Below are 115343 nucleotides of genomic sequence, written 5' to 3'. Positions count from 1 at the left end.
TCCTCCACACCTTCTATCACTTCAAATTCAGCATCCAGATCTATCGTCTCCAAACCACTCTCCAAAAAGGTTACCCAATAATGTTTGGATGAAACGTTGGTTACCACCCCTTTACCAAATTCTGGATGATCAATTCTGGAGCCAATGCCTAATATTTTCATGTTTAAAATTATTTTATGTCCTCAAATTTAGAATTTTTGGACGTTAGCACTACCTTAGATGCAGGTTTTATAAACCAGCATTCATGGAACCACAAAAATTAAGAGCAAAACTCGGAGAGTTGGCCTCTACCTCCATCAGTGGTAACGATATCAGTTCTTCTTGCCTGTACGTATCCGCCTTGGCCGTAATACACGCTGGTCAATATGCATGGATCTCACTATTGATTGTCGGGGTCGTTCTCTTTTTATTCAGAAAGATTTATGGGGAAGTTGTCGGTGCCCTGCCGATGAACGGAGGGGCCTACAACGCTCTATTGAATACCACAAGCAAAGGAATGGCCTCCTTGGCAGCTGCACTCACACTCTTATCGTATATGGCAACTGCAGTGATTTCCGCCAATGAAGCGATGGCCTATTTGAAAAATATTGTTCCCCACTTACCCGTGATTATGGCAACCATTGGGCTTCTTGCTGTTTTTATGGGATTGGTCATTATCGGAATCGGTGAATCCTCCAAAGTCGCCATCGGAATTTTCATTTTTCATTTATCCTCGTTGGTTTTGCTGTCCTCCTTTGCTGGTTTTTATCTTTTTGAAAACGGATTAAAGGTTTTTATGGAAAATAATGCGCTTCCCGTGAAGCATGGGGCATTACCCATGGCCTTGTTTTTTGGTTTTTCTGCCGCTATGCTGGGCATCAGTGGGTTTGAAAGCTCAGCCAACTTTGTGGAAGAACAGAAAAAAGGCGTGTTTCCAAAAACGCTTCGGAATATGTGGGTGGTGGTCACCATTTTTAATCCATTGATTGCATTTTTAGCCTTGGCCGTATTGCCCATTTCTGAAATAGAATCCAATAGCGAAGCCCTTTTATCCATCATGGGAAATCAGGTCAGCGGGTCTTGGTTGGCATTTTTGGTATCCATTGATGCCGTGCTCGTATTGAGTGGAGCGGTTTTGACTTCATTTGTGGGTGTTTCGGGACTTGTAGAACGAATTACTTTGGATAGGATCCTACCTCCTTTTCTCTTAAAACGCAATAAAAATGGAAGCACCTATCGCATCGCCATTGTGTTTTTTATGCTCTGTGTGTCCATTTTGTTGATCACAGAGGGAAATTTAGAAGCTTTGGCAGGTGTCTACACCATTGCATTTTTATCAGTGATGGCGTTATTCGGGATCGGAAATATATTACTCAAAGTTCGCAGAAAACATTTACCACGTCCTGAGCGTTCTGGATGGATTTCTTTGTTGATTGCCATATTGGCCGTGATTACTGCATTGATTGGAAACATCATCCTGAACCCAGATTATTTGGCCGTGTTCATGGAATATTTTATTCCGACCATTGCCTTGGTTTTGGTCATGTTAAACCGAACAGCCCTTTTAAAATTATTGCTACGTTTGATTCGATATTTCTTAGATCCTGTAAATCGCTTTTTGGTCAAATCGTACCAGAGTATCAATAAAACCATTGATAAGATCAATGATCAAGAGTTTGTGTATTTCACTAAAAAAGATGATGTAGCTGCTTTGAACAAGGTTCTCCTCTACATCAGAAATAACGAGCATACCAGAAAATTAAAGATTGTTTCTGTTTTTCCTGAAGGGGAACAAGCGACCCAAAGTTTTGTTTCGGATTTAAATGTTTTGGACCGAGAGTACCCAGAAATTAAAGTGGATTACATTCAACTGCATGGGGAATTCACCCCACAACTGATCAAAAAGCTTTCGGAAGAATGGAACATCCCCATCAATTTTATGTTTATCGGTAGCCCCAGTGACAAATTCCCTTACCCACTTCAAGAGCTTGGTGGTGTCCGTTTGATTATTTGATGTAAACCCTCCTGTTTACAGCATCTTTCATTAACAAAAACGAAACTGGGGTCTGCTTCCTTTTTACAGCCCAAATCGCTATTTTTGAGGTTTGCTATGATTTATGATCAATTACGAAGAACATATTGAGGTTAAGGGCGCCAGAGTCCATAATCTAAAAAATATAGACGTTACCATTCCCCGTGAAAAACTAGTGGTGATTACGGGTCTTTCGGGCAGTGGAAAATCCTCTTTGGCTTTTGACACCATTTATGCCGAGGGTCAACGGAGATACATTGAAACTTTTTCGGCCTACGCCAGACAATTTTTGGGTGGATTGGAGCGTCCTGATGTGGATAAAATAGACGGACTCTCTCCTGTTATTGCCATTGAGCAAAAAACCACCTCAAAATCTCCTCGTTCCACCGTTGGTACCATTACCGAAGTGTACGACTTTTTACGATTGCTTTTTGCCAGAGCTGGTGATGCATATAGTTACAATACGGGAGAAAAAATGGTGAGTTACAGCGATGAACAAATCAAAGATTTGATCATTGAATCGTACAGGGATAAAAAAATCAATGTGCTTGCTCCCGTGATCAAGTCCAGAAAAGGACATTATCGCGAGCTTTTTGAGCAGATTGCAAAGCAAGGTTTTGTAAAAGTTCGGGTGGATGGAGAGATCACCGATATCACCAAAGGGATGAAAGTGGACCGTTACAAAACCCACGACATTGAAATCGTAATCGACCGTTTGAAGGTTGGGGATAGTGAGGATTTCCAAAAAAGATTGAGTGAAACCATCAACACCGCCATGTACAGTGGTGAAAATGTTTTGATGGTGTTGGAAGAAGGCGAAGCTGAACCTCGTTATTTCAGTCGGGATTTGATGTGCCCCTCTTCGGGCATTTCCTACCCTACACCTGAGCCGAACACGTTTTCATTCAACTCACCCAAAGGGATGTGCCCTGAGTGCAGTGGACTTGGTCATATTTTTCAAGTGAACGAGGCCAAAATTATCCCGAACAAGAAAATCTCCATCAAATCTGGTGGAATTGCTCCTTTAGGAGAGTACAAAAAGTCTTGGGCCTTTAAACAATTGGAGACCATTGCCCAGCGTTACGAGTTTGACCTTTCCGATGCCATTGAAAAGATTCCAACCGAAGCAATGCAAATTATTTTGAATGGTGGCAATGAAAGCTTTGAAGTCAATTCAAAAACATTGGGCGTAAAAAGGCAATATAAAATTGATTACGAGGGAATTTCCAACTTCATCAAAACCCAATATGAAGAAGCCAATTCCACTTCGATTAAACGATGGGCCAAAGATTATATGGACAAAGTAGATTGTCCAACTTGCGAAGGTTCACGTTTGCGCAAAGAATCTCTCTATTTTAAAATAGATGGCAAAAACATTGCTGAATTGGCGCAATTGGATATCGCTGAATTGGCGAACTTCTTTCAACATTTGGAGGATACGCTTGAGGGCAATCAAAAGAAAATTGCCGAGGAAATCATCAAGGAAATAAAAGCTCGTGTCGGGTTTTTATTGGATGTTGGATTGGATTACCTTTCCCTAAACCGAAGCTCCAAATCCTTGTCTGGTGGTGAGGCACAACGAATTCGCTTAGCCACACAAATCGGTTCGCAATTGGTGGGAGTGCTCTATATTTTGGATGAACCTAGTATTGGATTGCATCAACGGGACAATGAACGCTTGATTCATTCACTGGAAGCGCTTCGCGATATCGGAAATTCGGTAATTGTAGTGGAACACGACCGTGATATGATTGAACAGGCTGATCATGTGATCGATATTGGCCCTAAAGCTGGAAAGCACGGTGGTGAAATAATTTCTCAAGGAAAACCAAAGGAATTGATTGACCAACATACCTTAACCGCACAATACATCACTGGAGAATTGGAAATTCCTGTTCCAGAGAAAAGACGGGAAGGTACTGGAAAGAAAATTGTGCTTTCGGGCTGTACAGGGAACAACTTAAAAAATGTAACGGTTGAGTTTCCTTTAGGCAAAATGATCGGTGTTACGGGTGTTTCAGGAAGTGGTAAGTCCACTTTGATCAACGAGACCCTCTACCCAATAATGAATGCCCATTATTTTAACGGTGTTAAAAAACCAATGCCTTATAAAAAAATCACGGGCTTGGAACATATTGATAAGGTCATCGACATCAACCAATCACCTATCGGGCGTACTCCAAGATCCAACCCAGCCACGTATACAGGGGTTTTTAGTGAAGTCCGTTCTTTGTTTGCCAAAACCACCGAAGCTACCATCCGTGGCTACAAACCAGGGCGTTTTAGCTTCAATGTGGCAGGAGGAAGATGCGAAACCTGCCAAGGAGGTGGACTTAAAGTGATTGAAATGAACTTTTTGCCCGATGTCTATGTGGAATGCGAGACTTGTAATGGCAAACGCTTCAACAGAGAAACCCTGGAGATACGATACAAAGGAAAATCCATTGCAGATGTCTTGGAAATGACCATCAACGAAGCGGTAGATTTCTTCGAAAACATTCCTAAAATTCATCGTAAACTCAAGACAATAAAAGATGTGGGATTGGGTTATATATCATTAGGGCAACAATCCACTACGCTATCAGGTGGTGAAGCGCAACGGGTAAAACTTGCTACGGAGTTATCCAAACGCGATACTGGAAATACATTTTATATCCTCGACGAACCTACAACAGGACTACATTTTGAAGACATTCGTGTGCTTATGGAGGTACTGAATCAGTTGGTGGATAAAGGCAATACCATTTTGGTAATCGAACATAATTTGGATGTGATAAAAATGGTAGACTATATTATAGATATTGGATATGAAGGAGGCCGCGGTGGCGGAAAAGTAGTTGCCAAAGGCACACCTGAAGAGGTTGCGAAAGATAAAAAGAGTTATACAGCTAAGTTTTTAAAGAAAGAATTGGCCAATAAACAAAATATAGCGAAAGCTGTTTAAAATATTAGATTATGCAAATGCGAAATGAACAACATTCCAAAGGTTGGAATGAAATCAAGACCAACGATTCTTGGGCCATTTTTAAAATTATGGGCGAGTTTGTCAACGGTTTTGAAAAAATGAGTGCCATTGGCCCATGTGTATCCATTTTTGGTTCGGCAAGGGTTCGTGAGGGACACCCTTATTACGATTTAGCCGTTAAAGTGGCCCAAAAAGTATCTGAAGCTGGCTATGGAGTAATTACAGGTGGTGGACCAGGTATAATGGAGGCAGGTAACCGTGGTGCCAATTTAGCTGGCGGAACTTCGGTAGGACTTAATATTGAACTTCCCTTTGAACAGCACGACAATCCTTATATTGACGAGGATAAAAGTTTGGATTTTGACTATTTCTTTGTTCGCAAAGTAATGTTCGTAAAATACTCACAAGGGTTCGTGGTTATGCCAGGGGGATTTGGAACCTTGGATGAATTTTTTGAGGCTCTCACCCTGATTCAAACACATAAAATTCACACGTTTCCAATCATTTTGGTGGGCACTAAATTCTGGAAAGGATTATTGGATTGGATCAAAACTACATTGGTCGAAGAAGGAAACATTAGCCCTACAGATTTAGATTTAATTAAATTGGTGGACACAGAGGACGAAGTCGTGGAAATCATTGATGCCTTTTATAAGGGTCGCACCCTTAGTCCTAATTTTTAAAGTAGTTCCCTTGATGCACCCCAAAAACATCCGAAGGCTATTTTGGCTATTGGTCGTTATGCTCCCGTTTACAAGTATCGGGCAGCATAAAAACGACATTGTGGCCACTTTGGATGGGGAAACCAAACAAATTCGAATCAAACAAAACTTCACCTATGTGAATGATTCGAATAAGGGGTTGACTACCATTTATTTCAATGATTGGAACCACGCCTATTCCAATAAAAATACGGCATTGGCCAAACGCTTTGCCGAAGAATTCAATAGAAGTCTTCATTTGGCCAAAGAGCGCGAACGAGGCAGAACTACTATAATGACGATTGTTGACAACAACTATTCTGGTCTTGAATGGGAGCGTGTTGAGAATCGGGATATCATTAAAGTCACCTTGAATGAGGTGTTGAAACCTGGGGAGTTTGTCCAGTTGTTCTTAACCTACACCATAAAACTTCCTTCCGCAAAATTTACAGGCTACGGACATACGTTTGAAAGTGGCTATAACTTGAAAGATTGGTACTTGACCCCAGCGGTGTTTGATGGAGATTGGAAATTGTACGACAATAAAAATCTGGATGATTTATATACTAATGTTTCCGAAACTCGAATCAACTTTACCTATCCAGAATTACTTTCTTTAGCATCAAACTTTAGAATGTCAAATACCTCTAGATATGATGGAGGACAGCACGTACAATTGATCGGCAACAAAAGAAAAAGCTGCGAGATCATCATCACCTACGACAAAAGATTCACCAAACATATCACAACTTCCTTCACGGTAACAACGGATATTGAATCAAGTAAATATGGTGAAATTGCCCAAGGAATTTCCATTAGTCGAATTGCAGATTTTTTAAATGAAAATCTTGGTGCCTACCCACATGGCAACCTTTTGGTAAGTGAGTTTGACTACAATAAATCACCATTATACGGTATTAGTCAACTTCCCTCTTTTATCCGACCCTATGAAGAACAATTTCAATTTGAAATGAAGTTCTTAAAAACGGCTGTTCGGAGTTATATTAAAGAAACTTTGTATCTCGACCCGAGAAAAGAACGATGGGTAAACGATGCCATTGGGTATTATTTGATGATCAAATACGTGGATGAGTTTTATCCCAATCAAAAACTTACGGGAAAACTATCAAGATGGTGGCTCCTTAAAAATTTCCATTTTGCACAAATGGATTTTAATGAGCAATACACCTTGTTCAGTATGCTCTCCGCACGGAAAAATATTGACCAAGCCCTTACCACCCCAAACGATTCTTTGATAAAATTCAACGAGAAAATCGCCAATGGCTATAAAGCTGGACTGGGAATGTCTTACCTATCCGCCTATTTGGGAGAGAAGAAATTGGACAGTACTGTTCTCGATTTTTATCAAACTTACAAACAACAACCCTTGGTTACCGCTACCGATTTTAGGACTACGCTAGAAAAGTATGCCGATAAAGAAGTAGCTTGGTTTTTTGATGAATATGTGGCCACGGACGATAAGATTGATTACAAAATAAAGCGAATCCAAAAAACTGAGGACTCCATCACCTTTGTGCTCAAGAACAAGCAAGGAACCAAAGTTCCCATATCCCTTTTTGGGCTTCAAAACGATACGGTAGTTTCGCATTATTGGTTCACAGGAATCGATTCCACCAAAACTTTTACCATTCCAAGAAATGGCGAAGAACGCTTGGTGTTGAATTACGACCAAAAAATCCCAGAGTTCAATCAAAGGGACAACTGGAAAACCTTAAATGGTTTCTTTTCCAGTAATAAAAAGCTGAAGTTTCAATTTTTTAAGGATACGGAAGACCCATATTACAATCAGATTTTTTACGTGCCGATTGTCAACTTCAACCTTTATGATGGAGTTACCCCAGGGATGCGATTTTACAACAAGACATTTTTGGAACGTAACTTTTTGTACGACATAGCACCAGCCTATTCATTTTTGGAACATACCATGGTGGGAAAGGCCAGTTTTAGGTATCGCAAATACCATCAAAAGACAGGTTTGTACATGACCAATTATTCCATATCGGCCTCAACATCCCACTTTCAGGATAATTCAAGGTTTTCGACCCTTACCCCTGCCATAAATTTTGCATGGCGCCCCGAAGACCTCCTATCCAACCGCAGACAGAATTTAATGTTCCGATACAGAAACGTTTTCAGAAATATTGATGAAAATATTGCTGACCAGATTGATACTGACCCCGATTATGGAGTTTTGAATGCTCGCTTTACGGATGTTGACAATAACATTCTAAACTATTCATCTTGGTATGTGGATGCACAACATTCCAGCGATTTTTCAAAAATTGCCTTTGAATGGGAGTATCGCAAATTGTTTCAAAGCAATAGGCAATTGAACTTGCGGTTTTATGCTGGAAAATTTTTAAGAAATAACACCAACTCCGATTATTTCAGTTTTGCATTGGACCGACCTACGGATTACATGTTCGATCTGAATTATTTAGGGCGTTCGGAGAGCTCAGGCCTGTACAGTCAACAAATTATTATTGCCGAAGGTGGATTTAAATCTAAATTGGCAAACCCTTTTGCCAACGATTGGATTGCCACTACAAATGCAAGTACCAACATTTGGCGTTGGATTGAAGCTTATGGCGATTTGGGCTTTATCAAAAACAAAGGTGAAGACACCCGTTTTGTATATGACTCTGGTATACGTCTAAACTTGGTTACCGATTATTTTGAACTTTACTTCCCTGTCTACTCCAATTTGGGTTGGGAAATTGGCCAAGATGATTACGGACAGCGCATTAGATTCATTGTCACCCTAAGTCCTCGGACCTTGATTGGTCTGTTTACCCGCAAATGGTTCTAATTATAGAATCAACAACAATCCCATTACGCCATTTAAAATCATTACATTTTTTTCAATATAAATAATATTTTATTGATAATTTGTTAATTTTTTAGCGTAATTCTATATTGCTTTTATGAAGGAAATTTAATACTTTTGCGCAAATCCTGAACGATTCATGAAACCTAACCCAAGTACGAGCAACGACATTTCTTTTGATGATTTTAAATCTCAAATAATTGAAGATTACAAGGTTGCCGTCACCAGTAGGGAATGTAGCTTGATGGGAAGACGGGAAGTTCTTTCTGGAAAGGCAAAATTTGGGATTTTTGGAGATGGCAAAGAGCTGCCACAATTGGCCATGGCTCGAGCTTTTCAAAATGGGGATTTTAGAAGCGGCTACTACCGCGACCAAACCTTTATGATGGCTTTGGATTACCTAAACCCAAAAGAATTCTTCCACGGATTATACGCCACAACAGATTTAGAAAAAGAACCAATGAGCGCTGGCCGCCAAATGGGTGGGCATTTTGTTACGCATAGTGTAAACGAAGACGGTTCTTGGAAAAATTTGACCGAACAAAAAAACAGTAGTGCTGATATTTCATGTACCGCAGGGCAAATGCCCCGATTGGTGGGATTGGCGCAAGCATCAAAAATTTATAGAAATGTAGAGGGTATTGACCAAACCAACTTCTCCAAAAATGGAAATGAAGTGGCTTGGGGCACTATAGGGAATGCTAGCACCAGTGAAGGTCACTTTTTTGAGGCCATCAATGCGGCTGGAGTGATGCAGATTCCTATGGTCATCTGTATTTGGGATGATGAATACGGTATTTCGGTACCATCAGAATATCACACCACCAAAGGTGATATTTCTGAAGCTTTAAGTGGACTGCAACGTGATGAGGACAACAAAGGTTTCGAAATCTTAAAAGTAAAAGGCTGGGACTATACAGCCCTTATCCATACGTTTGAAAATGCGTCGGACATTGCCCGTGAAGGTCATGTTCCCGTAATTATCCATGTAACGGAGCTTACCCAACCGCAGGGACACTCCACATCAGGTTCGCATGAACGATACAAATCTGCTGAACGGTTGGAATGGGAAAAAGAGCATGATTGTAATAAAATGTTCAGGGAGTGGATCATTGAAAACGGGATCAGCTCCGAGGACGAGCTCAAAAAAATGGAGCGCGAAATCAAACAAAAGATTCGTGCTGCCAAAAAAGATGCTTGGTCTGAGTTTCTACAACCTCATTTAGATGCCAAAAAACAATTGGTTCAACTTTTGGACAACGTTGCTGCCAAAAGTCCAAATCGCGCCTTTATTTTAAAGGTGAAAAACGATTTGATTGCCATTGAAGAACCTTTAAAAAAGGATTTGGCATCAAAATCCAGAAAAGTGCTGCGTTATCTTTTGGGAGAAAACACACCCGAAAAGCAACAACTTCAGTTGTGGATAAATAATTTCTTTACTGATACAGAGCCTAAATACAGCTCGAATTTATATAGTGAATTGCCAAATAAGGCTACCAATATTAAGGCAATTACCCCCACCTATTCTGATAGTTCAAAGGAAGTTGATGGCAGGGTAATTTTAAGGGACAATTTCGATACGTTGTTCAGTAGGTATCCAGAAGCATTGGTTTTTGGAGAGGATACTGGGAATATTGGAGATGTAAACCAAGGATTGGAAGGCCTTCAGAAAAAGTACGGTAAACTACGGGTAGCTGACACTGGAATTCGTGAAACTTCCATTATCGGTCAAGGGATCGGTATGGCGCTACGTGGTTTGCGTCCCATTGCTGAAATTCAGTATTTGGATTATATTCTTTACGCCATTCAAACGTTGAGTGATGATCTCGCGTCTTTGATGTACAGAACGGTAGGAAAACAGAAAGCTCCATTGATTGTACGTACCCGAGGACACCGTTTGGAAGGTATCTGGCACTCTGGTTCCCCAATGGGTGGATTGGTACATCTGCTTCGTGGAATGTACATTTTAACCCCCAGAAACATGACCCAAGCTGCAGGTTTCTACAACACGTTGATGAAAAGTGACGAACCTGCATTGATCATAGAAAGCTTGAATGGTTATCGCTTAAAAGAAAAGATGCCATCCAACTTAGGAGAGTTTTGCACTCCGATTGGTAAAGTGGAAACCATGAAAGAAGGTACAGACATAACTATCCTTTCCTATGGTTCAACCCTGCGCATTGTGGAAAGTGTTGCCAACGATCTATTGGAAGTTGGAATTGATGCTGAGGTTATTGATGCACAATCTTTGTTACCATTCGATTTGGAACACGATGTGGTGAAAAGCCTTCAAAAAACCAATAGACTTTTGGTGGTTGATGAAGATGTACCTGGAGGGTGTTCCGCTTACTTGCTTCAAGAAGTAGTTGAAAACCAAGGTGGTTATAAGTATTTGGATAGTGCACCTCAAACTTTGACCGCAAAAGCACACCGACCAGCTTATGCTTCGGATGGGGATTATTTCTCCAAACCCAATGCAGAAGACATCTTTGAAAAGGTGTACGAAATTATGCACGAGGTGGATCCGAAATCATACCCGCCACTTCGATAAGGTAAGGTTCTATTCAAATTTTAGTGAACTTTTCGTCGAATATTGTTACGTTTTTTAAAACTTAATTAATATTTTCACGGCACTAAAGCCCCCATAAATGAAAAATACCCCTACTGTACACATAGGTTTGGCATTATTGAGAATTGTACCATCTGCTTTTATGATAAGCCATGGTTACGGAAAACTTATGAATCTGATCAGTGGCAATACCGAATTCGCCAATCCTTTTGGCATCGGTCAAGCTCCCTCACTTTTTTTGGCCGTTATTGGTGAAGTAATATGTCCACTTTTAATAATTATTGGCTTTAAAACACGTTGGGCTGCTATTCCAGCTGCCATTACCATGTTTGTAGCCGCTTTTATGATTCATGCCGCTGACCCATTTGGCACCAAAGAAAAAGCACTTCTTTACTTGGTTATTTTTATCGCCATTATGTTGTTGGGCCCAGGAAAATATAGTGTAGATAAAAAGTAAATTGTTGCTCTAGGCTATCTTGAACAACAATTCCTTGAGCAAATCAGCTTGGTCCATATTATTGGCACCAACGCCTTTTCCTTTTAAATCGAGTTCACGCAAATTTGAAATGATTCCGCTTACTCGTTTCATGGGATAATTTTTAGCGGCCACCACATATTCATTCACAAAATAGGGGTTTACACCTAATACTTTGGCCACATTACCTGGGGAATGGTCACTTAAGCCATGGTACTGCAACAATTGGGTAAAGAAGGTATTCAAGAGGGTTACGGTTACCACAAAAGGATTGTCTTTAGGGTTTTGCGCAAAATAGTCGATAATTCTAGCTGCCTTTTTTACGTTGCGCTCCCCGATAGCTTTCTTTAATTCAAAATTATTGAAGTCCTTACTGATTCCGATATTTTCCTCAATGATCTCTGGGGTTATTTCAGTTCCTGCTGGCACCACTAAAGTTAACTTATCAAGTTCATTACTGATTTTACTTAAATCAGTTCCCAAAAACTCTACCAACATAATACAGGACTTTGGCGACATTTTATAGTTTTTGCCTGCCATGGTTCGCCTCACCCAATCTGCCACCTGATTATCGTAAAGCTTGTTACTTTCAAATAACTCACCAGTCTTTTTAATGGTTTTGTACAGTTTTTTACGCTTATCGAGCTTTTTGTACTTGTAGCAAATCACTAAAATGGTCGTAGGTTGAGGATTTTCCGCGTAGGAGTTTAAATTTTCAATTGTTTTGGATAAATGTTGGGCTTCTTTCACAATTACCACCTGGTAATCGGCCATCATCGGATATCGTTTGGCATTGGCGACTACTTCATCTACAGAAGTATCTTTTCCATAAAGTACCATTTGGTTAAACCCCTTTTCATCTTCCGACAACACATTATCACCAATGTATTTGGAAATACGGTCGATGTAATAGGGTTCCTCCCCCATCAAAAAATAAATAGGTTTTGGATTTCCTTTATTGATTTCCGATACAATCTCCTTTACTTTGTCCATTCAGTATTTATCACCAGACGCGTTTTATGCACCCTTTGAACTTTCCTTCGTATAAGTTTCGAATCAAAAATAGCCAAAATAGACAGTACATTTTTGATGGTATCCGTAAAAAGTTTGTAGTGCTCCAACCTGAGGAATGGGTTCGTCAACATGTGCTGCATTTTCTCATTTTCACCAAGAATTATCCGAAAAGCTTGGTTAACGTAGAAAAACAACTGACCGTCAATAAATTAAAAAAGCGCTACGACATTGTCGTTTTCAATTCTGATGGCAGTATTTTTTTATTGGTGGAATGCAAAGCTCCAGAAGCACAGATAGACCAAACCACTTTTGACCAAATTGCACGATATAATTACGAATTGGATGCGCAATATTTGATGGTGACCAATGGATTGAACCATTATTATTGCGAAATGGACCAGCAGCTTGAAAATTATAGGTTTTTGAAGGAAATTCCTGATTTTAGCCGTTAATTTGCCACCGTCTTGAAAATCGCAGTCGTCATACTCAATTGGAATGGGGAAGCCTTATTGGAAAGGTTTCTACCTTCTGTTACGGAATATTCCCAAGATGCCGATATTTATGTGGTGGACAACGCAAGTTCGGATGGCTCAGTGGACTTTTTAAAGCGGAACTATCCAGAAATAGGTATTGTTCAGAACACATCAAATGGAGGCTTCGCCAAAGGCTACAACGATGGCCTAAAGCACATTGAAGCTGACATTTATTGCTTGCTGAATTCCGATGTCGAAGTCACACCAAATTGGTTGGAACCTATCACAAAGGCATTTCAGGATATTCCAGAAGCATCCATTATTCAACCCAAAATATTAGACCTAAAGCAAAAAGACCATTTTGAATATGCTGGTGCGGCGGGTGGATTTATAGATAAGTTGGGCTACCCTTTTTGTCGTGGGCGAATTTTTCAAACCATAGAAAAAGACGAAGGACAGTACAACGACACCAAAGAGGTTTTTTGGGCCACTGGCGCTTGTATGTTCATTAAAAGTGAAGTGTTCAAATCGCTTCAAGGTTTTGATGAAGACTATTTTGCACATCAAGAAGAAATAGATTTGTGCTGGAGAGCTAAAAATGCAGGTCACAAAGTATATTATGTGGGAGAAAGTGAAGTCTATCACTTGGGCGGTTCTACCCTATCCAACATGAATCCAAAAAAAACCTACCTGAATTTCAGAAACTCTTTATATTCAATAACAAAGAACTTACCCCGTAAAAGAGCGTTCACTATCATATTATTACGCTTGTTGCTCGACGGCATAGCCGCATTGCGTTTTGTACTTCAGTTTAGGTTTAAACATTGCTTTGCCATTCTTAGGGCCCATCTAAGTTTTTATGTTAATTTTAGGGGGATGTATCGAAAGCGCGAAAAAGCTAATTTTATATTAAAGTACCATACCACGACATCCATAGTATGGTCTTATTTCGTAAATCAAATAAGGAATTTTAACATTTTAGTAAAAGATTAACGATACTGGATAAAGGAAGCTTTGCTTTTTATCTAATTTTGGTTTAGTTTTTGTACTAATGATATATATAACAACCCTTAAATTATACTCTGAACTATGAAAAAAATTTTTCTAGGAACTTTGGCAATGACCGTTCTATTATCTTCTTGCGTTTCGCAAAAGAAATATGCTGAATTGGAGGCCAAACAAAAAGAAACTCAAGACTTATTGAACTCTGCAACCGTTAAATTGAACGATTGTTTGGAAGATAAGGCTACTGCTGATTCTAGATTGAAGACTCTTGAGGATCAAAACGCTTTCCTAAAAGCAAACAACCAAGAGCTTATCAACAATATGGGTAATTTGACTACCCTAACCACTAAAGGTGCCGAAAACCTTGAAAAGTCTTTGGAAAGCCTTAAAGAAAAGGATCTTACGATCAGAAAACTTCAAGATGCTGTTACCCGTAGAGATTCTGTTAACCTTGCATTGGTACAGAGCCTTAAAGGTGTATTGGGCAACTTGGACGACGATGATATCGAAATCAGCGTTGAAAAAGGTGTGGTATTTGTATCTATTTCTGACAAACTATTGTTTAGAAGCGGAAGTTACAACGTAACCAATGCAGCAAAAGAAGTATTGGGTAAAGTTGCTAAAGTGGTGAACAACAAACCTGACTTCGAATTTATGGTAGAAGGTCACACAGACAACGTACCTTACAGAAGCGGTGTATTGTTGGACAACTGGGATTTGAGTGCAAAAAGAGCAACTTCAGTTGTTAGAATCCTACAAAATGATTTTGGTGTATCTCCTGAAAGAATGACTGCTGCTGGACGTAGCTACTACGTACCATTGGTAAGCAACGACACTTCTGCTGATAGAGCTAAAAACAGAAGAACTCGTATTGTTGTACTTCCAAAAATCGATCAGTTCTACAACATGATCGAAGAGGGAATGAAAGACCCTAGCATCGGAGGAACAGGAAACTAATTTGTTCTTGAAATAAAATGAAAAGCGGCCCAAAAGGCCGCTTTTTTTAGTTATAAAATATCCAAATCTCCTTTACCTTCTCGAATTACTTCGGGCTCTCCTTCGGAAAGATCGATCACTGTAGAAGCTATATTGCCACCATAGCCACCATCAATAACAACATCAACAAGATTCTGCCATTTTTCAAAGATCAATTCAGGGTCTGTGGTATATTCTAAAATATCGTCTTCATCATGAATGGAAGTTGAAACAATTGGATGACCCAACTGCGAAACCAAGGCTTGCGCAATCGAGTTGTCAGGAACCCTAATACCTACGGTTTTCTTTTTCTTGAAATCCTTGGGCAGATTGTTGTTCCCTGGTAAAATAAAGGTGTAAGGCCCTGGTAAGGCCCGCTTGAGCAGTTTAAATGTAGTGCTATCTATTTGGCGAACATAATCCGATAAATTGCTTAAATCAGCACACACGAAAGACCAATTGGCTTTTTCCAATTTTATGCCTTTAATTCTAGCAATGCGTTGTAATGCCTTTGAATTGGTAATATCGCAGCCCAGACCATATACGGTATCGGTAGGATAAATCACAAGCCCCCCTTTTCTTAGAATGTTTACGATTTTATCAACCTGTTTGGGGTTTGGGTTTTCATCATAAAGTTTAATCAACTCCGCCATGATATTCGTACTGCTAATTTATATAGCAAGTTAGCAAAAGTTAGCATGCTGAACATTCTTTGTATGTAGGTTTTTATGTACGTCCATTGAAATGGGACATTCATCAACTCAAATACGGCATTGGTGAATTAACCAGGACATCACTTGGTTTTATAGTTCAGTTTTGCAAAAAGGAAACCCATGAACACCCAGATAAATCAACTTCGACGAATTATATCAATGCTGCTCTTTTCCCTATCATTTTTGATGATTAGTAGTTGTCAACTTAATTCTTCAAAATCAAGAGAGCTCCTCTCAATCAATAATGAAAAGGAGCTTATTATTACTTTGGATAGCCTTTTTGTTGAACTCAACCAAATTGAGATTGAGAAATTCAATTATACGGTATCGGAAAATTTGATAACCATCAATGAGCAAATACGAAGAATAATAGAAAACGTAAATTCCAAGGAGTCCTTAAAGAATCTGGAATTGGAATACCGAAAAAAATCCCATTCATTTTTATTTGTGTTATCCCCTGATGGCAAAATCGGTGTCTTCTCTTGGTACACCCGAATGAATAATACTGGTAACGAAATAAAAAATATTGCACTTATTCAGAAAAAGGATAAAGTTGCACCTACCTCGCTATATGGTGAACCGATTATGTATACTGATATTTACCAATTAAACACCAATCTGGATCAATCATTGTATTTATTACATGGCATCAGCGATACTCCATCCGATTCCTACCAGCAATTAAACAGTTACATTCTTCGTGACGGTTATCTAGAAGCCATATACAGTTTTCCCAACAGAGAAAGCCAAATTTCAACTCGATTAGCTGCAGTTAACGAATTACCTAAACATCTTAAGGTCTTGGGAAACGGCTCAAAGATCAACTTTAAACATGCTACGGATACTACCCAGACAAACTACTCCTTAGTATTTGATGGTGACAAATTCGTTTCCAACATCTATGAAGATTAGTCTTTCATATAAAACCCAATATCATCCAATACGATGACTCCCAAAGTATCCTTATCAAAAACAAAGTCGATGCTTTTAAGGTTATTTAAGCGTAAACTATCTTCTTGTTTCAAAAAAGAAGAAATAGGTATGTAACAACTCTTCAATTGAATTTCGGATTCACCACCTATCATCTGCTTATCCAAGAATTTAAACTTGGTGAATTTGGATTTGATTTTTTGAGACAGACTATTATACTCCTCTACGGCTACAGATGCCTTATTTCCCAAACTATCCACAAGCATAACACTAAAATTGAATCCTTTAGTTGGTGTTTTTGTCTTCTTTTTGCCTTTGTTCTTGATTTTAAGTTCAGACATATCACCAATCGCCATTGAAAAAGCCAAAGTATCAGAAGACGTGAAATCCTTAATAGAATCTGTCAACGCAATGCTGTACTTTGGAATAGAATCCGTAGTGCCTTCAGCATATTTCCAGCCCAAGACCAGAGCATTGTTCTGTTGGCTTCCGCCATCTCTTGCCATCAACTCCTTTTCTTTCCAAACCTTAAAGTTCTCTGCGAAAAGTACAACCCCATCTTTATCAATAGTCACATCAATATCTTTCTCAAAATTGACCAATACCTGTTTTTGGGTATCTGCATATTGGCTGATATATTGCTCTTTTGGCAACCAATCCATCGCCAAATCCACATTTTGAAACATGGGTAAATAGTCATCATTATCCTTTAATACGGATTCTATAAATGCACTGATGTACACTTTTGCCACCTCTCTTTGTTCTTCTCCAGAAACCAAAGGTTCTAGGTTTAATAACCATTTCATGGGAGCTCCAAAATCAGACCTTCCCCAAGTGGAGTTGAACTGTCCATGGTTGGCATGGTTCATATAAAGTCCTGCTTTAAAGCCTTCGAAACCTTCTGAGTACTCCATGCGATGAAAAGGCCTCATCCCCCAAAAACTGGTTTCATCAGAATCATAAGCCCCTTGCAACGACAAGTAATTGATGTCTTTTAAGCTTATTTCGCGATCGTAGCGATAATCGGTCGGAGCCACAGTTATAATGCCTTTGATTCCAAAATTGAAATCGAATTTTTCATTACCATTATCGGGGAATCTATCCAACGTATTAAAAGCTGCTGCTATTGAAACTGCTTCTCCGCCTCGCGAATGCCCCATGAGCGCCACTTTATCCAAATCTACTTTTCCTTTGAGTTCTGGTTCTTCCTCGTTCCATTTTTTCCATTGTTCCAAATGTTTGAGTAACATCCATCCGCGGGTAGGCATTTCTTTTCCTCTAAAATCTCCTGACCAATGCGCATTGATGAAATTTTCATCCACAGAAACAGCAATTACTCCTTGGCTGGCCAATAATTCGCCCAAATAGGCATATCCTGCATCGGAAAAATCAATCATACTGTGATTTCCATGCACCATCAAAACAATAGGGAAAGGACCAACACCTTTGGGCATATGTACCCGACCGTTCAATGGAAAACTATCCACACTAAAACCCCAAAATTTTTCACGCCATTTTTTCTTTTTTCCCTCCCATTCTGGAAGCATTAAAGTCGCGTCCACAGTTGGAGTTTTATACTTCACTCCCTCAGCATATTCAGGTCTTTTTTTATCTGTTCCACTTCCATAAGTAAAACTTTCCACCTCATACGAACCTAAGGTAGCAGGATTCTCAATTCCTTTTTTTGATAAAAATTGAGATTCATCAAATACAATCTCAGTGTCTTCATCCAGATATGGATCACCTTCCAAACTATTGAAACCGTAAAATCCTAGAGCCACAAGAACAATCGCCAAAACAATCATTCCGCCGCCTAACTTGAGGTTTTTCGCTTTAATCAATTGTGCAATTCCAAATACCAATAATAAGGTGCAAACAAAACCTATTAGCGCCATCACGTAAAACACTTGCGTAGGCCAACGAAAGGCATACATACGCATTATGTAAAGAGCCAAAAAGCCCGTTGCTATGGAAATAAAAATGGAAGTGGGTATCTTTTTAAGCCAAGGAGCCAGATAATGCAAAAGCAATTGAAGCAAGGCAACTACAAGTGCGCCGATGACTATGCCAAAAAGCATCATCAGCCAAGTGGGATAACCTATTTCGTAATGAAAGCCTGCTATACCAAATAAGGTAATTACAAGAATGGCTACGGAAATAAAAAGGGGTTTAGAGAAAATTTGTTTCATCAGGGGAGTTAGTTGGTTGGTTTGGTCAAATAAAATCAAAGTCTAAGCTTTGAATTTAGTGATTTTAAACCATCCTACCCGACTTCAATAATTATTTTGGATAATCCCTAATGGCAACCTTAATTGATCATCAGAAAATGAAAATTCGTTTTACCCCTTGTTCAATACCTCAAGTTTGGCAAAGCGAAGCAAAAGTTTTTTGATGCCTCCGTTATCAAAATGAATCTCGGCTTTTCTATCATTTCCAACTCCTTCAATGTTCAGCACTTTTCCTCTACCAAAACGTGTATGATTCACCAATGCTCCTATTCCTAGATCAGGGTCAATATCATTGGTGTTTGAAGCTGGGGATGAAATCTCAGGTTTAAGCTTTCGCAACTTTCTAAGTTGGTTCTCATTGGGTTTTTGAACACTTGGCGGAGTGCCATTTTGCGGCTTTATTTGACGAAGCTTACTTTTATCCACCTCTCCAAAAATATTGGCATTAAGCATGGATTTATAGCGGTAACCATCGTTCACGGGTACCAAATTATCTACGTACTTTTCATCAATCTCCTCCAAAAAACGACTTGGTTCGGCATCAATCAATTTTCCCCAGCGGTATCTGTTTTGGGTATAGGTAAGATAAGCCTGTTTTTCGGCACGGGTCAATGCCACATAAAAGAGTCTTCGCTCCTCTTCCAACTCACTTCGGGTGTTCATGCTCATAGCGGATGGAAACAGATCTTCCTCCATTCCAACGATATACACATACGGGAATTCCAATCCTTTTGCCAAGTGAATCGTCATTAAAGCCACACGGTCATCATCTTCCACATCTTTATCCATATCCGTGGCAAGGGCTACATCTTCCAAAAACTCTGTCAAACTACCTGTAGCATCAGCTATTTCTTTCTGACCTTCTACAAAATCCTTGATACCGTTCAAAAGCTCCTCGATGTTTTCCATTTTGGCAATTCCCTCAGGTGTACCATCCTTTTTGAACTCTAACAACAAACCAGTTTTTTTGGCAACATGCTCAGATAAGGTAAAAGCATCATTGGCTTCGTTCATAATCTGAAAACTCTTGATCATGGTTACGAAATCCGATAATTTTCGCTTGGTGCCCGCATTGATGTTAAGGTTCAAACGGTCCAGATTATCCATCACTTCGTAAACAGAACGATTGTAATGATTGGCTGCCACCACCAATTTATCAATTGTAGTTTGTCCAATGCCTCGAGCTGGAAAATTAATGACTCGCTTAAGCGCTTCTTCATCTTTTGGGTTGATAATCAAGCGCAAATAGGCCAATACATCCTTGATTTCTTTACGTTGATAAAAAGAAAGTCCGCCATAAATGCGATAAGGAATATCCCTTTTCCGTAAAGCATCTTCAATGGCTCGTGATTGTGAATTGGTACGATACAAAACGGCAAATTCTCCATTCTGTAATTGTTGCTGCATTTTATTTTCAAAAATGGAACCTGCCACATACCTGCCCTCTTCCGCATCTGTAGGACTACGATGAATTTTAATCAGTGCTCCATCATCATTGGAGGTCCACACATTCTTTTCCAACTGGTTTTTATTGTTGGCGATAATGGAATTGGCCGCATTCACGATGTTTTTGGTGGAACGATAATTCTGCTCCAAACGGTATACCGCTACATTATCATAATCCCGTTGGAAATTCAAGATGTTGCTGATGTTCGCCCCACGGAACGAATAGATACTCTGCGCATCATCCCCCACCACACAAATGTTTTGAAAACGGTCGGACAATGCCTTTACGATCAAATATTGGGAATGGTTGGTGTCTTGGTACTCATCCACCAAAATATAGCGGAACCGATCCTGATATTTCATCAAAACATCAGGGAAACGGGTCAAAAGCTCGTTGGTACGCAACAACAGATCATCAAAATCCATGGCTCCTGCCTTAAAGCATCGATCCACATAATTCTGATAAATTTCTCCCAAACGAGGTCGCTTGGCCATGGCATCAGCCTCCATCAGCTCTGGATTTTGAAAATAGGCCTTGACCGTAATCAAGCTGTTTTTATAAGAGGAAATCCTGTTTTGGACCTGTTTGTACTTATAAATATCCTTGTCCAGCCCCATCTCTTTGATAATTGAGGCTATTAAACGCTGGGAATCCTGGGTATCGTAAATGGTAAAATTGCTCGGATAACCCAATTTATCTCCATCAAAACGCAGAAGTTTGGCAAAAACGGAGTGGAATGTCCCCATCCAAAGGTTTTTAGCCTCAGAATTCCCAACAATAGTGGCAATCCGTTTTTTCATTTCACGGGCCGCTTTGTTGGTAAAGGTCAATGCCAATATATTAAAGGAATCCACCCCCTGCTCCATCAAGTGGGCAATACGATAGGTCAACACACGGGTTTTTCCAGATCCTGCACCTGCAATCACCATCAACGGTCCGTCTTTATGTAAAACGGGGGCACGTTGCGCATCATTCAATTCATCTATAAAATTACTCAAGGACTAGAAACTTTTTTAAAGAGGGGTGAAATTAGCCAATAATGCCCTGATGCTAAAATCTAGCTTTCAATATTTATAAACAGGGTTTCGGATTTGAATTGATTTTTAAATATATTTAACCCCTCAACGAATATTGCTGATGAATTTTTACCGTTTCCCCCTATTTCTTTTAATTTTTATGACTTTTTCTGGAATTTCCCAAAAAACAAAAACTGGCCCCTATATTGAAAATTATGGCGCAGTTTGGGAAATTGACAACCCAGATTTTAAAACTGACACCTCACAAGAGTTCAAGGTTGTTTTTGATGTGAAGGATGGTCCAACGGATGATAACGAACTTAACAGAAACTTAAATACTGTGGCTCGTTTCCTAAACATGCATGGTCAAAGCGGTATTCCGCTTGCTCAATTAAAGGTGGCGCTGATCGTACACGGTACAGCTGCTAGAAATTTATTGACGGATGAAGGCCATCAAAAAAGATACAAGACAAATAATCCCAATCGGGAACTTGTGGAAGAGCTTTTAAAGGCGGGTGTAGAAGTAATCATGTGCGGACAATCTTCAAAAACCCGTGGACTTCCAAAGGAAGAGTTGATTCCAGGGGTAAAAATTGCGCTTTCGGCCATGACCGCCAACATTCAATTTCAAAACCAAGGATACCGTCCAATTAAATTATAATAAACCAACACAGAATGAAAAAAGTATTAGCCCTTGCGCTTTGTTCCGCGAGTTTGTCCATGTACGCTCAAGAACATAAACTGGATAAGGACATCGATGCCGTCGAGTCGAAAGTGATTGAATGGCGACGCGACATGCACCAAAACCCAGAATTGAGTAACAGAGAATTTAAGACTTCCGAAAAAATTGCTGCCCACCTAAAATCTTTGGGCATGGAAGTGACCACTGGGGTAGCTCACACAGGAGTTGTTGGAGTTTTGAAAGGCAAAAAACCAGGGAAAGTGGTGGCTTTAAGAGCTGATATAGATGGTCTACCAGTTACTGAAAGAAATGACTTGCCTTTTAAATCTGAGGTTAAATCCGAATTCTTGGGTCAAGAAGTGGGTGTTATGCACGCTTGTGGCCACGATACCCACATTGCTGTTTTAATGGGGGTTGCTGAAGTGCTTTCCAAAAACACAGATAAAATAAAAGGTACTGTAAAATTCATTTTTCAACCTGCTGAAGAAGGAGCCCCTCCAGGAGAAGAAGGCGGTGCCGAACTAATGGTAAAAGAAGGCGTTTTAGACAATCCGAAAGTGGATGCCATTTACGGATTGCACATTGGATCTTACTTACCTGTTGGACACATTGCTTATAAACCAGGTGGAACTTTGGCCGCCGCACAACGTTTTGTGGTGACTATTAAAGGAAAACAATCCCACGGTTCTGCTCCTTGGAGTGGTGTAGACCCGATTTACGTAGCTGCTAAAATTGTAGATGGTTTTCAATCCATCATCAGCCGTGAATTGGAATTGACCAAGGAAGCTGCTGTAATCACTGTTGGTAAAATTTCAGGTGGGGTTCGTAATAACATTATTCCAGAGAGTGCCGAATTGGTGGGAACCATCCGAACCTTGGATTACGATATGCAAAAGCAGGTGAACGATCGTATGAAAGAAATGGCTGCTGACATTGCCAAAGCTTACAGAGCGGAAGCAACTGTTGAAATTGCCAAAGGTGTGCCGATTACTTATAACGACCCAGCATTAACCGAAGCTTCATTGGGAAGTCTTCAATATGCTGCAGGTTCCGATAATGTGCATTTGATCAAGGCCGTTACTGGCGCTGAAGATTTCTCTTTTTATCAAGAAAAAGTACCTGGATTCTTTTTCATTTTAGGTGGAAAAGACCCAAATGCAGGTCCAAACGAACATTTCCCTCACCACACGCCTGATTTTAAAATTGACGATAGCGGATTGAAGCTTGGTGTTAAAGCCATGACCGAAATAGCTTTGGATTATTTGAATCGCAATTAAGTCAAACTCAAAACTAGCTCTCGAGCCCCGATATCCCCATTTATTTGGAATTTGGATATTGGGGCTTGATATTTGTAACAAACACTTCAATTTGTTTTAATGGAAAGTATTATTGATTTTTTCGCAAGCATTTCATGGTGGGTTTGGATTTTGATTTTCCTAGCCATTGTGGCCATTCGAGACATCTTTTTCCAAAAAGCCCATACCATTAGCCATAACTTTCCCATTGTTGGCCATTTACGTTATTGGTTGGAGAGTATCGGTCCTGAAATGAGGCAATATTTTGTGGCCAATAACCGCGAAGAGCTCCCATTTAATAGAATTGAGCGGAGCTGGATCTATGCTTCGGCCAAAAAAGAAAACAATTATGAAGGGTTTGGTACCGACCGTGATATTTACAAGCATCAACACATTTTTATAAAAAATGCAATGATTGGATACCAAATGAAAGAAGGTCATCCAAATGTCAAAGACCCCTACTTTATGCCTTGTGCAAAAGTCATGGGGGCATACAATAAACGAAGAAAGCCATTTCGACCTGCCTCAATTATTAATGTATCGGCGATGAGTTTTGGCTCACTTTCTGCTGCTGCCATTGAATCTTTGAACAGTGGGGTACATAAATGTGGGGCTTATCACAATACAGGTGAAGGTGGTTTATCTCCCTACCACAAACAAGGTGGAGATGTTATTTTTCATTTTGGGACAGGTTATTTTGGTGTTCGATCTCGGGATGGTGGTTTTTCCATGGATAAATTAAAAGTTTTGGTAGATGAAAATCCATTCATCAAAGCCATAGAAATCAAACTATCACAAGGAGCCAAACCAGGAAAGGGTGGTGTGCTCCCAGGCTCCAAAATCACCCCCGAATTAGCTGAAATTAGAGGCGTCGAGGTTGGAAAAGATGTTATCTCTCCTCCTACCCACACAGCGTTTACAACTATTCCAGAATTACTGAGTTTTATCGAGTCAATCGCAGAAGAAACTGGACTCCCTGTTGGCATTAAAGGTGCCATTGGAAAATTGGACCAATGGGAGGAATTGGCCATTTTAATGAAAAAAACGGGGAAAGGACCTGATTTTATAACCATTGATGGCGGTGAAGGTGGCACGGGCGCTGCTCCACCCAGCTTTGCTGACCACGTTTCCCTACCTTGGACCTACGGTTTTTCTTCCGTTTATAAATTGTTTAAAGACCAAGGTTTGTCCGAACGCGTAGTATTTATTGGAAGTGGCAAATTAGGATTTCCGGGAAAAGCCGCCATGGCTTTTGCTTTGGGGGCAGACTGCATTAATGTTGCCCGTGAGGCCATGATGAGTATCGGTTGTATTCAAGCGCAGGTTTGCCATACCAACCGTTGCCCTTCAGGCGTGGCTACGCAGAACAAATGGCTTCAAAATGGAATCAGTGTGCCCCTAAAGTCGGATAGATTGGCACAATATTTTAAAACCTTTCGAAAAGAATTTATTGAAATCACTCATGCTGCAGGTTATGAACATCCTTGTCAATTTAAAATGGAAGATGTGCAAGTAAATGTAGATGATGATTATCTTAGCAGCGATTTAAAGAAGGTTTATGGATATGAAAAGGCTATTGTGAGCTTTGAATCCATGCAACATTTATATGACTGTGAACACCTTGGTGGCAAAACAAAACAAGCTTAACCCCCATATTTTTAATACAAAAGAAACCAACTACTTATGAAAAAAATTTATACGCTAATTTTATTCGCAGCACTTTCCACAAGTGCTTTTTCACAACGAAAAAGTGACCTAATTGCAGAAATTGACAATTTGAAGGTCCAGATTTCTGAAGTTGAGCAAGAATTGGCCAAAACCAAAAGAGAAGTCTCTTCGACCAATGCCGAAGCCGAGGCTCTACGAACAGAAAATGTGACTTTACGTGATGCGAATGCCACTTTGTTGGGCAATTTGAGCAACTTTTCTGAACTGAGTAAGCAAAACTCCGATAACGTGAATCGTGCCATGGAAGCCTTGGCCAGAAAAGAAAAGCAATTAAGCGGCATTAATGATATGATTTCGTCCAACGATTCCACCGCCATTGTTTCTTTGACACACATCAAACAAAGTTTGGGTGAAAATGCCAAAGTTGGTGTTGCCGAAGGTGTCATTTCCATTTCGAACAGTTTGGACAAACTTTTTGGTTCAGATACTGGTACGGAATTGACCGAGGAAGGCAAAACTTGGTTGCAAGGAGTAGCTAATGTGATCAAATTGAACCCCAACTTTACTACCGAAGTGGAAGGATTGAATATTACAGGTGAATTTGGACCTACCTATCTTCAGGCAGCTTCTGTTGCCACTGAATTGGTGACTACTTTGGAAGTTCCTGCCGAAAAAATCGGAATCTCAGTGAAAGACGGTAACTTTAAGGAAGGTATAAACATAAAATTACAACCTAATTACAAAGGTTTTTATGCAACGGCCAAGCAAAGCGCCAAAGCGGCCCAATAAGATACCCTTTCAATATACTTTTTAAGGTTTTGATGCGTTGATGGTAATGTAAAATCAACAAAAACCAAACTATCTTATGAGTGGAGATCAAATCCTTCAGTTATTTGCTTATTTATTGCCCGCAGTAGTAACTGGCGTAGTGGCTTTCTATTTCTTTAGACTGCACACCAAAAACGAAGATGGCCGCAGACGATTTTTACTGCACAAAGATTCCCAAAAGGAAACTTTACCCATCCGATTGCAGGCCTATGAGCGCATGGCACTATTCCTGGAGCGAATTACCTTGAATAATTTGGTAGTGCGCGTAGCCCCAAAAACCAAAAGCAAAAACGATTACGAAAATCTTCTCATCAATCAGATTGAAACAGAATTCGAACATAATCTTTCACAACAGATCTATATGACGGATGAGTGCTGGAGCATTATTAAAACAGCTAAAAACGCCACTATTCAAGCGATTCGTTCGGCTGGTATGAGCGAAACGGACTCTCCAGACAAATTACGAGAAGACATTTTGAACCAGACCATGGAAAAACAATCGCCTTCCAATGCAGCTTTGGCATACGTTAAAAAAGAGGTGAGCGACCTTTGGAGTTAATTACTCCTGATGCTCTGGGTCGATAGGACTGGTTTCTTCGTTCTTATTCTTAGCATACAAATAACCACGTTTCCACCACAAAGTCATTCGTTCTTTATTGAACACCAATGAGTTTGTGGTGAGGACCGTAGGCGTATAATAAAAGTTGATGATAGCATCTTTTTGGTTGGCCACCAACTTTCCAATCCTAATGTTTTGATTTTCAATTCGGTCCAACATGAAACCAAAGATGGTCGTAATCAAATCAAAGGGATTTTTAGACGACATTCGATTCATATGATTGACCTCGGTATGCAAAACCACCACATCAACCTCCGTGGCACCGCGATTTAGGGCTTCTTCGATCGGCACCAAGCTACCCAATCCCCCATCGGCATATTCACAACCATTTTTTTTCACCAAACTCATAAAGGGTGTGTAATTGGACGAAATCCAAATCCAATCAATAAACTCATCGTAGGTGCATTCATTAATCGACTTGTATTCCACTTGGTTCAAGGACAGATTGGAAACGGTGACCACAACATCAGAATTACCATCTTTTAAAGCTTCAAATTCTTCAACAGTAATAGATCTTCGGATAAGTTTTCTCAAGTTCTCACTCTCACCGAAGGTTTTCTTTCCCCTAATAAAGTTCTTCACCACATTCCAATGGTTGATAGCAATGATTTCAACCCCATGCTTCTTTTTGATGATAAAAGGGCAATTATTAAAAATGCTGTCTTGATCTACCGAAGAATAAATTTCCTTGATTTTATCCAACTTGTTCAGCGCCAAATGGGAAATCAATAGACTACCTGTGGAAGTTCCCACAAACAAATCGTACTCGTGTTTGGCTTCTTGAATTAAAAATTGGGCAACTCCGCCCGCAAAAGCACCTTTGCTTCCTCCACCAGAAATTACCAATGCCCTCATTCACCTAAAGTTTTGTCCAAAAATCGTTTTTCTTCTTGACTTAACGAAGGGTATAATGATTTTACCATGGTTAAATTACCCTCTTCCTGCAAATAATCGTTGAGCATATCGATAGCGGATTTTTTAAAATGCCAAACATGATGGTTGCAGGCATCAATCATGTTTTTTAGGCTCTCTGGGGTAAATCCACCTATATTTTGCAAATATTGAAAAGCCAGTAATCTGGTCTCAAAATGATAGGCAGAACCTGTATATTGGGTTAATTCTTGAAAATAGGTTGGTGTTTTATCAGGCTGATATTCGGGAGTGACTAAAGCTAAAGTCAACCACAGTAAGCGAATATTTTTGTTCGGAAAACCAACAATGTCATCAGTTTCATCGAGATAATGTGGCCTATTCTCAGGGAAATCTGACCATAAATGGTATAAGGCAGCTTCAATAGTGGCGTAGCTTTCGTCAGTTAATAAAGTTTCCGCTTCAGTTTTAAGTTCTTTGGGAATGACTTTTTGGGATAAAATGACTGATTGTCTAACCTTTAGGTCATCTGTGTTTAAAATTTCTTTTAAAAATAAGGGAGAAAATTCGCCACCATATTTCAATACTAAATTTCGTTTTAAAAAGCTTGAGTTAAGACCATCCCACTCCCCTTTTATCAAAGATTCGGCGGTGCCCCTTTCGTCTCCAATTTGATTTTGAAAGACAAAATATTGGTTGAGTGATTCACTCTTTTTCGACAAGAAGGCTTTTACCTTCTCCATAGGGAACTCATCACTTTTTAGCCAAGTTTGTTGAAATTCATTCAAATCCAATCCTGATTCCTTTTCCATTTCTGTTATAAAATCAGGAATTGAAACACTTTGATACGCGTATTTTTTCAAATAGGTTTGAATCGCTTTTTTAAAAGCCTCCTCTCCTGCTTGCTCTTGCAGCATCACCAAAGCCCAAGCCCCTTTTTCATAAAAAGTAAGACTCCCCGCGTTCGGATTTTGCAATACCTCTCCTTGGTCATCCTCCGAAAACTGATTCAAAGCCTTGGCTGTTTCCCATAAACGCCAATAGTAATAATCTTCACCAAAAATGTCTCTTTCGGCCAAATAAGCATAAAAAGTGGCAAAACCCTCGTGCAACCAATGGTGTTCACTACTGGTTTCTGTCACTAAATTCCCAAACCACTGGTGCACCAGTTCGTGGGCATTTACATTTACGTAGTTTTTATCCAAAAAAGCAGTGGAATCTATCACATATTGATTGGAAAAAATGGTGCAAGTGGTGTTTTCCATGCCTGCATACAAAAAATCTTGTACTGGAACTTGTTTGTAGTTCTGCCATGGATAGGCAACCCCAATTTCCTGCTCTAAAAAATCAAAAATGCGTTTGGAGTATCGGTAAGTTGGCTCAACCTTTAAACTATCCTTAGGCTCATAATACAATTCAATGGGGATTCCAGATGAGGATTGAACCCTTTCTTTATCAAAATTGCCAATGGCAAACCCAACCAGATAACTGCTCATGGGTTTTTCCATATCAAAATTCCAGGTCGTTTTGTCCGATTCACCTTTCCTTTCTTTTAAAACACCATTCGCTATGACTTCGTAATCGCCTTGAACAGTTATGGACAAATCAAACTCCACCTTTTCACTCATTTCATCAAAACTGGGCATCCAATGACTGGTATATTTTCCTTGTCCCTGGGTCCAAATTTGTTCATTCCCTTGTACATTATCTTCCCAGCCTAAAAAATATACAGTTTGAGAGGGTTTGGCCACATAGTTTACTGTCAAATTATGGGTGCTTGCTTGTTGGAGGCTATTTTTGATGGTGAGTTTTCGATTGTCGTATTCAAAATCTATGGTTTTGCCATCTAGAGTCACTTGGGAAACCTCCATATTCACCGCATCCAAAAAGATGGATTCCACATCGGATATAACTTCAAACTGATAGGCAACACTACCTTTTAATTGTTTTTCTTGAGGGGTAGGTTCAATAAATACTGCTCCATGAACAAAATCTACTTTGTCCTGAATTTGTGAGGACAAGAGTTGTGCAAAGAATAAAAAAATAAGAATCGGGGTCAGCTTCATACCATCATCATATCAAAAGTCTTTCCAAATTACATATTTTAGTTCGATGAATCCCAATTTTCTGCAAACTCCCATAGCTTATTTGAAAGGTGTTGGCCCAAATCGGGCCGATACCCTCAAGTCGGAATTGGGTATTGAAACCTATCGGGATTTATTGCACCTATTCCCTAATCGCTACCTGGATCGCACCAGTTATTACAAAATTAACCAGCTGCAACCCAGCGGTGCCGATGTGCAAATTGTTGGGAAAATTATCCACCTAAAAACGGTGGAACAAAAGCGGGGAAAACGTTTGGTGGCCTCTTTTGTGGATGAAACTGGACAAATGGAACTGGTTTGGTTTCGCAGCCATAAATGGATTCGTGAAAACCTAAAACTCAATGAACCCTACGTGGTTTTCGGACGGGTTTCCAAATACGGCAGTACCTTTTCCATGCCCCACCCCGAAATGGAGTTGTTGCGCAACCACGAACAAGGACTCAAAATTGCCATGCAGCCCATTTATCCGTCTACGGAAAAATTAAGCGCCAAAGGCATTACCAATCGGGTGGTTAGCAAAATGGTCCAACAACTTATTTTGGAATCCAAAGGCAATTTTCCAGAGCCTTTATCTCGACCCATTTTGGAAGAACTTAAATTGATTCCTAAAGCTGAAGCATTGTTCAACATTCATTTCCCAAAAAATCAGGAGTTATTGGCGAAAGCCCAGTTCAGATTAAAGTTTGAAGAGTTGTTCTTTGTACAACTGCAACTTATCTCAAAAAAAATACTCCGAAAACAAAAAATAAAAGGGATGCCCTTTGGTGAAGTTGGCGAACATTTTACAGAATTCTTTGAAAACCACCTACCATTTGATTTGACCAATGCCCAAAAACGGGTCATCAAGGAAATACGTAACGATTTGGGCAGCAATGCGCAGATGAACCGATTATTACAGGGAGATGTTGGCTCTGGAAAGACTATTGTGGCCTTAATGTGCATGCTTTTGGCTATTGATAATGGATTTCAGGCCTGTTTAATGGCCCCAACCGAAATTTTAGCGACTCAACATTATAATGGACTTAAGGAACTGCTTCAACCCATGGACCTTAAAATTGCTTTGTTGACGGGTTCCACAAAAAAATCAGAGCGCACGCTTTTGCATAATCAATTGGAAAATGGGAATCTGAACATTTTGGTGGGCACACATGCTCTTTTGGAAGATAAAGTGCAGTTTAAAAACCTAGGTTTGGCCATTGTGGACGAGCAACATCGGTTTGGTGTGGCGCAACGGTCCAAGCTTTGGCATAAAAACAACACGCCACCACATATTTTGGTCATGACAGCCACCCCAATTCCGAGAACCTTGGCCATGAGCTTGTATGGGGATTTGGATATTTCAGTGATTGATGAGCTGCCACCAGGACGAAAACCTATAAAAACGGTGCATCGATTTGATGGTAATCGTTTAAAAGTATTTCGATTCATCAAAGATGAAATTGCAAAGGGGCGTCAGATTTATATCGTTTATCCTTTGATTCAAGAATCCGAAGCCATGGATTATAAAGATTTAATGGATGGCTATGAAAGCATTGTAAGGGACTTTCCACAACCTGAATATCAAATCTCCATAGTTCACGGTAAAATGAAGCCTGCTGATAAGGATTACGAAATGGAGCGTTTTCTGAAAGGCGAAACCCACATCATGATTGCAACCACGGTAATCGAGGTTGGTGTTAATGTCCCGAATGCTTCGGTAATGATCATTGAAAGTGCGGAACGGTTTGGACTTTCCCAACTACACCAGCTTCGTGGACGCGTAGGTCGAGGGGCCGAACAGAGTTTTTGCATTTTAATGACAGGAAATAAACTTTCAGAAGATGCCAAAACCCGTTTACAAACTATGGTGGGCACCAACGATGGATTCGAAATTGCGGAAGTTGACCTCAAACTCCGCGGTCCAGGCGATTTAATGGGCACGCAACAAAGCGGCATGCTCAATCTTAAAATTGCAGATATCGTAAAGGACAATCAAATTTTAAAAATCGCCCGTTACCATGCCATCCAATTATTAAAAAATGACCCAAGATTGGAAAAAGAGGAAAACGCACCCATACTTCGAGCCTATTCTAAAATGATAGCCAACAAAACCATCTGGAATTACATTAGTTAAGCCCTTTCTTTTAACAGTTGGATTTCCATTTTACACTATCTATTCCAAAAGTGGTTCATCACTTGTTATATTCTGAAAACCAAGACAAAACATTTGTTAACATTCCAAAAAAACCGCTAAAATAAGCGTTGAACATCGTATTTTTGTGAATCACCAAAAACCGATTTAGCGTTCAAATTTTAAATTTGTTAGCTTACAAAATATTGATTGTTATTATGAGCAAGACACTATTTGATAAAGTTTGGGACTCCCATGTGGTTCAACATATTGAGAACGGTCCAGATGTACTTTTTATAGACAGACATTTGGTCCATGAAGTAACGAGTCCTGTTGCTTTTCTAGGATTAAAAAATAGAGGAATCAAAGTGAAATACCCAGAGCGTACTTTTGCAACTGCGGATCACAACACCCCAACACTAAATCAGCATTTGCCTGTAAAAGACCCATTATCTGCCAACCAATTAAAGGCATTGGAGGAGAATGCGGCAGCGCACAATATTCCGTATTGGGGGCTAGGGCACGATAAAAACGGAATTGTACACGTAATTGGCCCAGAAAATGGTATCACCGTACCTGGAGCCACTATTGTTTGTGGAGATTCACACACTTCTACGCACGGTGCTTTCGGTGCCATCGCGTTCGGTATTGGAACCAGTGAGGTAGAAATGGTTTTATCTACACAGTGTATCATGCAACCGAAACCCAAAAGCATGCGCATCAACATTAACGGTACTTTGAGTAAGGCCGTTACACCAAAAGATGTGGCGTTGTTCATTATTTCAAAATTGTCCACTTCAGGTGCTACGGGTTATTTTGCCGAATATGCTGGAGATGTGTTCAAAAACATGTCCATGGAAGGTCGAATGACCGTTTGTAACCTGAGTATCGAAATGGGTGCCCGTGGTGGTATGATCGCTCCTGACGAAACTACTTTTGAATACATCAAAGGTCGTGAATACACCCCTAAAGGTGCCGATTGGGACAAAGCCATGGAATATTGGCAAACCCTTTACACCGAAGACGATGCTACGTTCGATAAGGAATTGACTTTCGAAGCGAGTGAAATCGAACCGATGATTACCTATGGAACTAACCCTGGAATGGGAATGAGCATTCAAAAATACATTCCTTTGGCTGAAGCCGTTGAAGGTGGTATTGCAACCTATAAAAAATCCTTGGAGTACATGGATTTTCATGAGGGTGATTCCATGATTGGCAAACCTATTGATTTTGTATTCTTGGGAAGCTGTACCAATGGTAGAATTGAAGATTTCCGTGCATTTGCTTCGATTGTGAAAGGCAAGAAAAAAGCGGATAACGTTACGGCTTGGTTGGTACCTGGCTCACACCGAGTTGAAGAGGCCATTAAGGAAGAAGGTATCTTGGACATTCTTCACGAAGCTGGTTTTGAATTGAGAGAGCCTGGATGTTCCGCTTGTTTGGCGATGAATGATGATAAAGTTCCTGCTGGTAAATATGCGGTGAGTACTTCCAACAGAAACTTTGAGGGAAGACAAGGACCTGGAGCAAGAACGCTTTTGGCAAGTCCATTGGTGGCCGCAGCTGCTGCCGTGACTGGTAAAGTAACCGACCCACGAGAATTAATGGAAGAAGTTTTAGCGTAACAATAAACAATGAGCAATTATCAATGTACAATGGAACCAGCTATTGTTTATTGTTAATTGAAAACTGATAATTGAATTAAAATGGCATACGATAAATTCGAAATATTAAAAAGTTCAGCGGTTCCATTACCTATTGAAAATGTGGATACCGACCAAATCATCCCTGCTCGATTCCTAAAAGCTACAGAGCGTAAGGGTTTTGGGGATAATTTGTTCCGCGACTGGAGATACAATTCAGACGATAGCCCGAAAGAGCAATTTGTTTTGAACAACCCTATCTATTCAGGTAAAATCTTGGTAGGTGGCAAAAACTTTGGTTCTGGTTCTTCCAGAGAGCACGCCGCATGGGCTGTTTATGATTATGGTTTCCGTTGTGTGGTATCCAGCTTTTTTGCTGATATTTTCAGAAACAACTGTTTAAACGTAGGTGTTTTGCCAGTTCAGGTAAGTCCAGAATTTTTGGATAAAATTTTTACAGCTATTGAAGCTGACCCGAATACCGAGTTGGAAGTGAACCTACCTGAACAGACCATCACTATTTTGGCTTCGGGAGAGAGCGAAAGCTTTGAAATCAACGGGTACAAAAAACAAAACATGCTCAACGGTTTTGACGATATCGACTTTTTGTTGAACATTAAGGATGGTATCGAAAAATACGCTGAGAACACCCCGCTTTAATTTCCAACAGGACACTGTTTCAACAAATGAAAACACGCACCATTGAAATAATGGACACCACCCTGAGGGATGGTGAGCAAACCTCGGGAGTATCATTTTCCGCTTCGGAAAAACTCACTTTGGCTAAGCTTTTATTGGAAGAACTCAAGGTCGACCGCATCGAAGTGGCATCGGCACGGGTTTCTGAAGGTGAAATGCAAGCCGTAAAAAATATTACCGAATGGGCTGCCACCGAGGGTTATTTGGATAAAGTGGAGGTCTTGACTTTCGTTGATGGCGGAGTTTCATTGAAATGGATGCAAGAGGCAGGTGCTAAAGTGCAAAACCTGTTGACCAAGGGTTCGTTGAACCATTTAACACATCAGCTTAAAAAGACTCCAGAACAGCACTTTAGTGAGATTCAAGCTGTAATTGAAAAGGCAAAAGAGCTTGGAATTGAAACCAATGTGTACTTAGAGGATTGGAGCAATGGAATGCGTAATTCTCAAGAGTACGTGTTCCAATTTTTGGACTTCTTGACCCAACAACCCATTAAAAGGGTGCTGTTGCCAGATACGCTAGGTGTTTTGACGCATAATGAAACTGGGGAATATCTGTCCAAAATTATAGCACGTTATCCAGACTCACATTTTGATTTTCATGGGCATAACGATTACGACCTAAGTGTTGCCAACGTCATGGAAGCCTTAAAAGCGGGTGCCCATGGTTTACACTTGACCGTGAACGGAATGGGTGAACGTGCAGGAAATGCTCCATTGGCCAGTGTGGTTGCTGTGGTAAACGACTTTTTACCTGAAATATCCATAGGAGTAAAGGAATCTTCGCTATATAAAGTAAGTAAATTAGTTTCTGCATTTACTGGTTTTGGCATTCCAGACAACAAACCTATTGTTGGAGACAATGTTTTTACCCAAACCGCTGGAATACACGCAGATGGAGATAGTAAAAAGAATCTTTACTTTAACGACTTATTACCTGAAAGATTCGGCAGAAAACGTAAATACGCCCTAGGTAAAACTTCAGGAAAAGCCAATATTCAAAAGAATCTTCAGGAACTCGGGTTGACTTTAAATGATGAAGAACTTAAAAAAGTAACTGAACGCATCATTGAGTTGGGTGATAAAAAGGAACGGGTCACAAAAGACGACCTACCTTATATCATTTCCGATGTTTTGGATACAGATTTGCATCAACAAAAGGTGTTTGTGAAGTCATATGTCCTCACCCACTCCAAAGGATTAAAACCCTCCACTACCCTTTCCATTGAAATTGAAGGAAAGAGTTATGAGGAAAATGCTCAAGGCGATGGACAATTTGACGCTTTCATCAACGCCTTAAAGAAAGTATACAAAAAAGAAAATCGAGAGTTGCCCAAATTGGTGGACTACACGGTTCGAATCCCTCCTGGAAGTAATTCTGACGCTCTTTGCGAAACCATTATTACCTGGCAAACCAAAGACAAGGATTTCACCACCCGTGGATTGGATTCCGACCAAACGGTATCTGCGATTAAGGCCACGGAGAAAATGCTCAACCTCGTATAACAACATTGATAATTGTTTATTGAAAACTGATAATTGACAACATGAAATTAAACATAGCTCTTTTGGCCGGAGATGGAATTGGCCCCGAAGTTATTGATCAAGCCGTAAAAGTATCCGATGCCGTAGCCAGTAAATTTGGACACAAAATCACTTGGACTCCCGCCCTAACCGGTGCAGCTGCCATTGATGCTGTTGGCGAGCCTTATCCTGATGAAACCCATGATATTTGTGTTGCTGCCGATGCTGTTTTGTTTGGAGCCATTGGGCACCCACGATTCGATAATGACCCATCTGCCAAAGTACGCCCAGAGCAAGGTTTGTTGAAAATGCGTCAGAAATTGGGTTTGTTCGCAAATGTGCGCCCAACTTTTACATTTCCGTCATTAATTGATAAGTCACCATTGAAGAAAGAACGTATTGAAGGTACCGATTTGGTTTTCTTGCGTGAACTTACAGGTGGTATCTATTTTGGAAAACGTGGTCGCGAAGACAACGACAACACTGCCTACGATACTTGCACCTATACTCGTGAAGAAGTGGAGCGATTGGCAATAAAAGGATTTGAAATGGCTATACAACGTTCCAAAAAATTATGTTGTGTGGACAAGGCCAATGTTTTGGAAACTTCTAGACTTTGGAGAGAAACCGTTCAGAAATTGGAAAAGGAATACCCAGAAGTTGAAGTATCCTACGAATTTGTTGATGCTGTTGCCATGAGACTGGTGCAATGGCCTAGCTCCTACGATGTATTGATCACTGAAAATCTTTTTGGAGACATTTTAACCGACGAAGCCTCCGTAATTTCAGGGTCTATGGGATTGATGCCATCCGCTTCTTTGGGTGAAAAAACATCTTTGTTTGAACCTATTCACGGTTCTTACCCTCAAGCAGCAGGAAAAGATATTGCCAATCCATTGGCTACCGTACTTTCTGCCGCCATGATGTTTGAAACCGCATTTGGATTAAAAGACGAAGCAGAAGCGATTCGCGACGTAGTGAACAAATCCTTGGCCGAGGGCATTGTGACCGAAGATTTGGCCGACGGCGGCAAAGCCTACAAAACCAGTGAAGTTGGCAACTGGCTTGCTGAGAATATTTAAATACACAACCACATTATAAAAAAAAGCCCGAGTAATTTGCTCGGGCTTTTTTTTGTTTAGAAAATTCTTTTTCTACTAGAGAATATAATCAGTACTTAAAAAGTTGCTCACTTTAGCTTCCAACAACTGTTCAATGGTCTGATTGTTCAAATCATTGTCCTTAAAGGCCACAAAAGTTCTGATTGAGAACGAACGCAATGCATCGTGCACACTCAATGTAGATTGAGCAGAGTCTTTTCTTCCCGTAAACGGATACACATCAGGTCCTCTTTGACATGAGCTGTTCAAGTTCACGCGACACACCAAGTTAGCCAAAGTGTCAATTAGTGGAGATAGCGTGTACACATCTTTTCCAAACAAACTCACCTGCTGTCCGTAGTTGGATTCTGCCATATCATCCAAAGGCTCTTCAATATCCTGAAACGAAAGTACAGGAATTATAGGTCCGAATTGTTCTTCTTCATACACCCTCATGTCTTTGGTAACTGGATACAACACTGCTGGCCAGATGTAGTTATCAAAATGCTTCCCTCCTTTTTTGTTGATGATCTTGGCGCCTTTGGCCAAAGCGTCATCCAACAATTCTTGAATATAGGCAGGTTTATCAGCTTCTGGCAGCGGTGTCAATTGAACGCCGTCATCCCAAGGGTTTCCGAATTTTAACTTGTCCACTTTTTCAGCGAAGCGTTTTAAAAACTCATCTTTTACTTCATCATGAACATACACCACTTTTAATGCCGTACAACGCTGACCATTGAAAGACAAAGTCCCCGTAATACATTCGTTGATGGTCAAGTCCAAATCGGCATCGGGCAACACAATGGCTGGATTTTTGGCTTCCAAGCCCAACACCAATCGTAAACGGTTGCTTTTTGGGTGCTGATCTTGTAAAGCATTCGCGGATTTACTATTTCCAATCAAAGCCAACACATCTACCTTTCCAGTTTTCATTATAGGGGCTGCTACTGCTCTACCTCGTCCGAAAAGGATATTTACAACTCCTTTTGGAAAACTGCTCTTAAACGCCTCCAAAAGTGGTGTAATCAACAACACCCCATGCTTCGCTGGCTTAAAAATGGTGGTGTTTCCCATAATAATAGCAGGAATCAACAAAGCAAAGGTTTCATTTAATGGATAATTGTAAGGTCCAAGACACAATACAACCCCAAGAGGGCCTCTACGAATATGGGCATAGACACCATCATGCTTGGAAAATTTGGCAGAGTCACGATCTAGCTGCTTATAATCTTCAATGGTGTCATAAATATACTCAACAGTACGATCAAACTCCTTGTACGAATCTGGTTTGGATTTCCCAATTTCCCACATCAACAACTTTACCACCTCTTCACGCTTTTGCTCCATGCGCTTCACAAAAGATTCCATACACTCGATACGGTCTTTCACTTTCATGGTAGGCCAAAGTCCTTGTCCTTTATCGTAAGCAGCCATGGCAGCATCCAAAGCTTCCATTGCTTCAGGCTCACCCATGTCAGGAATGCTCCCCAATGTAGTTGGCGCATATTCTTCGGTGGATGAAATCGTGGAAATTACAGGGCTAGTTGCCCCATTCCAAGTTTTCAATTCGCCATTGATCAAATATGTTTTTTGGTGTATTTCTTCCGTGATCTGAAATGCTTCAGGAACTAGGGTCGTTGTTGTTGCCATAAGATTTTAATTAATGAATTAGTGTAGTGAAGAGTGTTACTCTCACACAAAATTAACATAATTCCCAATGATAATACCGAGATTGTGGAGGTATTTACATCTGGAATCTAACTTGTAAAAATGTAATTTGAAATTGTTAAACCTATCACACCAAATACTGGAAAAGATGGGGTTTATCGTTCAAATAGTCGCCAAAAAAGTTATTGGCTTTCATGCGATCGATTAAGGGTTGCAAATCGTTTGGCGACTTCAATTCGATGCCCACCACTGCTGGTGCATTTTCCCTACTCGACTTTTTGGAATACTCAAAATGGGTGATGTCATCGTCGGGCCCAAGAATATCAGCCACAAACTCTTTAAGCGCTCCTGGCCGCTGTGGAAACTTGACGATAAAGTAATGCTTAAGGTTGGCATAAAGCAATGCTCGCTCCTTAATTTCTGCGGTTCGGGTGATATCGTTATTACTTCCGCTGATCACACAAACCACATTTTTGCCTTTAATTTCTTCGGTAAACTCATCCAATGCGGAAATGGTCAAAGCCCCAGCAGGCTCTACCACAATGGCATCACGATTGTACAGCTCTAGAATGGTCTGGCACACCTTACCTTCAGGAACCGTGATCATTTTACTTAAATGATTTTTGCAAATTTCATAGGTAAGCTTACCTACTTTTTGAACCGCTGCACCATCAATAAACTTATCAATATGAGGCAATTCCAACAACTCCCCCTTTTCCATGGATTTGAGCATCGAGGGTGCACCTTCGGGTTCAATCCCGATGATTTTGGTGTTTGGGGACAAGGCTTTAAATGTGCCACAAAGTCCAGATGCCAATCCACCACCACCTACGGCCACAAAAACATAGTCGATGGGTTCAGTGAACTGCTCCAAAATCTCCAAGCCCACAGTAGCTTGCCCCTCAATGATTTTCTCATCATCGAATGGATGCACAAAAGTTTTGCCGTTTTGTTCACAGAAAGCTTGCGCCGCTTTATTGGAATCGTCAAAGGTATCGCCCTCAAGAACCACTTCAACCCATTCCCCACCAAACATTTTAGTCTGGTCAATTTTTTGCTTGGGTGTTACAACGGGCATATAAATAGTGCCTTTCACCTCTAGATGACTACAGGCAAAGGCCACTCCTTGCGCATGATTGCCTGCACTGGCACAGACCACTCCTTTGGCCAATTCTTCTTTGGAAAGTGAACTAATTTTGTTGTAGGCACCTCTAATTTTATAGCTACGGACCCGATGCAGGTCTTCGCGCTTGAGGAGGATATTGGCCCCATATGTTTTAGAATAGCGGATACTCGGCTGCAATGGAGTTTCCGATGCCACTTGTGCAATGGTTTCCGCTGCTTTTCGAATATCCGCTATTTGTGGAAAATAAGTCTCCACAGTGTCATTTTTCATGTGACGGTTTACCCTATCGGCTTCATAGCTGTCATGGACTCACGTAATCTTGCTCCAACAATTTCCACATCGTGCTCACGAATGGCTTTGTTTACAGCGATCAATTTTACGTTGTCCACGCCATTGTCTTTTCCTGCTCCGAATTGGGTGCCGATAATATCAGTTTCCACAGTTTTCATGAAATCAGTCAACAACGGCTTACAAGCGTGGTCGAACAAATAACAACCGTATTCCGCTGTATCGGAAATTACACGGTTCATTTCGTACAATTTCTTTCTAGCAATGGTATTAGCAATCAATGGTGTTTCGTGCAATGATTCGTAGTATGCGGACTCACCAATAATTCCAGATTCGGTCATAGTCTCATAGGCCAATTCCACACCAGATTTTACCATTGCTACCATCAAAACGCCGTTATCGTAGTATTCTTGCTCAGAAATCGCTACATCACCTGCAGGTGTTTTTTCAAAAGCAGTTTCTCCTGTTGCAGATCTCCAGTCCAATAGGTTTTTATCGCCATTGTCCCAATCTTCCATCATGGTTTTGGAGAAATGTCCGCTCATAATGTCATCCATATGCTTTTGGAACAACGGACGCATGGTCACTTTCAATTCTTCGGCTAAATCAAAGGCCTTGATTTTTGCAGGGTTGGACAAACGATCCATCATATTGGTGATACCTCCTTGCTTCAAACCTTCGGTAATGGTTTCCCATCCGTATTGGATCAATTTGGAAGCGTATCCTGCATCGATTCCTTTTTCAACCATTTTGTTGAAAGATAGAATAGATCCTGTCTGCAACAAACCACAAAGAATGGTCTGCTCTCCCATCAAATCTGATTTTACTTCAGCCACAAAGGATGATTCCAAAACCCCAGCTTTGTCACCTCCTGTACCCGCTGCATACGCTTTAGCTTGCGCCAAACCCTTACCCTCAGGATCGTTTTCTGGGTGAACCGCAATTAAGGTAGGTACACCGAAACCTCTTTTGTACTCTTCACGCACCTCAGAACCTGGACTTTTAGGTGCTACCATGATTACGGTAAGGTCCTCACGGATTTGCATCCCTTCTTCCACAATATTGAAACCGTGTGAATAAGACAAGGTTGCGCCTTTTTTCATCAAAGGCATAATAGTGCTTACCACATTGGTGTGTTGCTTGTCAGGTGTAAGGTTGATCACCAAATCGGCAGTTGGAATCAATTCTTCGTACGTTCCCACCACAAAATTGTTCTCAGCGGCGTTTTTATACGATTGTCTTTGCTCCTTAATCGCAGCTTCACGAAGGGTATAGGAAACATCCAACCCAGAATCGCGCATGTTCAAACCTTGGTTCAAACCTTGTGCACCACAACCTACAATTACAATTTTCTTTCCTTTTAATGCGGATACACCATCAGCGAATTCGCTAGAATCCATGAATCTACATTTCCCCAATTGGGTCAATTGCTCGCGAAGTGATAGTGTGTTGAAGTAATTTGTCATTTTTGATATTTGATTTTATGCGATTTAATTTTCTTGAAATTCTTCCAATAGTTCCGAGATGGGCATGGCTGCCTTGGTCACGGCGATTCGGCCCGAACGAACAAACTGCATGATGCCATAAGGCTCCAATGCGTCGTGCATCTCATCAATCTCATGTCTGCGACCCGTTTTTGCCAACACAAAAAACTCACGACTCACGGTGACAATCTGAGAATTGTGCTCTTTGATGATGTTTTGAATTTGTCTTTCATCAAATAGCAAATGCGAAGCGATTTTGAACAACGCAGATTCTTGATAAATGGTTTCATCATCGGTATGATAATACGCTTTGATGACCTCTATCTGCTTTTCAATCTGCCCCACGATCTTACGGGTCCAATCTTCGGTGGTGTTTACAACAATAGTGAATTTTGAAACACCATCAATCTCTGATTTAGAAACATTTAAGCTTTCTATATTAATGTGTCTCTTTAAGAATATCCCTGATATTCTATTGAGCAATCCTACATGGTTTTCGGAATACACCGATATGGTATACCATTGCTTTTCCATAGATTGATTTTATTTTTTTACTGCAACTATAAGTCCTGTGGACCAGTTCATTTTTGTTATTATAATATCTTTTCTTTCTTCCAAGACACCCACTAATTCAAGAGCTTTCTCTTCATGCCCCTCGGGCCAATTGGGTTGCTTTTGCATATCATCGATGATGTAATAGCCTCCTTTGTTCAACAAGCCAATGGTTAAATCCAAATGACTGTATTTTCCTGGCCATGCATCGGCAAAAATAAGGTCGAATTGAGGGCCTTTGTAAGATTCCAACCACTCCGCGCCATCGGCGCAAACAAGCTGCAATCTATTTTCATCTGCATCAAAGTACATTTTGGCCACCTGAATCAATTCTGGGTCGTTATCAACGCTTATCATTTTAGAATCTTCATCCATTCCATCCAATAACCACGAAAGCGAAAGCCCGATACCCGTACCTAATTCCAAAAAATTACCAGCTAGCTTCGATGCGGCCATCGTTTTCAGGAACGCACCGATATAAATATCGGAGGGCATGGTAAAACCCATTTCCTCGGACTTGGCAAGCAACGAATCGTATTGCTTTGGTTGGTTTAGGATAATAGACTGATCCATTTATTTCAATCTGATATCAGCTACAGAAGCACCTGTTGGAATCATTGGGAATACGTTATCCTCTTTCTCCACTTTCACTTCCAAGAAATAGGGATCTTTAGATGCCATCATTTCTTCCACGGCATCTTTAAGTTCGGAACGCTCCACTACTCTTCTTGATTTGATGTGGTATCCCTCTGCGATTTTCACGAAATCTGGATTGGTCATTACGGTAGAAGCGTAACGGCTCTCGAAGAACAGTTCTTGCCACTGACGCACCATACCCAAGTGCTCGTTGTTCAAAACCACAATCTTTACAGGAACATTGTGCTGGAAAATTACCCCGAGCTCTTGAATGGTCATCTGATAACCTCCATCTCCGATAATGGCAACCACTTCGCGGTCCATAGCTCCCATTTTGGCCCCAATGGCTGCAGGAAGTCCAAATCCCATGGTACCCAAACCACCAGAAGTTACATTACTCATGGTCTGTTTGAATTTGGCATACCTACAGGCAATCATTTGGTGTTGTCCCACATCGGAAACCATCACCGCTTTATGTCCTGAAGCTTCATTGATTTGTTCAATTACCTCACCCATGGTCAACCCCTCTTTGGTGGGGTAAATATCATTTTTGATCAAGGTATCATACTCAATTTGATGCTTTGCTTCAAACTCAGCTACCCAATCTGGATGTGAATTTTCATTGATCAAGGGCAAAAGCATACCTAAAGTTTCCTTGGAATTTCCAAGAACAGCCACATCTGCCTTTACATTTTTATTGATCTCGGCAGGGTCAATCTCAAAATGGATGACTTTGGCCTGTTTGGCATAGGTGGCCAAATTTCCCGTTACCCTGTCATCAAAACGCATACCGATAGCGATGAGTACATCACATTCGTTGGTAAGGATATTTGGACCGTAATTTCCGTGCATTCCCACCATTCCCACATTCAATGGGTGGTCAGAATCCATGGCAGACAGTCCAAGAATGGTCCAAGCAGCAGGAATTCCCGCTTTTTCAACCAATGCTTTCAACTCTTCTTCTGCTTTGCCCAAAATCACCCCTTGACCGAATACGATATAAGGCTTTTTGGCATTGTTGATCAATTCTGCCGCTTTTTCAATGGCAGCTGTGTCAGGTTCTGGAACTGGCTTGTAACTGCGAACTCCAGTGCATTTTTCGTATTTGAAATCCAGTTCATCGAACTGGGCATTTTTGGTAATATCAATCAGTACAGGGCCTGGTCTACCTGACTTGGCAATATAAAATGCCTTTGCCATGATTTCAGGAATCTCCTCCACTCTGGTGATTTGATAATTCCACTTGGTCACTGGTGTAGAAATCCCAACGATATCCGTTTCTTGAAAAGCATCGGAACCCAATAAACTTCTGGTTACCTGCCCTGTGATGCATACCATAGGTGTAGAATCAATCTGCGCATCGGCAATACCTGTTACCAAATTCGTTGCTCCAGGACCTGAAGTCGCCATGGCCACCCCTACTTTACCCGTAACACGCGCATATCCTTGTGCAGCATGTGTAGCACCTTGCTCGTGACGGGTTAAAATATGAGTCAATTTATCTTGGAACTTGTACAGCTCATCATACACTGGCATAATGGCTCCTCCTGGATATCCGTAAATCAAATCGACACCTTCTGCCAACAAACAATGAATGATGGCCTCTGCACCAGATATCCTCATGGTAGTTTCTTTTTTCTTTTCTTCTTTTTTTGTCTTCAATGTTTCCATAAACCTAATGTTTAAAGAATTTCAACAGTATTCAGTTATTTAGAACGCATCGGTTACACAACCTTTGGCTGCTGATGATACGGTTCTGGCATATTTGTACAAGCTTCCTGATTTAATTTTCAACTCAGGTTGCTTCCATTCTTTTCTTCTTTGCTCAAATTCCTCATCGGAAATGTTGATATTGATGGTGTTCTTTACCGCATCTATGGTAATTTCATCACCATCTTTCACCAAGGCAATTCCACCACCAACTTGCGCTTCAGGTGAAACATGACCTACCACAAAACCATGGGAACCTCCAGAGAATCTTCCATCGGTAATCAAGGCTACGTCTTTACCCAATCCAGCTCCCATAATGGCAGAGGTTGGCTTCAACATTTCAGGCATTCCAGGTGCTCCTTTCGGACCCTCGTAGCGAATAACCACTACATCTCCTTTTTGTACTTTCCCGTTGTGGATACCATCGTTTACCGCTGCCTCACTGTCAAACACACGGGCAGTTCCCGTAAATTCAAGTCCCTCTTTACCAGTGATTTTAGCTACAGCTCCTTCAGAAGCTAAGTTTCCGTATAAAATTCGGATGTGTCCCGTTTCTTTGATTGGATTGTCCAACGTTTTAATAATGTCTTGACCTTCTTCCAAGTCTGGGGCATCCAACAAGTTTTCGGCGATTGTTTTTCCTGTAACGGTCATACAATCCCCGTGAAGCATGCCTTTTTTCAACATGTATTTTAAAACCGCTGGCACACCCCCTACTTTATGTAGGTCTTCCATCAAGTATTTTCCACTTGGTTTAAGATCTGCCAATAATGGAGTTGTATCACTAATTCGTGAAATATCATCCAAAGTAAAATCTACTTCGGCAGCATGGGCAATCGCCATAAAATGCAATACTGCATTGGTTGAACCTCCCAATACGGTAATCAAACGGAATGCATTTTCCAATGCTTTCTTGGTTACAATGTCTTTCGGTTTCAAATCCACTTCCAACAAGTGTCTCAATGCTTCACCTGCCGCTTCACAGTCACCAGATTTAGCTTCGTTCACCGCTGGAATGGAGGAGTTGAAAGGCATGGACATTCCCATGGCCTCAATGGCAGAAGCCATGGTGTTGGCCGTGTACATTCCGCCACAAGCTCCAGCACCTGGACATGCTTTGTGGATCACTTCCTTAAATTCAGTTTCATCTATAGTTCCTGCCACCTTTTGACCATAGGCCTCAAAAGCGGAAATAATATCCAATTTTTTATTGTTGTGGCATCCTGGGGCGATGGTTCCACCATACACCAAAATAGATGGGCGGTTCAAACGCAATTGGGCCATCAAGGCACCTGGCATATTTTTATCACAACCCACCACGGTAACCAAACCATCATAGCTCATGGCTTGGATAACGGTTTCAATGGAATCGGCAATAATATCCCTTGAAGGCAATGAGTAACGCATTCCGGGTGTTCCATTTGAAATTCCATCACTCACCCCAATCGTATTGAAGATAAGCCCCACCAAATCGGACGACTCCACACCTTTTTTTACATCCAACGCCAAATTGTTCAAGTGCATGTTACAAGGGTTGCCCTCATAACCTGTGCTTGCAATTCCAATTAGCGGCTTTTGTAAATCTTCATCTGTCAATCCAATCGCGTGCAGCATCGCTTGTGCAGCTGGCAGCGTTGGGTTTTGGGTCACATTCTTACTAAACTTGTTCAATTCCATTATCAAATTTCCTTCAAATAGGGTATTCTGCTGAATTTTGTATTGTATTTCAAAGATAGATGTTTAAAAAGCCTTAGATTTTTAACAGTTTAAGGTGATTTAAATCCACTTATATCTTAAAACATTCAATTTACTGTTTTTCAGTTGATTATGTTAATTCAAAATCCAATATTCAATTATTTTTCTTTATAAAAAAAAGGGCCTGTACCACAATTGATACAGGCCCTTTTTGTCTACAACAAGTCTGTATCACCCCATTTCTGGGATACTAATGACTACGTTGTTGACAAGGTTATTTTGTTTCATGATTCAATAGTACAAAAATTAATTGTGAACATAAACTAATATTATTCAAGAAAGTTTCTCAATTACATTTTTAAGTTTTTCCTGTATTTCTTGGGCTACGGAACCCAACTTTTCATTTTCAACTGAAATCATCGAAGCAATTGGATCAACGGCCGCTACTTCTATGTTACCCTCATCATTTTCCAAAACAACCACATTACAAGGTAAAAACAGCCCAATTTTCTCCTCTTGTGTCAATGCTTCATATGCATAAGGCGGATTGCACGCTCCTAGAATCCTATATTTCTTAAAATCAACCCCCAACTTGTTCTTTAAGGTTTCGTTGATGTTTATTTCGGTGAGTACTCCGAATCCCTCATTTTTTAATTCAAGGGTTACTTTTTCAATAGCTTTTTCGAAATCCTTTTCTTTTAAAATGGTATTAAAGTAATAGCTCATGCTTATTTTCTTTTGAAAATCAATCCGTGAAATTTATCCCCTATAAGTTAGGCATCTTTTCACTGGATGTGTGTGCTTTTGAGAAGATTTTATGAAATCACCATTCTTACGTTGAAACATAAAAATGGAAATCGCCCAAATTCAATCAAGAAAGCTTGAATTGAAAACTCTCTCCTGACCTTTTCTGCGCCAAAACATTAATGGAATCTTCAGATAATTGTAGAATCCTAGGATAACCTCCCGTGGTTTGGCCATCTTTCATTAAAATGATCATGCGGCCAGCAGGCGTTAATTGTACTGTACCAGGCAAAGTGCCAGAAGTTAACATGGAATGTTCGTGTCCCTTGATTAATTCAGCAATTTGATAGGCCATTCGATTGTTCTCTTTGGAAAGAGAATAGGTTTTGGTGAAAATTTCGGTGAGCTGTGCATCCGTGAGCAATTCAAATTCTGGCCCTTTAAAAACTACCAGCGTATCCTTTTCAAAGTGATCTTCAATCTTTACTTCGGTTATTATAGGTTTAAATGATTTTGACTCCTTGTATTTTACCTCATCCCCATCTTTAAGTCGTGCGGATTTGGTGACAGGAACAAATTGGGAACGGCTTCCCAACACCTTATCATTTTGAAAACCGCCTTTAATGGCCAAATATCCCCTAAATCCACTTTCCAATCTTCCATAAGAAAGGATATCCCCTTTTTCTATTTTAATCACCTGAAAGTTTTCTATGGGTTGATTGTTCAATGTGGCCAAAATATGGGCTCCAGAAAGACAAATAAAGGTTGGTACATCAAACTGAAGTGTGGGTCCAGTCATGGTGATTTCCAACACTGCGTCATTATCATCATTTTCGAGCAACATATTGGCTTTTTTAACCGATGCAATATCCATAGCTCCTGAAATGGGCACACCAACATCACGAAATCCAAACCTTCCCAAGTCTTGAATGGTCAAATAAAAACCAGATTTTAGAACTTTAAGCATTCAAAACAACTTTTTCGGGTTTATAAATTCCGACCTCACCTTCTATCTTATGCAAATCGTATTCGGCTTTGGATATGCTCTCAAATCGGATTTTGTCACCTACTTTCACAAAACAGGGTGTTTTTTCCTTTGGATTGAAAAGTTGCACAGGACAGTTTCCAATAATGTTCCATCCGCCAGGAGAATCTTGGGGATAAATACCAGTTTGTTTTCCTGCCAGACCAACCGAACCTTTGGTTACTTTCAACCTTGGCTCTGCTCTACGCGGAATCTCCAAACTGGAAGGCAACCCACCCAAATACATAAATCCAGGTAAAAAACCGATACCAAACACCACATACTCATGCGAAGTATGTTGTTCAATCAATTCTTCAACAGAAAGTTTTAAGGTTTTGGCTGCGTCTTCAATATCAATCCCGAATTCGAGGTCATAACACACGGGAATGGTCCATAAATGCTGCGTTCGTTGGATTTCGGAACTATCTATTTTTCCATAACAGTCCAAAATCATGGATTTGGTCTCTTCAAAATCTATATGATCCTGATTGTACACCATGGTCAAGGAATTGTAGGCTACGGACATTTCCCAGCCTTCAATTTTTAGTTCTTTAAACACATCCATAAAGTCGAGAATGTTGGCCAAAATGGATTCACTTACCTTATTGGGCCATTCGATTAAAACGGCTCGTTCTCCAAAAGGTTTGATGTTGATGGGGTACTTTTTCACTTTTCTATGTGCACAAGGTTTCGGGGTAATTCTTCTGAAATATACGTTAATATTTTTAATGCAGCGGCTGTATCCCCATGCACACAAAGGGTTTGTGCAGAAATTTCAACAAACTCACCGTTGACGGCCTTTACGCTACCTTCTTTTATAATAGGTAAAATATGATGCAACACTTCTTTTGGATCTTGAATAAGGGCATTTTCTTGTTTTCTGGACACCAAACTTAAGTCAACATTGTAATTTCTATCCGCAAATGCTTCGTAGGCTATTTTGAAACCCATTTCCAGCGCCAACTTCTCAACCACCGAATTGAAAGGAACATAGAGTAATGCATTATCACGATAACTTTCAATCGCTTTTAAAAACACCCTCGCAAGTAGTTCGTCTTTTGAGATTTGATTGTACAAAGCCCCATGCGCTTTAATGTGATGTAATGGTATTTTCAGTTCCTCAAGGACTTCATCGAAAGTTGACAGCTGTGATTGGACACTTTGAATCAATTCCTCTTTGGAAATATCCATCGCTTCCCTTCCAAAATTGGCTTTGTCAGGGTATGAGGGGTGTGCTCCAACTTTAACACCATGAATTGCTGCCAACTGAGCCACTTCCATCATGGTTTCTCTTGACCCTGCGTGTCCGCCACAAGCAATATTGCAGGAGCTGATAAAAGGAAATAGTTCAGCTTCATTGCCTACTCCCTCGCCAACATCACAATTAATATCTATGGAAAATTGATTCATTTAGAACAATCCTATTACTTTTAAGATACTTTTTGCTCCCAAAAAAATGGCAAATCCAACAATGGCAAATCCCAAAATATTTTGGAGCAGCGTATTCTTGTTTTCTCCCATCACCGATTTTTTGTTCACCACCCATAGTAATAAAGATGCCATAATAGGCAGCAAAATCCCATTGGCAATTTGTGCAAACTGTATAACCTGAATGGGTTTAATATCAAAAGAAAGGAAAACTACTCCACACAGCACCACCAACAACCAAACGAGCTTAAACTTTATATTTTGCATGCCTCCTTCCCATCCAAAACTACTGCTAGCTACAAAAGCAGCAGCTAATGGAGCGGTGATTGCAGAGGTGATTCCAGCTGCCAACAGTCCTGTTGCCATAAAATACACGGCCATTTTTCCAAATAAGGGTTCGAGTGCCACCGCCATATCCAAGGCATTACCAATATCGGACAAAGGTGCTGCTGAAGCGGTGATTAAAATAGCCATAGAGACCAATCCCCCTAAACCAATAGACAAAATGGTGTCCCAGTTCAAAGTTTTTAAATCTGCTTTGGATGTCCATTTTTCCTTCACCAAAGAAGCGTGCAAAAACAAATTATAGGGTACAACGGTAGTTCCTACCAAAGCAATTACGGTTAGTAAACTTCCTTCAGGCAATTGCGGCACGAACATTCCTTTAATAATTCCTGTGATTGATGGTTGTGTTATAATAGCGCAGATCACAAAACTCACTCCCATGATTCCGACCAAGGCCACAAAAATCTTTTCTAAAATTTTATAGGTACTAAACCACAATAAAAAGAAAATAATAAGTCCTATAAATAATGGAAGAAACGGTTTTAAGGGTTGGTGTGAAATCAATTGCTCCAATCCTAGGGTGGCTCCACCTATGTTTCCAGCTTCGTAGGCTGCATTCCCAACCAAAATGGCACCAAATACAATGGCGATTACAAGGTTTCGCAATCCTTTTGATTGTACTTGCTGCTTTACCACATCGACCAATCCACTTTGGGTGACTAAACCAATTCTACCAGCCATTCCCTGCAATACAATAGTAGCGATAATTGAGACCAATAAGGCCCAAATTAAACTATAACCAAATCGTACACCTGCAAGTGTGCACATGGTTAAGGTGCCTGGTCCAACAAAGGCTGCTGCGACCAATACACCTGGTCCTATTTTTTTAAACATGGTTCAGTTGGTTTTGGTGGATGAAGTTATAAAGCTTATCCAAACAAATAATGCATTTCATCCAAAAAAATGCAGTTCGTCTAAAAGTGGAGTGCTTTACATCGAGTTTTTATACGATTTCAAAAAACTGAAAGTTATAATAATCCCAAATCATACTAGACCTTAAACTTTACAACTACTTATGACCTGTAAGGATTGTGATAAAAATATTGGACCTCAAGAAAAACAAGCATCTATGGAAGCTTTGGGGGTTCAACTTTGCGAAAGACATACGCGACTGATCAAAAGAGTAATTCTTCAGAACGATACCTCTGTTGAAGCCATTCAATTATTTTATGCTTTAAAAGAGGCTGGAGCACACCCCATGTTGGAATGGTGGGACGGTAAAAAATCTGTGGATATTGCAATTTCTCGCGTGAAACTTAATATTGAAATCGACAAGGATTACAATATGATCACCCATGAACAGGCCATAAGCGACTTAGAAGATGCCATGCATTCCTTTAAAAATGGTTTTACTACCATCAGGATTCCACATTTGGCCATTAAATATTATTTGGACGAGACTGTAACGAATATCCTAGGTATCATCTCTGGATTAAAAGCCAATATTAAGGCTATCTAGTTGCAAAATTGAATACTGTCGTTCTTTTGGGTCTCTTTGTATTCCAAAATATTGATAACGATGGTGTCCTCCCCAATATTCTCTAAATCGTTGACATAGTTTTTACCCTTGTATTCAAAATATTGGGTGTCTCCTGGGTTAAGCTTCACCATATCAATTTTACCATTCCCGTATCTGGTTAATACCAATCCACCTGTGGTACAAACCCATCCGTAGTTTCTGTTTTGTTTTCTAAAGGGTATTCTTTGTCCTGGCAATAAATGAATATCCCAAAGTTTTACGAATTCATTTTCGAAAACCAGGTTATCGCTTAACGATTCTGAAATTTCCTGATGCATCAACTCATCAATCTTCTCCTGTTCCCATGGATCAAAGTTGCCAACGGGATTCAATTCCACACATTGCATACCTACTTACTTTAAAAAGGTCGGCAAAAATACATCCTAATTATCTCATATTGAATGATATAAAACATATTTAACTAAATATTTGCACACTTAGTGAATAATTTACCATCAATTATTAAAACAGCGATATATCAATCCTCTTTTTAAGATTTTCTAAATAAAATACACCACACCTGCTTGACTTACAATTTTTTATCTAATTTGGAACAACTCAAAAACCAACCCAACCAAAATGAAAAAATTCTTGCTCGGTCTTTTGGCCATTGTTCTTGTTCTTGTTGCCATTCTAGTTGCAAATACCATGTCTTTAACTTCACAACAAGTGGAACCAGACAATCTTGAACCCATGGATTTCCCTGCAAATGCTTTCCAGAACTTATCAAAAGCCATTCAATACAAAACCATTTCTTTCAGTGAAGATGCAATCCCAGATTCTACAGCATTCAATGGTTTTCATCGATTTTTAGCAGAAACCTATCCCCTTTTACATGAAAATCTATCCTTGGAGAAAATAAGCGAGTATAGTTTGTTGTACACGTGGAAAGGAAAAGATTCATCTAAAAAACCAATCATTTTAATGTCGCACCAAGATGTGGTGCCTGTAGACCAACCAACGCTTGCTGATTGGGAAGCTGGCCCCTTTGATGGCGTAATTACTGAAACCGACATAATTGGCCGAGGAACGTTGGATGATAAAAGTTCATTGATGGCCTTAATGGAATCGGTTGAACAATTGTTAAAAGAGGATTTTCAGCCAAGTCAAACCATTTATTTGGCTTTTGGGCACGATGAAGAACTTGGAGGCAGCAACGGTGCAAAAGAAATCGCTTCCTATCTTAAAAGCAAAGGTGTAGAAGCTGCAATGGCTTTGGATGAGGGAGGGTTTTTAGCTGAAAATATGGTTCCTGATTTTGATAAAACAGTTGCCATGGTAAATCTGGCCGAAAAAGGATATGCTTCATATAACCTAATTGTTGAAACAAAAGGCGGACACAGTTCTGCACCTCCTGAAGATAATACCATTGGTATGTTGGCTCAAGCCATTGTGGACTTAGAGAATAATCAACGCCCTTATAATTTGGTAAAACCTTTGGATTATCAATTTGAATATATGGGTGCTGAAATGCCCTTTTTCAAAAAAATGGCTTTTGCCAATCCTTGGTTATTCAAAGCCCCAGTGCTTAAAGCTTTGAATGCCCATACCACTACTGCGCCAACAATTATTGAAGGAGGGGTAAAAGACAATGTAATTCCTACGCTTGCCAAAGCCACCATAAATTTTAGGATATTACCAGGGGAAACCGTTGAATCTGTAAAAGCCCATATTCAAGAAACAGTCGGTGAAAAACTTAAAGTAGAGTTGGCAGGTTTCGCAACTGACCCATCTCCTGTTTCGGGTATTGAATCCGATGCCTTCTTAAATCTCGAAAAAACAATTCGCTCCATCTACCCAGAAGCCGTTGTGGTTCCTGGCTTGATTGGAGGAGGTACCGATGCGCGCTATTTTTATGATGTTGCGGACGATGTGTACCGCTTCTACCCCATTCGAATTTATCCAGAAAGTTTTACCCGTGTTCATGGCATTGATGAGAAAATCAGCAAAGAGAATTACAAAGAAATAGTGGAATTCACTTACCATTTGATTAAGAGATTCAACAAATAACATTAATCCAACCAACCCCCTTGGTCTAAACTTCAGTATTTGATAGCTTCGGTGACATACCCGAATGTGCAATTATGAAACATTAAATTCAGGATATCTGCAATTTCTTTTTATAAAATCAACTTTTACAAATGAAAAAAATCAAATCCATTATTACCTTAATACTTGCATTAGGTGTTACCTGTGCTAATGCGAGCAATACTAAAAACGGCACAACTGAAACTGCAAATGATTCACTAAGACTAGCGGAACTAAATAATTTTTGGGCTGAGGTTTCGAGAACTGTAAATGAAGGAGACTTTGAAGGCTATAAAGCTACCTACCATGAAGATGCGGTTGTTGTATTTACAACTGGTGAAAACAAAGGATCTGTAACTATTGCAAAGGCATTACAAAACTGGAAGCAAGGTTTCATAGACACTAAAACAGGAAAAACACGAAATAGTGTGGAATTCCGTTTCTCACAGCGGATAGGTGACGAAACTACTGCCCATGAAACAGGAATTTTTGCGTTCCAATCTGACAATGGGACTGGTAACGCCAATCAAAAACAATTCGTTCATTTTAATGCGCTACTCATAAAACGTGATAAAACTTGGTTGTTGGTAATGGAATATCAAAAATCCAAAGCAACTGAAGAAGAATGGAACTCATTGGAATAATCCTGCAATCTGCACTAAAAAGACAACATACATTACAGGGTTATGATAGTGTCGTATTCTATTGTAGCTGCGTGTTTTTGGTATAAAAAGATAATAGTCTTCACCCCAACCAACCTTCTCTATCTAGACTTCGATACTGAATGGCTTCCGAAATGTGATTTTCCTTGACCAATTCTGATTTTTCTAAATCGGCAATAGTACGGGCCACTTTTAAAATTCTATCGTAAGCACGTGCAGATAGGTTCAGCCGTTCCATGGCATTTTTTAAAAGGGTTTTGGACTCCTCTTCCAATTTGCAATATTCTCGAATATGTTTGGTTCCCATTTGGGCATTATAATGCACTTGTTTTAGATCATTAAATCTCTTGGTTTGAATTTCTCGTGCAGCTTCAACCCTTTTCCTGATTTCTACGCTGTTTTCACCTTTTCGTTCATCGGAAAGTTTATCGAAAGGCACAGGAGTCACTTCAATGTGAATATCAATTCGGTCAAGTAACGGACCTGAAATTTTTCCCAAATACCGTTGCATTTCAGCAGGAGACGAAGTAACTGGCGCATCTGGGTCGTTAAAATAGCCGCCTGGACTTGGGTTCATGCTGGCCACTAACATAAAACTACTGGGATAGGTTACCGTGTATTGTGCGCGTGCTATGGTCACTTCCCTGTCTTCAATAGGTTGCCGCATAACTTCCAAAACCCTTCGTTCAAATTCTGGTAGTTCATCCAAAAACAAAACACCGTTATGGGATAAGGAAATTTCACCAGGTTGTGGATAACTTCCACCGCCGACCAATGCAGCGGAACTAATGGTGTGATGAGGACTTCTAAACGGTCGTTGACTCATCAATCCTTTGTTTTTGACCTTTCCGACTACACTGTGGATTTTAGTGGTTTCCAAAGCTTCATGAAGAGTCATTGGAGGCAAAATGGATGGTAAACGTTTGGCCAACATGGTCTTTCCTGCACCTGGAGGACCAATTAAAATGATATTATGCCCTCCTGCTGCTGCAATTTCCATGCAGCGCTTAATGCTTTCCTGACCTTTTACATCCGCAAAATCAAATTCAGGCATATCGAGATGTTCGTAAAACTCTTCTCGGGTATTGACCGTAGTTTCCACCAAAGGTGTTCCCAAATCAAAGAAATCAATGATCTCTTTGATGTTTTCAATCCCAAAAACTTTCAATCCGTCAACAATGGCAGCTTCAATGGCATTTTCTTTTGGGAGAATAAACCCTTTAAATCCTTCCTCACGAGCCTTTATGGCAATGGGCAAAGCCCCTTTTATGGATTGCAGGCTGCCATCCAAAGACAATTCACCCATTATTAAATAGTCATGGATGTTTTCAGAATTAATTTGACCAGAGGCAGCCAATATCCCCAATGCCAAAGTCAGATCATAGGCAGAACCCTCCTTTCGAAGATCGGCGGGAGCCATATTTATGGTGATTTTTTTGCCTGGAATTCTGTAACCGTTGTTTTGAAGAGCTGCAGCAATGCGATAATTACTTTCTTTGATGGCATTATCGGGCAGGCCCACTAAATGATAACCCACACCTTTATCGATATTGACTTCTACCACAATAGTGGTGGCCTCAATACCAAAAACGGCACTGCCGTAAACTTTGATAAGCATATAGTTGATTCTCGTTTAATACGAGCAAAAATTAGCTATTCCTAGCTTTCAATATCGGTAAGTTTGACGGATACCCTGTTTTGAATTGACGAAAGGCCTTTCCGAATTAACGTAGTTGAAAATTACTTGGTAAATGTGAGAATGGATTCTGCAGTTTCTTCAATCTCCTTTTTGTTCAGCATCATTTTTCGGAATTCTCCATTGGCATACATTTGGGCTTGATCCTTATAGTATTTGCTCAGTGGATTCCCAGATTGGCCTGTTGGCAATATACTGATACTGTTTTCCACATCAGAAAAATCGATGATACGACGTGTTGATGGCCCCACATTTACTTTGTAAAAGCCAGAACCATCATACGGAAACGAAAGGTTGTTGATCACCTCGCGGGTGCCTTCTACAGGAAAAGGCCCAACATTAAAGTATTTTCTCAAGGCATCCACTTGCCCAAAGGGATGTTGATGTTCTAAAGTATGCACTTTGTCCCAAGTCCATTCGCTTGGGTCTGGTCCTAAATCCACCACCAAGGACTCCCATGCATCGGCAAAGGACTTCATTACAATATCATGTCGTGTTTCCACCTTATCTTCCGTAAGCACATTGTCCCACCAAACGCCATCAATGTTTTTGGCACCCCAACCGATTTGCCTTTTAAAAAGGTGCGTGGACAAAAACTGTTTGAACATCTCCTCGCCCAATTCATCTTCCATGGTGTTTTTTACCATAAAATATTCACAACGATGATATAGTGTTGGACTTGTACTGTTTAAAGTATACTCTCCATTCCAATTTTTAAGGGAATCTACCAACATCAATTGTTCTGCATTCAATTGTTTAACATCAAAGTACTTGATAAGTTCTGTAACCACGTTTGTATTTATTGGTGAAGTCACATCCAAAATCATTTCTGAAACGTCTTCTTTGTCCCATTGATCTTTTTCTTCGAGCAATTGCACAATGCGTTTCGCACGATTTTCGGGAAGATAATATCCAGGATACACCATTCCAGCAATAGTATCGGGCTGATTATTGGCAGAATACACATAATTCCAAGGTGGGTTGGTCGCACTTGGATTTTCTGAAAAATCTAAATAACGAAGGGGTTCGTCTTTACCCGAGGCACCATCCAAAATAAATTTAGTGGAAAGGCTATCTGGCATTTGGTACAATTGAGCCGTTGCCCACCAAGCCACATTACCTTTGGCATCTCCGTACATTACATTAAGTCCAGGAGCATGAATCTTTGGCAACGCATCTTTAAACTCTTCAATATTTTTGGCATGACTTATTCCATGGAGAGCATACAACACCTGATTCTTTGGTTTAGTATAAATCCATGACATGGATACTGGTCGCCCCCCTGAAATTTGGTCAGCGATGTTGTTTAGAACAGGACCATGATGTGTTTTCTTATAAGTAAATGCCACATCCTCCCCATCTTTTACCTTGATGGTCTTGTTTACAACTTCATAGGTTTTCCAGCCTTCTGCGGTTTTGTATTGGGTGCTATCGGATGGATTTGTTTCCTCGTAATAGAAATCAATATCATCATTTTCAAACATAGTCAAACCGTAGGCCAAATTCCTATCATGCCCCAACAATGGAAACGGAACTCCTGCTAAATGATACCCGTATTTTTCATAATTGGGTGTATTTACATGGGCTTCATACCAAACAGAAGGTTGAGCAAAACCAATATGTGGGTCGTTGGCAAAAATCACCTTTCCATTTTTGGTCTTTTCGGGTGCGATCACCCAACTATTACTGCCTTCAAATTGAGGAATGGGCAATTGATCCAGGGCTGCCATTACTGTTGCGGAAATTTCTGAGCCCAAAGTATCGGTTTCTATGCCTTTATAGTTTTTTATCCAAACGGTGGATGTATCGGAATCAATCGCTAAATCATTTAAATAAGCTTCTCCCAGTTTATTTCGCATGCTGGTCAACAAAGGGTCTGTCTTATGTGCCATGGCAAAACTGAAAGCCATATAACCCACGGCATTGTATACATCTTCAATGGTGAATGGTTCTTTTTCAATTCCAGTTAAATAAAACTCAACGGGAGTTGGACCGTTTTTTATAAACTCATTGATACCATCCAAGTAGGCTTGGGAAAGTTGTATTACCTCACTATTGGGATTTAAATCCTTTAAAGTTTCTTTGGTATGCTCATCAATGCCCAAAGACAAGAAAAACTTATCCGTTTTTACAAAATCCGCACCAAAAACTTCAGAAATTCTACCTTTCCCCACCCTTCGCAACAACTCCATTTGCCATAAACGATCTTGGGCATGTACATAGCCCAATGCCTTGAGGGCATCTTTTTCATTATCGGCATAAATATGTGGAATTCCGTAGGTATCAAAATAAGTGGTTACTTCACCTTGAAGGCCTGGCAATGATTTTTTTCCTGAATAATCGGGTTTTAGCCCGTTTAAAAAAATAGCAAATCCAATTAAGGCCAATATAAGTATTGCTAGTAGGCCAAACAGTACCTTTTTTACAGTTTTCACAGTGATTCGGTTACGCAAATTGATTCAACCGAAGGTATGATTATTTTATCACAAGGCGGAAAAAGAATGTTAGGAATTTATTTGTTCATGGAAAGTTGATGTTTCCCTAACCCCGATTTAAGCCAAGCCTCATAAGTCTCCACATCTACATACTGAACGGCATCGTTAAGCACTTCCATGTTTGGCGACAAGATAACATAATAAGGCTGCGAAGCTGCATTGAAATTAATGGTCTGGAACGTTCCCCATTTTTGACCTACCGTTTCTATGGATTTAATTCGCCCAGAATCATATTTGAATTCGAATTTTTCGTCTTGAGGCAATTCTTTACGGTCGTCCACATAAAGTGAAATAAGCACGTATTCCTCTTTTAAAAGCGCATACACATTAGGGTCACTCCACACGTTTTCCTCCATTTTTCGACAGTTTACACAGGCCCATCCTGTAAAATCGAGTAAAATCGGTTTGTTTACCTCCTGCGCATAGGCCACTCCTTCTTCAAAATCCTTGTAGCAATCCAACCCTAATGGACAATCACTTTCGGTTTCCACCACACTATAAAAACTAGGTGGGGGGAATCCACTTAATAATTTTAAGGAAGTAACATTGAAAAGGCCTAAAATCAAATAAACAGAAAAGACCAAACTTACCAATCCTGTCACTTTTCTAGCCCCAGAGTGTTTCTTTTTGGGTCCGTCATGTGGAAATTTGAACACTCCAAAAAGGTATAATGTGGTCAAAATGAAAAGAACAATCCAAATGCCCAAGAAGATTTCTCGTTTTAAGAATCCCCAATTCCCCACCAAATCTGCATTGGAAAGGAATTTAAAGGCTAAGGCTAATTCCAAGAACCCTAGTACAACTTTCACGGTGGTCATCCATCCTCCAGATTTCGGTAATGAGTTTAACCAAGCAGGGAACATGGCAAACAAGGCAAATGGCAATGCCAATGCCAATCCAAAACCGACCATTCCTGCTGTAAGATTGGTGGCTACGTTACCTTCGGCCAAGGTGGTACTTCCCAGTAATCCTCCCAAAATAGGTCCAGTACATGAAAAAGAAACTATGGCTAGAGTCAATGCCATAAAAAAGATGCCCAAACCACCTCCTACTTTGGAGGAAGCCGCATCCATTTTATTGACCCAAGAGCTCGGTAAAGTCAATTCGTAATAACCGAAAAATGAAAAGGCAAAGAATACGAAAATCACGAAAAAGAACACATTGAGCCAAACATTGGTCGCAATGGTGTTCAATATTTGTGAATCAACCGAATTGAATAAATGAAACGGCAGACTCAATAGAAAATAAATCAAAACGATAAAGAAACCATACAACAAGGCATCCCTTATTCCTTTGGATTTGTTTTGGGTTCTTTTAGTGAAAAAAGAAACCGTCAACGGAATCATTGGGAACACACAAGGTGTCAAAAGGGCTATCAATCCACCTAAAAATCCAAGTCCGATGATCATCCAAAGATTGGCAGTTCCTTCTTGACTTGAAATTCCACCTTGGTTTAAAAGCTCCTTATTCTTTAAATCCACTTTTAAAGATTCACCCAAGGCCACACTTCGCTCATCCAAGGATTTATTTTCAGCTACAAAGCCACTTCCGTCCAAAGAAATCTCGAACAGATAGTCTTTTGGAATACATACCTCTTTGCAAATCTGATAAAACAAATTCACCGAAATCTGGCGTACTTCTGGATTGAGCAATTTAATTTTCTGTGTAAAAATGGCCTCTTTCTTAAAGAAGGTTTCATCTACCTCAAAAATATCGCTGTACTCGACTATGGTTTCACTTTCTGTTGTTTTTCCAACCAACTCATAGTCTTCACCTGCTTTTTCAAAAGTAAATTCACTGGGCAAAGAGCCCCCTTCGGCCGTGTATTGGGAATACACATGCCAACCATCCATAATCTTCCCTTTGAAGACCAATTCATATTCAGTGTCAGAAATCTTATTGACCTCGTGACTCCATACTGCTGGGTCGGCATCGGTTTGTGCGACACTCAAGTTAAAAACAAACAATCCTAAAAAGAGTACTAATAATCTCATGTAAGCTGGGTAATCTTAATTATTTCTTGGGTTGAATCCTCAACCTTAAAGCGTTCATCGGCTCTTTTGCCCACCACCCAAACAATTTCGTCATTTGAGCAGAGCAGCCATTGTTTCTCTTTGGAAATCAGGTCCAATTTCTCGTCTTTAAAGAATTTGGATAGCTTTTTTTTGCCCTTCATTCCAAAAGGATAAAAATAGTCGCCTTTTTCCCAATTCCTTAACACTAACGGGAAGTTTAACTTTTCCTTATCCAGAAATATGGTCTTTTTTTCAGGGTTTTGCATACTTCGCACAGGTTCCAATTTTAAGGTAACTGGCGACTCGGCTGGAGTCCCATCTAAATAGACAGGAAACTCTTGCTGTACCCTATTATTTAATTTAGAAAGAATAAGAACATCCCTATTCTTTAGCAGGCCATGGGTTTTGGAGAAAACTTGTTTACCGCTCATGGCATGGAGCAAGTGCTTTACATCGTTCCATTCTGTAAAACCATACGGGTTTAAAAGCCCATATAAATATGCATCCAAAGGTTTTAACTCTAATAAATCCCCAATTTTTATTTTGATTTGATCCTCCTCGTACTGAAACAGTTTATGCTTCACTTCCAACAAATGGTTGGTTGCCAAAGCATCGGTTTGCTGTAAATGTTTTTGGGTATTTTGGAAGTTTTGAAGCATTGATGGATGCAGTTCCTTCAATTTAGGAACAATCTCATGTCGGATTTTGTTCCTGAGGTATTTGTTTTCCGCATTGCTGCTATCTTCTCGCCATTTGATTTCATTGGCGTCAGCATAAGCCAAAATTTCTTCTCGGGAGAACTCCAATAATGGCCTAACTAAATTTCCATTGACCTCTGGAATCCCAGAAAGTCCTTCGATACCTGTTCCTCGGGATAAATTTATAATGAAAGTCTCCAAACTGTCATCAGCATGGTGTGCGGTCAAAACAAAATCGAAACCTTCGATTTTTAAAAGCTCCTCAAACCATTGGTAACGAAGTTCACGTGCTGCCATTTGCACAGACACACGTTGGTCTTCGGCAAATTGTTTGGTCTCGAAATGTTCCACAAAAACACTAATTCCCAACTTGCTGCCCAATTGCCTTACAAAATCCTCATCACCATCACTCTCCTCGCCACGCAAATTAAAATTGCAATGGGCAAGTGCAATTTCCATTTTATTGCCAACACACAAATGAGCCAAAACCACACTGTCCAAGCCCCCACTAAAAGCTACGAGTAGTTTCTTTCCGTTTAGGAAAGCTAAGTTGTTGTTGATATGGTTTTTAAATTGCGGGAACATGCCGCGAATTTACGAAATATCATTGGCCTTTTTCCAATACTTCGCGCATGGCTTTTGCTTTCAACAAACATTCCTGAAATTCCTTTTCTGGGTTGGATTTTGCAGTTATGGCACCACCCACCGAAAAAGAGATATATTTTTTGGAAGCATTGTACAAAATACTTCGAATCACCACATTAAAATCGAAATCACCATCTGGGTCAAAATACCCGACAGCACCGCTGTACATTCCCCTTTTTGTTTCTTCCAATTCCTCGATAATTTTCATGGCTGAAATTTTTGGAGCACCCGTCATACTGCCCATCGGAAAGGTTTCCAGAATCAATTCCAAAGAGTTTTTATGATTTTCAACTTTTGAAACAACGGTAGAAATCAGCTGGTGTACTTGTTTGAAAACATAGGGTTTACAGAGTTCTTCAACTTCAACAGAACCTTTCAAAGCACTTTTGGATAAATCATTGCGTACCAAATCGGTGATCATGATGTTTTCGGACCTTTCTTTAGGGTCATTGGTCAAGTGCTCACTTATCTTTTTATCCTCAACGGTATTTATACCGCGTGGCGCGGTTCCTTTAATGGGTTGGGAAATCACTTTTTGCCCTGCCTTCTTTAAGTACCGTTCTGGTGAAGCACACAATACATAATGCTCTTTCATTCGCAAAAAGGTTGCAAAGGGCGGTTCGGAAATCTCATTCAGTTGTTGAAATTTTTCTAACGGGTCAAGGTTGGCTTCCTCAGCATAAAATTCCTGACAAAAATTGGCCTCATATATGTCACCTCGATGAATGTGTTCCAAAAATTGGTTGGCCTTTTCCAAATAGTCTTCTTCTGTCAGTCGAGATTTAATTTTTATAGGACCGAATTCATTTAAAGCAAGCTTTTGAATTGGTTTCGTATTGAAAATTGCTTTATAATCACTAACCACCTCATTAGCATATCCATCCAAATAGTGAAAATGCAATTGACCCTCTTTAACTAAAATGATTTTTCGGGGTTGAAAGAAATGCAATTCAGGAAATTCCAGAAAATCAGCATTCCCAGAAGTTAAATCCTCTATTTGGTTTTTAACATCATAAGTGAAATAACCAAACAACCAATCTTTTTGTTGGCCTACAAATTCATGAAGCACATCCAAGGCATCAATAGTAAAGTAGGCCCCTACAGCCAAACAAGCTTCAAAACTGGAATATTGATCCTGATGTGAATTACTATCGAGCCAAACTACATCTTCAAACCCTTTGGACCATTCCAATAGTGATGCTTTGGTTTGGGAAAGGGATTCAAACGGAAAAGTTTGATGGTGGCGCACGATTTCTAGTTTAGGGCATCCAGAAAAGTTTGAAGCGCTTTTGCGTGCTCCTGTTTAAGTCCTTCATCCAAAATGGCCTCATCACTAAAATTGTCGTAGAAGCCAGGCAAAGAAAAGGTGGTCACAATCTCAGCACCGAATCGAGGTAACATATTCTCGATCACTCCCAAAGAGCCCTTTGCCCCTCTTTTTCCACCAGAAGTGGACATCAAAAGTAACTTGGTGCCTTCAAAAAAGTTACGATCCAATCGAGACAACCAATCCAATACATTTTTAAAGTAAGCTGAGGGGTTTCCGTTATGTTCGTTCACGGACAAAATAAGGCCATCCGCAGCTTGTATTTTATCCTTTAAATCGACCAAGGCATCTGAATAACCGTTTTGTTTCTCTTCGTCTTCACTGAACATTACAAAAGGGAGTTCTGCCATGTTTAGCTGCTGAATATCATGATTTTGCACCATAGATGTGGTCAATTTCACTAATCGAAAATTAATAGAAGTGGAAGAATTACTTCCCGCAAATGCCAATATTGCAGCCATATGATTTAATCTTTAATTGTTTCGCTAAAATACCCCAATTGAAACTGAGATGACACTATTTTGCATATTTTTGGCGCATAAAGCATCCAAACTACTTGCAAAACAAGTATATAGGGTAATATGAATCCAAATGACAGCCAACAATAGGTTATTTTTTGTAGATGCCATGCGAGCTTGGGCCATTTTAATGATGCTCCAAGGTCATTTTATTGATGGTCTTTTGGATCCTGTTTATAGAGACACTACCAATACCGCCTACAATATCTGGTTGTATTTTAGGGGTATTACTGCTCCTGTTTTCTTTACGGTTTCTGGATTTATTTTTACCTATTTATTGATAAAAAGCCCTCAAAAGGGCATGAAAAATCCAAGGGTCGCCAAAGGTTTGCGTCGCGGTTTGCAACTATTGTTGATTGGATATTTACTTCGTTTAAACCTTTTTGGATTGATGAAAGGTCAGATTTATGACTCCTTTTATTTGGTGGATGTATTGCATTGCATTGGACTGTCCATTTTGGCTTTGATCGGGGTGTATTTATTGACCAGCAATCGAAAAAAGTTTGTTTTTCCAACGGTTTTGGTGGTCATCACTTTGGTGCTTTTCCTTTTTGAACGAGTTTATAAAGATTGGACCTATCCGTTCTTACCTGAATTTATAGCCAATTATTTTACCAAAGCCAACGGGTCGGTATTTACCATTGTTCCATGGTTGGGTTATACCACTATTGGAGCTTTCATCTCTGTACTGTTCACCAGATATAAAAATTTCAAATATTTGTATCCTGCGGCCATTTCTATTGCGTTGGCAATTGGATATTTGTTGATTTACCAATCCACACGTGCATTTGACGCACTTTATGATTTGACTGGATGGGAGTTCTTAAAACTAATTGTTTCCAACAACTACCTGTTCATCCGTTTGGGGAATGTGTTTGTTGTTTTTGCCATATTTATGGTATTGCGGAGATTCTTGACCAACAAAACCATTTTGAACATTGGAGCAAGCACGCTATCCATTTATGTAATCCACTTTGTTATCCTCTACGGTAGTTTAACTGGATTGGGGCTGTATCGTCCTTTCAACCACTCCCTTACTCCAGAAGTAGTGATTCCAGGAGCAATCGTATTTATGATATTAAGCACGTATTTTGCACTGCAATACAACAGATACGAAGTTCAAATAAAAGGCAAAGCAGCTTATTTATTGAATACTGTGAAAATCCAGTCAATAAATTTTGGAAAGATGTTGTTTCCGTTTTTAAAGGAAACTTTTCTTAGAGTTAGAGTAAGGTTACAACGTTTGGTTCAAGTAGTTCGTAGCAACTAAAGTTGGATGGTACCGTCCAAAAGCATTTCTTCTAAAACAGGTCTTACCTCTTCAAAAGGTTTCCCAACAGGAATTCTGGGATTGTAAAGTACCCTCAAAATATTCTTATCCAATTCATAAAAGTTGTTTGGCGCTTTGGAACACATCATACTCATTGAATCTTCAATTTTGTCACCACAAAGACTATCATCAGCATGGCCGAGTCCCAAAACATGTCCCAATTCGTGGGTAAACAAGCCAATTTCACTGTATTTTACCCAAATACGTCCAGAAGTAATATGAAACTCCGAGTTAGTTAAATAAGTTGAGTAACCTTGATAAGAAGATGTTATTAAGTTGAAAATATCAGGCCAAATACTTTCTATGTCTTCTCTGGAACCATAGTACAGATGAACATTTGCCTCTTCAACTGAATCCACAAAAATAATTCCAGAACCATTGGTCATTAATTGATTAATTTCATCAATTCTATCAATAATATTTTCCCTGTAGGTGTCATAAGGGAAACCATCAATATAAATTCTAATTCTATCACTCCATCGTTCATTTAAAGAACTGCCAAACGAAGTCGGGCTAAGATTGTATGTGATATAATGGTAGGTTTCAATAAAATCCAATTGCTCTTGACTTAAAAGACTTTTGGGATTGTCTGGTTCTAGTTTTTCAATCTGCTCATCGGTTGTGCAGGAAAATAACAACATCAATCCAAAAAAAATCATCCACCTTTTCACTGAAATCTATTTTATAAAAATCAGTGTAAAAGTGGATGAAAATAATATCCTAAATATCTGCCAATTGATGGATGCCCTATTTCAATTGACGAAATTCGTTATATATGCAAAGCCCTATCGTCCGTAGCAGCCAATGCTGCTTCTTTAACAGCTTCTGCAAAAGTTGGGTGGGCATGGCTCATTCGTGAAATATCTTCAGCTGATGCTCTAAATTCCATAGCAGTTACACCTTCAGCAATCAAATCGGCACATCTGGCACCAATCATGTGAACGCCCAAAACCTCGTCGGTATCCTTATCTGCAAGAATCTTTACAAAACCGTCAATATCCATGCTTGCACGGGCTCTACCCAAGGCACGCATTGGGAACTGACCTACTTTGTAATCGACACCCTCCTCTTTCAATTGCTCTTCGGTTTTACCTACAGCAGCAACTTCAGGCCAAGTGTACACCACACCAGGTATCAAGTTGTAATCGATATGTGGTTTTTGTCCTGCCAAGATTTCAGCCACCAAAGTACCCTCTTCTTCAGCTTTGTGGGCCAACATAGCTCCTTTCACCACATCTCCAATGGCATAAATATTGGAAACGTTGGTCTGTAGATGTTCATTCACTTCTACTCTACCTCTATCATCCAATTTTACACCTGCAGCTTCAGCATTCAATCCTTCAGTATAAGGTTTACGGCCAACACTCACCAAACAGTAATCTCCAGTAAGGGTTACTTCGTTTCCTTTCTTGTCATCTGCCTTTACAATTACTTCATCACCTTTACGCTCCACGGATTTTACCTTGTGGGACAGATTTAGCTTTACTTTCTGCTTTTTCATCACCTTGGCCAATTCTTTGGAAAGCGCGCCATCCATTCCTGGAATTATGCGGTCCATGAATTCAACCACAGAAACTTCTGCGCCCAAGCGCTTGTATACTTGACCCAATTCCAATCCAATAACACCACCACCAATTACGATTAGGTGTTTTGGAATTTCTTTCAATTTTAAGGCCTCTGTTGAGGTAATGATTCTTTCTTTATCAATATTGATAAAAGGAAGTGATGATGGTTTTGATCCCGTGGCAATAATGATGTTTTTTGCCTCAATAGTCTCTTCCCCGTCCTCTTTTGTGATGTTGACATGGGTGGCATCTTTAAAACTACCAACTCCCTGATACACATCAATCTTATTTTTGCTCATTAAGAACTCGATACCCTTGGTGGTTTGATCTACAACCCCTTGTTTGCGGGCAATCATTTGTTCCAAGTTCACTTTTATTTCGCCTGGAATTTCAATTCCGTGTTCTTCAAAATGCTTAACGGCATCTTCGTAATGGTGTGATGAGTCCAATAGTGCTTTGGATGGAATACAACCTACATTAAGGCAAGTTCCGCCTAAAGTAGAGTACTTTTCAATGATTGCGGTTTTCATTCCCAATTGGGCACATCTAATGGCCGCCACATAACCTCCGGGACCGGAGCCAATAATGGCTACATCATATTGATTCATATTGTAATATTTGAAAGGATATATTCTTTTTGGATGTAATCATAAAACAGCTGTAAAAATACGAATGTTTTTCGGGACAGTACCAACCAAATCTGTGAGAAAAGGGTTGATTTATTGGATTATTAGATGGTTGAATAATTCGACTGTTGGATTTCTAGATATGACTATTGTTAATTGCCAACTGTTTATTGGTTATTGTTCATTGAACTTGTACTTATATATGAATCGACGGACTGTTCTTCACTTCATTGATTACAAAAGAGCTTTGTGTGTTCCCAATATTATTGATGGCAGTTAGTTTCGTAATCATAAACTCCCGATAACTCTGCATATCCTCAACATTTATTTTAAGAATGTAGTCGTAATCCCCTCCCACATGAAAACATTCGGAAACTTCATCTAGTTTAAGAATTTCCTTTTCAAATTTCAACACATTTTCCTTAGTATGCTGTACTAATCGAATGTGGCACAAAACGGTGAAATCCCGTTGCACCTTTTCCTTATTGAGGATGGCTGTATATTGCGTAATTACGCCATTTCGTTCCAACCTGCGAATACGCTCATACACCGCTGTTTTGGACAAATGCAAAGCATCTGCATACTGTTTGGTAGTTTTTTTACTATCCTCCTGCAGCATATTGAGGAGTTTTTTATCCAGTTCATCCAATTTCATACCGACGATTTATCTATTGAACAATTCCTAAATTTTAATTTATTGAATTATATTCTATAAAGTTAAAATTAACCGAATTATAATCTAATTCAAAATATTTTAGTTGAACTTTAATCTAAATCATAGTATTTTTATCAAAAACTAAACAGTATGAACTATAAAGCATCCGATCATATTCAAGACCTTCAATATTTTGGCGAATTTGGAGGTGTAAATCCCTCTATTTCAGATTCATCAACCTACACCTTTCTTTCCGCAAAGACCATGTTCGACACCTTTGAGGGAAATACCGAAGGTTGTTATTTATATAGTAGACACTCCTCACCTTCCAACTTATATTTAGGTGAAGCCATGGCGCAATTGGAAGGCACCGAATCTGCCAATGTGTATGCCAGTGGCATGGGCGCTATCAGTGCTGTAATTCTTCAATTATGTGATGCTGGCGACCATATTGTTTGCAGTAGAACCATTTATGGGGGCACTTATGCTTTCTTGAAAAACTTTGTGAAAAAGTTCAACATCTCTGTTGCCTTTGTGGATATTACCGATTTAAAAGCGGTTCGGGAATCCATCAATCCAAGAACCCGAATGATCTATTGCGAAGCAGTGAGCAATCCTTTATTGGAAATAGCAGATATTCCATCCTTGTCGAAAATCGCACAGAAAAATTTGATTGCAATGGTGGTTGACAATACATTCTCACCATTAAATATTAATGCAGCGCAAATTGGAGCTGATGTGGTGATCCATAGTTTGACCAAATTCATCAATGGAACCAGTGATTGTGTTGCAGGTGCTGTTTGCGGAACCTCCAATTTCTGTTTGAGCCTTAAAGATGTAAATAGTGGTGCTGGAATGCTTTTGGGAAGCACATTGGATAGTTTACGTGCCGCATCCATCCTTAAAAACATGCGGACACTGCATATTAGAATTAAAAAACACAGCGAAAATGCCCATTATTTGGCGGAGCAATTTGAAAAAGATGGTCTAAGAGTGGTCTATCCAGGTTTAAAAAGTCACCCACAACATGAATTGATGAAACAGATCATGAATCCCGAATTTGGATTTGGCGGAATGCTCACTTTGGATGTGGGCACTTTGGAAAAAGCCAATGCTTTAATGGAACTCATGCAAAAAGAAAAATTGGGCTATTTGGCAGTTAGTCTTGGCTTTTACAAAACATTGTTCAGTGCACCAGGAACTTCCACTTCATCAGAAATCCCTGAAGAAGAACAAAAAGAACTGGGTCTTTCTCAAGGACTTATCCGTTTTTCTATCGGATTGGACAACGACATCCATAAAACCTATTTGGCGATGCGTAACTGCATGGAACAACTAGAAATTCTAACCTCTGATTCCACTTTGGTTTAATCCAAAACGGGCTTGGCTTGCAGAACAAGGGGCAAAATCGTAATATTACCTCTTAACAAACTCAGACCAAATGCCAAACAAAGAAGAGCAATCAAAGTTTAGGGAAGACGAACATATTGTAGAAAACAAAAATTTATCCATAACAGAAGCATTGATACCCGTATTTGCCCTTGTGGCGATGTTGGCATACAATGTTTTTGTTTTTGGTGATGATGCCCTAAGCGGTTCAAATCAGTTCATTCTTTTAATGGGAGGTGCAGTCGCGGCCATTGTTGGGTATTTCAACAAAGTATCCTACAAACAGATGATTGACGAAGTGGCCGAAAATGTAAAATCGACCACAGGAGCTTTATTGATTCTGTTGATGGTTGGTGCGCTTTCAGGAACTTGGTTGGTCAGCGGAATTATCCCCGCTATGATCTATTACGGACTTCAAATATTGAACCCCACCATTTTCTTGGCGGCCTGTGTGATTATTTGCGCCATTATTTCGGTGGCAACAGGAAGTAGCTGGACCACCGCAGCAACCGTTGGTATTGCATTGATCGGTATTGGCGATGCTTTGGATATTTCTTTGGGAATGACAGCAGGCGCAGTGCTATCTGGAGCTTATTTTGGAGATAAAATGTCTCCTTTGAGCGATACTACCAACTTGGCACCTGCGATGGCTGGTGGAGATTTGTTTTCCCATATTAGATATATGGCATACACCACCATTCCTACCATTGTTGTAACACTTATTGTCTTTATCATATTAGGATTTACAATCGACACTTCTGGTGAAGCTGATACTAGTTCCATTTTGACCAACATCAGCGCTACCTTTAATATAAATGCTTGGTTATTTATTGTGCCTTTGGTCGTGATCGGTCTGATTGTAAAAAAAGCACCACCCTTATTGGCACTATTAATTGGAACGCTTTTAGCTGGTGTGTTTGCTTTGATTTTTCAGCCAGAAATTGTTGCCGCAATTGGAGGAGGAAGCGAACTTACTTTTGAAACAGCCTATAAAGGCATATTGAATGCCATCACCGTAGATACGGAAATCGCAACCAGCGACCCTGCACTCAACGATTTATTCTCTTCAGGAGGAATGTCAGGAATGTTGGGCACCATTTGGTTGATTGTTTGCGCCATGGTTTTTGGAGGCATCATGGATGGAATCGGTGCTTTGGAACGCATCACGGAATCCTTACTGAAACTGGCCAAGACCACTTTTGGTCTGTTTGCCAGCACCGTGGGAAGCTGTTTGGCACTGAACGTCACCGCTTCCGATCAATATTTGGCCATTGTAGTTCCTGGAAAAATGTTTTCCAAAGCGTACAAAGATCGTGGTTTAGCTCCTGAAAATTTAAGTAGATCCTTGGAAGATTCTGGAACGGTAACATCAGTTTTGGTACCTTGGAATACCTGTGGTGCATACCATAGCGGTGTTTTGGGTGTTGGCGTGGCAGAATATGGCATTTATGCCGTTTTTAACTGGTTAAGTCCGTTCATGACCTTGCTATTTGCCGCGCTACAAATCAAGATCAAACAATTGACCACAACCACTACGGAATAAATTTTCAATTTACTTTTTCATGATACATCATTTCTTTGTGATGTTATCAAAAATCAGCGGTTGATTTTACTGTAACCTCAATAATGACGGTACATTTTTGCGTCATAGTTACAACTTATTAAGCCATAAGAAAAACTAATTTTCATGGGTTTTAAAGCCATGAATCCGTGCTATTTTTGTTGCTCGAATTCATTAAAAAAATCCAATAAATGACTTTAGTAGGAAGAAAATTTCCAAACATTGAAGTAAACGCCATCGACGAATTGGGCGACACATTCAAAATCAACATTTTAGAGAAAGCCAAAGCTGAAAACAAGAAAGTTTTGTTGTTCTGGTACCCAAAAGATTTCACTTTTGTTTGCCCAACAGAGCTTTTCGCTTTTCAACAAAACCTAGCTGAATTTGAAAAAAGAAACACCATTGTAATTGGAGCTTCTTGTGATACTGCTGAAGTACATTTTGCTTGGCTGAGCACTGCAAAGGACAACGGTGGTATTGAAGGTGTAACCTACCCTATCGTTTCTGACAGCAACCGAAACTTGGCAACTGCCTTGGGTATTTTGGATATCATGAAAGAGGAATACAACGAAGAAACCAATACTGTAATGGTAGAAGGTGACAACGTTACATATAGAGCTACGTATTTGATCGACGAAGAAGGAACCGTATTCCACGAAAGCATCAACCACATGCCATTGGGAAGAAACGTAAACGAATTTTTGCGTTTGGTAGATGCCTTTACCCACGTTCAAGAAAAAGGTGAGGTTTGTCCAGCAAACTGGGAAGAAGGAAAAGAAGCCATGAACGCTGATAGAGCAGGTGTTTCTGAATATTTGGCCAACCACGTAAACTAAGCAGCCATGGTTGTAGAATTGGACAAAGACAACTTGAGCGAAGTAATTGCCAGCAATGACAATGTAGTGGTTCAGTATAGCGCATCTTGGTGCGGTAACTGCAGAATCATGAAGCCTAAGTTCAAAAAAGAAGCGACGCTGAACGAGAACATTAAGTTCGTAATGGTCGATGCCGAAAAGTTCCCTGAATCCAGAAAATTGGCCAATGTGGACAACTTACCCACTTTCGCTACTTTTTCAAAAGGAGCTTTGAAAAATCAGGTACAGACCAATAAGTATGATGTTTTAAAAGACTTGATCAATGAAGTTGCCCATAATTAAACAATTGGTCAATTTTGCCGAAGAGCACGATGAGGATTATCTTCAAGAAACTGCCGATACTTTGGAAAGTGTTTGCGAAGTGGCAAGTTTGAAAGATGAAGAACTGGACATGATCGGGGAATTGATCTCCAACCTTTATGGGGCTTTGGAAGTTTCCAATGAAATCAAAAATGGAACTCCTAAAAAAGAAGCTCTAAACGGTTTTATGTCAAGAGTGCTAGGCTCAATAGACAAGTAGCATATACATTGTAAATAACTTTAAAGAACCTTTCCAAAATAGACTTTGGGAAGGTTTTTTTTTGAGTATTTTTGACACCGAACCTGCTCCTAATCGAGCATCATAACCATTAAAAAACACCGTTGAAGTATTCTTTATGCCCAAAGAATCTTTTCTACAGAATCGGATAAAAAGCGTAGGGTATGCCCTCAAGGGCATGTTCTTGTTATTGCGTACTGAATCTAGCATTCAAATTCAGTTTGTAATTGGTTTGGTGATGACCGCTGCTGGTTTTTATTTTGAAATTTCCAATGCTGAATGGATTTTTCAACTGTTTGCCATCGGTTTGGTGATGGGCATTGAGGCCTTAAACACAGCTATTGAAAAAGTATGCGACTACATACAGCCGAATCACGACCCAAAAATTGGGTTGATCAAAGATATTTCGGCAGGAGCCGTAATGATAGTATCGGTCATTGCCAGTATCATTGGTTTGATCATCTATATACCTAAAATCTTTTAGTAAAATCCAAGACCTCGAGTAGCAACGTAAATTTGTAACTTAGCCCCGCTTAACAACAATTGATGGCAAAAAAAAGAACCAAATCAAAATCAAAAAGCACAACTACTGCTAAAAAGAAGATTTCACTGAAGCCTTCCAAGCAGAACAAAATCATTTTTGGTAGCCTTTTGATTGTTCTGAGCATTGCGCTTGTCTTCTCTTTTATGTCCTTCTATTTTACATGGCAGGACGATCAAAGTCTTTTATCAGAATTTGCCAATAGAAATGCCGAAGCCAGCAACCTTTTAAATAAGTTTGGGGCGAGTGTCAGCCATTTTTTCATGTACCAAGGATTCGGATTGGCCTCCTTTGTTTTCCCATTGCTCTTGGCCATAACTGGGCTCTATCTATTTTTAGGATTGGAATTAAAAGGATTGGTTGGCAAATGGATCTGGGGACTCATTGGTGTAATCTGGGGCTCCATTGCATTGGGTTTCTTTGCCTCCAGCTATCCCCTTTTGGGTGGTTTGATTGGCTTTGAAATGAATGATTTCCTTCAAGATTACACAGGGAAAATCGGTGTATTCTTGATTTTGCTGTTCGTCTTGATGGTGATTTTGGTGAGACTGTTCAATTTCACCCCTGAAGGATTCGCTAACTTCTTTAAAAGTCAAAAACAGAAAATAAAATCCGATTTTGACACGCCTTCAACAACTGTTGATGATACAATTAATGAAATTGAAGAAGAAGGTAGCATTGAACTCAGTATGGAGGACAGTGTTCCAGAAAAAATAGACACCTATACCCATAAAAAGGACATCCCACCTCTTCAAAATGAAGCAGGACTTGATGTAAACATTCCTGAAGAGGAGGAATCCGATATCGATTTAAAGGTCGAAGAATCTACTGTGGAGGAAGAAACTGATGCCAAAGCTGCTAAGTTAGTGGAAGATTTTGGCGAGTTCGATCCCAAATTGGAATTGGGCAATTACAAATTCCCAACCATCGACTTATTGGATGCGCATGGTGCCAGTGGCGGCATCACCATCAACCAGGAAGAGCTCGAGGAAAACAAGAACAGAATTGTCAGTACGCTTAAAAACTATAAAATAGGCATCGCCCAAATTAAGGCGACCATTGGGCCTACTGTTACTTTATATGAAATTGTTCCTGAAGCAGGGATTCGTATTTCCAAAATCAAAAACTTGGAAGACGACATAGCACTTTCCTTAGCGGCATTGGGAATTCGAATCATTGCACCAATCCCAGGAAAAGGAACCGTAGGTATTGAGGTACCAAACAAAAATGCCACTGTGGTTTCTATGCGTTCGGTAATCGCCTCCAACAAATTCCAAAAAGCCGAAATGGAGTTGCCTGTTGCCTTTGGTAAAACCATTAGCAACGAAACTTTTGTGGTAGATCTCGCCAAAATGCCGCACATGCTTATGGCAGGTGCCACAGGTCAAGGTAAATCAGTTGGATTAAATGCGGTAATTACCTCCTTACTCTACAAGAAACACCCAGCAGAGGTGAAATTTATTTTTGTAGACCCTAAAAAGGTGGAATTGACCCTTTACAATAAAATTGAACGTCACTTTTTGGCCAAACTTCCCGATTCTGATGAGGCCATTATCACCGACAATGCCAAGGTAATCAATACGTTGAACTCCCTTTGTATTGAAATGGACAACCGTTACGAATTGCTCAAAACGGCCATGGTTCGAAACATTAAGGAATATAATACCAAGTTCAAGGCTCGTAAATTAAATCCGAACGATGGACACAAATTCTTGCCCTACATTGTTTTGGTAATTGACGAGTTTGCCGATTTAATTATGACGGCGGGTAAGGAAGTAGAAACCCCTATTGCCAGATTGGCACAATTGGCTCGTGCCATCGGCATTCACTTGATCATTGCCACCCAGAGACCATCGGTGAATGTGATTACAGGGATCATAAAGGCGAACTTCCCTGCACGTATTGCCTTTAGGGTAACCTCAAAAATTGACTCAAGAACCATCTTGGATGCACAGGGTGCCGACCAATTAATTGGTCGCGGGGATATGCTCTACACCCAAGGCAACGATGTAACTCGTATTCAATGTGCCTTTGTGGATACACCCGAAGTTGCCAAAATAACCGATTATATTGGGTCGCAAAGAGCATACCCAGAAGCGCATCTACTGCCAGAGTATGTTGGTGAGGAATCTGGCACAAGTCTTGATAATGATATTTCGGACAGAGATGCCATGTTCCGTGATGCGGCAGAAGTTATTGTGATTGCGCAGCAAGGTTCAGCATCTTTAATACAAAGAAAATTAAAATTGGGCTACAATAGAGCTGGTAGAATTATAGATCAATTAGAAGCTGCTGGAATTGTAGGACCTTTTGAAGGCAGTAAGGCACGACAAGTTTTGGTGCCTGATATGTATGCTTTGGAACAACTTTTAGAAAATGAAACAAAATAAAATCATGATCAAAAAATATATTCTTTTTATAGCATTGTTTGCAGTAGGAATTACCTCCTACGGACAAAACTCAGATAAAGCCAAAGCTTTGTTGGACGAGGTTTACAACAAGGTAAAAAGCTACGATAACATTTATATCGATTTTAAATCGACCATTGAGAACACCGAGGCTGATTTAAAACAAGAAACCAATGGAAATGTAACCTTGAGTGGTGAAAAATACCTTTTGGATTACTTTGGCGCACAACAATTGTTCGATGGCAAAAAGGTGTATACCATTGTTCCAGAAAATGAAGAGGTGACCATCGAGGATGTCAACGAAGATGACGACAATGTGAGTCCTTCCAAAATGTTGACCTTTTATAAAACAGGACACAACTACGCTTGGGATATTTTACAAACGGTTGGAGGTAGAAAAATCCAGTATGTAAAATTGACCCCAATCGACTCCAACACCGAAATCAAGACAGTTTTGTTGGGTATCGATGCGCAGACCAAGCACATTTACAAGCTGATTCAAACGGGTAACAACGGTACCAAAACCACGATTACCGTTAATACTTTCAAAACCAATCAGCCACTTTCGAGTACTCTTTTTACCTTTAACGCGAAAAAATACGAAGACAAAGGGTATTACATCACAACAAACTAAGCATTGAAGATACTAGACCAGTATATTTTAAAGAGATTTCTCTACAATTTCTTTAGTTCCTTCTTCATCCTGATCGTCATATTCATTTTTCAGGGAATATGGCTTTTTATCGATGATTTGGCAGGAAAAGGTCTAGGTATTGTCATCATCGGAAAGTTTATCTTCTATTTTATTCCAACACTAATTGATAAGGTACTTCCACTAACAGTACTGCTATCCTCTATTTTGACTTTTGGAACCTTTGCAGAAAACTACGAGTTCGCTGCCATGAAAGCCTCTGGAATATCATTGCAAAGAGGTATGCGAAGCCTTATCGTTTTTGTGCTTTTTCTTGGCGTAGTGACTTTTTTCTTTGCCAATAACGTGATTCCAAAATCTGAACAAAAAATGTTTAACCTTAGACGAAACATTGCCAAGGTAAAGCCCGCAGCGGCCATTACCGAAGGTGTTTTTAGCGATTTTGAGGGAACGGCCCAAGGCATGAACATTAAAGTGGACAAAAAACACGGGGAACAAGATCGGTTTTTGGACAACGTAATCATCCACAAAAAGACCAATCAAAATGTCAATAATGTTGTGATCAAGGCCAAATCTGGAGAGTTGATCAGTAGTGAGGAATCTGATATTATCCAATTGGTACTGAAAGATGGAAATTACTACGAAGAAGTGGTTCCGAAAGATGCCAAGGATAAAAGAAAGCAACCCTTTGCCAAATCCGATTTTGAATCTTACACTATCAATATTGATATTTCGGAGTTGAACGACCAAGATTTGGAGGAAGACCAGAATATTACCACTAACAAGATGAAAAATGTGAGCCGATTGATCAAGGATATCGACTCGCTACGCATCAATAATTTGGAGAAGGTGGAAGCGTTTTCCAAAAACGTGGTCAACCGAATGGGAGCTTTTCCACCTGAAATTCTTGAAGATTCCACCCAACAAGAGGCAGAAAAAATCAAACCAAAAAAGAAGAAGGTAGTTAAAAATGATACCATAACCACTGTAGATGGACTTATAGCCAGCTTAGAGAATTTTGAGCAAATCCAAGTGATGAGAAAGGCTCTAAGTGATGTATCCAGTATCTTGAACACGGTTGAGTCCAAGAAAAATGAACTACAATCCCGCTATAAGTTTTACAACAGCCATATTCTATCCCTACATCAAAAATATGCCCTTGCCCTATCGTGTATTATTTTGTTCTTTGTTGGGGCACCGTTGGGCGCCATTATACGTAAAGGAGGATTAGGGTTACCCATGGTAATTGCCATTGTCTTATTTTTAACCTACTACTTTATTGGTGTTTTCGCTGGGAACTATGCCAAAGAAGGAAACATTCATCCAGCAATCGGAGCTTGGTTGCCCACATTGATCATGCTCCCGTTGGGTATATCGTTAACAAGGAGAGCAACTGCCGATAAAGGGTTACTTGGCTTTGGTCATATTATTGACCGCATTAAAGCTATTTTTAAAAAGAAAGATAAAGATTCAGAAGAATAATGGTCACCAAAGAAAAAGACATACAGCTAAACGCCATAGAAGAAGCCATTGCCGACATTAGAGAAGGTAAGGTTATTATTGTGGTAGATGATGAGAACAGGGAAAATGAAGGGGATTTTTTGGCTGCTGCTGAATTGATTACACCTGAGACCATCAATTTTATGGCCACCCATGGTCGTGGGTTGATTTGCGCTCCCTTGACTGAAGGGCGTTGCAAGGATTTGGGACTTCACAAAATGGTGACCCACAATACAGATCCTTTGGAAACCGCTTTTACAGTTTCGGTAGATTTAAGAGGTAAAGGGGTTACCACAGGTATTTCCGCTGGAGATAGAGCTAAAACTGTATTGGCTTTGACCGATAAAGAAACGAAAGCTCACGAATTGGCCCGTCCTGGACATATTTTTCCACTCATTGCGAAAGAAGGTGGTGTGTTACGCCGAACAGGGCATACCGAAGCTGCAATTGATTTTGCCCGTTTGGCAGGATTGGAACCAGCAGGTGTTATTGTGGAAATCATGAACGAGGATGGTTCTATGGCTCGTTTGCCACAATTGATGGAAGTAGCCAAAAAATTTGACATCAAAATTGTTTCCATTGAAGATTTGATTGCCTATCGCATGGAACACGATAGCTTGATTGAGTTGAAGGAAGCATTTACCATCAACACACGATTTGGTCAGTTTAGGCTTCGCGCCTACAAGCAAACCACGAACGATCAAGTTCATATTGCATTGCTAAAAGGAAATTGGAAAACAGGAGAACCAGTCCTTACCCGAATTAATTCTACTTTGGTGAACAATGATATTTTGGGAACTTTGACCAATAATCCTGATGAAACCCTGCATCGCATGTTCGATGCTTTGAATGCAGAGGAAAAAAGCGCCATTATTTTCATCAATCAAGGTAATCAGTCCATGAATCTATTGAACCGTTTATCCGAGTTTAAAAAGATTCAGGGGGATGGAGTAACCAAAGCACCGAAGGTTGAAATGGACAACAAAGATTTTGGCATTGGTGCGCAGATTCTTCACGACATCAATATTTCCAAAATTCGCTTACTGACAAATTCAGGTCAAACCAGGCGTGTTGGGATGGTCGGCTATGGTCTTGAGATAGTTGAATATGTGAATTATTAAATTCGCGCTCATGTTTCAAGTATAAAAGGGATTTCTTGACTTCTCTAGAAATGACCAACAAACATATTCATGAGAATTTGAGTAATTCGTGTCATTTTCGCAAATAGTTTCTTCACTTCCTGCCAGCCGCAGGCGGGTGTTCAGAATGACATTGTTCTTGGATTTATAGTTATTCTGAAAGAGCGGTGCAATTGAAGCATTTAAAGCACTGATGTAATCGCCTCTACCATTTTTTGAGCTCTTTCAGCCACCTCGGTTTCCGACCAGCCTAATTTAATAAGGCAGGAAATGTTTCTGGACATCCATTTATCCGATTCAGAGAAATCAGCTTTGCTATAATCAGGTAAGGATTCTTGCACATCTTTAGGAAGTTTGCCCAAGGATTTCATTTCCGTTAAATGCTCCCATTTTTTGTAATAGTGCCAATTGTTGTTGTACCAATAAAAGCAACCATCTACACCATTATCACTTAAAGCTTGATGTGTTTTTTGAGCCAAATCTTCCGTTGGCATAAAGAAACTTAAAAAGGAATAATTCTCTTCTCCCCCTTCTGGAACTGACCTAAATTCCAATTGAGGAATTACAGACAGTGCTTCGCGAATAATCGTGTAATTCCGTTTTTGAATGGCAAGAAATTCGTCCAAACGAGCCAATTGCGCTACTCCTACGGCCGCATTCATTTCAGAAATTCTAAAATTATACCCCAAAAATGGATGAGCCTCTGCTCCCCTATTATTTCCAATATGATCGTGCCCATGATCAGAATACATATGGGCATTTTCATAATAACTCTTATTGTTTGTGATTACCGCACCTCCTTCACCACAGGTAATGGTTTTTACATAATCAAAAGAAAAACACCCCAAATCCCCTACACTACCTAAAGGTTTTCCATTATAACTGCCGCCTATGGCCTGACAGGCATCTTCCAACAACAACAACCCATGTGCATCACAAATGGCTTTTAAAACACCCAAATTGGCCATGGAACCACACATATGCACAGGCATTACCACTTTGGTTTTAGGTGTTATCGCTTTTTCAACTGCATCAGGATTTAAAGTCAAAGTGCTATCAATATCCACTAAAATGGGAACTGCACCAATAGCTAAAATAGACTCAAAACTGGCCACAAAGGTAAAAGTGGGCATAATCACCTCATCTCCTGCCCCAACACCCGCACTGGCCAATGCAACTGTTAATGCTGCTGTACCACTACTTACCAAATGGGCATATTTGGATTGCATTCTTTCAGAAAGACCATTCTCCAGCTCTTTGGTTTTCCAATGTCCGTTGCGCATGCCATCAAATCCGTAGCGCATCAATACGCCAGAATCCATTACATCCTGTACTTCTTTTCTTTCCTTGTCTCCAAAAAGCTCAAATCCTGGCATACTAACTTAATTTAAAAGAACCATAGCTTAATTGCCATCAATACTACGGCTATTACTAAAAATGTTTTTATGAATCCATCTCCTTTTTTTACGGAGAATCTGCTGGCAAACCATGCTCCAGAGCCATTTCCAATAGCCAAAACAAGCCCAAGTTTCCAGTCAACTTTATCATTAAATGCAAAAACCGCCAGGGCGGCAAGCATGTAAATAAAAACCACCACCACTTTAGTGGCGTTGGATTTTACCAAATTCATCTGATTGTAATAATGCAGAAAAAGCATCATGACAAACCCTAAACCTGCATTGATAAAGCCCCCGTAAATTCCGAAAAAGAAAAATACAATCAAAGCTACCCAAAGGTATTTTCCCGTAAGTTGCTCCTGCATTTCTTGCACCCGCATTTTTGGTTTGAAAATAATGATGAGCACCACAGCCAGCATTACAATGGCCAAAATGCGATTAAAGGTCTCCCCATCAATATCCACAGCAATATAAGCACCGATAATAGCCCCAAAAAAGGCTGAAATTCCGAGATAGATATTGAATGGATAGGTAGAAATGCCTTTGCTCTTAAAACCTGCTGTTGCCATTGCGGTCTGAATAACTATGGCCACACGATTGGTGCCGTTTGCCACTGCTGGGGGCAATCCCAAAAAGATAAGGGTAGGCAGCGAAAGTAGCGAGCCACCTCCTGCCACGGTGTTAATGAATCCAACTGCAAAACCTACAGCCACCAAGAGCAAATAGTGGTACCATTCCAACATAGTACAAAGGTATGACCATTGTTTTGAACAAGCTCATTGAAATTTACAAAGTTTGGATTCGGTTTGTTATAAAGTTGTTGTGAATTTATTTTTATAATAAAGCACAAAGGGCTTTTGGGATACGAAAAAGCTTTATATATTTGCACCCGCAAACGGAGAAATGGCAGAGTGGTCGAATGCGGCAGTCTTGAAAACTGTTGAGGGTCACACCTCCGGGGGTTCGAATCCCTCTTTCTCCGCAACCAAGCGCAAAGCTTGAAAATAAAAAACCGCAGAGTTGTCTCTAGCGGTTTTTTTATTTTAATGATTTAGGCATTTGCAAAATGCCGCAAGAGGGAGGTTGGAACAAAATCCCTCTTTCTCCGCTTATTGACGTGAAAAGCCCCTATTTTAGGGGCTTTTGTTTTTTGGGTGCCAATCTAGTTCACAGAACTTCCAATTTTATACTGATTCCGATTAACGAATCATTTGTTTGAACTACTTGTAGGATTATATCTCATGACATTTTATGTAATCCTTTTACATTGTTTAATTGATTTAATCGAATCGTTTTTTGCTGTTTCAACATTCAAACTTCTCTGGAACTACTTTATTTATCTTTTCAGTTACGGGAATTATATCCTTTTAATTTTAATTTTCTCCCAATACCTTGTATGGAGATTTCATTCAATTAAAAAGATACTTGGAACAGAGATAAATACAAATAAGTTATTGGGTTTTAAACGGCTGAAATCCAATTTAAATGCGTTCCTTTACATCACATTAAAATTATGGACGAAAATTATACCTGTCCTTAAATAAAAAAGACTGCCCAACATATCACCACATTACTTAAAGGGCCACTTCTTAATTATTTTTCGCTTGTACCAATATTCGAATTTCGTGGGCCTTTGCACCTATTAGCGAAATTATAGTTGTTATCCTCTTAAAGTGCTTATCCTATACTGCACTCTTTTTTGCTATCAGCTTCATCATGATTTGTACATCACTTATAAAATATACCATATGCTTAAAATTAAAATCGTACCTGGGGAGAATATTGATCGGGCACTGAAGAGATATCGCAATAAAGTTCGCAGCACCAAACAGTTGACTCAAATTAGAAACAATAAGGAGTTCACAAAAAAGTCCACAGCGAAGCGGGAACAGATGGCAAAGGCCGTTTACCTAAATGAATATAAGCTAAAGATGGAAGAATAGATTTATGGAGAAGGATCTAAACTTGGCTGTCTTGATCGATGGAGACAACATTCCTTCAAAGTATGTGAAGGAAATGCTGGAGGAAATTGCAAAATATGGGAATCCAAGCATCAAAAGGATTTATGGAGATTGGACAAAGCCAAGTCTTGTAAAATGGAAGGATGTACTGCTTAAAAATGCCATAACACCAATCCAACAATACGGATACACCACAGGTAAGAATTCCACCGACAGTGCAATGATCATCGACGCAATGGACATTCTTTACTCTGGTAAGGTCAACGGATTTTCGTTGGTCTCTAGCGATAGTGACTTTACCCGATTGGCCATTCGTTTAAGAGAGGCTGGGATGACCGTATTTGGTATAGGTGAACGAAAGACCCCCGACCCCTTTATTGTATCTTGTGATAAGTTCATATATCTTGAAATTCTACACAAAACCAGTACGGAAGAATCTCAATCAACGAAAAAGGATAAAATTAGTGCGGTTGACAAAATTACCCCAAAGGTCATCCAATTGATTCTTTCCACCATTGCAGATTTGGAGGACGAAGATGGCTGGGCTTTCTTAGGAGAGGTTGGGGCATTACTTCAAAAAAAACAGCCCAATTTCGATGCCAGGAATTTTGGGTTTCGAAAGCTTACCCCGCTTGTTAAATCAATGAGCCAAATTGAAATCGAATCTAGAAAAAACCCCAAAGGCAATGGAAACCTGATTTACATTAGGTCTACGGCTTAAAAATAAGTTTATGCGATCACTTACCATATCCAAACAAATTACAAATAGGGAAAATCCAGCACTTTCAAAATATCTGAACGATATAAGCCGAATCCCTATGATCACAGTTGATGAAGAGGTAGAATTGGCTATTCGGATTAGAAATGGTGATGCGGAGGCGTTGGAAAAACTGATCGTTTCCAACTTAAGATTTGTAGTATCCGTTGCAAAACAATATCAGTCGAGGGGGCTAAACTTACATGATTTGATCAATGAAGGTAATCTCGGACTGGTCAAGGCGGCATCCAAATTTGATGAGACCAGAGGTTTCAAGTTTATCTCTTATGCGGTTTGGTGGATTCGCCAAGGGATTATCCAAGCAGTTTCCGAGAAATCAAGAATAGTTCGATTGCCTTTGAACAAAATAAATGTAATCAATAAAATTAATGGTGTAACGGCAAAGTTTGAGCAATCTCATCAAAGACCTCCTACTGCAGATGAAATGTCGGAACTGATTGATTTTTCAATTTCTGAAATTCAACTTTGCTTGGAACATACTTCTTGGTCAATTTCTATGGATAAGTCCTTACGACCAGAAGAGGAAGGGTTTAGTTTACATGATCTTATTGAATCTGAAAACATTGATAGTCCTGAACATGATTTGATAAATAGATCCTTACAAATTGAAATTGAAGGTGTTATGGATCTACTTTCCAATAGAGAGGCTTATGTAATTAAAATGCTTTATGGAATAGGCGGAGGAGACCCGTTGGGAATGGAACAAATTGCAAATGATTTGGATATTACCACAGAGAGGGTTAGACAGCTAAAAACAAAAGCATTGACTAAATTACGTGATTCTTCAAAAGCAAATTTTCTTAGGGAATTTATAAATTGAGCATCCAATCAAGTTAGATTACGTTTTCCCATCGTTTATTTGAACTTTATTTTATTCGTAATCTTTTATCATCCGTTATCAAATCCTCAACATTTCAAGTACAAAGTCCCATAATCCATATAGAGCTTTTTTGGAAGTTGGGAGTGGTTTTTCCTGATTCGGATCTTCCAGCCAAAATCCACAAACATTACAGATTACTTCATTTTTATAAGTTGCTCGGCCTCCAAATCCATCCCATGTTGCAACTTCGTCTTCGATTCCTATTCCACCACTAGTATTTGTCCATTCCACTTTATCTTTTCGGATTTTGTCCGAATAGCATCTCGGGCACCTTTCTCGATCATCATTTAGTTTGGATTTTGGATTCTCTGAAATTAATCGGTCAATTTTTGACTCGTTCAAGTTCCTTTCAACCAAATACTCCTTGATTTCCATTTGAGTAACTTTCATGTAGGTCAGAAGCTTGAATTTTGCGAAATAGGCCAATTCATAATCGTCTAATCCAACTAGAAAGTCTTTTACTCTACTCATTTCTTATTACAGGAGTTGCATGATGTAATTCTTGACTCCATTATTTAACCTTACTGGCAATCCAATCGTTTATTTGAACTTTGAAAGATTAATTACAAATGCCATTTTGCATATCTTCAATAGTAGGATTAAGTATGTTACCATTAACAAACCACTCTCCAGAAAACCCACCAATACTAAACAAATCACCAAGAGCGCAAAAGTCACTGAGACTATTATTGTAGTTTATTAATACTCTATCTTGAACACTTCTTACCCCTTCCATGCCAGAAAGGTTTTCCAAAACATTATTTCTATAAATAATTATTCGATTAACATCTGCAATGTTTTCCAAACCTTCTAATGATGAGAGATTATAATTATCACTAATATCAATATTACTAACAACATTATTCAAACCCGCTAAAGCAGCAATATTATCCAAACTGTAGTTATTTATTAATTCAATATCATTTACTGATGCCAAATTTTCCAAACCATTTAAGGAAGTGATTTGGTTATTGCCCTCAATGTGAAGTTGGTTGTCAATAGTTGTCAATCCCTGAAGTCCAACAAGGTTTTTCAATTCGCTATTACCTGATAAATAAATCTGACCAGCTGACTCGAGACTCTCCAAACCTGTTAAATATGAAAGATTATAGCAATTTGTTATTTCTATACTTGCAGATGTTATATCTCCAGAAATGCCCGTGAAATCTGTAAATCCACCTATTGATGCTAATGCCAACCTATTTTGAATAGCATTTAGATTAATACCTTCAAGGCTTTCGAGGTTTTCAACAGACACGATTATCAATTCATCAACGTATTCCAAATTATCGATTTCAGCTATAGAAATTAATTTATTATTACCAAGCAATTCCATAGTTTTTCCAACAGTTCCCAGATTTTCAAGCCCTTCCAAGGAGATTAGCTCTGGATTCGACAGATAAAAATTTTCGCCTACAGTTGTAAGTTGATTTAAGCCATTTAATGATTTCAACTTAAGATTACTTCTAATGTTTACATCTTTGGTAACATTGGTAATACCTCGCAATCCGTTGATATTAGTCAATTCGTTATTAGATTCGAGGATGAGGTAATCAACCTCAGGGATATTATGTAGAGGCTCAAGATTCGTCAACTTGGAACAAGATTGAACTCTAAGTAGTGCTGGGTATTCAACATTTTCCATATCGTAATATCCCGTGATTTCTTTTAGACTACTTAAGGCTTCAATTGAGGCTAGCTCTGGATTTAAAGTTAACCAAAGTTGTCCAACATATTCTACATTATCCAACCCATCCAAAAGTTCTAATTTGGTATTTGCCTCAATACTAAGCGCTCCTGTTATTTCACTTATAGTTTCCAATGAACTCAAATCAACTATATAAGGTTCTACTGGATTCCAAAATCCAGATATAATTAAATTTCCATTGATCTTTGTATAGCCATTGGCGCCAAATGCATCAACTTCATCTTGGTTATTTAGTGATACATTTCCTTCAAAAATATTTTCATCTTTATATGTTAAATAGGTTGAAGCGGTTGTCCATTGTCCATTACTCTCAGAACAAAGTCCTCGAACATAAACATCATATTCAGAATTTGGCTCTAGGCTTTGGAGTTCAATTGAAGTTGTGGTCGCTTGCAATCTTGTCCCTTGACCAAGGGCAAAACCCTTTGCTCCATATTCAATATCGAATGTAGAAAAATCACCATCTGTGGTCCAACTTAGGTTTATGTAATCACTTCCTATTCCCTGCAGTGCTAAAGAAATAGTTCCATCACAGGTTGCATTCGAAGGTGTTTCTGGTATTGGAGACTCAGGGTCTTCGCCACTTGAACATGAGCTAATAAAAATTGATACAAATAATAGAAGATGTTTGGTGAGTTTAGTTTTTGAAATGTGCATGTAAGGTTTATTGGTTGATAGATAGGTTTGGATATATTAATATGTTAGTTTGCATTTAAATGTAGGAAAATTCCATTTATAAAAAATTGGCTTTTCGGTGAAAGGAGGGAATAGTGGTCAATCGGTATTGAGAAGTAGAACTTCATCTTAGGTGTAAAAAAGGGTTAATAAGGTAAACTATTTAAGTGTACCGAAAAAGTAAACTCTTTAGAATCAGTGAACTTGTTTAAGAGTGAAAGTTCAATAAAACGGTGGGTTAATTCTTTCATTTACTGAAATTTAATTGAATTGTTAAATTGGTTTGAAACGGTTAACACAAACATGAAAATCGTTTAAAAAAGAATTATCGTTCATCCTGATACTTCAAAAACCATATCTTTAAAAAAACTAACCTCCAATGCTCCAATTCTTTCGAAAAATCCGTCAAAATTTACTCTCAGAAGGAAAAACTGGTAAGTACCTTACATATGCCATTGGTGAAATAGTACTTGTGGTAATAGGTATCTTGATTGCCCTTCAAATCAACAATTGGAATGACAACATCAAAAAAAGTAAACTAGAACAAGAAACTTTGTACAATCTAAAAGGGGATTTTGAATTGAACAAGGCGGAACTGGAAGGAGTAATTAAAGCCATGGAATCAAACATTGATAAAAGTGTTGAGATTCTAAACTTCACAGGAAACAAGGATTCGGATAATTTTCTTTTGGATAGTTTACTAATTGCCACGGTAAGTGGACCTGTATTCGATGCCCAAAATGGATTTTTAAACGATTTAATCAGTTCTGGAAACCTAGGGATTTTAAAAAATGTGGAGTTAAGAAGTAAGCTATCATCATGGGAACCAAACCTTGAAAAATTAGCACGTAAGGAAGGTTACATGGAAGAAGCTGAATCGGATGTGATCCAATTTGTTATCAAAAATGGAAGTTGGCTCAACGTGGATAATTTCAATTTATCAAAGTCTAAAACAAACTTGAAAATTCCAAAATCTGGTTTTGTAGTCTCCAATAATACAATGTTATCATCTTTGGAGTTTGAAAACTTGGTAGAGAACAGTGTGGTGTACTACAATATTACCTTGACCAGTCAAAAAGAAATTTTAAAATTGATCAACGAGATTTTGGATTTGATTCAGTTAGAAATGCAAAGTCAAAATTAGGTGATTCAGAATTATCATAATTTCTATAATAAACCCAAGAGTTATTGTTTACCTTTTACCCACATAAAATAACTAAACAAACAATTCACAATGCATTTAAAAATTCACCAACCTAAAATCGCATTAAAAAATATAAGGTTACTGCCTATTATTATCTTTTGCCTTTCGCTTTTAATAGGATGCAAATCTGAAGTAAAGGAGGAACCTCAACAGCGGCCAAACATTGTATTTATCATGTCTGATGATCACGCATATCAGGCCATTTCCGCTTACGATAACAGCTTGATCGAGACACCCAATATTGATAGAATTGCCAAAATGGGTATGTTGTTCACCAATGCAAGTGTAACCAATTCCATCTGTGCACCTTCAAGGGCGACCATTTTAACTGGTAAACACTCCCATATCAATGGTAAAATAGATAATGTCTCTCCTTTCGACACGACCAATGTTACCTTTCCACAGCTATTGCAAAAGGCGGGCTATCAAACTGCTATGTTCGGGAAGCTTCATTTTGGCAACAACCCTAAAGGGTTCGACCAATTCAAAATTCTTCCAGGACAAGGATCTTACTACAATCCCGATTTTATTACCAAAAATGAAGGAGAAATCAATGTCAAAGGATACGTGACCGATATTGTTACCGACATGACCTTGGATTGGCTCGATAACGAACGTGAAAAGGAAAAGCCTTTTATGTTAATGTACCTCCATAAAGCCCCACACCGTTCTTGGTTGATGGCTGAGCGTCACATGGCCGAGTTCACTACTAAAACTATTCCCGAACCTACGACCCTATTCGACACCCACGAAGGTATGCCCGCTGCTAAAGTTGCTGAAATGAAAATTGATGGCGACATGGGCTGGGCCGCAGATAGCAAGTTGGCTCCTGAAGTTATGGACCAAATGGGCTTAAAGGAACAAATCGGTTTCGATAAACGCAGATATGAATTTACCGTGGGCAGAATGGATTCCGTACAAAAAGCCAATTTCGATACCTATTATGGACCAATAGCCGAAAAATTCATGGAGGAATATCCGAACATGACCGAGGAAGATATCGCCAAATGGCGCTACCAAAGGTACATGCAGGATTATTTGGGCACCATTAAATCGGTGGATGAAAATGTTGGGCGTGTTTTGGATTATTTGGAGGCCAATGATATGATGGAAAACACCATTATCGTATATACTTCCGATCAAGGATTTTATTTGGGAGAACATGGTTGGTTTGATAAACGTTTCGTGTATGATGAAAGTTTGAAGACACCCCTATTGGTTTCATGGCCAAATCGAGTTAAAGCTGGAAGCGTTTCTGATGAATTGGTGCAAAACTTGGATTTTGCCCAAACATTTTTGGATGTAGCAGGAGCTTCACAACCCGAGGATATGCAAGGCGAAAGTTTGGTTCCAGTATTAACGGGTGATATGGCAAATTGGGATCGAGAAGCAGTTTACTACCATTACTACGAACATCCATCAGAACATAACGTGAACAGGCATTATGCCGCCATAACCAAAGACTACAAGCTTATCCATTACTATTTTGATTTGGATTATTGGGAGTTGATCGACAGAAAAAAGGATCCGTTGGAACAGCATAACTATTACGATGACCCTGCTTACGCTGATATTAAAAAAGAATTGCACCAAAAACTGGACGAGTTACGTAAACAATATGGAGATTCAGAAGCGTTGAGCCAAAAATACATTGATGATTTTATGCCACTTGCCAAAGAAGGTAAGGTATACGGTGTTGAAGATGATATTTTGGAACCTATCGTGGAAAAATGGGAAAACTCTAAAAACAAAGAATAAGAATCATCTGAACAAAAAAATTAAGCCCCTTTAATAGGGGCTTTTTCATTTATACAACAAAATGACTTTGCGTAGTGTGATTATAATCCCGTTAATTTTATACCTTTTCCCTCTTAACTCAATCAAACCCTAAACAAATGCGCACAAAAGCGTTAACTGGCATTGCCCTTATTGTATTACTTATTGTTGTTTCCTGTCAAAAAAAATCAGAAAAACCAGTTGAAACCCCTCTAGTCATTGAACTGGATTCTTCTTACCTCAATGAACAGCTAAAGCAATCAGAAAGCATAGGATCAATGCAATTGGCCAAAGGACTTCAAATACAATTATGGGCACCCGATACGCTGGCACCCGATCCCATTGCAATGGATATTGATCCTAAAGGTCGCATCTTTTTTACCCGCACCAACCGACAAAAAAATTCAGAATTTGATATTCGAGGATATCGGCATTGGATGACCGCATCCAATAGTTTTGAGACCGTGGCAGACCGAAAAGCCTTTTTGCATGAGACATTCGCTCCTGAAAAAAGCGCGGAGAATGCCTGGCTGGAAGATTTAAATGGTGATGGCATACACGATTGGCGCGATCTCGCCGTAGAAGAGGAAGAAGTATGGCGTTTGGAAGATGCAGATCAGGATGGTATCGCTGAAAAGGCAACTCGAGTAGTACATGATTTTCATTCTGAGGAATCGGACGTTACCAATGCAATTTTAGTAGATGGTGATGAGCTATTTGTAGGTGTTGCCCCTGATATGTGGCGTATGCAAGACACCAATGGAGATGAAGTTTTTGATTCCAAAACATCTTTGGCCACTGGCTTTGGCATTCACATTGGTTTTAGTGGTCACGGAATGTCTGGAGCCATTATGGGACCAGATGGAAAACTGTACTGGGGCATTGGAGATATTGGTGCCAATGTTACCGATAAAGAAGGCAATCGATACGAATATCCAAATCAAGGCGTAATTGTTCGGAGCAACCCAGATGGAAGCAGTTTCGAAATCTTTGCGCATGGACTTCGAAACACCCACGAATTTGTTTTTGATAAGTACGGAAATATCATTTCTTCTGACAACGATGGAGATCATCAAGGAGAAAGTGAGCGTTTAGTTCATATTGTAGAAGGTTCTGATGCGGGATGGCGCTCTAATTGGCAATATGGAAAATATACCGACCCAAAAAACAACAGCTACAAGGTTTGGATGGATGAAAAACTGTTCAAACCAAGATGGGAAGGACAAGCGGCATACATCATCCCTCCTATTATGAACTACCACAATGGCCCAACAGGGATGCAATTTAACCCTGGAACGGCATTGGGCTCTTCGTGGGTGGATAAATTCTTTTTGGTGGAATTTGTAGGTGACCCTGTCCTATCCCACATTTGGTCGTTCGATCTAAAACCCAAAGGAGCCTCTTTTGAACTCAATTCAGAAGTGGATATGGTTAGTGGTATTTTGCCTACGGCCATCAAATTTGGACCTGATGGAGCACTTTATGTGGCTGACTGGATCAATGGTTGGGGAACTAAGAATTCTGGTCGGGTATGGAAATTGGATGTGACCGAAGATGAAAACGATTTGGCAGAACAACGGTTGGAAACCCAAAAATGGATGACCACCAATTTTGAAGATTTGGGAAATGGTGAACTGGTCGAATTATTGAGCTATCCAGATATGCGTATCCGCCAAAAAGCACAATTTCAATTGGCAAAAAGCAGCTTTTGGGGCTATAGAAAATTTAAAGAGGTCGCCAAAGAAAGTAATGATCAATTGGCACGAATCCATGCCATTTGGGGTATTGGACAACAAGCTGCAGTAGATCTAGACAAAGCTGATATACTGGTTGACCTTTTGGAAGATTCAGATGAGGAAATTATCGCTCAATGTCTAAAAGTTTTAGGCGATTTAAAATATACTGAAGCCAGTGACAAAATGATTTCATTATTGAAATCCGAAAATCCTAGGATTCAATTTTATGCCGCCCAAGCCTTAGGACGCATAAAAACGGAGAGTGCAGTACACCCTCTTTTGGATATGATTGCTGAAAACGCGGATGAAGATGTGTATTTGCGTCACGCAGGAGTTTTAGCGCTATCTAGAATCGGCAAAGACCAACCTTTGGTTGATTTAGCAAGTAGCGATAATCGTTCCCTTAAAATTGCCGCAGTTTTGGCCCTTCGAAGAATGAAATTACCAGAAGTGGCCATTTATTTAAAAGATGCCGATGAATATATTATAACCGAAGCCGCCCGCGCCATTAACGATGACAGAGGTATTAAAGAAGCCCTGCCAGAATTGGCCGCTTTATTGGAAAATCCAAAATTCAGTTCCGAACCGCTAATGCGCCGTGTGATTAACTCAGCTCTACGTGTGGGTGGCGAAAAACAATTGGATGACTTGATCAATTATGCTCAAAATGAATCAACACCATCTGTTTTAAGGGGCGAAACCTTGGCCGCACTGAGCACATGGACCTCACCGTCGGTGATGGACCGTGTTGACGGTTATCATTTAGGAGAAGTAACGAGACCTCTGGAACCCATCCAAAATAAAATGGGAAGCAGTATCGCATCTTTCTTGGAAGACAATGACCCTGAAGTTTTACAAGGTGCTTTAAAATTATTGGCATCACTTCAAGTTTCTGGTTACGACAACAAATTGGTGCAGTTGATGCGTTCCCATAATTCACCTGAAGTACGATCTGAAGCATTAAAAGCATTGGGTAGCACAGGTTATGATCAACTTGCCCAAGTAATGCGATTGGGGATGGGAGACCAAAATGCACAGGTAAGACGAACCGCTGTGGGCTTAATGGGTGAATTATCCCTTTCCAAGGAAGAATTGCCCAATGTGGTCAATCCAATATTCAGCAAAGGAGGAATTGGTGAGCAACAAGCCGTGCTTGAAGTTTTGGCCAAAATGCCAGCGGATAAAAGTGAGGCAGTATTGTCCAGTTTATTACAACAAGCTAATCGAGGTGGGATCAATGATGAGGTTATGCTAGATTTAATTGAAGCGTCCTCCAATACTGGTTCCTCAAAAATCAATAATCAATTGGCATCTCTTAAAAGTAAAGGGTATGGCTCTGGTGCTTATACCGAAACTTTGCATGGAGGAAGCTGGTGGGCAGGAAAAACGGTTTTTGAGAGCAATCCAACAGCACAATGTGTGCGTTGCCACTCCTTGAACGGATCTGGTGGCAAAGTAGGCCCAGCTTTGGACAACATTGCCAATATTCTTACTCGAGAGCAGATTTTGGAAGCCTTAATTGAGCCATCCAAACGAATCTCCCCTGGATACGGAAGTGTGACCCTAACCTTGACCAATGGCCAAGAAGTAACAGGTTTGTTAGAGGCTGAAAATGAAGAAGGTCTTATTTTACGTACTTCAGCAGCAGAACCTTTGGAAGTGGCATATACCCGAATTCAATCCAGACGAAATGCGCCTTCGGGCATGCCTGCCATGGGTAAAATGATTAGTAAGCGTGAACTCCGCGATTTGATCGAGTATTTAGGTAGTCTAAAAGAGAAATAAAGACCTTCAGATAAATTTTCAAAGCCCCCAATATTGGGGGCTTTTTTTATTAAAACTCTTAATAGAACATTCACTTGATATAAAAAAGAAATGGGATTTAATACGGTAGATTGCTGAAATTTTAGGAAATTTAATACTGATTCCCCCGATAGAAGTAACCCATATATTTTCTATCATGAATTATTTTTTCTTTGCGTCCACCTTTTTAATGACCGCATCACTCTTTGCGCAATACCAGGATACCTATGCACCTATCAACCGAGTTACCAAGGGCACCAAGTATTTAAACCTCTCCTTTTCTCTAGATCAACGAAATGCGGAAAACGAAGATCAATTGTTACGACAAATTGAAGACCAGGACAAACTGGATTATAATATCACACTTTCGAGTGGCTTTGCTATCAATGACAATTTTACCTTAGGTTTGGGGGGTAGTTATGGCCGAGAGCGTGAAGACATTACCTACATCAATAGCGAAGGTGCCGAAGTAACCAGTAAAAGAGTGGGACAGGAATTTTCCTTTATTCCCAATATTCGAAAATATATCCCGCTGGGCACGGGATCCTTTCAAATTTTTGTGCAGACCGATTTACGTTTCACCTATGGTGAATCTCTACAAAGAGACTTTTTGGTTGATGAGATTGAGAAAATTGAAACTGATTTTTATCAGTTGAGATTTGGCGTAACACCTGGGGCCATCATCTTTTTTAATAAGAATTTTGCCTTTGAAACATCTGTTGGATTGGTCGGGCTTTCCTCCAAATGGAGTACAGAAACTGTGAATGGTGATGTGGACAATCAAACCAAGGTTACAGAAAACAACATCAATCTAGACATTAACCTTTTATCCCTCCAGCTTGGGGTGGCTTATTATTTTTAATCTCAACTAATGAATCAATCCCAAAATAAAACAAGATGAAAAGTATACTGTACAACTTAAGCTTTCTATTTTGCTTAATACTTTTTTTGGGATGTATTGAGGATGATAAATTTGGACTTTCCGATTTAAAGGAAATCAAAACATTCGAGATTCCTGGGCAGGCCTCAGGTACTACCATTAATTCGGAAGAACGCAGTATTTCCATATCATTTAACATAGGGGAAGATGTTTCTGCCAAGGTCCCATCTGTAATTGAAATCTCCAATATGGCCACTATATCCCCTACCGTAGAAGAAGCACAGGGTTTTAGTGAACCTGTTCTTTACACGGTAATGGCAGAAGATGGATCAGAAGCTGTTTGGACTGTAATAGCTGAAGTAGCAGAAGCCCAGCCTCAAATCGAAAACAGCAATTTTAATGATTGGTACGATGCAGGTGGATATCAACAGCCTGGTATTTCGGCAGATGAAACTGTTTGGGATACACCCAACAAAGGTCTTACCATTATTAGCGACCCAAATACAACCCCTGAAGACCTTGGCAATGGAGATTTTGCAGCTAAATTGGTGAGCACCAAAGCTCCATTTTTGGTTCGAATGGCAGCTGGAGCATTTTATACGGGATCATTTACAGATGGTGCACTAAACCCTGTTGACCCAGCAGCCAATGTAAACCTTGGCATCGTGTTCACTGCACGTCCGCAAGCCTTTAAAGTGGATTACACTTATGCTCCTGGAGATGAATACTTGGATGCCGATGGCAACCCACTCCCAGGCAGTGACGAAATGGACATTTACCTCCTTTTAGATAAAAGGGAAGGCAATCAAATTACTCGAATTGGAACAGGATGGTACCGAAGTGGTGATACCGTTGCAGATTGGACCACTTTAGAGGTTAATATTAAATATGGAGCGTTATCAGCTTCCGACCCTGAATTTGAGTATGCCAATATTAAGGAAGGAGAAATTTGGGGCAATGCAGATGATACTCCAACCCATATAACGGTAGTGTTCACCTCCAGTGCTTTGGGTGACTTTTTTACAGGAGCAATAGGTAGCGAACTTCGAATCAACAACTTTGAACTAATTTATTGATTTCATAAAGATCATCAAGTTTCAATTAAAGGATGGCATGTATCCTATTTTAATCAATTACTGTGGTATACAAGTGATAAGTTGCATATATGATTCCTTGTGAAATGAGATTAGTAAGTGTAATTATGATCAGAATTTTTAAAATGCTCACAAACGATTTTGTTTGATAAAATTGAAGGATGGCCACAACATACCAGATACTAATCAGTATTCCAATTATAATCCCCATAGCACCCAATAAAGAAGGCATCAACATAAACAAGATAAATGCCACTATATAATAGAGCATGGTTTGACCGCTCAAATGGGCTGTCAACGTCAGGTTTTCTACATAATTGGTTTTATGACCAAGAAAAAACAACCAAATGAGAAGACCATGAATGGGCCACATCAGCAATATAAATACATTGAAATATTTAAAAGCAAATTGTAATAGTTCCGAATTATCCGCATCAATTGTGGAATAATCCAAAGCCGTGGCTTCAAACTGAAGAATAAAATATAATGCCACCGCTACGGTCAGCATCAAATAATTAAATGGATTAAAATAGCGTTTGCGTCTACCTGAAATATATTCTCGAGCCACCTTTCCTGGCCTATAGGCCAAATGCTTAATCAAATGAAGAACTCCTTGGTCTGTATTGGTTATTGACACCCATAAGTCCGATAGGAGTTGTTTAAAATTTAACCGACCTAAATCCAATTTTTGACCACAATACGGACAATATGAATGTGGTTCCTTTATAATTGTATTGCAATTTTTACATTTAATCTTACAATCGATTAGAACGTCTTTGGACGAGGTGTCTAGCTATCTATCTAAGATAAGAAAAGTCTTCGCTCGCAACTTTTTGACATGAGAATAATTGGAGACAATTATTATCTGAAATCACATGTTTTATTTTCATTTATTTAAATTAGTTACAGTAAAAACACCATTAACCTTACAACTCCCGTTGTTTAAATTTTAAAAAAACTTCTGATCTCGATGAAGAATCCAAAGATAGTTGATGCCGTGATAATTGGTTTTCTCTGTGGAATTATTATTTGGAGCATTGTGAGTAAAACTTGGGGTTTTCTTACATTGATTCCCCTTTTTTTAATCTATAAATTGATTAATAAACCTAAGGAAAAGAAGTAGTCAAAATTCAGATAAGTATGAAAACAGCAACCAAAAAACACTTCATTATCCTATGCTTTTGCATATTCTTTATGGCAAGTGTTGCAGCGCAAGAGTCTGTTAAGATCACTTATACTGTTGAACAAAGAGTCAACTTTGACAGTATTAAAAGTGCCGAAGTGGGAGGTGCTTTTATGTTGGTCAATGAAGTTATCTCAGGTTTTGAGTTTGAACTGTTGATAAATGAAAACGGAAAATCGATTTTTAGAAAAACCGAACCTATGATCGAAGACTATTCTCAGATTGAATTATACAGATTAGCCTTGGGTTTTAGTGCAGGTGATGAAATTTGGTATACCGAAAAAGAAAACCCTGAAAAATCGATTTATAAGAATGATTTCGAAAATGGTCCACTTCTACTTGCATTAAAAGAGAATGTAACATGGGTTATTAGTGATGAAACCAAACGTATAGGCGAATACAAAGCCAAAAAGGCCAGTACCACTCGAAAAATAGGAAGTTTTGTTGAACAAATCGAAGTGTGGTTTACATCTGAACTCTCCTACTCCATAGGTCCTTTGGGGTATAATGGTCTTCCTGGGCTTATCCTTGAATTGAAACGGGACAAGGTGTTTTACAAATTCAAAAAGCTCGAGAAAATACCTATCTCTATCGAACCTCCAAAAGCATCAAAGCAAATGTCTTTTGATGAATATTACCTAATGCTTGAGAGTCGTGTGGCTGAAATAAAAAAAAGAGGTTATTAAAATGATTTTCTCATCTCAAATCTCTCCAATTGAGATAATGTCAGACATAATTAGTTAATCATAGCTTTTTTTCTGAATCAACTCATACAATCCTTCTTCAAATGATTTATAGGTTTAATCGTACCTGTTATTGCACAAAATAACAAGAAACTCTTTGGTTTCGGGTAAATACAAGGTCATGGTTTTTATCTTCGCTCGCCTCTTGATACTCCATTTTACTTTCGTTATAGGTGTATCCCTTGGCAACATTTTCATATTCTTCTGGATTTTTGTTGACCGTAAAAACGGTAGAAGATTGCATTCCAGCAGGAATAAAAATAAGGTCTTCCAAATATTCTGAATATAATTGCCCATTGACTTTTTCGATAACAACAGCCAAAACAATGTATCCCGTATTGTCATAGTCATGGTCGATAAAAGTGCTTTTGGATTACAAGGCAATTAAAAGAGCCTAGATAATTAAGTACCGAAGACTGATCTATGATAGGTTTTAATTATCTTGATGAAAGTAAAAACATAATAATCATGGAGGAAAACAAAGAATTAAAAATGCGATGCTGGATAGATATTGATGGCAAAAAATTCTTTGGTCCAGGAAGGGTACAGCTTTTACAAATGATCAATGAACACGGTTCACTATCCAAAGCGGCCAAAGAAATGAAGATGAGCTACCGCAAAGCGTGGGCCATGGTCGATGATTTAAATGCAAGAGGAAAAACGCCCTTTGTAACCCTCCATAAAGGTGGTGTTTCGGGTGGTGGTGCCGAACTGACTCCTGAAGCGCAACAACTTCTACAAGCTTATTCCGAATTGACAAAAGATCTAGAACAAGCCATTGCATCAAACCATGAGAAAATTTTAGGGCTGATATAATTCAATATGAATTACACCAACCCTATTATTTAGGTTTAGTATTGAATTTTTATACCAGTTTCATGGTTTTTGGGTCCCACTGAATAATCTTTTTACTGAAATAACTGTCATTACAAGACAATGCGGGAGCTGCGGCCCTAAAACCAAATTCAGCATCCTCCACCACTTCTTTTCCTGATCTAATAGCATCAAAGAAATTGGTGAAATGGTCCAAATGGTCACTATAGCCTTCTGGCGCTTTATAAATTACATCACCAATGGCCTTTCGTTGGGTCTGTTCCTTGGTCCATTTGGCATTGTATTCTTTGGTCATCTGTTCCTGCATTCGTTCTGGAAAAGTGAACACCGAATCATACCCTCCAAAACCTGGAGCCTCGGGCATAATATTTTTCTTCACCGTAATATCGTTTCCGTTCACTTGGATAACACCTTTGGAACCAATCAATTCAATCACTTCCTTCCCTCCTGTTCCACTGATAAAATTCACCCGAACATTTAACTGAAAAGCGGGATGTTCATCACTATCAGGATATTGCATTACACCAGACATTACATCGGGCATGTTTCTGCCATCTTTCCAATAACTAAACTGACCTGTGCTGTATATGCTCTCTGGCCCAATGGAATTGGTCATAAAATGGGTGCCACTTAATAAATGAATGTATAAATCACCTGCTACACCAGTACCTAATTCCTTAAAGGCTCTCCACCAAAAGAATTTTTTAGCATCAAAGGCCATTTTATCGGTTACTTCTATAAAAGTTTCCCAATCGGTAGTCTCTGCACTGGCATCATTTGGAATGGTGTATTCCCAAGCGCCAATAGAACTTTGACGGTCCCACATGGCGTTCACCATGTTTAAATTTCCGATTTCTCCAGAAGCCAGTAGTTCCTTAGCTTTTGCATATCCAACACTACTCACCCTTTGACTACCAATCTGACATACCTTACCTGAGGCTTTGGCTGCTTTCATAACAGCATACCCTTCCTCAATTTTATGCACCATTGGCTTTTCCAAGTACACATGTTTGCCTTTCGCCAAAGCATCCAAAGTTATTTGGGCATGCCAAACATCGGTTGTACAAATTAGGACGGCATCAATATCGTCCCTATCCAATAGATCTTTATAGTTTCTTGTAGTATATAAATCTTTGCCAAATTCTTCCTTGGCCCTTTCCACTCTTCCCGAATACAGATCGCAAATACCTGCCAATTCCACCCCTGGAACTTTTAAAGCGGTACTCAAATCAAAATGACCTTGCACTCCATATCCGATAACTCCAATTCGAACTTTATCGTTGGCACTAAATATTTTATCATAGCGAAGTATACGTTCTTCTGCCTTTTCTTGTGCGAAGGAAGCAAAAGGCGTAGCTGCCGAGGCTAAAGTTGTTGCTCCAATTTGGTAGAGGAACCTTCTCCTGGCATTCTTGTTGTTGTTTTTCATTAGGTATTGTTTAGTTTTTTTAGTTGATGGAATAACTTACAAAGGCAATTTTTTTGCTATCTGGACTCCATGATGGCACATTGATTGTTCCTTGTCCGCCAAAAAATACAGGAGTTAAATCTGTTATCTCTCTGGTTTCCAAATTCATTAATCGCAATTTGACTTGTTTACCGAACAAATGTGCTTCTTTTTGGTCGGAGGTGTAGGCAATATAGGCAATCCATTTACCATCTGGAGATGGATGTGCGAACCAATTTGAGTTTTCATCAAAAGTAAGTTGCTCAGGTTTTGAGCCGTTGGCCCGCATACGCCAAATCTGCATATGACCTGTTCGGTAGGAGTTCATATAAATATATTTTCCGTCTGGAGAATATTCAGGTCCATCATCCAATCCCGCAGTTTTGGTAAGCCTTTTTTCACGTCCGCCATTTACTCCGATGGAATACACATCGTAGTTTCCGTTACGCTCCGCACAATAGGTCAAGGTTTTACCATCGGGTGACCATCCGTGCCAGAAAGACATCACTTCTTTGGTGACCCGTCTAGGCTCTCCCCCTTCAATGGGCAATACGTAAATAGCTGATTTATATCCTTTGGGAGATGGGTCGTTTACATCGTTATGACTGATTGCCAACCATTTGTTGTCAGGAGAAATTCCGTGATCGTTATTGCATTGGTCGGCAAAACCCGTATCAATCAATTTCATTTTTTTGGTAGCCAAATCCAAGTTGTAAAGTTTTCCCTTACTGTTTACAATCAAGTAATTATCAGGATGCCAATTGGGAGCTTCAAAATGTTCATGTATGGTAAGAATGGTTTCAATTCTTCCTGTGGTAATATCCACCGTTTGAATATAACTCGTGGTATCTTTCTTTGCCTCATTGTCATCTTCTTTATAAAGTAACGCAGATTGCCCTACCAACTTCCATTGGTTGTTCACTTTTTCCAACACTCGCATCTCAATGGATTTTGTTTCGTTGCCTTCAGGGTCAATCGATAGCTCATCGTGACTCACAAAAGCGTTGTCACCGTCAATTTTCATTTTATAGTTGGAATTGATAGCCAACCCACCATTCCCAATAATATCTGCAGGAGGATTAATCATAGTAGATATTGGAATATCAATGACCCGCGCATCTGGAGTTGCGGCCAAAATTCGATTATAGGGTCGTTCTTGCCAGCATTCGGCATGACCAGCCACATCACCCTTACGCCAGGTCAAGGATTCTTTTTCCAGTAGATGTACAATAGCCAAAGAATCGCTTTGAGCTTGTCCGTTGCCCATGAAATAAAAGGTGAGGACTGTAAATAAAAGTGGTTTAAATGCACCACGAAATTGGTTCAAGCCGTATTTTGGCCCTTGAACACAGATAGATTTTTCCATGTTTATGTTGTTTAGTTTATAAGTTTGTGCGACTTATTTTGATAAATATAGTTTTTATTTTCTATAAAAAAGATAATAAAGCTATTTTTGTGTAGACAACCATAAATCAAACAGTTATATGAGTACATTTAATATTGACGATTATATCTCTCAACTATCGATTGACTGTGTGATTTTTGGATTTAAGGATAAGGAGTTGAAAGTGTTGGTTTCCGAATTAACCTATGGCGATAATCTTTGGAGTTTACCTGGTGGCTATATTCTAAAAACAGAAAGTGTAGATGCAGCTGCTGCGAGGATTTTAAAAAGGTCTACAGGATTGGATAATATTTATTTGGAGCAATTCAGGGTTTTTGGTGATGAAAATAGAATCTTGCAAAGCAAGTACAAGGAAAACATCAAACAAGGGTTATTGCAATTAAATGACAAACGATTTGATGAAAAAACCATTGCTTGGATGGCAAATCGATTTGTTTGTATTGGATATTATGCTTTAGTAGATATTAATAAAGTAAATCCGAAACCTGGAGAGTTTGGGGCTTCCATTGAATGGCGAAACATTGATGACCTACCTAATCTAACCCACGATCACGACACCATCGTTTCGTACGGATTAAAGGCACTACGTCAAATTTTGGATGAAAAACTGATTGGATTCAACCTATTGCCCAAAACGTTTACCATGAAAGAGGTAAAAGAACTTTACGAAGCTGTTCATGATACATCTTTCCCAATGAACAATTTTCAGAAAAAAATATTGGAACTCAATGTGCTGGAACGCCTTGGAAAAAAATTTACTGGCGCACAAAACAGGGCTCCATTCCTGTATCGATTTAAGGAAAATTAAATTTGAATGCCAAATCCGTGCTGCAAAATCAATCGAAGCCCCACATACAGCACCAAAATGCTAGTAAGCACGCCCAAGAACTTTAAGTTGAATTTTTTATTGGACAGATAGGAACCAATACTTCCCCCTACGACTACGGCAATCACCAATCGAAGTATCAGTTCTTCATTTAATTTATAGGTGCCTGCAGCGTGCAATCCAACCAATCCCGCAATAGAGTTCACCCAAATAAAAACCGAAGCCAATGAGGCCACGACCCTAGGATCGGCCCATTTTAAAAGATTTAAGACAGGGGAAAGAAAAATACCTCCTCCAATCCCAGAAATACCAGAAAGCAAACCGATACCGCCTCCAAGCGCCATCTTTTTAGGGTTTGAAAATTGTTTAGAATCCAATTTCTTTTTGGTGAATCTCAAAATCATAAAAAAGCCAGCCAAAATCAATGCACTGCCCAAAATCAAGAAAAATGAGGTCTGTGACAACCGAATTTGTGCACCCAAATACGATAACGGAATACTTGCTGCCAAAAAGGGCCAAAACAATTTGATATTGAACACCTTATTTTTAATAAAAACCAAGGTGCCGATGGTAACTACACAAATGTTCAGCACCAAAGCGGTGGAGCGAATCTCGTAGAAATCGGTCAAAAAAAGGCTTAAAATGGCCAAATAACTGGAACCGCCTCCAAATCCGACCGAGCTATAAAAAAGTGCTATCAGGAAGAAAATAATGGGTAAATATTCAATACTCATATTAGGATATTAATTTGCACCTCACCATATCCCCGTCATTCAATGTTTCGCCATCGTCCACAAAAGCGAGTGCGTTCCCTTTTGCCATTGATCGAATCATTGATGAGCCTTGTCCATCCAAAATCTCAACATTTCCGTCAATAACAGCAGCTTTTAAAAAGGATGGACGTCCAAATGTGTTTTTAAAGGGATGCTTTATCGGAAATTGATAAGTTGTTAAACCGTTCTTTTCATATCCAGACAATCGATGTAACAAGGGAAGTACGTATACATAAAAACAAGTCAATGAAGATGCGGGGTTTCCTGGGAGTGCAAACACAAATTGATTCTCCTTGCGACCAAAATACAATGGTTTACCTGGTTTTTGAAACACCTTATAAAACAATTCATTGACCCCATTTTCCTCAAGGGATTGTTTTACAAAATCGTAATCCCCGACTGAAATTCCACCAGAGATAATGAGTACATCACATGACTCCAAAGCCCTTTTGATTCCAACTTTTGTGGCGTCAAAATCATCTTTTATTTGTGTTTTTTGATGGTATTGAAAACCGAATTGCTGCAACGCTCCAGAAATCGCAAAGCTATTGGATTCGTAAATCTGCCCCACTGTTTTAGGCTGACCTGGTTTTACGAGCTCATTTCCAGTTGTGATGATATTGATTTTTGGTTTTGATATGACCTCTAAAGCCTCCAATCCTAAACTGCCCATTAGGGACAAGGATGGTGGATTTAATAAATGACCTTTTTCAAACACAGTTTGCCCCTCAGTCAATTGACCTCCCTTTTTCCGAATATTTTGTCCAACTCTGGGCATTTCATCCAGATAAAGCGTGCTTTCCTTAACCGAAGTTTTCTCCTGCATCATGACAGCTGTAGCTTTCTCAGGGACTTTTGCTCCTGTGAAAATTCGAACAGCCTCGCCATCTTTCAATTCAATTTCCTTGGAATCTCCAGCAGCCACCTCCCCTACCAATTGGTATTCTTGAAACAGTCCGCACAAGGCATAACCGTCCATGGCTGAATTATCAAACTCAGGCACATCAAAAGGAGCTATGGTTTCGGTTTCCAAGGCAAAGCCAAGAGCCTCCTCCAAAGGTTTCAATTCACTTTTTAAACTGATTTTTTGATCCTGAATGATTCGAAGTGCTTCTTGTATAGTAACCATTAGCCTCCTATTGAAATCATTGAACGGTTTTGTTCGTAGTGTTCGGCGTCCATTTTCAACTCCATACCATCACGCGAATGTTTTTTGGATTTAATAGCCTCCAAAATTGTATTATTAATCTGTTCTCCGTTGCGAAGTGGGGTCAACAAATCAGTTTCGGAGGTAGCGAAAAGACAATTTTTCATATTGCCATCTGCGGTCAAACGAATACGGTTACAATCATCACAAAACGGATTAGTGATGGTGCTCACAATACCAAAACTACCCTTGTGGTCTTTTACTTTAAAATTGGTGGAGGTACTGTGCTTGGGATTGTTCAAGGCCTCTATTTCTCCATACTTATCTCCAATTGTTTGCAAGATTTCTTCTTTGGAAACCCCTTTGCTCCAATCCCATTTATTGCCCTTGAACGGCATAAACTCGATAAATTTGATGCTTAAATCTTTATGTTGGGTCAATGCAATAAAATCGTTGATCTCATTTTCGTTAACACCTTTGATCAATACAACATTTAGTTTGATTTGCATGTCCAAATCGAGCGCCATTTCGAGATTTCTCATAATGCGCTCGTAATAGTCCCGCTTGGTAATGAAAATAGATTTTGCCTTATCCAATGTGTCCAAACTAAAATTGATTTTGCGCAAACCAATTTTATCAAACAGCTCTAAATATTTGTCAAGAACAATTCCGTTGGTGGTCAATTTTAGGGTCACACCCAATTTAGCCAACTCTTCTACCAAAAAGCCAAAATTCTTCCGAACCAAAGGTTCGCCACCTGTCAGCCGAACCGTATCCACACCCAAATCACGAAATGTTCGTGTCATCTCTATGATTTCTTCCAAGGTCATGATACTTGGCTTTTCCATCAACTCAATACCTTCTTCGGGCATGCAGTAAAAGCATCGAAGATTGCACCGATCCGTCAATGAAATTCGGAGATAAGTATGTGGCCTACCGAAATTGTCTATTATTTGTGGTTTATAATCAATCATGTCTTTTTCCTTCAATCACTTTAAATGCGTGCAATACGTGTGGGAAAATCGCATCCATGGATTCCGATGCTCCTTTTGTGGAGCCTGGCAATGCCAATATCAATTTACCATCTTTGATGCCCGCGATGGAACGCGAGAACATCGCATAGGGCATTCGATTTTGCCCGTAGTTTCGCATTTGTTCTTCTACTCCTTTTAGTTTGATGTCCAACAAGGGCTCCAAGGTCTGTGGGGTGACGTCTCGTGGCCCCACGCCCGTTCCTCCCGTAAAAATCATCAGGTCTGCAGTCGTGTTTTCCACTTTTTTGATGATTTCCTCAGCCTCATCGGGAATGATGCTTTTTTGGGATGTTACTCCAAATGCCTCCAGCTTTTCCATAATAGCTTCTCCTGCTCTATCCTCCCCTTTTCCTTTGGAAATGGTATCGGAACAGACAACCACATCAGCAGTCAACCCTTCTGAATTGATTTTATAAGAGGATTTCCCTCCTTTTTTCGATTTTAAATGTATGGTGCCAATCTCGACATTTTTGTCAATCGGCTTTAGCATATCGTACATGGTTAGAGCCACGACGCTTGCGCCGTGCATTGCCTCCACCTCTACCCCAGTTTTGTAAATGGTCTTAACCGTCATGGAAATGGTAATGTCCAATCCATTTATAGTGTATTCAATGCCAGTATATTCGATGGGCAACGGATGACAATCAGGCAATAGGTCTGGCGTTTTTTTAACGCCCAACAAACCAGCTGCCTTAGCCATTTCAAACACATTTCCTTTAGGAACTTCATTGTTTTGTATAGCATCAATTGTAGCCTGACTACTCGTTTTTACGATGGCTTCAGCGGTGGCTTCCCGCAAAGTGGTCACTTTATGAGTTATATCTACCATTTACTTGTTTACTTTCCATTGATGGGTTTCGTCCTCAAAAATTTCTTTGCCGAACACAGGGACTTTGGCCTTGATTTCCTCAACCAAAAAGTTGGTGGCCTCTATGGCTATCTTTCGGTGTGCCGATGAGGTGAACACAAAAAGACACAACTCCCCAACGTTTACCTTGCCCAAACTATGGTACACATGGGCACAGGTAATATCGAACTTGGCAAATGTGGCTTCGCGAATTTGGTGGAACACATTTTCCGCCATTTCTTCATAGGCCGTGTAATCGATAGCGGTCACGGTTTTTCCGTCCACTTCGTCAGCCCTGATCTGTCCCAAAAAAATACTGTGGGCGCCAATATTAGACTTGCTTTGGTGGTTGGCCACCGAAGTCGCTATTTTTTCAGGAGGAATCGCTCCTTGTATGAACACCTTTTTAGGTTTCCTTTTATCCATCAATAATTGTTTCTATGCCGCCCTCCACATTTTTTAAGTTGTGGAAGCCAAATTCATTTTTAAGGATTTCAATTGCATTCTTGCTTCGTTTTCCAGACTGGCAGAACACAAAAACCTCTTGATTGTTCGGTATTTCTTGGTATCGTGATGTTAAATCGCCCATGGGAATACTCAACACTTTTTTGCCTTTCGGCTTGGGTTGTTCGAACACTTCACGCACATCGAGATACCATTGTTCTTTATTTTTTAAATCACAATCAATATAAACGGGAGCTATCCCATGCTTGCGTATTTTTTCAATTTCTTCGGGGCGCTTGTTTATGTTGATGGTCTGCTCGCTGCCTTGCATCATGTTGATAAGCTTTAGCTTACCCGTCAATACCTCACCAGCACCCAAAATAATTTTAAGTACTTCTGCCGCTTGAAGCGTTCCCAAAATGCCAGGTAATACGCCCAATACTCCCGTGGCCTCACAACTGATGTTCTGTCGTGTACTTTTCGGAAACACACAACGGTAGGTAGGCCCATTTTTATAATTAAAGACTGATAATTGCCCCTCATTTTTATAAATTGAGGCAAAAACCCAAGGTTTGTCAGTCAATATGCAAGCATCGTTGATCAGGTACTTGGTTTCAAAATTGTCAGTGCCATCCAAAACTATATCGTATTGTTTGATGATGTTTTCGGCGTTTTCAATAGTCAATGGCTCTTCGTACACCTCAAACGCTACATCACTGTTTTGTTTTTCCAATCGTTCCTTGGCAACAACGGCTTTTGGCCTCCCCACATCCGTTTCTTGAAACAGCACTTGTCGATGCAAATTGGACATATCGACCTTATCATGATCCATCAAGCCAATTTTACCGACTCCTGCCCCTGCCAAATACATGGCAGCAGGACAGCCCAGTCCCCCAACACCAACTATCAACACTTTGGCATTGCGAAGTTTTGCTTGACCATCAGGGCCAACGTCCGTGAGTTTTATTTGTCTGTCGTATCTGCTCATCCTCCTGCGAATGGTGGCAATAAGGCCACTTCGTCCCCATCTTTAAGGGTTATTGTATCATCCAAATTTTGGTTTACCGCAATCTGCACGGAATCCTTGTCCGCAATGGCCAAACCATTCAAGCATTGCGTTTTTAGTTCCGAGGCAGTAATCGCTCCGTGAAGTTCCATAACCTCTTCAAACTTTTCGGCTGCTTCGGCCACCAAACCAAAATATTTTATGGTCACTGTCATACTTCCATTTGCTTTAGTTGCTGTACATCTTCTTCGGTATCAACATCAAACCCACCTTTTTTAAAGACTTCCGTGCAATATTTGAAATCTTCCAAGTGTATCAGCTTTTTGGCTCCTTCGTCTCCTTTCAAATTCAATAAAAGCGGAAATACTGCCTTATCAAAAATGGCTGGTACTCCAATATTTTCTCCATATTGGGAATAGGTTGCTTTTGGGTTCTTGGTCAATTGCGTATTTACCAGTTTGATTAAGTTCGCGCGTTCCAAAAAGGGTTGATCGGATACAAGAAACAATACATGGTTCAATCCATTTTCTTCCGTAATCGCAGCTTCCAGTCCAACCTTGATGCTTGATGCCATTCCCTGCTCCCAATCCATGTTAACGACCATTTTAAAGCTTTTGGGGTCGATTCTACTCTGAATTTCTTCATTTTTAGACCCCAAAACCAAAATCTTGGTCTGGAAACCCAACCCATCTACTTCATGCATCGTGTGCTCCAAAAGTGTTTCCCCTTTGAATTCAACCAACTGCTTAGGACGTCCCAAACGGGTGGAGCCACCTGCTGCCAAAACAATCACCGCTATGTTTTCTTCTGAACTCATAGTGTTATTTTTTGAAATTGGTTCTGATCTATATCGTGAATCGGCTCGGTTTTTTGCTTCAAAGGTCGAGCTTCATTGTTGGTCAACACGCTTTGGATTTCAGCTAAAATCGACAATCCAATTTCGGCAGGGGTCTCTGCACCTATTTCCAATCCGACAGGTGCATGGATTTTGGCCAGATCGTCTTTTGAAACCTCAATACCATCATCCGCAAGCTCATTGAGCATACGTTCATATTTTTTCAAAGGCCCTAAAATACCGATGTAGGGTATCTCATGATTCCCAAGCAGTAACTTAAGCACCGCTAGATCATAATTATAATTATGACTCATCAACACAAAACAGGTCCGCTGATTCATATTGATGTTTTTTAGGGTTTCCTCTGGCTTGGTCACGATTACTTGACACGACCCCACAAAACGTTCTTTGTTGGCGTGAGTTGGTCTGCCATCGGTCACGGTTACCTTCCAACCCAGCAATTCGGCTTGTTGGGCCAAAACCTGGGCATCGTTCCCTGCTCCTACCAAAACCAATTTTACAGGAGGTTGATGCAACTGTATAAAGGCAAAATAGGTTTTTTCTTCAGTTGTTAACTCCGCAAAACAAGAACTGCCATCATTAATGGCTTCCCTACCCTTATAAAGTAAGGCTTGTTGCAATTCATTGGGTATTTGCCCACCCAAAAGAGCTTGATCTTCATACGAGACCAAACAGGTTCCTATTTGCTGTTGGGATTTGTCCAAGTCAAAAACTACTGAAACGGCCATTGGAACTTCCTGTTGGGCAACAACTTTTAAAAGTTCGCAGGAATTATTTTCATCGGAATAATCAATGGGTTCGAACATCACCTGAATTATACCATTGCAACCCAATTGTGCGCCTATTACCGCATCATCCTCATCACTGGTGTCGTAAGTGACAAGCTTGTTTTCCTGTCGGTCCAACGCAAAAAGAGCCTTTCTGAGGGCATCACCCTCCAGACAACCTCCGCTAATAGCTCCAATGATATTTCCAAATTCATCCACCAACATGCGAGCACCTGCTCGGCGGTAGGATGATCCATCAACATGGACAACCGTGGCCAAAACACAGCGAATGCCCTGAGTTTTCAACTCTTGATATTGCGCTATGATGACATCCAACTCCCTCATACCGTAATCGTTTTTAGTTGGTTGACAGCTTTTCTAATTTGGGAAACTGCATTTGCTATGTCCTCAGAAGTTGTATTTCGCCCCGTGCTGATGCGTAAACTTGCCAACGCAAGCTCATCTTCAACTCCCATTGCATTTAAAACATGGGATGGATTCACCTGATTTGCCGTACACGCGGAACCTCGAGAAACAGCCAAGGTGTTCAAATAACGAAGCAGTTTAGTGCCATCCACCTCTTTGAAAGATACATTGGTGGTATTGGGCAAACGATTTTCATTTTGGCCATTAATTGTTGCCCCGTCTATTTCCAAAAGCTTTTCCTCCAATTGGATTTGAAGGGTTTTAAGTTTATGTTGGTTTTCCTCCAGGACTTGCTGCGCTATTTTACATGCTGTACCAAAACCAACTATCCCAGGCACGTTCAAAGTTCCTGGTCGGACACCCTTTTCATGGCTTCCCCCGAAAAGATGTTTATTAATGGAAATATTTTTGCTCTTATTTAAATAAAGTGCGCCAACCCCTTTAGGGCCATAGAGTTTATGAGATGAAAAAATGGCGATATCCAATCCTAAATCTTGTAAATCGACTGGAATTTTCCCCACGGCCTGCGTAATGTCAGACATCACAGGAACATTTTTGGAATGGGAAATTTCAGTTATGGATTTTAAGGGGTGAATGATTCCTGTTTCGTTGTTGGCCAACATCAGGGAAACCAAAATAGTGGATGGTTTTATTGTGTCCTTCAATACATTTAAATCAATATTCCCCTGTTTGTCTACATCCAAATAGGTGACTTCAAAACCTTTGGACTCCAAGGCTTCCAAGGTTTCAAGCACAGCTTTATGCTCCGCTTTACAGGAAATAATGTGGTTTCCTTTATCCCTATTTCTTTTACAAAATCCGAATAAAACCAAGTTGGCGGCCTCTGTAGCTCCCGAAGTAAAAGTGATTTCATTTGGCCTACAATTGACCAACTTGGCCACCTGTTCTCTTGCTGTTTCCACCGCATCTTCAGCATGCCAACCAAAAGAATGGTCACTGCTAGCATTGCCGAAATTTTGGGTAAAATACGGTAGCATGGCCTCTACCACCCTTGGGTCAGTAGGAGTGGTAGCGTTGTAATCCAGATATATTTTTTCTGTCAGGGACAAATTACAATCGTTATGTTTTAGTGTGCATAACGCAATTTAATAAGAATGAACTAGTATTCAACTATGTTTTTCAAACCATTAAGAAATAAATCCAACAAAAACTTTGGTGATAAATCCATTAATCGTAATATTGCAATGAACAAATAAAACTATGGGCTTAGCCAAAACTGAAATATTTACTGATAAACAAAATGAGATTGCCCAATACGCAAAGGTGTTTGGACACCCAGCTCGCGTTGCCATTCTTCAGTATTTATTTAAGTTGAATGCTTGTGTTTGCGGAGATTTAGTGGATGAAATCGGCTTGGCACAACCAACCATCTCTCAACATTTAAAAGAGTTAAAGCTCTTGGGGTTGATCAAAGGCAACGTTGAGGGTACCAGTGTTTGCTACTGCATTGATGCCGATAATTGGAAAAAAATGAAATTGGTAATGTCAGAGTTCTTAGATCAAGACCTTTTAAATAAGGATTGCTGCTAAAAAAATTTAAACTTATTAATCGCAATATTACAATAAATATAAAATCATGAAATTAGAAGAAGTTAAATCAACATTGGCCCAATTGGACACCATCGCGTTCCAATTGCCAAACGGGGATTTGGTCCCCAACCATTTTCATGTAACCGAAGTTGGAAAAATTACCAAGCACTTTATCGATTGTGGAGGCACTGTTCGCAATGAGGAAGTAGTCAACTTTCAACTTTGGAACGCGGACGATTACGACCATAGGCTTCATCCAGAAAAATTGGTCCACATTATCGAATTGTCCCAAAAAACGTTAGGAATAGGAGACTTGGAAGTCGAAGTAGAATACCAAGGGCAGACCATTGAGAAATTTGCACTGGATTTTGACGGTAAAAACTTCTTACTTACCTCCAAAGAAACAGATTGCTTGGCAAGGGATAAATGTGGGGTCCCAGCTGAAAAACCTAAAGTGAAACTTTCCGAGCTTCAAAATTCTGGATGTGTTCCAGGAAGCGGTTGTTGCTAAAACTCAAAATTTATGTCACATTACGCAGTGTTGAACGATTTTATTTCAAATCTGGATGCACAATCCATTTCCGAGGATAGAAAACAAACTCTAGCTCCACTTGTGGAGTACATTCAGGATAAGATGGATAAAAAAGAGTCGATTCGACTCAATTTTATCTGTACCCACAACTCCAGACGAAGCCATTTATCCCAGATTTGGGCACAGACGATGGCACATTATTTTGGGATTAAAAATGTGAGCTGCTATTCTGGAGGCACGGAAGCTACTGCCCTATTTCCCATGGTGGCTTCGACTTTGGCCAACACAGGTTTCGAGGTGAATACACTGTCCGAGGGTAAAAATCCTATATACGGCATCAAGTTTTCGGAAAATGAACATCCTGTGATCTGTTTTTCCAAACGAATGGATGATGATTTCAACCCAAAATCAGATTTCGCCGCCATCATGACCTGCTCACAAGCTGACGAGGGTTGTCCTTTTGTTCCTGGGGCCGAAAAACGAATCCCTATCACTTACGAAGACCCAAAAGCTTTTGACAACTCACCTCAACAAGCTGAAAAATACAGTGAGCGTAGCCAACAAATTGCTGCCGAAATGTTTTATGTCTTTTCCCAAATAAATTAAAATGGCCCAGAAGAAATTAAGTTTTTTAGATAAAAACCTGACACTTTGGATTTTTGTGGCAATGGCTATGGGAGTCAGTATCGGATACTTTTCCCCAAGTTTTCCCGACTTCGTGAATTCATTTAGCAGCGGCACCACCAATATCCCGATTGCCATTGGGTTAATTTTAATGATGTACCCTCCATTGGCTAAGGTGAAATATGCTCTACTACTCAAAGTGTTTAAAAACACCAAAATTTTGACCATTTCACTTGTGTTGAACTGGATTGTGGGGCCCATTTTAATGTTCATTCTTGCGATACTGTTTCTTCGGGATTACCCAGAATATATGGTAGGCTTAATTTTAATTGGATTGGCCCGTTGCATTGCCATGGTATTGGTCTGGAACGATTTAGCCGAAGGAAGCAGCGAATATGGTGCTGGCTTAGTTGCTTTAAATAGTATTTTTCAGGTTTTCGCCTATAGTTTTTACGCCTGGTTGTTTATTACCTTACTTCCGCCCTATTTTGGATTTGAAGGAGCCATTGTAGATATTTCTATTGGAACCATAGCTGAAAGTGTGGCTATTTATCTTGGTATCCCATTTTTAATGGGAATACTCAGCCGACAAATTTTGGTGAAACTAAAAGGAGAGGATTGGTACAAGGAAAAATTTATCCCTACCATTTCGCCTATTACCTTGATAGCACTTTTGTTTACCATAATCATCATGTTTTCCTTGAAAGGTGAATTGATCGTGGAAATACCTATGGATGTATTGATCATCGCCATTCCCTTACTCGTGTATTTTGCTTTAATGTTCATCATCGGATTTTTTACCGCCAAAGCAATGGGTGCAGAATATGACAAAACTGCTTCTGTGGCATTCACGGCCGCAGGAAACAACTTTGAATTGGCCATTGCCGTTGCCATTGCCGTTTTTGGTTTGAATTCAGGTCAAGCCTTTGCTGGGGTTATTGGGCCGTTGGTTGAAGTTCCTGCGCTTATTCTATTGGTTAAAGTTTCATTCTGGCTACGTAAAAAATATTTCACCTCTAATAAAGTAGAAGTTCAGAGATAAATTATCATTTTAAAAAATCGAAGAGTTTAGTAACTTCAACCGCGCAAAAATTTTAAACAAACTAAAATTATCATGGTTAAAGGAATTACTATTCTTGGACTTTTAGCATTACTCCTGTCCTGCAAATCTGATAAGGACGCTTCTGAACATGAATTAGGATTGGTATATAATGTACTTCGTGACCTCGACATTGAAAATTACGAGGTGTATTCCATGAATCTCGATGGAACCAACCAACGAAATATTACTGACCTCTATAATGTTGAATGGACGTATTATTCTTACGGGAACACGCTATATTTTGTTTCTGATAGGGATGCTTGCAAGCGCTGTTTTTTCCTCTACAAAAGTGACTTTAATGGTGAAAACGTTCAAAAAGTATCGGACTTGCAGTTGGCCGATAGTTGGATGAGCACTAGAAATGATGGCAAGGAGCTTATTGTTAAACCAAAACTGTTCAACGAATCTACTTTTTATGTCCTGGATAGTAGTAATGGAACTGTTATTCACAGATTGGACACTGGACTTCCATATGCAGCTGACCCTTTGTTTGTAAATGATGGTGAGCAAATAGTTTTTAGGGGTGGAAGTACCGTCAATAAAAATATGGATGGATTCAATGAAGAACTCTATATAATTGATGTAGATGGGAACAACTTAAAGCAACTCACACAATATCCCGAAGAAGAAACCCAAGCTTCAAAATACGGTTATAAAGCAGGTGCGCCACGATTACACCCCACCGAAAACTATGTTACTTACCAAAGTATTCGAAATGGAAAATATAGTTTGTACGCTGTAAGCTTGGATGGAAGCAAACATTGGAAATTGACCGAAAACACCCAAAACGAAGGGTGGCACGATTGGAGCCCTGATGGCAAATGGTTGGCCATTGAATTGTTCGATAATGACCAGACGCAATTTCACATTGGATTGATGAATTGGGAAACCAAAGAATTAAAAGTTTTAACCGACGACACCTTCGTTTACCAACAAGCTCCCAATTTTATTTATAAAAATTAAAAGTCATTTCTTCGATAAAAACCAAATTATTGGATATTTCCTTAAAAAAAACTGTATTTCATCGAGAAAATAGTGTTTTTTCCTTTTTTGGGTAGGGTTTTTACAAAATTGCATGTTCAGAATATATAAAATCAAGACGGGGATACCTATGCCCTGTTTTTACTAAAACCCCATACGATGAGAACAAAGATTTTTTATGGAATTTTAATGGCTTTTGGTATCGTAATAACTAGCTGTTCCGATGATAAAGGAAGTGGCAGCTCTGATGGAATGGGCACCTTGTCAGTTAGAATGACGGACAAACCCTATCCATACGACCTTATGGCCGAAGCCAATGTCACTGTCTTTAAAATTGAAGCACGTCAGGTTCAAGATGACAATGCAGACGATAGCAGCTCTCCATACATCACTCTAATGGAAGAGGAAATTGAAATGAACCTTTTGGAATTGACCAATGGTGTTACTGAGCAATTAGCCAATATTGAAGTACCTGCTGGCACTTATGACCTTATAAGAGTTTATGTAACAGGTGTGAATGTTGTTTTGACCGACGAAACTGTATTCGATTTAAAGGTGCCAAGTGGAAGTTCAAGCGGTATCAAAGTGTTCGTTGAGCCAGGTATTACTGTTACTAGCGGACTTTCTACCGATCTTTTATTGGATTTTGATGTAAGCAGTTCATTTGTAGCAAAAGGTAGTTTCGATACTCCTGCTGGAATCAATGGCTTTAACTTTAAACCCGTTATCAAAGCAACCAATGCATCAACTGCTGGAACTTTAGCTGGAAATGTTTCTACTTTGGTAGAAGAGGTATCCACGCCTTTGGAAGGTACTTTGATTTCTGTGTTTGCGGCAGATACATTGAACACAACTTCTTTTACCGATGTTGATGGCAACTATGCCATTATGGGCTTAGAAGCTGGTATGTATGAAGTATTGGCCGAAATTGATGGTTATATTTCCAGCGACACCTTGGATGTTCAAATTGATGTCGCCAACATCACTACACAGGATTTTGTATTGGAAGCTGAACCTGAAGAAGAAACAACGACGGAAACAGGCAATTAAGCCTTCCGTATTTATTTACTATATGAAAAAAGCAGGGCAATTTCCTGCTTTTTTTGTTTTTGATCATTTATTATTATTTGAAGTACTCCTGTACAAATTGAGTCAGCTCCGCTCCATGAAGATTTTTGGCCAACACTTTACCATTTTTATCCAAAAGAAAGTTAGCTGGTATGGTTCTTATTCGAAGTGCATCCATAAACGCGTTCTGATCTCCAGTTAAATGCGATGCGTTTAGCCAACGATGGGCGCCATCACGTTCTATGGCATTTTCCCAAGCTTGTTCACTACTTTCCAAGCCATACGCCATAATCTGAAATCCTTTGTTATGGTAGTTTTCCCAAAGGGGCACCAAAACATTTCTATTTTCCACCCTGCACGGAGCACACCACGAAGCCCATGCATCCAAAAGCACTAGCTTATTTTCCTTCAACAAGTCCGCTAATGACAATTGTGAACCATTTTGCATGGGAAAGAGTAGTTCAGGTGCTTTATCTCCTATTAGGATGGGAAGATTACTTTTTTCTGCCATCGTGTTCAATTCTTGCACCCATACATTTTCTGAATCGGTAGCATTCCATTTTTCGGCCAGTTCAGTTACAAATTCAGGGATGTGCTCATAATCCCCTGAATCATTTACCCATCGAAAAGCCATCAAAGATGGCAATACATCATCCGTGATATTTGCGAATTCCATGATTTTGGTTTGATAATTATGAACTGCTTTTTCCCGCTCCAATAAATTTTTATCACCAGATAGGGTTTTCAACTTGGATTGCAATTGAGCATAGCCCTCCAAACGAATATCCCTCAAGTCCATTAGTGCCTTGTTTAGTTCAGATGGATTTTCCAAGGCGAAACTTCCTTGAAACTTTGAATCTTCGGTATTTAAAACAATGGCAATTCCTGGTTCATATATTAATGGTACATAGTTGTCCGTTTCAGGATTCTCATTCGATAATTTATTGGGATATTTTTCTCCTTGTTTTTGAATGACCAACTGAAGTAAGGTAGGTTCAAGGTAAGGTAAGGTACTTTCAAATTCAAAATTTCCATCAGCATCCACTTCGGCAGAATCCAAAACCTGAGCCACAAAACTTTGCCCTACTTCGGAAAGTTTTAAGGGTTTAACCACATACAACATAGGTTTCCACTCCCCTTCCTTATCAATTTGAATATGCCCCGATAACCATGGAGCTTCACTACAGGATTGCAGCACTGCCAATAACAACAGACATCCTCTTAAAAGTATCTTCATAAACACAAAATTACTCATAATGGCCTTGTTTGGACACGATCAAATTCAAAACATTTAACACTGCGCCGTTATGTGGATTCAAAAATTGCGACCAACTCCAACAACAAGCCAAAACCATCAATTATGAAAACAAAATCAATTCTCCATTTCATCCTAAGACTGATTCCTGCAATAATTTTATTGCAAACCCTCTTTTATAAATTCTCAGCGGCACCAGAATCTGTTTATATTTTTGAAACCTTGGGCTTGGAACCTTATGGTCGAATTGGATTGGGAATTGCAGAATTGATTATTGCGATTTTAATTCTAGTTCCTAAAACAACTTGGCTGGGTGCCTTAATGGGAGTTGGGATCATGGGTGGCGCCATAGCTTCCCATCTATTTAAATTGGGCATTGTAGTGCAAAATGATGGAGGTACATTGTTCATCTTGGCGGTTGTCACTTTACTAGCATGTATGGCTTTGGTTTGGTTGAATAAAAACAAAATTCCCTTTTAAAACTATTTTACGGTCTCAAGCATTAAAAGTGCGGTTTGACTTATTTTTGTTTCAAACCCCAATGGCCTATGATTGCAGAGATCCTCACCAAAATCTTATTCCTTATAGCTGTAATTGACCCTTTGGGTTCGGTACCTGTTTATTTGGAAGCCACAAAACAACTCGATAACAGACATAAGAAAAAAGTAGCTGTAAGAGCATCATTGGTTGCTTTTACGATTTTATTGTTCTTTATATTGGTAGGTCAGGTTATTTTGGAAGGGATGGATGTAACCTTGGATGCCTTTCAGATTTCTGGCGGGGTTATTCTGTTCCTATTCGCATTGACCATGATTTTTGGTGAGGGCAAGCCTGGATCGGAAAAACAATCCATCACAGATTACAAACACGTCACCATATTTCCTGTTGCAATTCCTTCCATTGCATCCCCAGGGGCCATTATGGCGGTAGTGCTCTTAACAGACAACCATATTTACTCTTTGGAACAACAAGCGTTAACTACAGTTCTGGTTTTGGTGGTGGT

Annotated in this window: 101 protein-coding genes and 1 tRNA gene (2 of these 102 running past the window's edge); 54 read left to right on the top strand and 48 right to left on the bottom strand. The window is 39.7% G+C overall.

The genetic code is table 11. From position 1 onward, the window contains the following. Nucleotides 1-161, bottom strand: the 5' portion of a protein-coding gene (locus tag BLQ18_RS11815) for a hypothetical protein (protein WP_090296102.1). Its footprint begins 361 nt before the window's first position; only the first 161 of its 522 coding nucleotides appear in the window; its start codon is at nt 159-161; its stop codon lies off the left edge, out of view. 83 nt (nt 162-244) lie between these two features. Between BLQ18_RS11815 and BLQ18_RS11810 the strand changes: the two genes are divergently transcribed. The 6 genes from BLQ18_RS11810 (at nt 245) to BLQ18_RS11785 (ending at nt 11551) form a co-directional block, all read left to right on the top strand. Beyond that, entirely contained in the window at nt 245-1993 is a 1749-nt protein-coding gene (locus BLQ18_RS11810) for an APC family permease (protein WP_090296097.1), read from the top strand. A gap of 103 nt (nt 1994-2096) precedes the next feature. Next, on the top strand, nt 2097-4955 hold the full coding sequence (gene uvrA / locus BLQ18_RS11805; RefSeq protein ID WP_090296094.1) for an excinuclease ABC subunit UvrA: 2859 nt from the start codon (nt 2097-2099) through the stop codon (nt 4953-4955). Between the two features lie 17 nt (nt 4956-4972). Next, nucleotides 4973-5659: an LOG family protein gene (locus BLQ18_RS11800; protein WP_090297576.1), complete on the top strand. Its 687-nt coding sequence runs from the start codon at nt 4973-4975 to the stop codon at nt 5657-5659. Between the two features lie 58 nt (nt 5660-5717). Further along, on the top strand, nt 5718-8507 hold the full coding sequence (locus tag BLQ18_RS11795) for a gluzincin family metallopeptidase (protein WP_245668115.1): 2790 nt from the start codon (nt 5718-5720) through the stop codon (nt 8505-8507). Nucleotides 8508-8664: 157 nt separating this feature from the next. Continuing rightward, nucleotides 8665-11076 carry an alpha-ketoacid dehydrogenase subunit alpha/beta gene (locus BLQ18_RS11790; protein ID WP_090296088.1) on the top strand — a complete coding sequence of 804 codons (2412 nt, stop codon included), beginning with the start codon at nt 8665-8667 and terminating at the stop codon, nt 11074-11076. A 97-nt stretch (nt 11077-11173) separates the two neighbouring features. Then, nucleotides 11174-11551, top strand: coding sequence for a DoxX family protein (locus BLQ18_RS11785; RefSeq protein ID WP_090296085.1), 378 nt, complete (start codon nt 11174-11176; stop codon nt 11549-11551). A 9-nt stretch (nt 11552-11560) separates the two neighbouring features. Here BLQ18_RS11785 and holA read toward each other — a convergent pair whose 3' ends face one another. Beyond that, complete coding sequence (holA, locus tag BLQ18_RS11780) at nt 11561-12562, bottom strand: DNA polymerase III subunit delta (protein WP_090296081.1); 1002 nt, start codon at nt 12560-12562, stop codon at nt 11561-11563. 26 nt (nt 12563-12588) lie between these two features. Between holA and BLQ18_RS11775 the strand changes: the two genes are divergently transcribed. The 3 genes from BLQ18_RS11775 (at nt 12589) to BLQ18_RS11765 (ending at nt 15018) form a co-directional block, all read left to right on the top strand. Next, nucleotides 12589-13035 (top strand): type I restriction enzyme HsdR N-terminal domain-containing protein, encoded by a 447-nt coding sequence (locus BLQ18_RS11775; protein ID WP_090296075.1) that lies wholly within the window; start codon nt 12589-12591, stop codon nt 13033-13035. A 12-nt stretch (nt 13036-13047) separates the two neighbouring features. Further along, nucleotides 13048-14049, top strand: coding sequence for a glycosyltransferase family 2 protein (locus tag BLQ18_RS11770; protein ID WP_090296070.1), 1002 nt, complete (start codon nt 13048-13050; stop codon nt 14047-14049). Nucleotides 14050-14145: 96 nt separating this feature from the next. After that, a complete protein-coding gene (locus BLQ18_RS11765) occupies nt 14146-15018 on the top strand; it encodes an OmpA family protein (RefSeq protein WP_090296066.1) in 873 nt (290 codons plus the stop codon). 50 nt (nt 15019-15068) lie between these two features. Here the strand turns inward: BLQ18_RS11765 and BLQ18_RS11760 are convergent, their stop codons facing one another. Further along, the gene (locus BLQ18_RS11760) at nt 15069-15689 is read right to left on the bottom strand and encodes an L-threonylcarbamoyladenylate synthase (protein WP_090296062.1); all 621 of its coding nucleotides are present in this window, start codon (nt 15687-15689) and stop codon (nt 15069-15071) included. A 180-nt stretch (nt 15690-15869) separates the two neighbouring features. On the opposite strand from BLQ18_RS11760, the gene BLQ18_RS11755 reads away from it, so the two are divergent. Continuing rightward, entirely contained in the window at nt 15870-16661 is a 792-nt protein-coding gene (locus BLQ18_RS11755) for a hypothetical protein (RefSeq protein ID WP_139150390.1), read from the top strand. Here BLQ18_RS11755 and BLQ18_RS11750 read toward each other — a convergent pair. Both BLQ18_RS11750 and BLQ18_RS11745 read right to left on the bottom strand, forming a co-directional pair. Continuing rightward, nucleotides 16658-18868 carry an alpha/beta hydrolase gene (locus tag BLQ18_RS11750; protein ID WP_090296053.1) on the bottom strand — a complete coding sequence of 737 codons (2211 nt, stop codon included), beginning with the start codon at nt 18866-18868 and terminating at the stop codon, nt 16658-16660. The genes BLQ18_RS11755 and BLQ18_RS11750 overlap by 4 nt on opposite strands. 150 nt (nt 18869-19018) lie before the next feature. Further along, entirely contained in the window at nt 19019-21352 is a 2334-nt protein-coding gene (locus BLQ18_RS11745) for an ATP-dependent helicase (RefSeq protein ID WP_090296050.1), read from the bottom strand. A gap of 178 nt (nt 21353-21530) precedes the next feature. Here BLQ18_RS11745 and BLQ18_RS11740 point away from each other — a divergent pair, with 178 nt between their 5' ends. From BLQ18_RS11740 to BLQ18_RS11720, 5 genes are all read left to right on the top strand, one after another. After that, the gene (locus BLQ18_RS11740) at nt 21531-22031 is read left to right on the top strand and encodes a DsrE family protein (protein ID WP_245668114.1); all 501 of its coding nucleotides are present in this window, start codon (nt 21531-21533) and stop codon (nt 22029-22031) included. Between the two features lie 14 nt (nt 22032-22045). Beyond that, nucleotides 22046-23329: an amidohydrolase gene (locus BLQ18_RS11735; protein ID WP_090296042.1), complete on the top strand. Its 1284-nt coding sequence runs from the start codon at nt 22046-22048 to the stop codon at nt 23327-23329. Nucleotides 23330-23428: 99 nt separating this feature from the next. Continuing rightward, nucleotides 23429-24994, top strand: a complete 1566-nt coding sequence (locus BLQ18_RS11730; RefSeq protein ID WP_090296039.1) for an FMN-binding glutamate synthase family protein — start codon at nt 23429-23431, stop codon at nt 24992-24994. Nucleotides 24995-25030: 36 nt separating this feature from the next. Beyond that, nucleotides 25031-25804, top strand: coding sequence for a coiled-coil domain-containing protein (locus BLQ18_RS11725; protein WP_090296036.1), 774 nt, complete (start codon nt 25031-25033; stop codon nt 25802-25804). 76 nt (nt 25805-25880) lie between these two features. Further along, nucleotides 25881-26402: a DUF7935 family protein gene (locus BLQ18_RS11720; RefSeq protein WP_090296033.1), complete on the top strand. Its 522-nt coding sequence runs from the start codon at nt 25881-25883 to the stop codon at nt 26400-26402. Here the strand turns inward: BLQ18_RS11720 and BLQ18_RS11715 are convergent, their stop codons facing one another. Further along, a complete protein-coding gene (locus BLQ18_RS11715) occupies nt 26403-27317 on the bottom strand; it encodes a patatin-like phospholipase family protein (RefSeq protein ID WP_090296028.1) in 915 nt (304 codons plus the stop codon). It lies immediately after the preceding gene. Beyond that, nucleotides 27314-29353, bottom strand: a complete 2040-nt coding sequence (locus BLQ18_RS11710) for a M1 family metallopeptidase (protein ID WP_245668113.1) — start codon at nt 29351-29353, stop codon at nt 27314-27316. Before BLQ18_RS11710 ends, BLQ18_RS11715 begins: the two co-directional genes overlap by 4 nt. A gap of 91 nt (nt 29354-29444) precedes the next feature. On the opposite strand from BLQ18_RS11710, the gene recG reads away from it, so the two are divergent. The 5 genes from recG (at nt 29445) to leuB (ending at nt 36497) form a co-directional block, all read left to right on the top strand. Beyond that, a complete protein-coding gene (gene recG / locus BLQ18_RS11705; protein WP_090296019.1) occupies nt 29445-31550 on the top strand; it encodes an ATP-dependent DNA helicase RecG in 2106 nt (701 codons plus the stop codon). 215 nt (nt 31551-31765) lie between these two features. Continuing rightward, on the top strand, nt 31766-33175 hold the full coding sequence (gene leuC / locus BLQ18_RS11700; protein WP_090296015.1) for a 3-isopropylmalate dehydratase large subunit: 1410 nt from the start codon (nt 31766-31768) through the stop codon (nt 33173-33175). A gap of 81 nt (nt 33176-33256) precedes the next feature. Next, nucleotides 33257-33853: a 3-isopropylmalate dehydratase small subunit gene (leuD, locus tag BLQ18_RS11695; protein WP_090296012.1), complete on the top strand. Its 597-nt coding sequence runs from the start codon at nt 33257-33259 to the stop codon at nt 33851-33853. Between the two features lie 26 nt (nt 33854-33879). Further along, entirely contained in the window at nt 33880-35397 is a 1518-nt protein-coding gene (locus BLQ18_RS11690; protein WP_090296007.1) for an alpha-isopropylmalate synthase regulatory domain-containing protein, read from the top strand. 41 nt (nt 35398-35438) lie between these two features. After that, nucleotides 35439-36497, top strand: coding sequence for a 3-isopropylmalate dehydrogenase (leuB, locus tag BLQ18_RS11685; RefSeq protein WP_090296002.1), 1059 nt, complete (start codon nt 35439-35441; stop codon nt 36495-36497). Nucleotides 36498-36572: 75 nt separating this feature from the next. On the opposite strand, the gene BLQ18_RS11680 is transcribed toward leuB, so the two are convergent. From BLQ18_RS11680 to BLQ18_RS11625, 12 genes are all read right to left on the bottom strand, one after another. Beyond that, a complete protein-coding gene (locus BLQ18_RS11680; RefSeq protein ID WP_090295998.1) occupies nt 36573-38165 on the bottom strand; it encodes an NADP-dependent glyceraldehyde-3-phosphate dehydrogenase in 1593 nt (530 codons plus the stop codon). A 145-nt stretch (nt 38166-38310) separates the two neighbouring features. After that, the gene (ilvA, locus tag BLQ18_RS11675) at nt 38311-39579 is read right to left on the bottom strand and encodes a threonine ammonia-lyase (protein WP_090295995.1); all 1269 of its coding nucleotides are present in this window, start codon (nt 39577-39579) and stop codon (nt 38311-38313) included. Nucleotides 39580-39587: 8 nt separating this feature from the next. Further along, nucleotides 39588-41063 carry a ketol-acid reductoisomerase gene (gene ilvC / locus BLQ18_RS11670; protein ID WP_090295991.1) on the bottom strand — a complete coding sequence of 492 codons (1476 nt, stop codon included), beginning with the start codon at nt 41061-41063 and terminating at the stop codon, nt 39588-39590. Nucleotides 41064-41087: 24 nt separating this feature from the next. Further along, nucleotides 41088-41615: an acetolactate synthase small subunit gene (gene ilvN / locus BLQ18_RS11665; RefSeq protein ID WP_090295985.1), complete on the bottom strand. Its 528-nt coding sequence runs from the start codon at nt 41613-41615 to the stop codon at nt 41088-41090. Between the two features lie 9 nt (nt 41616-41624). Then, nucleotides 41625-42206 (bottom strand): O-methyltransferase, encoded by a 582-nt coding sequence (locus BLQ18_RS11660; protein ID WP_090295977.1) that lies wholly within the window; start codon nt 42204-42206, stop codon nt 41625-41627. Then, nucleotides 42207-43940 carry a biosynthetic-type acetolactate synthase large subunit gene (gene ilvB, locus BLQ18_RS11655; RefSeq protein WP_090295972.1) on the bottom strand — a complete coding sequence of 578 codons (1734 nt, stop codon included), beginning with the start codon at nt 43938-43940 and terminating at the stop codon, nt 42207-42209. It lies immediately after the preceding gene. Nucleotides 43941-43979: 39 nt separating this feature from the next. Next, on the bottom strand, nt 43980-45656 hold the full coding sequence (gene ilvD, locus BLQ18_RS11650) for a dihydroxy-acid dehydratase (protein ID WP_090295967.1): 1677 nt from the start codon (nt 45654-45656) through the stop codon (nt 43980-43982). Nucleotides 45657-46007: 351 nt separating this feature from the next. After that, nucleotides 46008-46400 carry a DUF302 domain-containing protein gene (locus BLQ18_RS11645; RefSeq protein ID WP_090295963.1) on the bottom strand — a complete coding sequence of 131 codons (393 nt, stop codon included), beginning with the start codon at nt 46398-46400 and terminating at the stop codon, nt 46008-46010. A 145-nt stretch (nt 46401-46545) separates the two neighbouring features. Then, nucleotides 46546-47385: a 5-oxoprolinase subunit C family protein gene (locus BLQ18_RS11640; protein WP_090295958.1), complete on the bottom strand. Its 840-nt coding sequence runs from the start codon at nt 47383-47385 to the stop codon at nt 46546-46548. Beyond that, the gene (gene pxpB, locus BLQ18_RS11635) at nt 47378-48112 is read right to left on the bottom strand and encodes a 5-oxoprolinase subunit PxpB (RefSeq protein WP_090295954.1); all 735 of its coding nucleotides are present in this window, start codon (nt 48110-48112) and stop codon (nt 47378-47380) included. The genes BLQ18_RS11640 and pxpB overlap by 8 nt, the downstream gene beginning before the upstream one ends. Next, nucleotides 48109-48852: a 5-oxoprolinase subunit PxpA gene (pxpA, locus tag BLQ18_RS11630; RefSeq protein WP_090295949.1), complete on the bottom strand. Its 744-nt coding sequence runs from the start codon at nt 48850-48852 to the stop codon at nt 48109-48111. Before pxpA ends, pxpB begins: the two co-directional genes overlap by 4 nt. After that, entirely contained in the window at nt 48853-50049 is a 1197-nt protein-coding gene (locus BLQ18_RS11625; RefSeq protein ID WP_090295944.1) for an Nramp family divalent metal transporter, read from the bottom strand. A 181-nt stretch (nt 50050-50230) separates the two neighbouring features. Here BLQ18_RS11625 and BLQ18_RS11620 point away from each other — a divergent pair, with 181 nt between their 5' ends. Then, nucleotides 50231-50674: a hypothetical protein gene (locus BLQ18_RS11620; RefSeq protein WP_090295940.1), complete on the top strand. Its 444-nt coding sequence runs from the start codon at nt 50231-50233 to the stop codon at nt 50672-50674. Here BLQ18_RS11620 and BLQ18_RS11615 read toward each other — a convergent pair. After that, on the bottom strand, nt 50671-51081 hold the full coding sequence (locus BLQ18_RS11615) for a hypothetical protein (protein WP_090295936.1): 411 nt from the start codon (nt 51079-51081) through the stop codon (nt 50671-50673). The two genes, BLQ18_RS11620 and BLQ18_RS11615, sit on opposite strands and share 4 nt — an antisense overlap. Before the next feature lie 232 nt (nt 51082-51313). Between BLQ18_RS11615 and BLQ18_RS11610 the strand changes: the two genes are divergently transcribed. Both BLQ18_RS11610 and BLQ18_RS11605 read left to right on the top strand, forming a co-directional pair. Continuing rightward, entirely contained in the window at nt 51314-52744 is a 1431-nt protein-coding gene (locus tag BLQ18_RS11610; protein ID WP_090295931.1) for a M20 family peptidase, read from the top strand. Between the two features lie 131 nt (nt 52745-52875). Next, nucleotides 52876-53406, top strand: coding sequence for a nuclear transport factor 2 family protein (locus BLQ18_RS11605; protein ID WP_090295927.1), 531 nt, complete (start codon nt 52876-52878; stop codon nt 53404-53406). A gap of 100 nt (nt 53407-53506) precedes the next feature. Here the strand turns inward: BLQ18_RS11605 and BLQ18_RS11600 are convergent, their stop codons facing one another. The 6 genes from BLQ18_RS11600 to BLQ18_RS11575 all read right to left on the bottom strand — a co-directional run bounded on the left by BLQ18_RS11600 (nt 53507) and on the right by BLQ18_RS11575 (nt 62761). Beyond that, on the bottom strand, nt 53507-55042 hold the full coding sequence (locus tag BLQ18_RS11600; protein ID WP_090295922.1) for a YifB family Mg chelatase-like AAA ATPase: 1536 nt from the start codon (nt 55040-55042) through the stop codon (nt 53507-53509). 122 nt (nt 55043-55164) lie between these two features. Next, complete coding sequence (locus BLQ18_RS11595; protein ID WP_090295918.1) at nt 55165-57555, bottom strand: penicillin acylase family protein; 2391 nt, start codon at nt 57553-57555, stop codon at nt 55165-55167. A 77-nt stretch (nt 57556-57632) separates the two neighbouring features. Continuing rightward, a complete protein-coding gene (locus BLQ18_RS11590) occupies nt 57633-59609 on the bottom strand; it encodes a protein-disulfide reductase DsbD family protein (protein WP_090295913.1) in 1977 nt (658 codons plus the stop codon). Next, a complete protein-coding gene (gene tilS, locus BLQ18_RS11585; RefSeq protein ID WP_090295909.1) occupies nt 59606-60913 on the bottom strand; it encodes a tRNA lysidine(34) synthetase TilS in 1308 nt (435 codons plus the stop codon). The genes BLQ18_RS11590 and tilS overlap by 4 nt, the downstream gene beginning before the upstream one ends. 19 nt (nt 60914-60932) lie before the next feature. Next, on the bottom strand, nt 60933-62222 hold the full coding sequence (locus tag BLQ18_RS11580; protein ID WP_175443754.1) for an anthranilate synthase component I family protein: 1290 nt from the start codon (nt 62220-62222) through the stop codon (nt 60933-60935). A gap of 5 nt (nt 62223-62227) precedes the next feature. Continuing rightward, nucleotides 62228-62761: an NADPH-dependent FMN reductase gene (locus BLQ18_RS11575; protein ID WP_090295901.1), complete on the bottom strand. Its 534-nt coding sequence runs from the start codon at nt 62759-62761 to the stop codon at nt 62228-62230. Nucleotides 62762-62891: 130 nt separating this feature from the next. On the opposite strand from BLQ18_RS11575, the gene BLQ18_RS11570 reads away from it, so the two are divergent. Further along, a complete protein-coding gene (locus BLQ18_RS11570; protein WP_090295897.1) occupies nt 62892-64088 on the top strand; it encodes a heparan-alpha-glucosaminide N-acetyltransferase domain-containing protein in 1197 nt (398 codons plus the stop codon). Here the strand turns inward: BLQ18_RS11570 and BLQ18_RS11565 are convergent. From BLQ18_RS11565 to BLQ18_RS11555, 3 genes are all read right to left on the bottom strand, one after another. Next, nucleotides 64085-64819: a DUF2927 domain-containing protein gene (locus tag BLQ18_RS11565; protein ID WP_139150389.1), complete on the bottom strand. Its 735-nt coding sequence runs from the start codon at nt 64817-64819 to the stop codon at nt 64085-64087. The two genes, BLQ18_RS11570 and BLQ18_RS11565, sit on opposite strands and share 4 nt — an antisense overlap. A 98-nt stretch (nt 64820-64917) precedes the next feature. Then, nucleotides 64918-66321 (bottom strand): dihydrolipoyl dehydrogenase, encoded by a 1404-nt coding sequence (gene lpdA, locus BLQ18_RS11560; RefSeq protein WP_090295888.1) that lies wholly within the window; start codon nt 66319-66321, stop codon nt 64918-64920. Between the two features lie 214 nt (nt 66322-66535). Continuing rightward, nucleotides 66536-66994 (bottom strand): Lrp/AsnC family transcriptional regulator, encoded by a 459-nt coding sequence (locus BLQ18_RS11555; RefSeq protein WP_090295885.1) that lies wholly within the window; start codon nt 66992-66994, stop codon nt 66536-66538. 150 nt (nt 66995-67144) lie between these two features. Here BLQ18_RS11555 and BLQ18_RS11550 point away from each other — a divergent pair, with 150 nt between their 5' ends. The 10 genes from BLQ18_RS11550 (at nt 67145) to ribB (ending at nt 77579) form a co-directional block, all read left to right on the top strand. After that, entirely contained in the window at nt 67145-68365 is a 1221-nt protein-coding gene (locus BLQ18_RS11550; protein WP_090295882.1) for an aminotransferase class I/II-fold pyridoxal phosphate-dependent enzyme, read from the top strand. Nucleotides 68366-68435: 70 nt separating this feature from the next. Beyond that, a complete protein-coding gene (gene nhaC / locus BLQ18_RS11545; protein WP_090295879.1) occupies nt 68436-69926 on the top strand; it encodes a Na+/H+ antiporter NhaC in 1491 nt (496 codons plus the stop codon). Between the two features lie 209 nt (nt 69927-70135). Beyond that, nucleotides 70136-70780: a peroxiredoxin gene (locus BLQ18_RS11540; RefSeq protein WP_090295876.1), complete on the top strand. Its 645-nt coding sequence runs from the start codon at nt 70136-70138 to the stop codon at nt 70778-70780. 6 nt (nt 70781-70786) lie between these two features. Continuing rightward, nucleotides 70787-71101, top strand: a complete 315-nt coding sequence (locus tag BLQ18_RS11535) for a thioredoxin family protein (protein WP_090295873.1) — start codon at nt 70787-70789, stop codon at nt 71099-71101. Next, a complete protein-coding gene (locus tag BLQ18_RS11530) occupies nt 71082-71339 on the top strand; it encodes a DUF6952 family protein (RefSeq protein ID WP_090295870.1) in 258 nt (85 codons plus the stop codon). Before BLQ18_RS11535 ends, BLQ18_RS11530 begins: the two co-directional genes overlap by 20 nt. 136 nt (nt 71340-71475) lie before the next feature. Continuing rightward, nucleotides 71476-71841, top strand: coding sequence for a diacylglycerol kinase (locus BLQ18_RS11525; RefSeq protein ID WP_090295867.1), 366 nt, complete (start codon nt 71476-71478; stop codon nt 71839-71841). 62 nt (nt 71842-71903) lie between these two features. Beyond that, on the top strand, nt 71904-74288 hold the full coding sequence (locus BLQ18_RS11520; protein WP_090295862.1) for a DNA translocase FtsK: 2385 nt from the start codon (nt 71904-71906) through the stop codon (nt 74286-74288). 4 nt (nt 74289-74292) lie between these two features. Then, nucleotides 74293-74940: an outer membrane lipoprotein periplasmic chaperone LolA1 gene (lolA1, locus tag BLQ18_RS11515; RefSeq protein ID WP_090297573.1), complete on the top strand. Its 648-nt coding sequence runs from the start codon at nt 74293-74295 to the stop codon at nt 74938-74940. A gap of 3 nt (nt 74941-74943) precedes the next feature. After that, on the top strand, nt 74944-76440 hold the full coding sequence (locus BLQ18_RS11510) for an LptF/LptG family permease (protein ID WP_090295858.1): 1497 nt from the start codon (nt 74944-74946) through the stop codon (nt 76438-76440). Continuing rightward, nucleotides 76440-77579 (top strand): 3,4-dihydroxy-2-butanone-4-phosphate synthase, encoded by a 1140-nt coding sequence (ribB, locus tag BLQ18_RS11505; protein ID WP_090295855.1) that lies wholly within the window; start codon nt 76440-76442, stop codon nt 77577-77579. The genes BLQ18_RS11510 and ribB overlap by 1 nt, the downstream gene beginning before the upstream one ends. A gap of 200 nt (nt 77580-77779) precedes the next feature. Here the strand turns inward: ribB and BLQ18_RS11500 are convergent, their stop codons facing one another. Beyond that, nucleotides 77780-78973: a DegT/DnrJ/EryC1/StrS family aminotransferase gene (locus BLQ18_RS11500; protein WP_090295850.1), complete on the bottom strand. Its 1194-nt coding sequence runs from the start codon at nt 78971-78973 to the stop codon at nt 77780-77782. Between the two features lie 11 nt (nt 78974-78984). After that, complete coding sequence (locus tag BLQ18_RS11495) at nt 78985-79737, bottom strand: sulfite exporter TauE/SafE family protein (protein ID WP_090295846.1); 753 nt, start codon at nt 79735-79737, stop codon at nt 78985-78987. A 154-nt stretch (nt 79738-79891) separates the two neighbouring features. Here BLQ18_RS11495 and BLQ18_RS11490 point away from each other — a divergent pair. From BLQ18_RS11490 to BLQ18_RS11470, 4 genes are all read left to right on the top strand, one after another. Beyond that, nucleotides 79892-79976: transfer RNA gene (locus tag BLQ18_RS11490), tRNA-Ser, on the top strand. A 766-nt stretch (nt 79977-80742) separates the two neighbouring features. Next, on the top strand, nt 80743-80937 hold the full coding sequence (locus BLQ18_RS11480; RefSeq protein WP_090295840.1) for a small ribosomal subunit protein bS21: 195 nt from the start codon (nt 80743-80745) through the stop codon (nt 80935-80937). 4 nt (nt 80938-80941) lie between these two features. Continuing rightward, a complete protein-coding gene (locus tag BLQ18_RS11475; RefSeq protein WP_090295836.1) occupies nt 80942-81676 on the top strand; it encodes an NYN domain-containing protein in 735 nt (244 codons plus the stop codon). 10 nt (nt 81677-81686) lie between these two features. Beyond that, a complete protein-coding gene (locus BLQ18_RS11470; protein WP_090295833.1) occupies nt 81687-82553 on the top strand; it encodes a sigma-70 family RNA polymerase sigma factor in 867 nt (288 codons plus the stop codon). Nucleotides 82554-82631: 78 nt separating this feature from the next. Here BLQ18_RS11470 and BLQ18_RS11465 read toward each other — a convergent pair whose 3' ends face one another. Further along, a complete protein-coding gene (locus tag BLQ18_RS11465; RefSeq protein ID WP_090295830.1) occupies nt 82632-83084 on the bottom strand; it encodes a hypothetical protein in 453 nt (150 codons plus the stop codon). Nucleotides 83085-83172: 88 nt separating this feature from the next. Then, complete coding sequence (locus BLQ18_RS11460) at nt 83173-84978, bottom strand: fibronectin type III domain-containing protein (protein ID WP_090295826.1); 1806 nt, start codon at nt 84976-84978, stop codon at nt 83173-83175. A 397-nt stretch (nt 84979-85375) separates the two neighbouring features. Here BLQ18_RS11460 and BLQ18_RS11455 point away from each other — a divergent pair, with 397 nt between their 5' ends. From BLQ18_RS11455 to BLQ18_RS11435, 5 genes are all read left to right on the top strand, one after another. Next, the gene (locus tag BLQ18_RS11455) at nt 85376-86140 is read left to right on the top strand and encodes a DUF6090 family protein (protein ID WP_090295822.1); all 765 of its coding nucleotides are present in this window, start codon (nt 85376-85378) and stop codon (nt 86138-86140) included. Between the two features lie 90 nt (nt 86141-86230). Beyond that, nucleotides 86231-87958 carry a sulfatase family protein gene (locus BLQ18_RS11450; protein WP_090295819.1) on the top strand — a complete coding sequence of 576 codons (1728 nt, stop codon included), beginning with the start codon at nt 86231-86233 and terminating at the stop codon, nt 87956-87958. Between the two features lie 137 nt (nt 87959-88095). After that, a complete protein-coding gene (locus tag BLQ18_RS11445; protein ID WP_090295816.1) occupies nt 88096-91497 on the top strand; it encodes a PVC-type heme-binding CxxCH protein in 3402 nt (1133 codons plus the stop codon). Nucleotides 91498-91672: 175 nt separating this feature from the next. After that, nucleotides 91673-92377, top strand: a complete 705-nt coding sequence (locus BLQ18_RS11440) for a hypothetical protein (RefSeq protein WP_090295811.1) — start codon at nt 91673-91675, stop codon at nt 92375-92377. A gap of 35 nt (nt 92378-92412) precedes the next feature. After that, nucleotides 92413-93471, top strand: a complete 1059-nt coding sequence (locus BLQ18_RS11435; protein ID WP_090295806.1) for a PCMD domain-containing protein — start codon at nt 92413-92415, stop codon at nt 93469-93471. 49 nt (nt 93472-93520) lie between these two features. On the opposite strand, the gene BLQ18_RS11430 is transcribed toward BLQ18_RS11435, so the two are convergent. Next, a complete protein-coding gene (locus BLQ18_RS11430; protein WP_175443753.1) occupies nt 93521-94126 on the bottom strand; it encodes a DUF3667 domain-containing protein in 606 nt (201 codons plus the stop codon). Between the two features lie 503 nt (nt 94127-94629). Between BLQ18_RS11430 and BLQ18_RS11425 the strand changes: the two genes are divergently transcribed. Continuing rightward, complete coding sequence (locus BLQ18_RS11425) at nt 94630-95358, top strand: GLPGLI family protein (RefSeq protein ID WP_090295798.1); 729 nt, start codon at nt 94630-94632, stop codon at nt 95356-95358. Nucleotides 95359-95485: 127 nt separating this feature from the next. Here the strand turns inward: BLQ18_RS11425 and BLQ18_RS11420 are convergent, their stop codons facing one another. Next, on the bottom strand, nt 95486-95773 hold the full coding sequence (locus BLQ18_RS11420) for a serine hydrolase (protein ID WP_139150388.1): 288 nt from the start codon (nt 95771-95773) through the stop codon (nt 95486-95488). Between the two features lie 110 nt (nt 95774-95883). Between BLQ18_RS11420 and BLQ18_RS11415 the strand changes: the two genes are divergently transcribed. Then, nucleotides 95884-96231: a winged helix-turn-helix domain-containing protein gene (locus tag BLQ18_RS11415; protein WP_090297569.1), complete on the top strand. Its 348-nt coding sequence runs from the start codon at nt 95884-95886 to the stop codon at nt 96229-96231. A gap of 49 nt (nt 96232-96280) precedes the next feature. On the opposite strand, the gene BLQ18_RS11410 is transcribed toward BLQ18_RS11415, so the two are convergent. Beyond that, nucleotides 96281-97678 (bottom strand): Gfo/Idh/MocA family protein, encoded by a 1398-nt coding sequence (locus BLQ18_RS11410; protein ID WP_090295790.1) that lies wholly within the window; start codon nt 97676-97678, stop codon nt 96281-96283. Nucleotides 97679-97697: 19 nt separating this feature from the next. Beyond that, on the bottom strand, nt 97698-99062 hold the full coding sequence (locus BLQ18_RS17105) for a TolB family protein (protein ID WP_245668111.1): 1365 nt from the start codon (nt 99060-99062) through the stop codon (nt 97698-97700). A 118-nt stretch (nt 99063-99180) separates the two neighbouring features. On the opposite strand from BLQ18_RS17105, the gene BLQ18_RS11400 reads away from it, so the two are divergent. Further along, nucleotides 99181-99909 carry an NUDIX hydrolase gene (locus BLQ18_RS11400; protein ID WP_090295788.1) on the top strand — a complete coding sequence of 243 codons (729 nt, stop codon included), beginning with the start codon at nt 99181-99183 and terminating at the stop codon, nt 99907-99909. Here BLQ18_RS11400 and BLQ18_RS11395 read toward each other — a convergent pair. The 10 genes from BLQ18_RS11395 to BLQ18_RS11350 are packed head-to-tail and all read right to left on the bottom strand — an operon-like array spanning nt 99906 to nt 108297. Next, entirely contained in the window at nt 99906-100661 is a 756-nt protein-coding gene (locus BLQ18_RS11395; RefSeq protein WP_090295783.1) for a sulfite exporter TauE/SafE family protein, read from the bottom strand. The two genes, BLQ18_RS11400 and BLQ18_RS11395, sit on opposite strands and share 4 nt — an antisense overlap. Before the next feature lies 1 nt (nt 100662). Then, nucleotides 100663-101829 carry a molybdopterin molybdotransferase MoeA gene (locus BLQ18_RS11390; protein ID WP_090295777.1) on the bottom strand — a complete coding sequence of 389 codons (1167 nt, stop codon included), beginning with the start codon at nt 101827-101829 and terminating at the stop codon, nt 100663-100665. Next, the gene (moaA, locus tag BLQ18_RS11385) at nt 101829-102821 is read right to left on the bottom strand and encodes a GTP 3',8-cyclase MoaA (RefSeq protein WP_090295773.1); all 993 of its coding nucleotides are present in this window, start codon (nt 102819-102821) and stop codon (nt 101829-101831) included. The genes BLQ18_RS11390 and moaA overlap by 1 nt, the downstream gene beginning before the upstream one ends. Beyond that, nucleotides 102814-103710 (bottom strand): bifunctional molybdenum cofactor biosynthesis protein MoaC/MoaB, encoded by an 897-nt coding sequence (gene moaCB, locus BLQ18_RS11380; protein ID WP_090295769.1) that lies wholly within the window; start codon nt 103708-103710, stop codon nt 102814-102816. The genes moaA and moaCB overlap by 8 nt, the downstream gene beginning before the upstream one ends. Next, nucleotides 103711-104154 carry a molybdenum cofactor biosynthesis protein MoaE gene (locus BLQ18_RS11375; protein WP_090295764.1) on the bottom strand — a complete coding sequence of 148 codons (444 nt, stop codon included), beginning with the start codon at nt 104152-104154 and terminating at the stop codon, nt 103711-103713. It abuts the gene before it with no gap. Further along, nucleotides 104147-105160 carry a HesA/MoeB/ThiF family protein gene (locus tag BLQ18_RS11370; RefSeq protein ID WP_090295760.1) on the bottom strand — a complete coding sequence of 338 codons (1014 nt, stop codon included), beginning with the start codon at nt 105158-105160 and terminating at the stop codon, nt 104147-104149. Before BLQ18_RS11370 ends, BLQ18_RS11375 begins: the two co-directional genes overlap by 8 nt. Next, nucleotides 105157-105393 (bottom strand): MoaD/ThiS family protein, encoded by a 237-nt coding sequence (locus BLQ18_RS11365; protein ID WP_090295756.1) that lies wholly within the window; start codon nt 105391-105393, stop codon nt 105157-105159. The genes BLQ18_RS11370 and BLQ18_RS11365 overlap by 4 nt, the downstream gene beginning before the upstream one ends. Beyond that, nucleotides 105390-105995 (bottom strand): nucleotidyltransferase family protein, encoded by a 606-nt coding sequence (locus tag BLQ18_RS11360; protein WP_090295752.1) that lies wholly within the window; start codon nt 105993-105995, stop codon nt 105390-105392. Before BLQ18_RS11360 ends, BLQ18_RS11365 begins: the two co-directional genes overlap by 4 nt. Beyond that, on the bottom strand, nt 105992-107146 hold the full coding sequence (locus BLQ18_RS11355; protein ID WP_090295748.1) for an XdhC family protein: 1155 nt from the start codon (nt 107144-107146) through the stop codon (nt 105992-105994). Before BLQ18_RS11355 ends, BLQ18_RS11360 begins: the two co-directional genes overlap by 4 nt. Next, nucleotides 107143-108297 carry a cysteine desulfurase family protein gene (locus BLQ18_RS11350; RefSeq protein ID WP_090295745.1) on the bottom strand — a complete coding sequence of 385 codons (1155 nt, stop codon included), beginning with the start codon at nt 108295-108297 and terminating at the stop codon, nt 107143-107145. Before BLQ18_RS11350 ends, BLQ18_RS11355 begins: the two co-directional genes overlap by 4 nt. A gap of 151 nt (nt 108298-108448) precedes the next feature. Here BLQ18_RS11350 and BLQ18_RS11345 point away from each other — a divergent pair, with 151 nt between their 5' ends. The 6 genes from BLQ18_RS11345 (at nt 108449) to BLQ18_RS11320 (ending at nt 113067) form a co-directional block, all read left to right on the top strand. Next, nucleotides 108449-108778, top strand: a complete 330-nt coding sequence (locus BLQ18_RS11345; RefSeq protein WP_090295741.1) for an ArsR/SmtB family transcription factor — start codon at nt 108449-108451, stop codon at nt 108776-108778. A 46-nt stretch (nt 108779-108824) separates the two neighbouring features. Further along, a complete protein-coding gene (locus BLQ18_RS11340; protein ID WP_090295736.1) occupies nt 108825-109289 on the top strand; it encodes a DUF6428 family protein in 465 nt (154 codons plus the stop codon). Between the two features lie 12 nt (nt 109290-109301). Continuing rightward, nucleotides 109302-109916, top strand: a complete 615-nt coding sequence (locus BLQ18_RS11335) for an arsenate-mycothiol transferase ArsC (RefSeq protein WP_090295733.1) — start codon at nt 109302-109304, stop codon at nt 109914-109916. Nucleotide 109917: 1 nt separating this feature from the next. Beyond that, nucleotides 109918-110976 carry an ACR3 family arsenite efflux transporter gene (gene arsB, locus BLQ18_RS11330; RefSeq protein ID WP_090295729.1) on the top strand — a complete coding sequence of 353 codons (1059 nt, stop codon included), beginning with the start codon at nt 109918-109920 and terminating at the stop codon, nt 110974-110976. 72 nt (nt 110977-111048) lie between these two features. Further along, nucleotides 111049-111999 (top strand): TolB family protein, encoded by a 951-nt coding sequence (locus BLQ18_RS11325; protein ID WP_090295725.1) that lies wholly within the window; start codon nt 111049-111051, stop codon nt 111997-111999. 177 nt (nt 112000-112176) lie between these two features. Next, nucleotides 112177-113067, top strand: a complete 891-nt coding sequence (locus BLQ18_RS11320) for a DUF4382 domain-containing protein (RefSeq protein WP_090295722.1) — start codon at nt 112177-112179, stop codon at nt 113065-113067. A gap of 73 nt (nt 113068-113140) precedes the next feature. Here BLQ18_RS11320 and BLQ18_RS11315 read toward each other — a convergent pair whose 3' ends face one another. Further along, on the bottom strand, nt 113141-114322 hold the full coding sequence (locus BLQ18_RS11315) for a TlpA family protein disulfide reductase (RefSeq protein ID WP_175443752.1): 1182 nt from the start codon (nt 114320-114322) through the stop codon (nt 113141-113143). A gap of 123 nt (nt 114323-114445) precedes the next feature. Between BLQ18_RS11315 and BLQ18_RS11310 the strand changes: the two genes are divergently transcribed. After that, nucleotides 114446-114820, top strand: a complete 375-nt coding sequence (locus BLQ18_RS11310) for a DoxX family protein (protein WP_090297563.1) — start codon at nt 114446-114448, stop codon at nt 114818-114820. Nucleotides 114821-114891: 71 nt separating this feature from the next. Next, nucleotides 114892-115343, top strand: partial view of a MarC family protein gene (locus BLQ18_RS11305; RefSeq protein ID WP_090297560.1) — the 5' portion only. Its footprint extends 163 nt past the window's final position; only the first 452 of its 615 coding nucleotides appear in the window; the start codon lies at nt 114892-114894; its stop codon lies off the right edge, out of view.

The organism is Flagellimonas zhangzhouensis (genome assembly GCF_900102925.1).
GTDB lineage: Bacteria > Bacteroidota > Bacteroidia > Flavobacteriales > Flavobacteriaceae > Flagellimonas > Flagellimonas zhangzhouensis.
This window is presented reverse-complemented; position numbering and strand designations above follow the sequence as displayed.

What these genes read in the sequence shown, in the direction of transcription:
- BLQ18_RS11810 (WP_090296097.1), top strand. Translation starts at nt 245, where the DNA reads ATGGAACCACAAAAATTAAGAGCAAAACTCGGAGAGTTGGCCTCTACC.
- uvrA (WP_090296094.1), top strand. Translation starts at nt 2,097, where the DNA reads ATGATCAATTACGAAGAACATATTGAGGTTAAGGGCGCCAGAGTCCAT.
- BLQ18_RS11800 (WP_090297576.1), top strand. Translation starts at nt 4,973, where the DNA reads ATGCGAAATGAACAACATTCCAAAGGTTGGAATGAAATCAAGACCAAC.
- BLQ18_RS11795 (WP_245668115.1), top strand. Translation starts at nt 5,718, where the DNA reads ATGCTCCCGTTTACAAGTATCGGGCAGCATAAAAACGACATTGTGGCC.
- BLQ18_RS11790 (WP_090296088.1), top strand. Translation starts at nt 8,665, where the DNA reads ATGAAACCTAACCCAAGTACGAGCAACGACATTTCTTTTGATGATTTT.
- BLQ18_RS11785 (WP_090296085.1), top strand. Translation starts at nt 11,174, where the DNA reads ATGAAAAATACCCCTACTGTACACATAGGTTTGGCATTATTGAGAATT.
- holA (WP_090296081.1), bottom strand. Translation starts at nt 12,562, where the DNA reads ATGGACAAAGTAAAGGAGATTGTATCGGAAATCAATAAAGGAAATCCA.
- BLQ18_RS11775 (WP_090296075.1), top strand. Translation starts at nt 12,589, where the DNA reads ATGCACCCTTTGAACTTTCCTTCGTATAAGTTTCGAATCAAAAATAGC.
- BLQ18_RS11765 (WP_090296066.1), top strand. Translation starts at nt 14,146, where the DNA reads ATGAAAAAAATTTTTCTAGGAACTTTGGCAATGACCGTTCTATTATCT.
- BLQ18_RS11760 (WP_090296062.1), bottom strand. Translation starts at nt 15,689, where the DNA reads ATGGCGGAGTTGATTAAACTTTATGATGAAAACCCAAACCCCAAACAG.
- BLQ18_RS11755 (WP_139150390.1), top strand. Translation starts at nt 15,870, where the DNA reads ATGAACACCCAGATAAATCAACTTCGACGAATTATATCAATGCTGCTC.
- BLQ18_RS11750 (WP_090296053.1), bottom strand. Translation starts at nt 18,868, where the DNA reads ATGAAACAAATTTTCTCTAAACCCCTTTTTATTTCCGTAGCCATTCTT.
- BLQ18_RS11740 (WP_245668114.1), top strand. Translation starts at nt 21,531, where the DNA reads ATGACTTTTTCTGGAATTTCCCAAAAAACAAAAACTGGCCCCTATATT.
- BLQ18_RS11735 (WP_090296042.1), top strand. Translation starts at nt 22,046, where the DNA reads ATGAAAAAAGTATTAGCCCTTGCGCTTTGTTCCGCGAGTTTGTCCATG.
- BLQ18_RS11730 (WP_090296039.1), top strand. Translation starts at nt 23,429, where the DNA reads ATGGAAAGTATTATTGATTTTTTCGCAAGCATTTCATGGTGGGTTTGG.
- BLQ18_RS11725 (WP_090296036.1), top strand. Translation starts at nt 25,031, where the DNA reads ATGAAAAAAATTTATACGCTAATTTTATTCGCAGCACTTTCCACAAGT.
- BLQ18_RS11720 (WP_090296033.1), top strand. Translation starts at nt 25,881, where the DNA reads ATGAGTGGAGATCAAATCCTTCAGTTATTTGCTTATTTATTGCCCGCA.
- BLQ18_RS11715 (WP_090296028.1), bottom strand. Translation starts at nt 27,317, where the DNA reads ATGAGGGCATTGGTAATTTCTGGTGGAGGAAGCAAAGGTGCTTTTGCG.
- recG (WP_090296019.1), top strand. Translation starts at nt 29,445, where the DNA reads ATGAATCCCAATTTTCTGCAAACTCCCATAGCTTATTTGAAAGGTGTT.
- leuC (WP_090296015.1), top strand. Translation starts at nt 31,766, where the DNA reads ATGAGCAAGACACTATTTGATAAAGTTTGGGACTCCCATGTGGTTCAA.
- leuD (WP_090296012.1), top strand. Translation starts at nt 33,257, where the DNA reads ATGGCATACGATAAATTCGAAATATTAAAAAGTTCAGCGGTTCCATTA.
- BLQ18_RS11690 (WP_090296007.1), top strand. Translation starts at nt 33,880, where the DNA reads ATGAAAACACGCACCATTGAAATAATGGACACCACCCTGAGGGATGGT.
- leuB (WP_090296002.1), top strand. Translation starts at nt 35,439, where the DNA reads ATGAAATTAAACATAGCTCTTTTGGCCGGAGATGGAATTGGCCCCGAA.
- BLQ18_RS11680 (WP_090295998.1), bottom strand. Translation starts at nt 38,165, where the DNA reads ATGGCAACAACAACGACCCTAGTTCCTGAAGCATTTCAGATCACGGAA.
- ilvA (WP_090295995.1), bottom strand. Translation starts at nt 39,579, where the DNA reads ATGAAAAATGACACTGTGGAGACTTATTTTCCACAAATAGCGGATATT.
- ilvC (WP_090295991.1), bottom strand. Translation starts at nt 41,063, where the DNA reads ATGACAAATTACTTCAACACACTATCACTTCGCGAGCAATTGACCCAA.
- ilvN (WP_090295985.1), bottom strand. Translation starts at nt 41,615, where the DNA reads ATGGAAAAGCAATGGTATACCATATCGGTGTATTCCGAAAACCATGTA.
- BLQ18_RS11660 (WP_090295977.1), bottom strand. Translation starts at nt 42,206, where the DNA reads ATGGATCAGTCTATTATCCTAAACCAACCAAAGCAATACGATTCGTTG.
- ilvB (WP_090295972.1), bottom strand. Translation starts at nt 43,940, where the DNA reads ATGGAAACATTGAAGACAAAAAAAGAAGAAAAGAAAAAAGAAACTACC.
- ilvD (WP_090295967.1), bottom strand. Translation starts at nt 45,656, where the DNA reads ATGGAATTGAACAAGTTTAGTAAGAATGTGACCCAAAACCCAACGCTG.
- BLQ18_RS11645 (WP_090295963.1), bottom strand. Translation starts at nt 46,400, where the DNA reads ATGAGCTATTACTTTAATACCATTTTAAAAGAAAAGGATTTCGAAAAA.
- BLQ18_RS11640 (WP_090295958.1), bottom strand. Translation starts at nt 47,385, where the DNA reads ATGCTTAAAGTTCTAAAATCTGGTTTTTATTTGACCATTCAAGACTTG.
- pxpA (WP_090295949.1), bottom strand. Translation starts at nt 48,852, where the DNA reads ATGAATCAATTTTCCATAGATATTAATTGTGATGTTGGCGAGGGAGTA.
- BLQ18_RS11625 (WP_090295944.1), bottom strand. Translation starts at nt 50,049, where the DNA reads ATGTTTAAAAAAATAGGACCAGGTGTATTGGTCGCAGCAGCCTTTGTT.
- BLQ18_RS11620 (WP_090295940.1), top strand. Translation starts at nt 50,231, where the DNA reads ATGACCTGTAAGGATTGTGATAAAAATATTGGACCTCAAGAAAAACAA.
- BLQ18_RS11615 (WP_090295936.1), bottom strand. Translation starts at nt 51,081, where the DNA reads ATGCAATGTGTGGAATTGAATCCCGTTGGCAACTTTGATCCATGGGAA.
- BLQ18_RS11610 (WP_090295931.1), top strand. Translation starts at nt 51,314, where the DNA reads ATGAAAAAATTCTTGCTCGGTCTTTTGGCCATTGTTCTTGTTCTTGTT.
- BLQ18_RS11605 (WP_090295927.1), top strand. Translation starts at nt 52,876, where the DNA reads ATGAAAAAAATCAAATCCATTATTACCTTAATACTTGCATTAGGTGTT.
- BLQ18_RS11600 (WP_090295922.1), bottom strand. Translation starts at nt 55,042, where the DNA reads ATGCTTATCAAAGTTTACGGCAGTGCCGTTTTTGGTATTGAGGCCACC.
- BLQ18_RS11590 (WP_090295913.1), bottom strand. Translation starts at nt 59,609, where the DNA reads ATGAGATTATTAGTACTCTTTTTAGGATTGTTTGTTTTTAACTTGAGT.
- tilS (WP_090295909.1), bottom strand. Translation starts at nt 60,913, where the DNA reads ATGTTCCCGCAATTTAAAAACCATATCAACAACAACTTAGCTTTCCTA.
- BLQ18_RS11575 (WP_090295901.1), bottom strand. Translation starts at nt 62,761, where the DNA reads ATGGCTGCAATATTGGCATTTGCGGGAAGTAATTCTTCCACTTCTATT.
- BLQ18_RS11570 (WP_090295897.1), top strand. Translation starts at nt 62,892, where the DNA reads ATGACAGCCAACAATAGGTTATTTTTTGTAGATGCCATGCGAGCTTGG.
- lpdA (WP_090295888.1), bottom strand. Translation starts at nt 66,321, where the DNA reads ATGAATCAATATGATGTAGCCATTATTGGCTCCGGTCCCGGAGGTTAT.
- BLQ18_RS11555 (WP_090295885.1), bottom strand. Translation starts at nt 66,994, where the DNA reads ATGAAATTGGATGAACTGGATAAAAAACTCCTCAATATGCTGCAGGAG.
- BLQ18_RS11550 (WP_090295882.1), top strand. Translation starts at nt 67,145, where the DNA reads ATGAACTATAAAGCATCCGATCATATTCAAGACCTTCAATATTTTGGC.
- nhaC (WP_090295879.1), top strand. Translation starts at nt 68,436, where the DNA reads ATGCCAAACAAAGAAGAGCAATCAAAGTTTAGGGAAGACGAACATATT.
- BLQ18_RS11540 (WP_090295876.1), top strand. Translation starts at nt 70,136, where the DNA reads ATGACTTTAGTAGGAAGAAAATTTCCAAACATTGAAGTAAACGCCATC.
- BLQ18_RS11535 (WP_090295873.1), top strand. Translation starts at nt 70,787, where the DNA reads ATGGTTGTAGAATTGGACAAAGACAACTTGAGCGAAGTAATTGCCAGC.
- BLQ18_RS11530 (WP_090295870.1), top strand. Translation starts at nt 71,082, where the DNA reads ATGAAGTTGCCCATAATTAAACAATTGGTCAATTTTGCCGAAGAGCAC.
- BLQ18_RS11525 (WP_090295867.1), top strand. Translation starts at nt 71,476, where the DNA reads ATGCCCAAAGAATCTTTTCTACAGAATCGGATAAAAAGCGTAGGGTAT.
- BLQ18_RS11520 (WP_090295862.1), top strand. Translation starts at nt 71,904, where the DNA reads ATGGCAAAAAAAAGAACCAAATCAAAATCAAAAAGCACAACTACTGCT.
- lolA1 (WP_090297573.1), top strand. Translation starts at nt 74,293, where the DNA reads ATGATCAAAAAATATATTCTTTTTATAGCATTGTTTGCAGTAGGAATT.
- ribB (WP_090295855.1), top strand. Translation starts at nt 76,440, where the DNA reads ATGGTCACCAAAGAAAAAGACATACAGCTAAACGCCATAGAAGAAGCC.
- BLQ18_RS11500 (WP_090295850.1), bottom strand. Translation starts at nt 78,973, where the DNA reads ATGCCAGGATTTGAGCTTTTTGGAGACAAGGAAAGAAAAGAAGTACAG.
- BLQ18_RS11495 (WP_090295846.1), bottom strand. Translation starts at nt 79,737, where the DNA reads ATGTTGGAATGGTACCACTATTTGCTCTTGGTGGCTGTAGGTTTTGCA.
- BLQ18_RS11480 (WP_090295840.1), top strand. Translation starts at nt 80,743, where the DNA reads ATGCTTAAAATTAAAATCGTACCTGGGGAGAATATTGATCGGGCACTG.
- BLQ18_RS11475 (WP_090295836.1), top strand. Translation starts at nt 80,942, where the DNA reads ATGGAGAAGGATCTAAACTTGGCTGTCTTGATCGATGGAGACAACATT.
- BLQ18_RS11470 (WP_090295833.1), top strand. Translation starts at nt 81,687, where the DNA reads ATGCGATCACTTACCATATCCAAACAAATTACAAATAGGGAAAATCCA.
- BLQ18_RS11465 (WP_090295830.1), bottom strand. Translation starts at nt 83,084, where the DNA reads ATGAGTAGAGTAAAAGACTTTCTAGTTGGATTAGACGATTATGAATTG.
- BLQ18_RS11460 (WP_090295826.1), bottom strand. Translation starts at nt 84,978, where the DNA reads ATGCACATTTCAAAAACTAAACTCACCAAACATCTTCTATTATTTGTA.
- BLQ18_RS11455 (WP_090295822.1), top strand. Translation starts at nt 85,376, where the DNA reads ATGCTCCAATTCTTTCGAAAAATCCGTCAAAATTTACTCTCAGAAGGA.
- BLQ18_RS11450 (WP_090295819.1), top strand. Translation starts at nt 86,231, where the DNA reads ATGCATTTAAAAATTCACCAACCTAAAATCGCATTAAAAAATATAAGG.
- BLQ18_RS11445 (WP_090295816.1), top strand. Translation starts at nt 88,096, where the DNA reads ATGCGCACAAAAGCGTTAACTGGCATTGCCCTTATTGTATTACTTATT.
- BLQ18_RS11440 (WP_090295811.1), top strand. Translation starts at nt 91,673, where the DNA reads ATGAATTATTTTTTCTTTGCGTCCACCTTTTTAATGACCGCATCACTC.
- BLQ18_RS11435 (WP_090295806.1), top strand. Translation starts at nt 92,413, where the DNA reads ATGAAAAGTATACTGTACAACTTAAGCTTTCTATTTTGCTTAATACTT.
- BLQ18_RS11425 (WP_090295798.1), top strand. Translation starts at nt 94,630, where the DNA reads ATGAAAACAGCAACCAAAAAACACTTCATTATCCTATGCTTTTGCATA.
- BLQ18_RS11415 (WP_090297569.1), top strand. Translation starts at nt 95,884, where the DNA reads ATGGAGGAAAACAAAGAATTAAAAATGCGATGCTGGATAGATATTGAT.
- BLQ18_RS11410 (WP_090295790.1), bottom strand. Translation starts at nt 97,678, where the DNA reads ATGAAAAACAACAACAAGAATGCCAGGAGAAGGTTCCTCTACCAAATT.
- BLQ18_RS17105 (WP_245668111.1), bottom strand. Translation starts at nt 99,062, where the DNA reads ATGGAAAAATCTATCTGTGTTCAAGGGCCAAAATACGGCTTGAACCAA.
- BLQ18_RS11400 (WP_090295788.1), top strand. Translation starts at nt 99,181, where the DNA reads ATGAGTACATTTAATATTGACGATTATATCTCTCAACTATCGATTGAC.
- BLQ18_RS11395 (WP_090295783.1), bottom strand. Translation starts at nt 100,661, where the DNA reads ATGAGTATTGAATATTTACCCATTATTTTCTTCCTGATAGCACTTTTT.
- BLQ18_RS11390 (WP_090295777.1), bottom strand. Translation starts at nt 101,829, where the DNA reads ATGGTTACTATACAAGAAGCACTTCGAATCATTCAGGATCAAAAAATC.
- moaA (WP_090295773.1), bottom strand. Translation starts at nt 102,821, where the DNA reads ATGATTGATTATAAACCACAAATAATAGACAATTTCGGTAGGCCACAT.
- moaCB (WP_090295769.1), bottom strand. Translation starts at nt 103,710, where the DNA reads ATGGTAGATATAACTCATAAAGTGACCACTTTGCGGGAAGCCACCGCT.
- BLQ18_RS11375 (WP_090295764.1), bottom strand. Translation starts at nt 104,154, where the DNA reads ATGGATAAAAGGAAACCTAAAAAGGTGTTCATACAAGGAGCGATTCCT.
- BLQ18_RS11370 (WP_090295760.1), bottom strand. Translation starts at nt 105,160, where the DNA reads ATGAGCAGATACGACAGACAAATAAAACTCACGGACGTTGGCCCTGAT.
- BLQ18_RS11365 (WP_090295756.1), bottom strand. Translation starts at nt 105,393, where the DNA reads ATGACAGTGACCATAAAATATTTTGGTTTGGTGGCCGAAGCAGCCGAA.
- BLQ18_RS11360 (WP_090295752.1), bottom strand. Translation starts at nt 105,995, where the DNA reads ATGAGTTCAGAAGAAAACATAGCGGTGATTGTTTTGGCAGCAGGTGGC.
- BLQ18_RS11355 (WP_090295748.1), bottom strand. Translation starts at nt 107,146, where the DNA reads ATGAGGGAGTTGGATGTCATCATAGCGCAATATCAAGAGTTGAAAACT.
- BLQ18_RS11345 (WP_090295741.1), top strand. Translation starts at nt 108,449, where the DNA reads ATGGGCTTAGCCAAAACTGAAATATTTACTGATAAACAAAATGAGATT.
- BLQ18_RS11340 (WP_090295736.1), top strand. Translation starts at nt 108,825, where the DNA reads ATGAAATTAGAAGAAGTTAAATCAACATTGGCCCAATTGGACACCATC.
- BLQ18_RS11335 (WP_090295733.1), top strand. Translation starts at nt 109,302, where the DNA reads ATGTCACATTACGCAGTGTTGAACGATTTTATTTCAAATCTGGATGCA.
- arsB (WP_090295729.1), top strand. Translation starts at nt 109,918, where the DNA reads ATGGCCCAGAAGAAATTAAGTTTTTTAGATAAAAACCTGACACTTTGG.
- BLQ18_RS11325 (WP_090295725.1), top strand. Translation starts at nt 111,049, where the DNA reads ATGGTTAAAGGAATTACTATTCTTGGACTTTTAGCATTACTCCTGTCC.
- BLQ18_RS11320 (WP_090295722.1), top strand. Translation starts at nt 112,177, where the DNA reads ATGAGAACAAAGATTTTTTATGGAATTTTAATGGCTTTTGGTATCGTA.
- BLQ18_RS11315 (WP_175443752.1), bottom strand. Translation starts at nt 114,322, where the DNA reads ATGAAGATACTTTTAAGAGGATGTCTGTTGTTATTGGCAGTGCTGCAA.
- BLQ18_RS11310 (WP_090297563.1), top strand. Translation starts at nt 114,446, where the DNA reads ATGAAAACAAAATCAATTCTCCATTTCATCCTAAGACTGATTCCTGCA.